This window comes from Candidatus Enterococcus myersii (assembly GCF_017316025.1).
Taxonomy (GTDB): domain Bacteria; phylum Bacillota; class Bacilli; order Lactobacillales; family Enterococcaceae; genus Enterococcus_C; species Enterococcus_C montenegrensis.
The window spans coordinates 57,672-173,014 of the sequence record NZ_JAFLVT010000006.1; the positions used below are offsets into that span (position 1 = coordinate 57,672).

The 115,343-nt window shown below is 37.4% G+C and carries 104 protein-coding genes, 1 riboswitch and 1 other annotated feature (1 of these 106 only partly in view); of the genes, 84 read left to right on the plus strand and 20 right to left on the minus strand.

What is annotated here, in order from left to right; translation table 11 throughout:
- Positions 1 to 18 precede the first annotated feature (18 nt).
- A complete protein-coding gene (rpmH, locus tag JZO76_RS04195) occupies positions 19 to 153 on the minus strand; it encodes a 50S ribosomal protein L34 (protein ID WP_010766794.1) in 135 nt (44 codons plus the stop codon).
- A 707-nt stretch (positions 154 to 860) separates the two neighbouring features.
- Between rpmH and dnaA the strand changes: the two genes are divergently transcribed.
- From dnaA to JZO76_RS04280, 17 genes are all read left to right on the plus strand, one after another.
- Positions 861 to 2,189, plus strand: coding sequence for a chromosomal replication initiator protein DnaA (dnaA, locus tag JZO76_RS04200; protein WP_206902929.1), 1,329 nt, complete (start codon positions 861 to 863; stop codon positions 2,187 to 2,189).
- A 385-nt stretch (positions 2,190 to 2,574) separates the two neighbouring features.
- Positions 2,575 to 3,705: a DNA polymerase III subunit beta gene (gene dnaN, locus JZO76_RS04205; protein WP_206902930.1), complete on the plus strand. Its 1,131-nt coding sequence runs from the start codon at positions 2,575 to 2,577 to the stop codon at positions 3,703 to 3,705.
- A gap of 473 nt (positions 3,706 to 4,178) precedes the next feature.
- Entirely contained in the window at positions 4,179 to 5,021 is an 843-nt protein-coding gene (gene licT, locus JZO76_RS04210) for a BglG family transcription antiterminator LicT (RefSeq protein WP_206902931.1), read from the plus strand.
- 157 nt (positions 5,022 to 5,178) lie between these two features.
- Complete coding sequence (locus JZO76_RS04215; RefSeq protein WP_206902932.1) at positions 5,179 to 7,062, plus strand: beta-glucoside-specific PTS transporter subunit IIABC; 1,884 nt, start codon at positions 5,179 to 5,181, stop codon at positions 7,060 to 7,062.
- 36 nt (positions 7,063 to 7,098) lie between these two features.
- On the plus strand, positions 7,099 to 8,538 hold the full coding sequence (locus JZO76_RS04220; RefSeq protein WP_206902933.1) for a glycoside hydrolase family 1 protein: 1,440 nt from the start codon (positions 7,099 to 7,101) through the stop codon (positions 8,536 to 8,538).
- A gap of 655 nt (positions 8,539 to 9,193) precedes the next feature.
- Positions 9,194 to 9,436: a S4 domain-containing protein YaaA gene (gene yaaA / locus JZO76_RS04225; protein ID WP_206903063.1), complete on the plus strand. Its 243-nt coding sequence runs from the start codon at positions 9,194 to 9,196 to the stop codon at positions 9,434 to 9,436.
- A complete protein-coding gene (gene recF, locus JZO76_RS04230) occupies positions 9,423 to 10,532 on the plus strand; it encodes a DNA replication/repair protein RecF (protein WP_206902934.1) in 1,110 nt (369 codons plus the stop codon). The genes yaaA and recF overlap by 14 nt, the downstream gene beginning before the upstream one ends.
- Before the next feature lie 28 nt (positions 10,533 to 10,560).
- The gene (gyrB, locus tag JZO76_RS04235) at positions 10,561 to 12,510 is read left to right on the plus strand and encodes a DNA topoisomerase (ATP-hydrolyzing) subunit B (RefSeq protein ID WP_206902935.1); all 1,950 of its coding nucleotides are present in this window, start codon (positions 10,561 to 10,563) and stop codon (positions 12,508 to 12,510) included.
- 273 nt (positions 12,511 to 12,783) lie between these two features.
- Positions 12,784 to 15,279: a DNA gyrase subunit A gene (gyrA, locus tag JZO76_RS04240; protein WP_242595789.1), complete on the plus strand. Its 2,496-nt coding sequence runs from the start codon at positions 12,784 to 12,786 to the stop codon at positions 15,277 to 15,279.
- A 562-nt stretch (positions 15,280 to 15,841) separates the two neighbouring features.
- Entirely contained in the window at positions 15,842 to 16,141 is a 300-nt protein-coding gene (gene rpsF, locus JZO76_RS04245; RefSeq protein ID WP_173101904.1) for a 30S ribosomal protein S6, read from the plus strand.
- Positions 16,142 to 16,186: 45 nt separating this feature from the next.
- Positions 16,187 to 16,723, plus strand: coding sequence for a single-stranded DNA-binding protein (gene ssb, locus JZO76_RS04250; protein ID WP_206902936.1), 537 nt, complete (start codon positions 16,187 to 16,189; stop codon positions 16,721 to 16,723).
- A gap of 23 nt (positions 16,724 to 16,746) precedes the next feature.
- Positions 16,747 to 16,983 (plus strand): 30S ribosomal protein S18, encoded by a 237-nt coding sequence (rpsR, locus tag JZO76_RS04255; RefSeq protein ID WP_206902937.1) that lies wholly within the window; start codon positions 16,747 to 16,749, stop codon positions 16,981 to 16,983.
- Between the two features lie 1,237 nt (positions 16,984 to 18,220).
- Positions 18,221 to 20,170, plus strand: coding sequence for a DHH family phosphoesterase (locus tag JZO76_RS04260; protein WP_206902938.1), 1,950 nt, complete (start codon positions 18,221 to 18,223; stop codon positions 20,168 to 20,170).
- Positions 20,171 to 20,355: 185 nt separating this feature from the next.
- The gene (gene rplI / locus JZO76_RS04265) at positions 20,356 to 20,808 is read left to right on the plus strand and encodes a 50S ribosomal protein L9 (protein WP_206902939.1); all 453 of its coding nucleotides are present in this window, start codon (positions 20,356 to 20,358) and stop codon (positions 20,806 to 20,808) included.
- A gap of 315 nt (positions 20,809 to 21,123) precedes the next feature.
- Positions 21,124 to 21,444, plus strand: a complete 321-nt coding sequence (locus JZO76_RS04270) for a PadR family transcriptional regulator (RefSeq protein ID WP_206902940.1) — start codon at positions 21,124 to 21,126, stop codon at positions 21,442 to 21,444.
- Complete coding sequence (locus JZO76_RS04275) at positions 21,437 to 22,042, plus strand: DUF1700 domain-containing protein (RefSeq protein WP_206902941.1); 606 nt, start codon at positions 21,437 to 21,439, stop codon at positions 22,040 to 22,042. The genes JZO76_RS04270 and JZO76_RS04275 overlap by 8 nt, the downstream gene beginning before the upstream one ends.
- Complete coding sequence (locus JZO76_RS04280; protein ID WP_206902942.1) at positions 22,032 to 22,262, plus strand: hypothetical protein; 231 nt, start codon at positions 22,032 to 22,034, stop codon at positions 22,260 to 22,262. Before JZO76_RS04275 ends, JZO76_RS04280 begins: the two co-directional genes overlap by 11 nt.
- 248 nt (positions 22,263 to 22,510) lie before the next feature.
- Here JZO76_RS04280 and JZO76_RS04285 read toward each other — a convergent pair whose 3' ends face one another.
- Complete coding sequence (locus tag JZO76_RS04285) at positions 22,511 to 23,140, minus strand: DUF6273 domain-containing protein (RefSeq protein WP_206902943.1); 630 nt, start codon at positions 23,138 to 23,140, stop codon at positions 22,511 to 22,513.
- Positions 23,141 to 23,450: 310 nt separating this feature from the next.
- Here JZO76_RS04285 and JZO76_RS04290 point away from each other — a divergent pair, with 310 nt between their 5' ends.
- The 10 genes from JZO76_RS04290 to dnaB all read left to right on the plus strand — a co-directional run bounded on the left by JZO76_RS04290 (position 23,451) and on the right by dnaB (position 35,850).
- On the plus strand, positions 23,451 to 25,103 hold the full coding sequence (locus tag JZO76_RS04290) for a MutS-related protein (RefSeq protein WP_206902944.1): 1,653 nt from the start codon (positions 23,451 to 23,453) through the stop codon (positions 25,101 to 25,103).
- A 332-nt stretch (positions 25,104 to 25,435) separates the two neighbouring features.
- Positions 25,436 to 27,352: a BglG family transcription antiterminator gene (locus tag JZO76_RS04295; protein ID WP_206902945.1), complete on the plus strand. Its 1,917-nt coding sequence runs from the start codon at positions 25,436 to 25,438 to the stop codon at positions 27,350 to 27,352.
- 5 nt (positions 27,353 to 27,357) lie between these two features.
- The gene (locus JZO76_RS04300) at positions 27,358 to 27,825 is read left to right on the plus strand and encodes a fructose PTS transporter subunit IIA (RefSeq protein WP_206903064.1); all 468 of its coding nucleotides are present in this window, start codon (positions 27,358 to 27,360) and stop codon (positions 27,823 to 27,825) included.
- Between the two features lie 12 nt (positions 27,826 to 27,837).
- A complete protein-coding gene (locus tag JZO76_RS04305; protein ID WP_206902946.1) occupies positions 27,838 to 28,152 on the plus strand; it encodes a PTS fructose transporter subunit IIB in 315 nt (104 codons plus the stop codon).
- A 7-nt stretch (positions 28,153 to 28,159) separates the two neighbouring features.
- Positions 28,160 to 29,272, plus strand: coding sequence for a PTS fructose transporter subunit IIC (locus JZO76_RS04310; RefSeq protein ID WP_206902947.1), 1,113 nt, complete (start codon positions 28,160 to 28,162; stop codon positions 29,270 to 29,272).
- A 198-nt stretch (positions 29,273 to 29,470) separates the two neighbouring features.
- Entirely contained in the window at positions 29,471 to 30,745 is a 1,275-nt protein-coding gene (locus JZO76_RS04315; protein ID WP_206902948.1) for a class II D-tagatose-bisphosphate aldolase non-catalytic subunit, read from the plus strand.
- Between the two features lie 13 nt (positions 30,746 to 30,758).
- A complete protein-coding gene (gene fsa, locus JZO76_RS04320) occupies positions 30,759 to 31,403 on the plus strand; it encodes a fructose-6-phosphate aldolase (RefSeq protein WP_206902949.1) in 645 nt (214 codons plus the stop codon).
- A gap of 54 nt (positions 31,404 to 31,457) precedes the next feature.
- Positions 31,458 to 33,455 (plus strand): transketolase, encoded by a 1,998-nt coding sequence (gene tkt / locus JZO76_RS04325; RefSeq protein ID WP_206902950.1) that lies wholly within the window; start codon positions 31,458 to 31,460, stop codon positions 33,453 to 33,455.
- A 97-nt stretch (positions 33,456 to 33,552) separates the two neighbouring features.
- Positions 33,553 to 34,263 (plus strand): HAD family hydrolase, encoded by a 711-nt coding sequence (locus JZO76_RS04330; RefSeq protein WP_206902951.1) that lies wholly within the window; start codon positions 33,553 to 33,555, stop codon positions 34,261 to 34,263.
- Between the two features lie 213 nt (positions 34,264 to 34,476).
- Positions 34,477 to 35,850, plus strand: a complete 1,374-nt coding sequence (dnaB, locus tag JZO76_RS04335; protein ID WP_206902952.1) for a replicative DNA helicase — start codon at positions 34,477 to 34,479, stop codon at positions 35,848 to 35,850.
- 194 nt (positions 35,851 to 36,044) lie between these two features.
- Here the strand turns inward: dnaB and JZO76_RS04340 are convergent, their stop codons facing one another.
- The gene (locus JZO76_RS04340; protein ID WP_206902953.1) at positions 36,045 to 36,875 is read right to left on the minus strand and encodes a hypothetical protein; all 831 of its coding nucleotides are present in this window, start codon (positions 36,873 to 36,875) and stop codon (positions 36,045 to 36,047) included.
- 163 nt (positions 36,876 to 37,038) lie between these two features.
- On the opposite strand from JZO76_RS04340, the gene JZO76_RS04345 reads away from it, so the two are divergent.
- The 9 genes from JZO76_RS04345 (at position 37,039) to JZO76_RS04385 (ending at position 43,623) form a co-directional block, all read left to right on the plus strand.
- Complete coding sequence (locus JZO76_RS04345) at positions 37,039 to 37,596, plus strand: sigma-70 family RNA polymerase sigma factor (RefSeq protein WP_206902954.1); 558 nt, start codon at positions 37,039 to 37,041, stop codon at positions 37,594 to 37,596.
- A 286-nt stretch (positions 37,597 to 37,882) separates the two neighbouring features.
- The gene (locus JZO76_RS04350) at positions 37,883 to 38,497 is read left to right on the plus strand and encodes a VanZ family protein (RefSeq protein WP_206902955.1); all 615 of its coding nucleotides are present in this window, start codon (positions 37,883 to 37,885) and stop codon (positions 38,495 to 38,497) included.
- 211 nt (positions 38,498 to 38,708) lie between these two features.
- A complete protein-coding gene (locus JZO76_RS04355; RefSeq protein WP_206902956.1) occupies positions 38,709 to 39,122 on the plus strand; it encodes a YjdF family protein in 414 nt (137 codons plus the stop codon).
- Between the two features lie 371 nt (positions 39,123 to 39,493).
- Entirely contained in the window at positions 39,494 to 40,033 is a 540-nt protein-coding gene (locus JZO76_RS04360; RefSeq protein WP_206902957.1) for a DUF1697 domain-containing protein, read from the plus strand.
- Between the two features lie 352 nt (positions 40,034 to 40,385).
- Positions 40,386 to 40,946 carry a YdeI/OmpD-associated family protein gene (locus tag JZO76_RS04365; protein ID WP_206902958.1) on the plus strand — a complete coding sequence of 187 codons (561 nt, stop codon included), beginning with the start codon at positions 40,386 to 40,388 and terminating at the stop codon, positions 40,944 to 40,946.
- Between the two features lie 24 nt (positions 40,947 to 40,970).
- Positions 40,971 to 41,381, plus strand: coding sequence for a hypothetical protein (locus JZO76_RS04370; RefSeq protein ID WP_206902959.1), 411 nt, complete (start codon positions 40,971 to 40,973; stop codon positions 41,379 to 41,381).
- Between the two features lie 75 nt (positions 41,382 to 41,456).
- A complete protein-coding gene (locus tag JZO76_RS04375; RefSeq protein ID WP_206902960.1) occupies positions 41,457 to 41,804 on the plus strand; it encodes a hypothetical protein in 348 nt (115 codons plus the stop codon).
- A 455-nt stretch (positions 41,805 to 42,259) separates the two neighbouring features.
- Positions 42,260 to 42,802: a helix-turn-helix domain-containing protein gene (locus tag JZO76_RS04380; protein WP_206902961.1), complete on the plus strand. Its 543-nt coding sequence runs from the start codon at positions 42,260 to 42,262 to the stop codon at positions 42,800 to 42,802.
- A gap of 29 nt (positions 42,803 to 42,831) precedes the next feature.
- The gene (locus tag JZO76_RS04385) at positions 42,832 to 43,623 is read left to right on the plus strand and encodes a class I SAM-dependent methyltransferase (protein ID WP_206902962.1); all 792 of its coding nucleotides are present in this window, start codon (positions 42,832 to 42,834) and stop codon (positions 43,621 to 43,623) included.
- Between the two features lie 189 nt (positions 43,624 to 43,812).
- Here the strand turns inward: JZO76_RS04385 and JZO76_RS04390 are convergent, their stop codons facing one another.
- Positions 43,813 to 44,784: a 1-phosphofructokinase family hexose kinase gene (locus JZO76_RS04390; protein ID WP_206902963.1), complete on the minus strand. Its 972-nt coding sequence runs from the start codon at positions 44,782 to 44,784 to the stop codon at positions 43,813 to 43,815.
- Positions 44,781 to 45,542, minus strand: a complete 762-nt coding sequence (locus JZO76_RS04395) for a DeoR/GlpR family DNA-binding transcription regulator (protein ID WP_206902964.1) — start codon at positions 45,540 to 45,542, stop codon at positions 44,781 to 44,783. Before JZO76_RS04395 ends, JZO76_RS04390 begins: the two co-directional genes overlap by 4 nt.
- Before the next feature lie 241 nt (positions 45,543 to 45,783).
- Here JZO76_RS04395 and JZO76_RS04400 point away from each other — a divergent pair, with 241 nt between their 5' ends.
- The 6 genes from JZO76_RS04400 (at position 45,784) to JZO76_RS04425 (ending at position 49,690) form a co-directional block, all read left to right on the plus strand.
- Entirely contained in the window at positions 45,784 to 46,248 is a 465-nt protein-coding gene (locus JZO76_RS04400; protein WP_206902965.1) for a PTS sugar transporter subunit IIA, read from the plus strand.
- Between the two features lie 11 nt (positions 46,249 to 46,259).
- Entirely contained in the window at positions 46,260 to 46,559 is a 300-nt protein-coding gene (locus tag JZO76_RS04405; RefSeq protein ID WP_206902966.1) for a PTS sugar transporter subunit IIB, read from the plus strand.
- A gap of 11 nt (positions 46,560 to 46,570) precedes the next feature.
- Positions 46,571 to 47,956: a PTS galactitol transporter subunit IIC gene (locus JZO76_RS04410; RefSeq protein ID WP_206902967.1), complete on the plus strand. Its 1,386-nt coding sequence runs from the start codon at positions 46,571 to 46,573 to the stop codon at positions 47,954 to 47,956.
- 16 nt (positions 47,957 to 47,972) lie between these two features.
- Positions 47,973 to 48,224, plus strand: a complete 252-nt coding sequence (locus JZO76_RS04415) for a hypothetical protein (protein ID WP_242595776.1) — start codon at positions 47,973 to 47,975, stop codon at positions 48,222 to 48,224.
- Between the two features lie 14 nt (positions 48,225 to 48,238).
- Positions 48,239 to 48,988 (plus strand): class II aldolase/adducin family protein, encoded by a 750-nt coding sequence (locus JZO76_RS04420; RefSeq protein ID WP_206902968.1) that lies wholly within the window; start codon positions 48,239 to 48,241, stop codon positions 48,986 to 48,988.
- A 198-nt stretch (positions 48,989 to 49,186) separates the two neighbouring features.
- Complete coding sequence (locus tag JZO76_RS04425) at positions 49,187 to 49,690, plus strand: cysteine hydrolase family protein (protein WP_206902969.1); 504 nt, start codon at positions 49,187 to 49,189, stop codon at positions 49,688 to 49,690.
- 73 nt (positions 49,691 to 49,763) lie between these two features.
- Here JZO76_RS04425 and JZO76_RS04430 read toward each other — a convergent pair whose 3' ends face one another.
- The gene (locus tag JZO76_RS04430) at positions 49,764 to 49,925 is read right to left on the minus strand and encodes a hypothetical protein (protein WP_206902970.1); all 162 of its coding nucleotides are present in this window, start codon (positions 49,923 to 49,925) and stop codon (positions 49,764 to 49,766) included.
- Positions 49,926 to 50,099: 174 nt separating this feature from the next.
- Between JZO76_RS04430 and JZO76_RS04435 the strand changes: the two genes are divergently transcribed.
- Positions 50,100 to 50,342, plus strand: a complete 243-nt coding sequence (locus tag JZO76_RS04435) for an addiction module antitoxin (RefSeq protein WP_206902971.1) — start codon at positions 50,100 to 50,102, stop codon at positions 50,340 to 50,342.
- Complete coding sequence (locus JZO76_RS04440) at positions 50,339 to 50,746, plus strand: type II toxin-antitoxin system death-on-curing family toxin (RefSeq protein ID WP_206902972.1); 408 nt, start codon at positions 50,339 to 50,341, stop codon at positions 50,744 to 50,746. Before JZO76_RS04435 ends, JZO76_RS04440 begins: the two co-directional genes overlap by 4 nt.
- Positions 50,747 to 51,122: 376 nt before the next feature.
- Here JZO76_RS04440 and JZO76_RS04445 read toward each other — a convergent pair whose 3' ends face one another.
- Entirely contained in the window at positions 51,123 to 51,641 is a 519-nt protein-coding gene (locus JZO76_RS04445) for a hypothetical protein (protein ID WP_206902973.1), read from the minus strand.
- A 218-nt stretch (positions 51,642 to 51,859) separates the two neighbouring features.
- Positions 51,860 to 52,093, plus strand: a binding site (T-box leader).
- A 125-nt stretch (positions 52,094 to 52,218) separates the two neighbouring features.
- On the opposite strand from JZO76_RS04445, the gene JZO76_RS04450 reads away from it, so the two are divergent.
- The 3 genes from JZO76_RS04450 to JZO76_RS04460 all read left to right on the plus strand — a co-directional run bounded on the left by JZO76_RS04450 (position 52,219) and on the right by JZO76_RS04460 (position 57,103).
- The gene (locus JZO76_RS04450; RefSeq protein WP_206902974.1) at positions 52,219 to 53,868 is read left to right on the plus strand and encodes a peptide ABC transporter substrate-binding protein; all 1,650 of its coding nucleotides are present in this window, start codon (positions 52,219 to 52,221) and stop codon (positions 53,866 to 53,868) included.
- Between the two features lie 11 nt (positions 53,869 to 53,879).
- Positions 53,880 to 55,103 (plus strand): peptidase T, encoded by a 1,224-nt coding sequence (gene pepT, locus JZO76_RS04455; protein ID WP_206902975.1) that lies wholly within the window; start codon positions 53,880 to 53,882, stop codon positions 55,101 to 55,103.
- A gap of 332 nt (positions 55,104 to 55,435) precedes the next feature.
- Positions 55,436 to 57,103: a peptide ABC transporter substrate-binding protein gene (locus tag JZO76_RS04460; RefSeq protein WP_206903066.1), complete on the plus strand. Its 1,668-nt coding sequence runs from the start codon at positions 55,436 to 55,438 to the stop codon at positions 57,101 to 57,103.
- A gap of 120 nt (positions 57,104 to 57,223) precedes the next feature.
- Here JZO76_RS04460 and JZO76_RS04465 read toward each other — a convergent pair whose 3' ends face one another.
- Entirely contained in the window at positions 57,224 to 57,565 is a 342-nt protein-coding gene (locus JZO76_RS04465) for a DUF3899 domain-containing protein (protein WP_206902976.1), read from the minus strand.
- Between the two features lie 400 nt (positions 57,566 to 57,965).
- On the opposite strand from JZO76_RS04465, the gene opp3b reads away from it, so the two are divergent.
- From opp3b to JZO76_RS04495, 6 genes are all read left to right on the plus strand, one after another.
- Positions 57,966 to 58,907: an oligopeptide ABC transporter permease gene (gene opp3b / locus JZO76_RS04470; protein ID WP_206902977.1), complete on the plus strand. Its 942-nt coding sequence runs from the start codon at positions 57,966 to 57,968 to the stop codon at positions 58,905 to 58,907.
- Positions 58,907 to 59,950 (plus strand): ABC transporter permease, encoded by a 1,044-nt coding sequence (locus tag JZO76_RS04475; RefSeq protein ID WP_206902978.1) that lies wholly within the window; start codon positions 58,907 to 58,909, stop codon positions 59,948 to 59,950. The genes opp3b and JZO76_RS04475 overlap by 1 nt, the downstream gene beginning before the upstream one ends.
- A 2-nt stretch (positions 59,951 to 59,952) precedes the next feature.
- On the plus strand, positions 59,953 to 60,996 hold the full coding sequence (locus tag JZO76_RS04480) for an ABC transporter ATP-binding protein (RefSeq protein WP_206903067.1): 1,044 nt from the start codon (positions 59,953 to 59,955) through the stop codon (positions 60,994 to 60,996).
- A gap of 12 nt (positions 60,997 to 61,008) precedes the next feature.
- Complete coding sequence (locus tag JZO76_RS04485) at positions 61,009 to 61,962, plus strand: ATP-binding cassette domain-containing protein (protein ID WP_206902979.1); 954 nt, start codon at positions 61,009 to 61,011, stop codon at positions 61,960 to 61,962.
- Between the two features lie 607 nt (positions 61,963 to 62,569).
- Entirely contained in the window at positions 62,570 to 63,655 is a 1,086-nt protein-coding gene (locus JZO76_RS04490) for an RNA-guided endonuclease InsQ/TnpB family protein (RefSeq protein WP_206902980.1), read from the plus strand.
- 469 nt (positions 63,656 to 64,124) lie between these two features.
- The gene (locus tag JZO76_RS04495) at positions 64,125 to 64,370 is read left to right on the plus strand and encodes a GlsB/YeaQ/YmgE family stress response membrane protein (protein WP_206902981.1); all 246 of its coding nucleotides are present in this window, start codon (positions 64,125 to 64,127) and stop codon (positions 64,368 to 64,370) included.
- A gap of 304 nt (positions 64,371 to 64,674) precedes the next feature.
- On the opposite strand, the gene JZO76_RS04500 is transcribed toward JZO76_RS04495, so the two are convergent.
- Entirely contained in the window at positions 64,675 to 66,294 is a 1,620-nt protein-coding gene (locus tag JZO76_RS04500; RefSeq protein ID WP_206902982.1) for a glycoside hydrolase family 13 protein, read from the minus strand.
- Positions 66,295 to 66,572: 278 nt separating this feature from the next.
- On the opposite strand from JZO76_RS04500, the gene JZO76_RS04505 reads away from it, so the two are divergent.
- The 6 genes from JZO76_RS04505 to JZO76_RS04530 all read left to right on the plus strand — a co-directional run bounded on the left by JZO76_RS04505 (position 66,573) and on the right by JZO76_RS04530 (position 76,748).
- Positions 66,573 to 67,823, plus strand: coding sequence for a sugar ABC transporter substrate-binding protein (locus JZO76_RS04505; protein WP_206902983.1), 1,251 nt, complete (start codon positions 66,573 to 66,575; stop codon positions 67,821 to 67,823).
- 151 nt (positions 67,824 to 67,974) lie between these two features.
- A complete protein-coding gene (locus JZO76_RS04510) occupies positions 67,975 to 68,868 on the plus strand; it encodes a carbohydrate ABC transporter permease (protein WP_206902984.1) in 894 nt (297 codons plus the stop codon).
- Positions 68,869 to 68,883: 15 nt separating this feature from the next.
- Entirely contained in the window at positions 68,884 to 69,714 is an 831-nt protein-coding gene (locus tag JZO76_RS04515) for a carbohydrate ABC transporter permease (protein ID WP_173101934.1), read from the plus strand.
- A gap of 32 nt (positions 69,715 to 69,746) precedes the next feature.
- Positions 69,747 to 71,897, plus strand: coding sequence for a beta-glucosidase BglX (gene bglX, locus JZO76_RS04520; RefSeq protein WP_206902985.1), 2,151 nt, complete (start codon positions 69,747 to 69,749; stop codon positions 71,895 to 71,897).
- A 12-nt stretch (positions 71,898 to 71,909) separates the two neighbouring features.
- A complete protein-coding gene (locus JZO76_RS04525) occupies positions 71,910 to 75,191 on the plus strand; it encodes a GH36-type glycosyl hydrolase domain-containing protein (protein ID WP_206902986.1) in 3,282 nt (1,093 codons plus the stop codon).
- Positions 75,192 to 75,779: 588 nt separating this feature from the next.
- The gene (locus JZO76_RS04530) at positions 75,780 to 76,748 is read left to right on the plus strand and encodes a LacI family DNA-binding transcriptional regulator (protein ID WP_206902987.1); all 969 of its coding nucleotides are present in this window, start codon (positions 75,780 to 75,782) and stop codon (positions 76,746 to 76,748) included.
- 68 nt (positions 76,749 to 76,816) lie between these two features.
- Here the strand turns inward: JZO76_RS04530 and JZO76_RS04535 are convergent, their stop codons facing one another.
- Entirely contained in the window at positions 76,817 to 77,893 is a 1,077-nt protein-coding gene (locus tag JZO76_RS04535) for a DUF4179 domain-containing protein (protein ID WP_206902988.1), read from the minus strand.
- Positions 77,880 to 78,422 carry an RNA polymerase sigma factor gene (locus tag JZO76_RS04540; protein WP_206902989.1) on the minus strand — a complete coding sequence of 181 codons (543 nt, stop codon included), beginning with the start codon at positions 78,420 to 78,422 and terminating at the stop codon, positions 77,880 to 77,882. The genes JZO76_RS04535 and JZO76_RS04540 overlap by 14 nt, the downstream gene beginning before the upstream one ends.
- A 221-nt stretch (positions 78,423 to 78,643) precedes the next feature.
- Here JZO76_RS04540 and JZO76_RS04545 point away from each other — a divergent pair, with 221 nt between their 5' ends.
- On the plus strand, positions 78,644 to 79,396 hold the full coding sequence (locus JZO76_RS04545; RefSeq protein ID WP_242595777.1) for an alpha/beta hydrolase: 753 nt from the start codon (positions 78,644 to 78,646) through the stop codon (positions 79,394 to 79,396).
- Positions 79,397 to 79,650: 254 nt separating this feature from the next.
- Here JZO76_RS04545 and JZO76_RS04550 read toward each other — a convergent pair whose 3' ends face one another.
- Positions 79,651 to 81,036: a M24 family metallopeptidase gene (locus JZO76_RS04550; protein WP_206902991.1), complete on the minus strand. Its 1,386-nt coding sequence runs from the start codon at positions 81,034 to 81,036 to the stop codon at positions 79,651 to 79,653.
- A 316-nt stretch (positions 81,037 to 81,352) separates the two neighbouring features.
- On the opposite strand from JZO76_RS04550, the gene JZO76_RS04555 reads away from it, so the two are divergent.
- The gene (locus JZO76_RS04555; RefSeq protein ID WP_206902992.1) at positions 81,353 to 81,823 is read left to right on the plus strand and encodes a DUF2975 domain-containing protein; all 471 of its coding nucleotides are present in this window, start codon (positions 81,353 to 81,355) and stop codon (positions 81,821 to 81,823) included.
- An 11-nt stretch (positions 81,824 to 81,834) separates the two neighbouring features.
- Entirely contained in the window at positions 81,835 to 82,038 is a 204-nt protein-coding gene (locus JZO76_RS04560) for a helix-turn-helix domain-containing protein (protein WP_206902993.1), read from the plus strand.
- Positions 82,039 to 82,181: 143 nt separating this feature from the next.
- Here JZO76_RS04560 and JZO76_RS04565 read toward each other — a convergent pair whose 3' ends face one another.
- Entirely contained in the window at positions 82,182 to 82,418 is a 237-nt protein-coding gene (locus tag JZO76_RS04565) for a hypothetical protein (RefSeq protein WP_206902994.1), read from the minus strand.
- Positions 82,419 to 82,652: 234 nt separating this feature from the next.
- On the opposite strand from JZO76_RS04565, the gene JZO76_RS04570 reads away from it, so the two are divergent.
- Positions 82,653 to 83,063, plus strand: coding sequence for a hypothetical protein (locus JZO76_RS04570; RefSeq protein ID WP_206902995.1), 411 nt, complete (start codon positions 82,653 to 82,655; stop codon positions 83,061 to 83,063).
- A 101-nt stretch (positions 83,064 to 83,164) separates the two neighbouring features.
- On the opposite strand, the gene JZO76_RS04575 is transcribed toward JZO76_RS04570, so the two are convergent.
- Positions 83,165 to 83,821 (minus strand): Crp/Fnr family transcriptional regulator, encoded by a 657-nt coding sequence (locus JZO76_RS04575; RefSeq protein ID WP_206902996.1) that lies wholly within the window; start codon positions 83,819 to 83,821, stop codon positions 83,165 to 83,167.
- 224 nt (positions 83,822 to 84,045) lie between these two features.
- On the opposite strand from JZO76_RS04575, the gene JZO76_RS04580 reads away from it, so the two are divergent.
- The 3 genes from JZO76_RS04580 to JZO76_RS04590 all read left to right on the plus strand — a co-directional run bounded on the left by JZO76_RS04580 (position 84,046) and on the right by JZO76_RS04590 (position 85,872).
- The gene (locus JZO76_RS04580; protein WP_206902997.1) at positions 84,046 to 84,366 is read left to right on the plus strand and encodes a hypothetical protein; all 321 of its coding nucleotides are present in this window, start codon (positions 84,046 to 84,048) and stop codon (positions 84,364 to 84,366) included.
- A gap of 109 nt (positions 84,367 to 84,475) precedes the next feature.
- Positions 84,476 to 85,684 (plus strand): MFS transporter, encoded by a 1,209-nt coding sequence (locus JZO76_RS04585; protein WP_206902998.1) that lies wholly within the window; start codon positions 84,476 to 84,478, stop codon positions 85,682 to 85,684.
- A gap of 20 nt (positions 85,685 to 85,704) precedes the next feature.
- On the plus strand, positions 85,705 to 85,872 hold the full coding sequence (locus JZO76_RS04590; protein ID WP_206902999.1) for a hypothetical protein: 168 nt from the start codon (positions 85,705 to 85,707) through the stop codon (positions 85,870 to 85,872).
- Between the two features lie 168 nt (positions 85,873 to 86,040).
- On the opposite strand, the gene JZO76_RS04595 is transcribed toward JZO76_RS04590, so the two are convergent.
- On the minus strand, positions 86,041 to 86,241 hold the full coding sequence (locus JZO76_RS04595) for a hypothetical protein (RefSeq protein ID WP_242595778.1): 201 nt from the start codon (positions 86,239 to 86,241) through the stop codon (positions 86,041 to 86,043).
- Positions 86,242 to 86,823: 582 nt separating this feature from the next.
- On the opposite strand from JZO76_RS04595, the gene JZO76_RS04600 reads away from it, so the two are divergent.
- On the plus strand, positions 86,824 to 87,285 hold the full coding sequence (locus JZO76_RS04600; protein ID WP_206903001.1) for a hypothetical protein: 462 nt from the start codon (positions 86,824 to 86,826) through the stop codon (positions 87,283 to 87,285).
- Positions 87,286 to 87,439: 154 nt separating this feature from the next.
- Here JZO76_RS04600 and JZO76_RS04605 read toward each other — a convergent pair whose 3' ends face one another.
- Positions 87,440 to 88,561 (minus strand): permease prefix domain 1-containing protein, encoded by a 1,122-nt coding sequence (locus JZO76_RS04605; protein WP_206903002.1) that lies wholly within the window; start codon positions 88,559 to 88,561, stop codon positions 87,440 to 87,442.
- Positions 88,562 to 88,757: 196 nt separating this feature from the next.
- Positions 88,758 to 89,084 (minus strand): PadR family transcriptional regulator, encoded by a 327-nt coding sequence (locus tag JZO76_RS04610; RefSeq protein WP_206903003.1) that lies wholly within the window; start codon positions 89,082 to 89,084, stop codon positions 88,758 to 88,760.
- Between the two features lie 422 nt (positions 89,085 to 89,506).
- On the opposite strand from JZO76_RS04610, the gene JZO76_RS04615 reads away from it, so the two are divergent.
- On the plus strand, positions 89,507 to 89,995 hold the full coding sequence (locus tag JZO76_RS04615) for a hypothetical protein (RefSeq protein ID WP_242595779.1): 489 nt from the start codon (positions 89,507 to 89,509) through the stop codon (positions 89,993 to 89,995).
- A 47-nt stretch (positions 89,996 to 90,042) separates the two neighbouring features.
- Positions 90,043 to 91,335, plus strand: coding sequence for an adenylosuccinate synthase (locus tag JZO76_RS04620; protein WP_206903004.1), 1,293 nt, complete (start codon positions 90,043 to 90,045; stop codon positions 91,333 to 91,335).
- Between the two features lie 64 nt (positions 91,336 to 91,399).
- Here the strand turns inward: JZO76_RS04620 and JZO76_RS04625 are convergent, their stop codons facing one another.
- Both JZO76_RS04625 and JZO76_RS04630 read right to left on the minus strand, forming a co-directional pair.
- On the minus strand, positions 91,400 to 92,164 hold the full coding sequence (locus JZO76_RS04625; protein WP_206903005.1) for a formate/nitrite transporter family protein: 765 nt from the start codon (positions 92,162 to 92,164) through the stop codon (positions 91,400 to 91,402).
- Positions 92,165 to 92,249: 85 nt separating this feature from the next.
- A complete protein-coding gene (locus JZO76_RS04630) occupies positions 92,250 to 94,274 on the minus strand; it encodes a urocanate hydratase (protein ID WP_206903006.1) in 2,025 nt (674 codons plus the stop codon).
- 218 nt (positions 94,275 to 94,492) lie between these two features.
- Here JZO76_RS04630 and hutI point away from each other — a divergent pair, with 218 nt between their 5' ends.
- Together hutI and JZO76_RS04640 are read left to right on the plus strand one after the other, a co-directional pair.
- Positions 94,493 to 95,746 carry an imidazolonepropionase gene (gene hutI / locus JZO76_RS04635; protein WP_206903007.1) on the plus strand — a complete coding sequence of 418 codons (1,254 nt, stop codon included), beginning with the start codon at positions 94,493 to 94,495 and terminating at the stop codon, positions 95,744 to 95,746.
- Between the two features lie 177 nt (positions 95,747 to 95,923).
- On the plus strand, positions 95,924 to 98,977 hold the full coding sequence (locus JZO76_RS04640) for an AAA family ATPase (RefSeq protein WP_206903008.1): 3,054 nt from the start codon (positions 95,924 to 95,926) through the stop codon (positions 98,975 to 98,977).
- Between the two features lie 48 nt (positions 98,978 to 99,025).
- Here JZO76_RS04640 and glmL read toward each other — a convergent pair whose 3' ends face one another.
- Entirely contained in the window at positions 99,026 to 100,423 is a 1,398-nt protein-coding gene (glmL, locus tag JZO76_RS04645; protein WP_347401454.1) for a methylaspartate mutase accessory protein GlmL, read from the minus strand.
- A gap of 617 nt (positions 100,424 to 101,040) precedes the next feature.
- Here glmL and ftcD point away from each other — a divergent pair.
- The 13 genes from ftcD to JZO76_RS04710 form a co-directional block, all read left to right on the plus strand.
- On the plus strand, positions 101,041 to 101,940 hold the full coding sequence (gene ftcD / locus JZO76_RS04650) for a glutamate formimidoyltransferase (RefSeq protein WP_206903010.1): 900 nt from the start codon (positions 101,041 to 101,043) through the stop codon (positions 101,938 to 101,940).
- A 10-nt stretch (positions 101,941 to 101,950) separates the two neighbouring features.
- Positions 101,951 to 102,577 carry a cyclodeaminase/cyclohydrolase family protein gene (locus JZO76_RS04655; protein WP_206903011.1) on the plus strand — a complete coding sequence of 209 codons (627 nt, stop codon included), beginning with the start codon at positions 101,951 to 101,953 and terminating at the stop codon, positions 102,575 to 102,577.
- Positions 102,578 to 102,614: 37 nt separating this feature from the next.
- Positions 102,615 to 104,282, plus strand: a complete 1,668-nt coding sequence (locus JZO76_RS04660; protein WP_206903012.1) for a formate--tetrahydrofolate ligase — start codon at positions 102,615 to 102,617, stop codon at positions 104,280 to 104,282.
- Positions 104,283 to 104,402: 120 nt separating this feature from the next.
- Complete coding sequence (locus JZO76_RS04665; protein WP_242595780.1) at positions 104,403 to 105,770, plus strand: APC family permease; 1,368 nt, start codon at positions 104,403 to 104,405, stop codon at positions 105,768 to 105,770.
- A gap of 57 nt (positions 105,771 to 105,827) precedes the next feature.
- Complete coding sequence (gene hutH / locus JZO76_RS04670; RefSeq protein ID WP_206903013.1) at positions 105,828 to 107,411, plus strand: histidine ammonia-lyase; 1,584 nt, start codon at positions 105,828 to 105,830, stop codon at positions 107,409 to 107,411.
- 80 nt (positions 107,412 to 107,491) lie between these two features.
- The gene (locus JZO76_RS04675) at positions 107,492 to 108,367 is read left to right on the plus strand and encodes a YitT family protein (protein ID WP_206903014.1); all 876 of its coding nucleotides are present in this window, start codon (positions 107,492 to 107,494) and stop codon (positions 108,365 to 108,367) included.
- A 21-nt stretch (positions 108,368 to 108,388) separates the two neighbouring features.
- Positions 108,389 to 108,985, plus strand: coding sequence for a HutD family protein (locus JZO76_RS04680; protein ID WP_206903015.1), 597 nt, complete (start codon positions 108,389 to 108,391; stop codon positions 108,983 to 108,985).
- Positions 108,976 to 109,072, plus strand: a riboswitch (THF riboswitch). Its footprint overlaps the gene before it by 10 nt.
- Before the next feature lie 47 nt (positions 109,073 to 109,119).
- The gene (locus JZO76_RS04685) at positions 109,120 to 109,641 is read left to right on the plus strand and encodes a folate family ECF transporter S component (protein ID WP_206903069.1); all 522 of its coding nucleotides are present in this window, start codon (positions 109,120 to 109,122) and stop codon (positions 109,639 to 109,641) included.
- A 43-nt stretch (positions 109,642 to 109,684) separates the two neighbouring features.
- Positions 109,685 to 111,007: a bifunctional folylpolyglutamate synthase/dihydrofolate synthase gene (locus JZO76_RS04690; RefSeq protein WP_206903016.1), complete on the plus strand. Its 1,323-nt coding sequence runs from the start codon at positions 109,685 to 109,687 to the stop codon at positions 111,005 to 111,007.
- Between the two features lie 283 nt (positions 111,008 to 111,290).
- Positions 111,291 to 112,073, plus strand: a complete 783-nt coding sequence (locus JZO76_RS04695; RefSeq protein WP_206903070.1) for a sulfite exporter TauE/SafE family protein — start codon at positions 111,291 to 111,293, stop codon at positions 112,071 to 112,073.
- Positions 112,074 to 112,460: 387 nt separating this feature from the next.
- Positions 112,461 to 113,900 (plus strand): helix-turn-helix domain-containing protein, encoded by a 1,440-nt coding sequence (locus JZO76_RS04700; RefSeq protein WP_206903017.1) that lies wholly within the window; start codon positions 112,461 to 112,463, stop codon positions 113,898 to 113,900.
- A 34-nt stretch (positions 113,901 to 113,934) separates the two neighbouring features.
- Positions 113,935 to 114,441, plus strand: a complete 507-nt coding sequence (locus tag JZO76_RS04705; protein ID WP_242595782.1) for a hypothetical protein — start codon at positions 113,935 to 113,937, stop codon at positions 114,439 to 114,441.
- A gap of 16 nt (positions 114,442 to 114,457) precedes the next feature.
- On the plus strand, positions 114,458 to 115,343 hold the 5' end (the start) of the coding sequence (locus tag JZO76_RS04710) for a Spy0128 family protein (protein ID WP_206903019.1). Its footprint extends 4,970 nt past the window's final position; the window shows 886 of its 5,856 coding nt (coding positions 1–886); the start codon lies at positions 114,458 to 114,460; its stop codon lies off the right edge, out of view.

Consider the following 115,343-nt stretch of genomic DNA (forward strand, 5'->3'; position numbering starts at 1 on the left):
CCACTGGCAACCAGTGGCTTAAGCTGACAATACTTTACGTCCTTTAAGACGGCGGCTAGCTAAGACGCGACGGCCGTTTTTAGTGCTCATACGTTTACGGAAACCGTGAACTTTTTGACGTTTACGTTTGTTTGGTTGGTAAGTTCTTTTCATTTATTTCCACCTCCGAGGTAATTCTCATATCCATCACTACAGACATACTTTGATAGTATAACGACTCCGATTGCTTTTTGTCAACTACAAAATCACGCTAAAACGTCAAAAAAGTTATCCACATTTCTTTATAAAGCCTGTTGATGGTTGTGAATTCACAAAAAATTTTTGAAAGTTAAATTAAAGTTTTGGAAATAATTATCCACACTTTCACACAGCTTAAAAACTTTTCCACAAGCAATTATTTTTCTGTGGATAGACGTTACAAAACGCTGTTACAATCCACTATTTTATCCAAAAGACCTTGTGGAAACTTTTCAAAAACTCAAATTTGTCCACATTTTTTTTAGGCCTGTGGATTATTTTTATACCTGTTGTTAATTCACATTTTCATCTTCTTGTTTATTTGTGGAAAACTTGCTGAAAATAAATTTTTTTCTGCTTTTTGCTCTCTGCCTGTGGAAAACTTCTTTAAAAAGTGATAAATTAGGGATACCTCTTTTTGTCTGCTTCTTTTTAAATTGGCAGCAATCTAGAGTTCGTGAAATTTCACAAAGTGCCGCCAGATCCTCGTAATTTATTACTAGGTGTTTTTTGAGGCGCTCTTTTGCTTTTTAAGCCCGCTTGGGATGTCTTAACTATTATGAATATACGTAAATTAAAACGCAGGCCGTTTTATTGATTGGAAAAAATTAAGGAGGAAACTCATGTCATCATATGAAGCCTTGTGGCAAGAGGTGTTAAACAGCTTAAAAAATGACCTCAGCCCTGCCAGCTTTCAAGTTTGGGCAGAAAGTGCTAGTCCTCTTTCACTAAAAAACGATGAGCTTTTGATCAAAGTCCCAACTAAAGTTCACCGTGATTATTGGGAGAAAAATTTAGCACCACGGGTGTTAGAAAACAGCTATCGCCTTTATGGCAGAGAAATTATGCCGGCTTTTATCACAGAAGATGAAGTGCAAGAAGAAATGCCTCAAGCAAAAGAGGAAAAAGTGGAAGAAAAAGTGGATCGTTCCATTATGTTAAACCCAAAATACACCTTTGACACTTTTGTTATTGGGCAAGGCAACCAGATGGCTCACGCTGCCGCTCAAGTTGTCGCGGAAGAACCCGGTTCAATTTACAACCCGCTTTTCTTTTACGGCGGTGTTGGTTTAGGGAAAACCCACTTGATGCACGCAATTGGGCACGAATTATTAAAATATCGCCCCAATGCCAAAATTAAATACGTTAGTAGTGAAAACTTCACCAATGACTTTATTACCTCGATTAAAAATCGTACCAGTGAAGAATTTCGCCACGAATACCGCAGTGTCGATTTATTGTTAGTCGACGATATCCAATTTTTGGAAAATAAAGTTGAAACGCAAAACGAATTTTTCTATACCTTTGAAGAGCTTTACAAAAACAACAAACAAATCGTCTTAACCAGTGACCGCTTGCCAAGTGAGATCCCGACTTTGCCGGAACGTTTGGTTTCCCGCTTTGCTTGGGGCTTATCTGTCGATATTACACCGCCAGATTTGGAGACGCGAATTGCGATTTTGCGGAAAAAAGCGGAAGCAGAGCGTTTGGAGATCCCAGATGACACCCTAAGTTATATCGCCGGTCAAATCGACTCCAACATTCGCGAATTAGAGGGTGCACTTTTGCGGGTGCAGGCCTATGCGACGATGAATAATGCGGAAATTAGCACCAGTCTAGCTGCCGAAGCATTGAAATCTTTAAAGAGCAATGGCGGCGTTGCCCAAATTTCCATTTTGCAGATCCAAGAAGAAGTTGCAAAATACTATCACATTTCAATTAAAGACTTAAAAGGGAAAAAACGGGTAAAAAGTATCGTCGTTCCGCGGCAAATCGCCATGTATTTATCCCGGGAGCTGACTGATAACTCTTTACCAAAAATCGGCGCTGAATTTGGCGGCAAAGATCACACGACCGTCATCCACGCCCACGAAAAAATTCAGCAATTATTAGACAATGATCTGACAACCCAAACTGAAGTTTCAGAAATTAAAAATTTATTATTAAAATAAGCATGTGGATAAATTTTGACGTTTTCCATTTTTTATCCACAAGTTATACACAGTGGAAAACTCTTCCTGCATCTTAGGTTTTGACACTTATCCACTGCTTCAACAGGCCCTACTACTACTACTATCTTTTTACTCTTAAATATAAAGGCATCCGCCTTCTTTTAACTTTGAAAAAAATGCTATAATCAGCATGAGTCATTTTTAGTTTTTAGCCGTAGTAAGCTAGGGAAAATTATTAAAAAAAGTAAAACAACATCAGCTACATTTTTCTAATTGCAATTATTTGTAAAAAGCGAAATATTTAAGTTTTGCAGTTTGTGGTGTTTAAACCTATTTTCCACCTGATAAAAAATTGTTACACATTAAAAAGATTGGAGTGCCATCTATGAAAGTCACAATGAATCGTTCTGCCTTTATGCAGGAATTACAAACTGTCCAACGGGCGATTTCTTCTAAAACTACTATCCCAATTTTAACGGGGGTAAAAATTGTTTTAACAGAACGCGGTTTAACCTTAACTGGGAGCAATGCCGATATTTCCATCGAGACATTTTTAGCCGTTGACAATGAAAAAGCGCAAATGCTGGTGGAATCAGCTGGTTCTATCGTGTTACAGGCACGTTTTTTTAGCGAAATTATCCGCCGCTTGCCAGAAGATACTTTCACGATGGAAGTTGTGGAAAATGAACAAGTTGCCATCACTTCTGGAAAAGCTAACTTTATGGTAAATGGCTTGGATGCAGATAACTACCCACATTTGCCAGTGGTAGAAAGTCGCGATCAATTAAAATTATCTGCACAAACCTTAAATCAATTAATTAGTGAAACTGTTTTTGCTGTTTCTGCCCATGAAAGTCGCCCAATTTTAACTGGGGTTCACTTTGTGTTAGAAAACAAGCAACTATTGGCAGTCGCAACCGACTCACACCGCTTGAGCCAACGGGTTATACCTTTGGAACAAGAAGCAGAGGATTTCAATATCGTTGTTCCCGGCAAGAGTTTGATTGAATTATCTCGTTCTTTAGCAGATGATGAAGAAGAAATTGCGATTAGCATTATGGAAAATCAAGTCTTGTTCCAAACTGAAAATATGCTGTTTTATTCTCGCTTACTGGAAGGAAATTACCCTGATACCAATCGGTTAATTCCAAGTCAATTCAATACTGAAATCGAATTTAGCGTGCCGAATTTCTTAGCAGCAATTGAACGGGCCTCTTTGCTTTCTCATGAAGGTCGGAACAATATTGTGCGCCTTTCAATTAAAGAAGATGCCGTGATGCTTTACGGTAATTCTCCTGAAGTCGGAAAAGTAGAAGAAGCATTAAATTATGAAAAAGTTAGTGGCGATCCGTTGGAAATTTCCTTCAATCCTGACTACATGAAAGCGGCATTGCGAGCTTTTGGCGATATGAGTATTACCATTCGCTTTATTTCAGCTATTCGTCCTTTCACATTGGAACCTACAGCTGGCCAAGCCAACTTTATCCAATTGATTACCCCAGTGCGAACCAATTAATAGCTAAAAATTAAATTTTGAAACGATAAACTGCCAAAAAGTCCTCTTCTTAGTAAAAATAAAGTTCATTTTTGCTAAGAAGGGGAAATTTATTTGGCAGTTTTTTTGTTATGGAAAAATTTGAGAAACCATTTCTGAAAATTCTGCGCTTATTTTTAGCGAGCTACGCAAGTTTGTTTCGCTTTTCTTTGGATCTAGTTATAGGAACTAACTCGCGGCGACAATAAACCAAAATCTTTGCGAAATTTGGAAAACAATTTAGCAAGATTTCATTTTATTGCTTGCGAGCTAAACGAGTTCCGATAACTTTTCTGTCTGAAAAGGCTTGCAAATTGTTTTTTACTGTGCTAGATTATGTCTGAGGATTGTTACTGTTTGGCAGGCAAAACCGGAATTTACCGCAAGTATCAAGGGGGAAATTCTAGGTTTTTTTATTTTGTCTGGAAATGAAGCAGACGCAGGGAGTGGGAAGCGTGGTAATTGAAAAAATTCTAAATAACAACATCGTCATGTCCCGCAATGAAGCTGGTGAAGAGGTCATTTATATGGGACGCGGTCTGGCTTTTGGTAGAAAAGTCGGGGATGTGATTGACGCTGGTGTGATTGAAAAAGAATTTATTTTGAAAGATTCGCTAACTTCTGGTCAATTTCAACAATTGTTTGCTGATATTCCATTAGAGGAAGTAGATTTAGTCAAGCAGATCGTCGACAATGCAGAGGAAAAATTGCAGCAAGAATTGTCGTCAAATATTTATCTGACGCTAACCGATCATATTCACTACGCATTGGAGCGTTGCAAAGAAGGAATTGAAATTCCCAATCCGCTTTTATTTGAAACCCGCAAATTTTATCCTAAAGAATTTGCCTTAGCCCAAGATGCGATCACTTTAATTAACGAAAAACTGCACGTGACTCTGCCGGAGTCAGAGGCGGGTTTTATCGCTTTTCACATCGTCAATAGTGAACAGCTGAATGCCGACGGCTCGATGCAACAAACGATGCAGGCAACAGAAATTGTGCGGGATATATTGCAGATTATCAGTCGTTTTTATGGTGTGGTTTTCCGCCAAGATTCCCTAAGTTATCAGCGGATCGTCACCCATTTACAATATTTTGCCCAGCGCTATTTAAAAGATGAATTAAAAGAAGAGCCTGATGAATTTCTTTTTGCTTTAATTCAGTCTAAATACCCGAAAGCTTTTCAAACGGTGCAGCGTATCAATGATTATTTAGTTAAAACGTATCAAAAACCCCTGGGAGAATCTGAGATGATTTATTTGACAATTCACATTCAGCGGGTGGTTTCAGAGGAATAAACATTCAATCAATAACGGATTGTTACTGTACGGCAGGCAAAACCCAGATTGAAAAGACAAAGATACCAGATGATTTATTTTATTTGGGATCATGTTTTTTCTATCTGGGTTTTTTATTTTTTTTAAAACAAATTGAAAATGATAAGGAGAGAAAAAAATGAGTAGTAATGAAGAAATTGCAAAACGCGTCTTAGAAGCTGTTGGGGGCAAGGAAAATGTGAATAGTGTGGTACATTGTGCCACCCGCTTACGCTTTAAATTAAAAGATGAAGGCGTTGCGGACACGCAGCGTTTAAGTCAAGATGACGATGTTATTCAAGTGGTACAAAAGGGTGGGCAATATCAAGTCGTTATCGGCAGTCACGTTGGTGATGTTTACCGAGAATTAAACGGTATCGCTGATTTTAATAATGAAAAAGAGGCCGCACAGGAAAAAAGTGGCAATATTTTTGATCGTTTAATTGATATTATTTCTTCTATTTTCACCCCATTTTTAGGAGCAATGGCTGGAGCTGGGGTATTAAAAGGCTTTTTGACTTTGGCTTTGACTTTAAATTGGGTGAGCGATACTTCTGGTGTTTACGTCGTTTTATGGGCGATTGCTGATGGTTTATTTACGTGCTTGCCAGTGATGTTGGCTTTTACGGCGGCTAAAAAATTCCGTACCAATGAATTTTTGGCAGCGGCGCTAGCAATGGCATTGGTGCATCCTTCCATTACTGCTTTAGCGGGGCAAACGTTAAGTTTTCTAGGCCTGCCGGTTATTATCGGAGCAAGTGCTTATACTTCTTCTGTTATTCCAATTATTTTAGCTGTCTTTTTACAAAGTTATGTTGAAAGATTCTTTAAAAAAGTTATTCCGAGTTTCTTACAAACCATTGTTGTGCCACTGGCTATCTTTTTAGTGATGGCACCCTTAACTTTTATTGCAGTGGGTCCTTTGGGTACGATTTTAGGGAACGCATTAGGTAGCGGTTATGATGCGATTTACAATTTTAGTCCAATTATCGCTGGTGCTGTGATGGGTGGTTTGTGGCAAGTCTTTGTAATGTTCGGGATGCATTGGGGCTTTGTACCGATTATGATGCTGAATTTAAATCAAGTAGGTTTTGACACGATGACACCGATGCTATTACCAGCTGTTTTAGCACAAGGTGGCGCAGCCTTAGCAGTTTTCTTTATGACCAAAAATGTGAAGTTAAAAGGATTGGCATTATCTTCTACCATCACATCATTTTTCGGTATTACAGAACCAACTGTTTATGGGGTTAACTTACCGCTTAAAAAACCTTTTATTGCAGCTTGTATCAGTGGGGCTGTTGGGGGAGCATTTATCGGCTTTTTCCAAGTCAAAAATTACGTTTTTGGTTTAATTAGTTTGCTTAGTTTGCCAGGTTTTATTCCCCAAGACACGAAAGCTATCACAGGTTTAATGATGGCAGCTATTGGTACTGGGATTGCCTTTGTTTTAGGCTTTGTTTTAACATTTGTCTTGCGTTTTGACGATCAAGTGGAAGTAAAACAACTAGCTGCGGCTGATAAAGCAGATACAGTCACTCCAGTGGCACAAGAATTAGCAAGTGGTCATACGATTATGTTAGCAAGTCCTTTGAATGGTGAAGTTTTACCTTTGACCCAAGTAAAAGATCAAGTTTTTTCTTCTGGTGCACTTGGAAAAGGTGTTGCCATTGAACCAACGGAAGGAAAGTTGTATGCACCAGCCGACGGAACTGTCACAACACTATTTCCAACTGGGCACGCAGTAGGAATTACCACAGATGAAGGTGCTGAAGTTTTAATGCATATCGGCATGGATACCGTCGAATTAGATGGCAAAGGATTTACGATTAAAGTACAACAAGACGATCAAGTCAAAAAAGGAGATTTATTAGTAGAATTTGATTTAGCTGCAATTAAAGCGGCTGGTTTATCTACGATCACACCGATTGTGATCACCAATACGAATAGCTTTATGGACGTTTTGGATATGGATCAAAAAGAAGTCATTCACGGGGAAGATTTTTTAACTGTGGTAAAATAAAAATAACAAATTATTCAACAAACAAGGAGGAAAATCATGACAAAATCAGTATTCAAAGAAGGTTTCTTATGGGGCGGCGCAACAGCGGCAAATCAATTAGAAGGAGCTTATCAAGCAGATGGCAAAGGCTTATCAGTAGCCGATGCCATGCCTGGTGGAAAACAACGCTGGTCTATTTTAGCCGGTGCAGAATTTGACTGGGAAATTGATGAAAGTAACTATATTTATCCCAATCATACAGGGATTGATCATTACCATCGCTTCAAAGAAGATATCGCTCTTTTTGCCAAAATGGGTTTCAAATGCTATCGCTTTTCGATTGCGTGGTCCCGCATTTTTCCAAATGGCGATGAAACTGCACCAAATGAAGCCGGCCTGCGTTTTTACGATGAATTAATTGACGAGTGCTTAAAATATGATATTGAACCTGTCGTGACAATTTCTCATTATGAAATGCCACTGCACTTGGCTAAAAAGTATGGTGGTTGGAAAAATCGTGAATTAGTCGCTTTTTACGAAAATTTTGCGACGGTGGTTTTAAACCGCTACTACCAAAAAGTAAAATATTGGATGACCTTTAACGAAATCAACTCTCCTTTTGAACTACCTGCTTTAAGTATGGGGATGGTCAAAAGTAATGGCGGTGGTGATTGGCAAAATATTTTCCAAGCGTGGCATCATCAATTTGTAGCTAGTGCTAAAGCAGTTAAAATTGGGCATGACTTAGATCCTCATTTGCAAATCGGCTGTATGATTATTTATGGGACAAGCTATAGTTATGATGCTAATCCCATCAATCAAGTGGCAACCATGATCCAAAATCAAGAGTTCAACTATTTTTGCGCGGATGTTCAAGTTAGAGGGCAATACCCGGCTTATGTAAAACGGATGTTTGAAAAATACAACGTGCAGCCGCTAGAAATGAAAGCAGATGATCTAGCTTTAATTGCCGCCCATACAGTCGACTACATTGGCTTTAGTTACTATATGTCAACGGCGATTAACGAAACGACGACCGCTGAAAAAGTGCAAGGGAATATTCTAGGCGGCGTGAAAAATCCATTCTTAAAAGCTAGCGACTGGGGCTGGCAAATTGATCCAGACGGTTTGCGTATCGCGTTAAATGAATTGTACAACCGTTACGAAAAACCACTTTTCATCGTTGAAAACGGCTTAGGCGCATATGATGAAGTAGATGAGAATTTCTACGTTGCTGATGATTACCGCATCGATTACTTGCGCAAACATATTAAAGCAATGGGCCAAGCCGTGGCAGACGGTGTCGATTTAATGGGCTACACACCGTGGGGCTGTATTGATTTAGTCAGTGCCTCAACAGGCGAAATGAGCAAACGCTACGGCTTTATATACGTGGACAAAGACGATGAGGGTAAAGGAACCTTCAATCGTTACGAGAAGAAATCTTTTGACTGGTACAAAAAAGTCATTGCCACAAATGGTGCCGATTTAGTCTAAAAAAATTGTAATGCAGACAACCAGAAAGCATCCATTCCTGAACTTTATCGGAATGGATGCTTTTTTTGTATCTAGCATTGCGAACTAACTCGCGGCGACAATAAGTCAAAATTTCAAGAAATTTGGAAAACAATTTATTGAAATTCTGTCTTATTGCTGACGAGTAAAACGAGTTCGCAAAGCTTTTTTTTGATCCAGTTATAGGAACTAACTCGCGGCAACAATAAACCAAAATCTTGCGAAATTTGAAGAACAATTTAGCAAGATTTCATTTTATTGCTTGCGAGCTAAACGAGTTCCTATAACTTTTCTTTAGATCCAGCTTCAAGCACCAACTCTTTGGGAAAAATTCAAAAATTTGATTCTGATAAAGAGCATCAGCATCCAAATTTCCGACATTTTTCCAAAGAGTTACCCAGCGCTTTCAGCTTTTCTTTTTGCAATAAAATGAAAAACAACTGTATTACTTTCAGAAACTGCGAAATCTTCTTAAAAGGGCATAAAATCGTTTTTGCGGGTTTTTTATCTTTTCGGATAAAAATTATCTAAAAAGATTAAAACTTCTTAGAAGTGAAAAAAACTGGGGAAAATTTGTTTTCTTCCTTAAAAAACGGTATAATAAACCTAACTGTGACTGGAGAAACGAGGGATGAAAATGAAAGCAAAAATCGCAATCACAGGAGACTACATGACCTTAGGACAAGTGCTAAAAGAAGTTAATGTGATTTCCAGTGGCGGACAAGCCAAATGGTATCTGGCTGAGAATACCGTTTTAGTTGACGGAGAGATTGAAAATCGCCGTGGCCGTAAGCTTTATCCAGGGATGATGGTAGAAATTCCCGACGAGGGGACTTTTTTTATGGCGCAAGCACAGGAAAAAGATAATGCGCCTGAATAATCTTTCTTTGCAGCACTTTCGCAATTATTCTGAGCTTGCGCTTCATTTTCCGCAAAATTTAACGATTTTTCTAGGAGAAAATGCGCAGGGAAAGACGAATATTTTGGAGAGTATTTACGTTTTAGCCATGACGCGAAGCCACCGGACCAATAATGAACAAGAGCTGATCGAATGGGGATCAGATTTTGCCAGCGTCAAAGGTGAGGTGCAAAAAAATCACAGTAAAGTGCCGTTAGAACTTTTGTTAACCAAAAAAGGCCGTAAGACCCGCATCAATCACATTGAGCAAAAAAAGTTGAGTAGTTATGTGGGTCAATTAAATGTGATTTTGTTTGCCCCAGAAGATTTGGCTTTGGTCAAAGGTAGCCCTGCTTTACGGCGAAAGTTCCTCGATATGGAAATTGGCCAGATTGATCCGATTTATTTATATGACCTCGTCCAGTACCAAAACGTTTTAAAGCAACGCAATCAATATTTAAAACAGCAAAAAAAAGTCGACATGCTTTATTTGAGCGTGTTAGACGATCAGCTGGTGGATTTTGGCAGCAAAGTTTTGTTAGCCCGCGCCAAGTTTGTCAAACGGTTAGAATATTGGGCTAATTTGTTGCATCAAAAAATCAGTCATGAAAAAGAGAATTTGACGCTAAGTTATGTCTCTACGATTGATTTTAGTTTAGAAGATGATTTAGAAGTGGTTAAGACGCGTTTTAAGTCTGTCTTGGAGAAAAACCAAGCAAGAGAATTGCAGCGCTTGACGACGCTGTCAGGACCCCATCGTGACGATTTGAGTTTTGCGATTAATGAAATTGATGTGCAGACGTATGGCTCACAAGGACAGCAGCGCACAACAGCCTTAAGTGTTAAATTGGCAGAAATTGATTTGATGCAAGAAGAAACCGGTGAATACCCGATCTTGTTACTAGATGATGTAATGAGTGAATTAGATGATTCCCGACAGCTGCATCTTTTAGAGACAATTGAAGGCAAAGTTCAGACTTTTCTCACCACCACGACACTTGATCATGTCAAAAATAAAATGACCGTGACGCCAACCATTTTTTATGTGGAAAAAGGTCACTTAAGCACTACGAAATAGATTATAAAAGAAATGAGGATCCCCATAGATGACAGAAGAAGAAAAAAGCTTAATTGAGCGTGCCAAGGAATATGACGCCAGTCAGATTCAGGTCTTAGAAGGTTTAGAAGCGGTACGCAAACGTCCTGGGATGTATATCGGCTCTACTAGTTCAGAAGGTTTACACCACCTTGTCTGGGAAATCGTTGATAATTCCATCGATGAAGCCTTAGCGGGTTTTGCTACTAAAATTCAAGTTATCATTGAAGAGGACAATTCCATTACCGTAACCGATGATGGTCGCGGAATTCCGGTTGATATTCAAGCTAAAACTGGTCGTCCCGCAGTAGAAACTGTTTATACGATTTTACATGCCGGTGGTAAATTTGGCGGTGGCGGCTACAAAGTTTCCGGTGGTCTTCACGGTGTGGGGGCTTCTGTTGTTAACGCCCTTTCCACAAAATTGAGAGTCAAAGTTTACAAAGAAGGCAAAGTTTATTTCCAAGAATATCGTCGCGGTGCTGTTGTGGATGATTTGAAAGTCATTGATGAAACAGATAAGCACGGGACAGAAGTTCGCTTTTGGCCAGATCCAGAAATTTTTACTGAAACGACAGTCTTTAACTTTGATAAATTGGCGACCCGTGTGCGGGAATTGGCCTTTTTAAATCGCGGCTTGAGAATCTCCATTGAAGATCGTAGAGAAGAAAAACCAGTCTTAAAGGAATATCACTACGAAGGCGGGATTAAAAGCTATGTGGAGCATTTAGACAAAAATAAAACAGTCTTGTTCCCAGACCCAATTTATTTGGAAGACCAACAGCAAGATATTGCCGTTGAAGTTTCTTTGCAATATACAGATGGCTATCACATGAATATTTTAAGTTTTGCCAACAACATTCATACGTATGAAGGCGGAACCCATGAATCAGGTTTTAAAACAGCTTTAACCCGGGTTATTAATGATTATGCCCGCAAGCAAAAAATTATGAAAGACAACGATGACAATCTTTCCGGTGAAGATGTGCGGGAAGGTTTGACAGCAGTTATCTCGATTAAGCATCCAGATCCACAATTTGAAGGACAAACCAAAACGAAATTAGGTAACTCTGAAGTTAGAACGATTGTTGATCGTCTATTTTCAGAACACTTTATGAAATTCTTGATGGAAAATCCAACGGTCGGCCGTCAAATCGTCGACAAAGGGATGCTCGCTTCAAGAGCACGTCAAGCAGCTAAACGCGCCAGAGAAATGACACGACGCAAAGGTGCTTTAGAAATTAGTAACCTGCCAGGTAAATTAGCGGACTGTTCTTCTAATGATCCGGAACGTTGCGAATTATTTATCGTCGAAGGAGACTCTGCCGGCGGTTCAGCAAAACAAGGTCGTAACCGGGAATTTCAAGCGATTTTACCAATTCGCGGTAAAATCTTGAACGTGGAAAAAGCTTCCATGGATAAAATTTTGGCTAACGAAGAAATTCGTTCACTTTTTACAGCAATGGGTACTGGTTTTGGTGCTGATTTTGACGTATCAAAAGCTCGTTACCACAAATTAGTTATCATGACTGATGCCGATGTCGATGGTGCCCACATTCGGACGTTGCTATTGACCCTGTTTTATCGTTATATGCGTCCGATTGTGGAAGCAGGATACGTATATATCGCACAACCACCGTTGTATGGTGTCAAACAAGGAAAAAATATCACCTATGTACAGCCAGGTAAAGATGCCGATGAACGTTTGCAACAAATTATGAACGAATTACCAAAAACACCAAAACCAACTATTCAACGATACAAAGGTTTGGGGGAAATGGATGACCATCAATTATGGGAAACCACGATGGACCCAGATAATCGTTTGATGTTGCGGGTTTCAGTGGACGATGCGATCGAAGCAGACCAAGTTTTTGAAATGTTAATGGGGGATCGCGTGGAACCACGCCGCGCTTTCATTGAAGAAAACGCCCACTATGTACAAAACTTGGATATTTAAAACTTGTTTTTTGAAATTCTTTTGAAATTATGATGAGGCTCTACCTTTTTTGCAATCTAAAATGAGGTCGTCATGATCCATTTGATTTTGCAAAGGTTAAAGCCAATCAATTATTTTTGCTAGAAAAGTCGAGTTTAAACAACAACAGCATTTTTATTTTAGCGCTGCTAAAGGCAGTCAAAGACCGCTGGTGTTGTTTAAACATCTCAGTTAGGAGTGAAACACTTGGAAGATAATAAAGCCCATATTCATGACGTCAATTTGAGTAGTGAAATGAAAAACTCATTTATCGATTACGCCATGAGTGTTATTGTAGCGCGGGCATTGCCAGACGTTCGGGATGGTTTAAAACCGGTTCACCGCCGGATTTTATATGGGATGAATGAATTAGGTGTAACGCCAGACAAACCCCATAAAAAATCAGCCAGAATCGTCGGGGACGTTATGGGTAAATATCACCCCCACGGCGACTCTGCGATTTATGAGTCCATGGTACGGATGGCGCAACCATTTAGCTATCGTTATATGTTAGTAGACGGGCATGGTAACTTTGGTTCTGTCGATGGTGACGGAGCTGCTGCTATGCGGTATACCGAAGCTAGAATGAGTAAATTAGCTTTGGAAATGTTGCGAGACATCAATAAAGATACGGTTGATTTCACCAGCAACTACGATGATACCGAACGTGAACCAGAAGTTTTACCCGCAAGATTTCCTAATCTGTTAGTTAACGGAACTACTGGGATTGCTGTTGGGATGGCAACCAATATTCCACCTCATAATTTAAACGAAGTAACCGCAGCGATTAATTTATTAATGGAAAATCCGGACGTGACAACCAATGAATTGATGGAAGTTTTACCCGGACCAGATTTCCCAACCGGTGGTTTAGTCATGGGTAAATCCGGTATTCGCCGTGCCTATGAAACAGGGAAAGGTTCCATTACCGTGCGCGGTCGCGTTGAAGTTATGGACATGCCAAACGGCAAAGAACGAATTTTAGTGACAGAATTGCCTTACATGGTCAATAAAGCGAAATTGATTGAACGTATCTCCGAGTTACATCGAGATAAACGAATTGAAGGCATCACGGATTTACGGGATGAATCAAGCCGCGAAGGGATGCGGATTGTCATTGACGTACGCCGGGATGTTTCAGCTTCTGTTATTTTGAATAACCTTTACAAATTAACAGCGCTGCAATCTTCTTTTGGCTTTAACATGTTGGCTATTGAAAAAGGCGTACCAAAGATTTTAAGCTTAAAACGCATTTTGGAAAACTATGTGGAGCACCAACAAGAAGTGGTGACTCGCAGAACAGCCTTTGATAAAGCCAAAGCAGAAGCTCGTGCTCATATTTTAGAGGGCTTGCGGATCGCCTTAGATCACATTGATGAAATTATTGCGATCATTCGTAGATCCAATACCGATGATGAAGCTAAAAATACTTTAATGGCAAAATTCGAATTGTCCGACCGCCAAGCGCAAGCGATTTTAGATATGCGCTTACGTCGTTTAACCGGTTTGGAACGGGACAAAATCGAAAAAGAATACCAAGAACTATTGGCTCTAATTAAAGATTTAGCTGACATTTTAGCGCGTCCAGAACGTGTAAATGAAATCATTCAAACTGAATTAGGTGAATTAACCCAACGCTTTGGAGACAAACGCCGGACAGAACTTTTAGTCGGTGAAGTGCTAAGTTTAGAAGACGAAGACTTAATCGAAGAAGAAGAAGTTGTGATTACATTGACCAACAACGGTTATATCAAACGACTAGCCAACAGCGAATTTCGCGCGCAACGTCGTGGTGGCCGTGGCGTTCAGGGAATGGGTGTTCACGATGAAGACTTCGTGAAAACTTTAGTTTCTTGTTCAACTCATGATACATTGCTATTTTTCACCAATGCCGGTAAAGTTTACAAAGCCAAAGGATATGAAATTCCAGAATACGGCAGGACTGCAAAAGGAATTCCAGTTATCAACTTATTAGGTATTGATTCTGCCGAAAAAATTCAGACAATTATTGCGGTTAGTGGTCAAAGCGATAATAAATATCTGTTCTTTACGACCTTATTAGGGGTAGTAAAACGAACTTCTGTGGATGCCTTTAGCAATATTCGCAGTAACGGTTTAATTGCCATTAATTTAAAAGAAAACGATGAATTAGTCGATGTTTTAGAAACAAGCGGCGACGACACCATGATTATTGGTACCCATGCTGGTTATTCGGTTACCTTTAAAGAAGAAGCGGTCCGCGATATGGGACGAACGGCCTCAGGTGTTCGGGGGATTCGCTTAAGAGAAAATGATTTTGTCGTTGGCGTTTCAGTTATCACAGACGATAAAGAAGTATTGGTGATTACAGAAAACGGTTATGGCAAGCGCACAGCAGGCGCTGAGTACCCTGTCAAAGGTCGTGGGGGTAAAGGGATTAAAACTGCCAATATCACCCCTAAAAATGGTCCATTAGCTGGTTTAACGACAGTTGGTGGTGACGAAGATATTATGCTTGTAACCAATAAGGGTGTTATTATCCGCTTTAACGTTGCTTCTGTTTCACAAACCGGTCGCGCAACATTAGGTGTCCGCTTAATGAAACTAGAAAACGATGCGAAAGTAGTCACGATGGCTGCTGTGGAAGCAGAACCAGAACCAGAAACAGAGTCAGTTGAAACGACGGAAACGTCAGATGCAACAATTGATGCTAAGGCAGATACAAATAGCCCAGCAACAAATGATGCAGGCGATGAAGATTCCGCTGAATAAAAAAATTCATTGCAACACCCTTCGCAAAAGAGAAAATTTTGCGAGGGGTGTTTTTTTACAATTAACAAGAAGGAAGAGATCAAACTTTAAGGAAATTTGAATAGCGGTGTATGGAAGGCTCGGCTTATTACTGGTGAGTTTGGCGAGTGCATTCAGCTTTTCTATAATCAAATGCGATTAAGAAAATGCAAATTGTGGAAAAATTTTTTGAACGCATTTTTTAAAAGTTATCCACTGTGGAAAACTGATTTTTTTATTTCATTTGTATTTAAAATTTTGAATCGTTTTTAGTAAAGACTGATACTGGTGCGATTGGTTGTAGTCTTATAGCAGGGTAATGGGTTAAGCGAAAAAATCTGCTGAATTTTTTTGTCTAGATGAAATTGAACAAAAATAGCGTAGATAATGATGGAGACGTTGAAACAAGCTTAAGCTGCCAATAAAAAACTCTTGCGCAAATGGCCTTTTTCCTGTATAATTCTACTTTGTGAGTAGTCTCAATGATACTCTCTCTGCTCTTAGGAAGCTAAGGGCCTAAAGTCCATAGGGAGGTGAAAAATCAATGGAAAACACGAAGTATGAAATCATGTACATCATTCGTCCAAACATTGATGAAGAAGCAAAAACTGCTTTGATCGAACGTTTTGATGCAATCTTAAAAGACAACGGCGCTGAAGTTGTTGAATCAAAAGATTGGGAAAAACGCCGTCTAGCGTATGAAATGAACGGATTCCGTGAAGGTATCTATCATATCGTCAAAGTTACTTCTCCATCAGATGCTGCAGCGATCAATGAATTTGACCGTTTAGCAAAGATCAACGACGGAATTTTGCGTCACATGATCGTTAAGGAAGAAGCTTAATATTGTTTCACGTGAAACAAATCTATGACGAGGAGATGAACCGGTTTGATTAACAATGTCGTTTTAGTCGGTAGATTAACAAAAGATCCTGATTTGCGCTACACAGGCAATGGTGCTGCAGTTGCGACTTTTACTCTAGCAGTAAATCGTAATTTCACGAACCAAAGCGGTGATCGCGAAGCAGATTTTATCAATTGTGTAATCTGGCGTAAACCAGCCGAAACTTTAGCAAATTATGCCCGCAAAGGAACGCTGCTAGGAGTTACTGGCCGCATTCAAACTCGGAATTATGAAAACCAACAAGGTCAACGTGTTTACGTGACTGAAGTGGTTGCTGAAAACTTCCAATTATTAGAATCACGTTCTGCCAATGAACAACGTCAACAAAGTGGCGGTAGTACTACCACGAATGGTGGCGGTGGTTTCAACAATAATTATGGTGGTGCCAGCCAACAAAACAATTTTAATCAAAACCAACCTTCTCAAAACAACGGAATGCCGAGTTTTGATCGCGACACTTCTGATCCATTCGGGTCTGACGCATCAACCATCGACATTTCAGACGATGATTTACCATTCTAAGCAATTGATAGGAGGGAAATAGGATGGCACAACAAAGAAGAGGCGGACGTAAACGTCGCAAAGTAGACTATATCGCAGCTAACCACATCGAACACATCGATTACAAAGATATCGAATTGTTAAAACGATTCATTTCAGAACGCGGTAAAATTTTACCACGTCGTGTAACTGGTACTGGCGCGAAAAACCAACGTAAATTAACCGTAGCGATCAAACGCGCACGGATTATGGGCTTACTACCTTTCGTAAGCGAAGACTAAAAATTATTTTAAGAGGTTGAAAGAAAAGTCATTTTGACGATTCTTTCAACCTCTTTTTTTGTCTAGCAAGAAAATATGAAATTTCATGAGAAAAATATTGATTTGACTGTCGCCGGCTGTCTAGCTTCATACATAACATTTTAGGTAGCAATCAATCAAAAGCTTGAGAAATTTGAGGAATTTTTATTGAAATTCAATATTATTTTGGTATGTAAGCAACGTTGCACAGCTGTTCATGCTAGCCCAAATAATTTAGCTTCTTCTATAAGCCTAGAAAAGGAATATTAGAAGTTAAAGTACTGGAAATTTTACTACGTGACAAATAAAATAGCTTATAAAATTAGTCCTTTTAATTTGCTTTATTTAATACTTGAGGAGAATTCTTTTAAGATTATTCCCTACTTTCAGGCTGCTCTATTTGCAAACTTTGTTTTTTTATAGTTAGAGATTCAGTTACTTGAAATAGATAATTCAAAATTTGTAAAAGAAAATAATTTGTCCAATTTAAAAAAATTGAAAGTCAGGCAATAGAAAAAAAGCTCAAATTCACCTATTTATCCACAATCTTAAAAATAGTACAATCCAGTGTTGGATCGCTAAAAAACCGCAAGATAAACACAAAATACCAAAAAACTTATCCACACTGTGGAAAACTATTCTATTTACTAATAATGAGAAAAATAAGTTTGTGCAAAGTAGCGCAAACTGATTATACAGCAGTTGAATACTTATGCATGTAATTCTAAAATGTTATTTAAAAAGATTGTATAGCCGATTACTATTAATACGAATCTTGTAAAAAAATATCGGTAATGACTACTCTTTGCGCTAAATTATAAGTAAGGAGTAGCTAAAGTGAAAAAATGCTGAACTATTGCAAGGAGGTAATAAGTTACTCCCAGAAGATAATCAAATGATATGTAACTAGTCATAGTGTAACTCTTGACAGTCAGCTACGGTCTGTTTGTAATTTTAAAAATGTTTCATGTGAAACATTTTAAAAGGGGAAATGTAGTTCAGTCGCAATGTTTCACGTGAAACATTTGATTGCTGCGTATAAAAAGACTAAAAATCGCGCTATTATAGGATTTATGATAAAATGGAGGGTAGCAAAATGAAATGTTTGCTGGTTTTGTTAGAGAATATTTTTACGTCAGTCAAATTGTTTACGTGAGGTAACCGTCTTACTTAAAAGCAATAAGATAGGATGAAATGACGTTAAAATGAGGAGTAAACTATGAAAAAATACCCTTTTCTAAAAGTGATGGTGCTAGTTTTCATTGTAGAATTCATCTGTTTGGTGTTTAATCCCAATTTATGGGTGAACCTGGTTCTTTTTGCTGCGATAAATGTCTTTGTCTATTATGTTTATTATACGTTGCAAAATTTACAAGCTTTGACAGATGATCAACGAATTCGAAAATCGGCACAAATTGCTATTGATAACTCTAAGTTTTTGTCTAGTGTTTCCCCTTCGATTATCTTTATTTATCAGCCAAAAACGTTTCGTTTGGATTGGATGAATCATCGGGCATTAGATTTGAACGAACAAGTAGGGCAAGATTTGCTGTGGGATAAGACGTTGAAGCCGCTTTTAGTCGGTAGTAAAGACGAGGGTACTTTGCGAGTTTCTGATAAAAGTTTTGAATATATCATTGATCGGCAAAAAAATATTGTCTTTTTACTAGATAAAACGACAGAAGTCGCTGCGCAAAATTATCAAGCCAGTCAACAAACTGCAATTGGCATTATCTCAGTTGATAATTACGATGACGTTGTAGATAAAATGGATGCCAAAGAGACTTCGTACTTAAACTCGTTTGTGACGACCTTCATCTCCGATTGGTCAGATGAATACGGTATTTATTTGAAACGACTGAACGCGGAACGTTTTTATTTTGTGGCCCACGCCTCTGATATTAAGAAAATGGCACAAGAACAGTTTTCTTTATTGGATAAGATCCGGACAGCAGCCGAAGAGCAATCTATTCCTTTAACAATTAGTATGGGAATTAGTTATGGCGATCAAACCGGTGAAAAAATTGGGGAAGTTTCTCAAACTTGTTTAGATATTGCTTTGGTACGCGGGGGCGATCAAGTTGTAGTTAAAGAAGCCAACGATGAAGCGAAGCCGAAATTTTATGGCGGGAAGACTGCCAGCGTTACAAAGAGAACACGCGTTCGTTCGCGAGCAATGGGAACTGCGCTGAATAAAATTTTAGCTGCTGCTGAAGATATTTATATCATGGGGCATCGTTATCCGGATATGGATGCGATTGGTTCAGCCTATGGTGTGGCGACCTTAGCCGATTTTCAAGGGAAAACCAGTTATGTGGTCATCAATGAAAATGAGTTGATTCCTGATGTGGAACGCTGTTTACAAGAGATCCATAAAGACGAAGAACTAGAAGGCCATTTAATCTCGGTTAAACAGGCTCTAGGACAGATTAAGCAAAATAGCCTACTTGTGATGGTGGATTACCACAAACCGTCGCTATCGATCTCTCAGGAGCTTTATGAGAAATTTGACAAGGTAGTGATTATCGATCATCATCGCCGGGGCGAAGAATTCCCGACACAACCCCTGTTGACCTATATTGAATCTTCCGCTTCTTCTGCTTCGGAATTAGTAGGAGAGTTAATTCAATATCAAAGTAGCACCAAAAAACAAATGGATAAAATGACTGCGACGTTATTATTAGCCGGAATTTTTGTCGATACGAAGAATTTTTCTGTCCGTACCAGTTCTAGAACTTTTGACATTGCAAGTTATTTAAAATCAAAAGGAGCCAATGGTGAATTGGTGCAATACATCCTAAGTTCGGATTTAACTTCATTTTTAGAGATTAGTGAATTGGTTTCAAAAAGTGAATTTATTGATCAAGATATTGTGGTGGCTTGCGCTAGTGAAGATAAGATTTACGATAGTGTAACGACTGCCAAAACAGCCGATACCTTACTTTCTATGAATGATGTTCAGGCTTCTTTTGTAATCACGAAGCGCCAAGATGGATTAGTTGGTATTTCGGCGCGAAGTAATGGCAAAATAAATGTCCAATCTATTATGGAAGATTTGGGCGGTGGCGGTCATTTTACCAATGCGGCCACACAAATCAAAGAGAAATCCCTTAACGAAGTGAAAACAATGCTTTATAATGAGATACAACATAGTCTAAAACAAGAATAATTGCTGCTGTCTGAAATTGTTTTACAGTAACAGCAAGAAAAAAACAGTTTAAAACAGCGGGATTATAAAAATTTAGGACTTGATTTGACCTTTCACAAAATGCATAATGTCAGAAAATTTTTAGCCTGACTGGCAGATGTCTGTAAACAAGGTCGAATAAACAGCTTTACAAGGAGGAAATTAACATGAAAGTTATTTTTTTAGCTGATGTAAAAGGTAAAGGTAAAAAAGGCGAAATCAAAGAAGTACCCACTGGTTACGCACAAAACTATTTAATTAAAAATAAATTGGCACAAGAAGCCAATAAAGGAAATGTCGCTGAATTAGCAGCCAAAAAGAAAGCGCAAGACAAGCACGATGCTGAAATTTTGGCCGAAGCAAAAGCATTAAAAGAAACATTAGAAAAAGAAGAAACAGTGATTGAATTAAAAGCCAAAGCTGGCGAGGACGGCCGTCTATTTGGGTCAATTCCTTCAAAACAAATCGCCACTGCTTTAGAAAAACAATACAATGTCAAAATTGACAAACGCAAAATCGAGTTGGAAAATCCAATTCGCTCCCTTGGCTTCACCAATGTGCCGGCTAAGTTGCATCCTGATGTCGTCGCAACGTTGAAAGTTCATGTTGGAGAAGAATAAATTTTAACCAATAACGCTTTCTTGCAGTAGTAGATCTGTGGCAACAAGCCGAAATTACCGCGGAATTTAGAAATAAAACAGGCAAACAAACTTCCAACTGTAGATTAAAAATCGAATGTTTGGAAGTTTGTTTTTTTATCAGGACTGATACGATTTGCTGATAAAATTAGGTTTCCAGCATGACGCACGAACTCTTTAAGCTTTCCTTCTCAGACCAAAGGCTGATTTTTATTCTTCGTAGCAGAAAATAATTGCTCACCAATACTATGTCATGTATAGTATCATGTGTAAGGTAATAATAAAGGCGGTGATAACTTGGATAGTCAATTAAAAAGAGGCCTATTGGAATACTGTGTATTGGCGTTTTTATTGCAGCAAGATTCTTATGGCTATGAAATTGTTAAAAATATCTCGCCTATCATTCACATCAGTGAGTCCACGTTGTATCCGATTTTGAAACGATTGGAAAAACAGCAGTTAGTTGAGACGTATAAAGAAGAATTTAACGGTCGATTACGAAAATATTATCGTATCACAGCAAAAGGGCAGCAGAATTTGAAGATTTTTTATAAGGGTAAAAAACAAGTTGTCTCAATTTATGAGTACATTGGAAGGAGTTTGACGCAAAATGGATAGAAGACAGTTTTTAGCGAATTTGATGGCAGCGTTGCCGGCAGGCGTCGATCAATTAGAAGCCTCAGAATTTATTGATTATTATGATGAAGTTATCCGAGATTTTATTGCAGATGGCTATACTGAAGCAGAAGCTGTTGCGATGGTAGGTGATTCGGCTGAAATCGTGGCACAATCTGAATTTTTCAAAGGAGATTTTTTGCGAAATACACCCCAAACTGCGGTGAAAAAAGTTGCACCTTGGGTAATTATTTTATTAATTCTCGGCTTTCCTTTGTGGGGCAGTTTAGCGCTAGCCGCGTTTTGTTTATTTATTAGTGCCTACATCATTTTATGGGTGCCGTTAATTATTACCGGCAGTTTCACCTTAGCTGGCATTATCGGAGGACCCTTTGCAATGCTGACTTCTTTTTTTGCTTTTGGTGATGGTCTGGGAATTGGTTTGCTTCAATTTGGCAGTGGTGCATTGCTTTTAGGGTTAGGTTTAATTTGTGGTGTGATTACTTGGAAAATTGGCGGTAGTCTTTTGAAGATCACCTTTAATTTGACCAAATTTATCATTGGCAAAATGAAAGGCCAGGTGACTGCTTATGGATTTTAAACGTATCGTAAAACTTGGCGTAGTTTGTATTGGCATAGGTTTTGTGTCTATTGCGGCAGCGTTTATCATATCCGGTGGCGATTTACAGGCGATTTCTGGTGGCCATCAAGATGCTTGGTACCGCGTAATTCGTTTTGATTCTGATGATTTTAGCGACACAAAACATGAAGATGAATGGGAAAAAGTAGAACACAAGTTAGACAATATGTTTGAAGACTAAAACTGTTTCTCGGTTCAGTTTACTAAAATTAATTGCCTACAATGGGCTTTTCAAGGAGCGCATTTGGTAAAGTGGAGAATATAGGTCAACCATTTCTCTGAAATAAAAAAATAAGACTAAAAAACACCAATTTCTGTTTGACGCAACGTATTTTTTCGTCAGAAGAAGTTGGTTTTTTTGTCTTTATATTGCAATCAGAAAAGCATCCTAAATCAGACTGTTTTTTTGTATCAGTAAACTTAGGAAATTTAAAAATCAGTGGAAGAATCAAGGGAAAGCCATAATGCTGGGCGCAAACCACCACTATTATCACCTGTTAGCGGGTGAATGGTGGTGCTACTGTAGTGATCTGTTTTATTACCCTGAATTCCGACGTTGCCGTCACCGTGTATATAAATTGCCCGCTGCAAATCGCGCCCAGGAGTACGCAGCCACCACCACCAAATATGCTGATCATAAAAGGCGCGGCGTTGATCATTATTTGGATCTTTCTTTTGGAACCAATACCGCTGTTTCGGGCTTTTTTGCATAAGGTTTTTGCTGCTGTCACCAAAATAGTGGCAGACCACTTCTTCTAAGCTTAGCAGGAAAATGTGATCGTAGGTCTTATTGCCGCCAGTAACGTTGTACCAGGGATTATCAGCTGTCAAAATTTCAGTAGTTAAAATTTTTGCCCTATTTTGAGGTGCAAATGATTGGTAGAAGGTGTCGTTTAAATAGGCTCTTACTCCACTGGTTTCCCAAGTGACATCTCCTTTTTTGTGATGATAGGGACGCTGCTGGATAATATCTTCTGTTATCAATAAGAGGCGCCGCTCCTCTTTTGCTAATATCCGCCAAGTAAAACGATCAAAAGTCAGTGTATCGCCAATTTCCATAGTCGTCTCCTTTTTAGTTAGGCCGTTAAGTCATTTTAATTCTGACTAAAAGATAGAAAAAAGGCCTACTTTTTATAATGATATTTTAATTTTAGCATAAAAGCGTATCCGTTACAGTTGCCAGAACAACTCAGAAATAAAAAAGCTTAAAAATAAAAGATTATATCCGGTATAATAAGGACACGTTGCAAGTGGATCGCTATTTTTACTTTTTATAAAAGAAGCCATTGCAAAATTTATGCGTGTTTTTAGTTGTGGGACTAAAAATAGGTTAGAAAAAATGAATAACTAAAATTGATGAGGTGTAAAAATGTCACAAGAAATGATTTTAGTCATAACGCTCGCAGTCTTTGTACCGGTGGTGTTAGTTGCGCTGAATTACCGGTCTAGGATGAAGTTAAAACAAAGTATCCGACAAAAATGGGGGACACAGCCATATCAAAGCCGGCTTGATCAAGAGGAAAGTTTGAAAGAAGCCTGGCTGGAAGAAAAGAAATATCATCACTATGAAGCAGAAGTCGATGATTTGACTTGGTATGATTTAGATATGGCTAGTATTTTTGCCTTGTTGAACAATACTTACTCCAGCGTAGGTTCAGAAGCTCTTTACAAGCGTTTGCGCAATTACAACTTTAACGATCAAAAACGCTATGAAGCCTTAATCAAATTTTTTGCTGAAAACTCAGCGACAAGAGAAAAAGTGCAATATCTTTTTGCAAATTTAGGGAAACAAGACAATAATTTTTCCAAGCAATATCTGGCAGAAGGTGGTAAAAATAAATTACCAAACACATGGCTATATGTTATTTTAGGATGTATACCAATTTTGGCGATTTTAGCGTTGCCATTGCAACCAGCTTTATTTTTAATTGTTATTTTATTAAGCTTCTTTTTAAATGTAATCCTCTATTTCACCCAAAAATTTCGTTTGGAAAGAGAACTGGCAATCATGCGTTATCTGGTGCAAACGCTGGTTTTGGCTAAAAAATTAAGCAAAGTTGCAACCCCGTTACAAGCCGACATAAAAGAAAAAGTAAAACCCTTTAAAGGCATTGAAAAATTCGCTTTTTCTTTTCGCGTCAAAGGAAATTCAGAAGCCGAAATTTTATTTGAACTGGTTAATATGATCTTTTTATTGCCGTTGATTTCTTATAATTATGTATTAGGAAAAATTGCGCGGTACAATAAAGCGGCCATCTCACTATGGGATAATTTAGGGGATTTAGAAGTTGCCTTAGCGATTTTGAATTTTCGGACGTATATGCCCTTAACGTGTCAGCCTGTGGTAAAAGAAGGTGGTGTCGTTGCACAAGCGATTTATCATCCTTTAATTCAACATGCCGTGGCTAATCCAGTCGACTGGCAAAAAAATACGCTCGTAACAGGCTCCAATGCTTCAGGAAAATCCACTTATGTCAAAAGTATCGCAATCAACTGCATTTTAGCGCAATCGATTAATACCGCAACTGCTGAATCCTTCACATTAGAACCAGGGCATGTATTAAGTTCGATGGCTGTTGAAGATGATTTATTTGAAGGAGATAGCTATTTTGTGGCTGAGATCAAATCAATTAAACGTTTATTGGACAAAGTTGCAACCAACGAACGCTGTTATTGCTTTATTGATGAAATTTTAAAAGGTACCAATACGATCGAACGAATTGCTGCCTCCAGCAGTGTAGTAGAGTGGTTATCACAACAAGCTAGCTTGGCCTTTGTCGCAACTCACGACATCGAACTAACCGAAATTTTGAAAAACAGTTGTGACAATCTCCATTTTGAAGAACAAGTCACCGCTGAAAATGGTATCACATTTGACTATCGCTTGCGTCAAGGCGCAGCAAAATCCCGCAACGCCATCGCGTTACTTGGCGTTTTAGGCTACCCTGCTACATTAGTTGCAAATGCTAAAAAAGAAGCGGCTTATTTTGATCAGAAAAAAAGTTGGCAAGTGTTGGCGTAAGGGGGATAAAAAATCAAAATATGTTATTGAATAATAATTTCTATAAAAATAAGAATTTTATAAAAACAATCTTGTTTTTGTAGAATTCTTATTTTTATTATGTATATTCTTAAAGAACATATATACAATAACGTTCTTTTGTTGTTCATAAAAATAGGATAGTAAAGAAAAATAACTAGCATTTATTTTTTATAAATTGCAACAAGTTTTTGTAAACGCTATCACTTGTTGCAATATATTGTGATATTCAAAAAAAATTGGGCAATCTATAATTCAGTTACAGGGATGGCAACGCTCACATATTTTTTGAGATTCAGAAAGGATTTGTCGTCATGCTGAGTAGGAGACAAAAAGAATTAGTAGAAGTCATGCTTCAACAAGAACGATTTCAGACTGTTGATTTTTTCGCTAATAAGTTAGGCGTTTCAAAGCGTACAGTTCACTCAGAACTAAAAGCTATTGAACCTTATATTAGTAGCTCAGGAATGTTCTTAGAGAAAAAAAGAGGTGTTGGAATCGCTCTAAAAAATTTAAAGGAGGTTGGATTCGAACAAGATACAGACGATTTGTTTGATGAGTATTCATTAGTCACGCGAAGAATAGAAATTATGGAAATGCTCTTATTCGACCAAGAGATAACTAGTTTTAATCAATTATCTGATCAGTTTCTCGTTAGTAAAACTTCAATAAAGAATGATTTGACTCTGATAATGAAAATTTTACAGGTAGGAAATCATTTAAATTTGGTAAGTGATTTACAAGGAACTAGACTATCAGGAAGTGAAGAAGACTTCCAAAAAGGATTGTTGCAATTTAACCGCTATTTAATTAGTAATTTCGATATTTTTGATGATGGTTCTGTGCATGAAAATGTCAGACTGTTGGAACGTTACTATGGAGAAAATTTAGTTTCTGCATGTTCAAATATACTTTATACGTATGTGCGAGATAACGTGAATGCAATTTCTGATTATTATATACAGAACATTTTGAGTATTTTTATTATTTTAGTATATCGCTTAAAGAAAAATAAGCATTTTAATCAATCTAATATTCAAAAGAATCAAAAAAATAATCGCTTTTATAAAAAAAGTGCAGAATCATTGCTTAGTAAGGCAGCAAATCGATTAAAAATACAATTTAATGATTCAGATGTCGAGTTTTTATCACAACATTTAATTTCGAACCGCTTTGAATCCTTACCAGATGAATCGGTTGATAGGGAATTAGTAGATAAATTAATTAGTAAAGTATCTGAGTCTTTAAAGGTTCAATTATCAGATGATGTTCACTTAGAAGAACAACTTAGAAATCATATCCCACCTATGTTGTATCGATTAAAATCTAACAATAAAACAGAGAATCCCTTTACTTCGCAAATAAAAAAAGAATTTTCACTCACATTTAATGTGATATGGGTAGTACTCAGTGAATATGAATCAGAAGTTGGTATTTCGTTTAATGAAGATGAAATTGCTTTTTTGACGATGTATTTTCAAGCTGCAATTGAAAGAGCAAAGTTGAATAAAAGAATTTTGATTGTATGTCAGATGGGGATTGCTACTTCAGAATTATTGATAAACAGAATAAAAAGTATTCTCCCTTCGTTGGATAAACTAGAAGTTGCATCTGCAGGTGAATTAAGAAACTTAAATATAGAGTCATACGACCTGATCATATCTACGATAAAACTAGAATTGCAACATCATAATATTTTGTATGTTTCACCTTTTTTAAATGAAGAAGATATGAATAAAATTTCAAAATATAGCCTCGGTATCAGCAAACAAAACACTACAAAAAATAACAAAAAAATACGGATGCTAAATAATTTTATTTATGATGATGAAATTTACTTTAACACAAATTTTTCTTCACGAGAGGAATTAATCGAATCAATAGGTAGTGATTTAGAAAAAAAAGGATATATTCAAACGGAATTTATTAAATCTGTTTTAAATCGGGAAAATCTAGGTGGAACAGATCTTCCAAGCGGAACAAGTGTGCCGCATGGAAACTCACTATATGTCAATAAAACGGTTATAGCCATTATTAAAAATAAAAAGAAAATGAAATGGAATGAGTATTTTGTTGATGTAATTTTTCTAATTTGTATTGCTAGTGAAGATACAAAAAAAATCAGAGAAATATTATCTGATATATACCAGATTTTAGATAATCCAACAAAACTTACTTCAATAAGAAATATAAAAAATAAGCAATTATTGCTAGACGTTATAAAGGAGTGAAGAATATGCAAGGTGTTGAAAAGCGAGATGTATTATCAAAAGATTTAATTTTTATTAATCAAAATGAAATGGACCAAATGCAAGTTATTCAACATATTATTCAAAATGCAGCACAAACAGGGTATGTCACGAATATTGCGGAAGTAATCTCAGCCGTTAAAAATCGAGAAGAGCAAGTTTCAACAGCAATTGGCTATCAGATTGCCATGCCGCATGGAAAAACTAAGGCTGTCCAACACCCTTTTATTGCTTTCTTAAGAACAAATGAATTATTTCAATGGTCTGAAAAAAGTGATGAAAAAGTGAATTTAATTTTTTTAATTGGTGTACCAGAAGAAAGTGAAGGAAAACTTCATTTAAAATTCATTTCACAGCTAAGTAAAAAGTTACTAGATGAAGAATTTCGGAAAAACCTTTTGGAAATGAACGATACAGAATTGATATATAACCAATTAAGTTCAATTGAACTATAAGGAGGAATTATTATGAAAATTGTAGCAGTAACAGCATGTCCCACAGGAATTGCGCACACTTATATGGCGCAAGAAGCGATTGAAAAAGAAGCAGCAAAAAGAGGGTATCAAGTAATGGTCGAAACACAAGGTAGTATGGGTATTGAAAATGAGCTGGAACAAGAAGACGTTGATGACGCTGATTTTGTCATTTTAGCTGTTGCGATTGGCATTGAAGGGGAAGAACGCTTTGAAGAAAAAGACGGAGAAGGTAAGGTATTTACAGTTGATCCGGGCGAAGTGATTAAGCACCCTAGTGAAGTTTTTGATAAAGTAGAAAAATTATAAAAAGGGGATGAAAAAAGTGGATAAAAAAGGGAATAAATTTTTCAAGGATTTACAAAAAGCATTTAATACAGGTGTATCTTTCATGTTACCGGCAGTTGTAGTTGGAGGTATTTTTCTAGCAATTGCTTTGGCAACAGGTAAAGCAACCGATGCTGGTATGGAAATTACGAATCCATTTATGAAGAACTTGAATGATTTGGGTGCGGCTGGTTTTGCAATGATGATTCCTTTGTTATCTGGATATATTGCAAATGCTTTAGCAGGAAAACCAGCTTTGGCACCGGCTATGATCCTTGGTTTTGTAGCAAATAATCCCATTGGGGAAGGTCAGGTTAAAACTGGATTTTTAGGGGCTATGATCATGGGGGTAGCTGTTGGCTATTTTGTGAGATGGTGCAAAACATGGCAAGTACCTAATACAATTAAAACGATTATGCCAATTTTGATCGTACCAGTTGTAACAACTTTTGTTCTTGGCATGGTTTATATTTATATAATTGCTGTTCCAATTGGGGCTGCTATGGATTGGCTTGTAAAAGTTCTTGGCGAAATGCAAGGTGGAAGTGCTATTTTATTAGGTCTTATTATTGGGGCTATGACAGCGATTGATATGGGAGGACCAATTAATAAGACGGCAACGGCTTTCACTTTGGCCCTTATGTCCGAAGGAATCTATGCGCCAAATGGAGCTCACCGTATTGCTGTAGCTATCCCTCCATTAGCAATGGCGATTTCAACTTTTATTGATCGAAAAAAATATACTAATGAAGATAAAGATTTGGGTGTTTCAGCATTATTTATGGGATTAATTGGCATCACTGAAGGAGCAATCCCGTTTGCCGTAAAAGATATTAAACGAGTGCTACCAGCCATTATCATTGGTTCCGCAGTAGGCGGAGCGATTGGTATGGCAAATGGGGTGGAAGCTTTAGTACCCCATGGCGGATTAATTATTTTGCCAGTAGTGAATGGTAAACTTTGGTATGTTATTGCAATGGCCATTGGTGTATTGGTTTCAGTAGCCATTCTTCATTTTACTAAGCCAGATTTGGTTGTTGAAAACAAAAAAGAAACAAAAGAACAAAAAAATAGTGTGGGTGGCGTTGAGCTTACGAAATAGATAAGTTTAATAGAATTCCCATATGGAGAAAACCGGCTTGTTTAGTTAAAACTAGCTGGTTTTCCTTTAGCAAGAGAAATTTGCAACAACTTTTCTTGTGACAAAAACTTCTTGCAATAAATTGTTATATTCAGCAAAAATAGTCAGTTTTATACTTTAGTCAAAAGATAAATAAAATTTGAGAGGAGATTATTATCAATGAGTAAATTACCAATTAAAGAAGTCGTTCAAGGGCTGTTACAATTACAAGAAACAGGAGAAAGTGCCACATTATTAGGGATTGGACCTATGTCAAAAAATTGTGTCCAAGCAACACTAGAATTATCACAAGAAGATGATTATCCGGTCATGTTTATCGCATCTCGAAATCAGGTGGATGCAGATGAATTAGGCGGCGGTTATGTAAATGGATGGAATCAGTTTACTTTTGCCGCAGCAGTAAAAGAAGTAGCTGAAGCAATCAATTATGATAATTTATATTACTTATGTCGCGATCACGGTGGGCCTTGGCAACGTGATAAAGAACGAAATGATCATCTACCTACAGAAAAAGCTATGGAGTTAGGGAAGAAATCTTATGTTGCCGATATTGAAGCTGGATTTGATCTTCTTATGATTGATCCTACCAAAGACCCCTTTGAAGTCGGAAAAGTCATTCCGCTAGATACTGTGCTTGAGCGGACGGTAGATTTAATTGAATTTTGTGAGGAAGAAAGAAAAAAACGTGATTTACCCGAAATTGGTTATGAAGTAGGTACCGAAGAAACAAATGGAGGGCTAACTTCTACAGAAACATATGAAACATTTATTACACAACTGAAAAAAGAATTAGAAAACAAAGGATTACCAATGCCAACCTTTATTGTAGGACAAACTGGAACCTTGACACGTAAAACTGAACAAGTTGGAACGTTCAACTTTAAAAATGCTTACGATTTAGCACAAATGGCAAAAAAATATGGTGTTGGCTTAAAAGAACACAATGGTGATTATTTGGATGATGTAACATTATTAGAACACATCCCTTCACAAATTACCGCTACAAATGTTGCACCACAATATGGCACAGAAGAAACACGAGCATATTTGAATTTAGCAGCTGTTGAGGAAAAACTTGTGGAATATGGTCTTATTAGCAATCCTTCTAATACAAAAAATACATTATTAGAGCACGCCATTAAGAGTGAACGTTGGCGCAAATGGATGGTTGGTGATCAAAAAAATTTAACAGTAGAACAAATTATGGATAGCGACGATTCCACTTTACAATCTGAAATATTAGATATTGCGGGTCACTATACATTCAATGATGATGCTGTAAAAGCTGAAATTAACAAAATGTATCAAAATTTAGCGCAACATAATATTGATGGTAATCGTTATGTGATTGACCATATCAAACGACCAATTCGCGATTATGCAGAGTGTTATAACTTAAAAGGTGTGACAACACGCATTAAAAAATTAAGCTAGTAAGGAGATAATGATGAAATTCTTTTTGGATACAGCAAACGTAGATGATATTAGGCGAATTGATTCATTAGGTTTAGTTGATGGCGTTACAACGAATCCTTCAATTATTGCAAAAGAGGGTCGCGACTTTGAAGAAGTTATAAAGGAAATAGCTTCCATTACGAGTGGACCCGTTAGCGCAGAAGTTATCGCATTAAAAGCAGATGAAATGGTTGCGGAAGCACATCAAATATCAAAATGGGGAGAAAATGTCGTAGTAAAAATTCCGATGACTGAAGAAGGCTTAAAAGCTGTCCATATCCTATCGCAAGAAGGAATAAAAACGAATGTTACTTTGATATTTTCTGTATCACAAGGATTAATGGCTATGAAGGCTGGAGCTACTTTTATTAGTCCTTTTATTGGGAGGTTAGAAGATATTGGTTCAAATGCAACTGAATTAATTGCAGACCTCAGAAAAATAATCGATATGTATCAATTTGATAGTGAAATTATTGCAGCCAGTATACGGACACCATATCAATTAGAATCTGTCTCTAAATTAGGGGCACATATTGCCACCATACCAGGGGAATTATTCCCCAAATTATGGACGCATCCCTTGACTGATCAAGGAATTCAATCTTTTTTAGCTGATTGGAGTAAATTTAATAAATAGACAAAAAAGAATAGCTGACATTTGTTGGCTATTCTTTTTTAAAAGGAGAAAATTATGTTTAAACAAATAGATCAAAAAGCGATCAATACTATTCGTGCTCTCAGTGTCGATGCTATTCATAAAGCCAATTCAGGGCATCCAGGATTGCCACTAGGCGCTGCACCAATGGCCTATGTTTTATGGACGAAATTTTTAAAAATTAACCCATTAACCTCAACTAATTGGACAAATAGAGATCGATTTATTTTATCAGCAGGGCATGGTTCTGCCTTGTTGTATAGTTTGTTGCACTTATCCGGTTATGAGGTAAGTTTAGAAGATATGAAAAACTTTCGCCAATGGGATTCAAAAACACCGGGACATCCCGAAGTGGGGCATACCGATGGGGTAGAAGCAACGACTGGACCACTTGGACAAGGTATTGCGATGGCTGTAGGGATGGCAATGTCAGAAGCTCATTTATCAGCAGAATATAATAAAGAGAAATTTAAAATTGTTGATCACAATACGTATGTTTTATGTGGCGATGGAGATTTAATGGAAGGTGTCTCACAAGAAGCTTGCTCTTTAGCAGGCCATCTTAAATTAGGAAAATTGATTGCATTATATGATTCTAACGACATTTCTTTAGATGGACCAACAAGTAAGTCATTTACAGAAAATGTAGGTGAACGCTTTAAAGCATATGGCTGGGAACATATTTTAGTAGAAGATGGCAATGATCTTAATGAAATTTATGAAGCTATAAAAAGTGCCAAAGAAAATACTGCTCAGCCTACACTTATAGAGGTGAAGACAGTAATCGGTTTTGGCTCAGAACATCAAGGGACATCTAAAGTACATGGTTCACCACTAAATGAAAAGGATATTCGTTCAATAAAAGAATCTTATGGCTTTGATGCTAATTCTAATTTTAAAGTAGATAAAGATGTCAGAAGTCATTTTATTTCAGAAATAGTTCTTCCCGGATCCGCGCTAGAAAAGGCATGGAATGAACAATTTACACAATATCAAAATGCTTATCCCAAAATGGCTACTCAATATACTCAAGCATTTAAGGGAACGTTACCTAAGGATTGGGAAAAAGAGCTGCAGTTTGAAATCTCAGAAGTGAATATTGCCAGTCGTTCTAGTAGTCAACGTATCATTCAGTCACTAGCTGACCGCATTCCGTATCTTTGGGGTGGATCAGCTGATTTATCAGCTTCTAATAATACAATGATAGCTAATACGACAGAATTCCAAGCCAATAATTATCAGGGAAGAAATATTTGGTTTGGTGTTCGAGAATTTGCAATGGCAGCAATTATGAATGGTATTCAGCTTCATGGCGGAACAAGAATTTATGGGGGTACATTCTTTGTATTTGTTGATTACTTACGTGCAGCCATTAGGCTTAGTGCGTTACAAAACTTACCTGTAACTTATGTGCTTACACACGATTCCATAGCTGTTGGGGAAGACGGCCCGACGCATGAGCCGGTAGAGCAACTTGCAAGTTTACGTTGTATGCCAAATCTTAATGTTATTCGTCCTGCGGATCATAATGAAACTATAGAAGCTTGGAAAATTGCAGTAAAATCCAATCAAACCCCCACGGTTTTGGTTCTCAGTAGACAAAATTTGCCAACCTTATCTGATGTAGCACAAAATGTAAAAAATGGCGTTAAAAAAGGTGGCTATATTATTTCTCCGTCCAAAGGTTCTCTTCCAGCGGGTATTTTAATTGCTACAGGATCAGAAGTTCACTTAGCAATCAAAGCACAAGAAGAATTGCTTAGAAGAGGGATTGATGTATCGGTAGTATCGCTACCATCGTTTAGATTATTTGAAGCTCAAAGTGAAGAATATAAAGAGAAAATACTACCAAAAGAGGTAGCAAAAAGGTTATCTATAGAAATGGGTTCGAGTTTTGGTTGGGAAAGATACGTTGGTGATCAGGGTAAAATAATGAGTATTGATAAATTCGGCGCAAGTGCACCAGGTGAGTTGGTGGTAGAAAACTATGGATTTACTGTTGCAAATATTGTGCGCTTATTTGAGGCGCTATAATATTTGGATGATAATACTATAGTAACAAGAGATAACGAAATAAACTTAATCTGCTAAAGATTGTTATTGAAATCTTAGCAATAGAGGAAAGATATCTATGGTGAATATAATTTTTGATGTCGATGATACATTGTACGATCAAATGACCCCTTTTAAAAAAGCACTTAGAGAAAATTTTGAATTTGTGAAGACTGATGAAATAGCAGGTATTTTTAAAGCGAGTAGGTCATATAGTGATCAAGTCTTTAACCAATCTGAACAAGGAGAAATCACTACTGAAAATATGCATATCTATCGGATAAAGCATGCTTTACAGGACTATGGGTATCGTATTTCGGATAAAGAAGCACTTGATTTTCAAAAAGTATATACAAAAAAACAAAACGAAATTACTATTTTTGCAGGAATGAAGGATATTTTGTCGCTATGCCAAAAGAGCCATGTTAACTTAGGAATAATCACCAATGGTCCCAAAAATCATCAATGGAATAAAATTTATCAACTAGACTTATTACAGTGGATAAAGTATGAACGCATAATTATTTCTGGTGAAGTTGGTGTTGCAAAGCCTAATCCGGAAATATTTTTTATAATGGAAAATAAATTTTCAGAATCAGACAAAACAGATTTTTATTATGTTGGCGATAATTTTACGAATGATATTGTCGGTGCTGCACAGTCTGGTTGGAACACCGTTTGGTTTAATCACAGAAGAAATTTACCGACGCCGACGCATACACGAATTGATGCTTCATATACAGTTAGTAATACAGTGGAGTTGTTGGCGATCATTAATAAAATCATATAGAAAGATATTATTAAAGTGAGCTTCCATCAAAAAATAAAGCCGCCCAATCCCAAGCTAAAAAGCTTTTTAACACTTTTTTAAAGCTTGCTTTAAAGGGATGGGCAGCACTTTTTGACGCATTTTTTCTCTTGGGAGGCACTTGCCATATATTGTACTTTTACTGAAAGTTATGTAAAATTAGTAGACTGAAAACTTTTAGGAGCGATTATAATTATGGCAGTAGAAGATATGTGGCAAGACCGCATGCCGCCGCAAGATATTCAAGCGGAGCAGGCTGTTTTAGGTTCGATTTTTTTGGCTCCCGATGAGCTGATTAATGCGATGGAAGTTTTGAGTGCCAAAGATTTTTATCAGCGGCGCCATCAGCTGATTTACCAAGCGATGATTAATTTATTTGATCGTAATGAAGCCGTTGACGTGGTGACGTTAAAAGCAGAATTGGAAAGAGGCAATGCTTTAGAAGATGTCGGTAGTGTCGGCTATTTAGTTGAATTATCCCAAGCGACGCCTTATGCAGGCAGCATTGGCTTTTATGCGAAAATTGTCGCAGACAAAGCATTATTGCGCAATTTAATCCAGGCTGCAAATAAAATTGTTGCCGCCGGGTATGAACAAGATGAAGACGTTTCGGCCATTGTCGAAGATGCAGAACGGGGAATTTTGGAGGTTTCTGAGCGCCGTAATAGTAATGGTTTCCAAGCCATTGAGGACGTGCTGCAAGAAACCTTCCGCAACATCGATCAATTAGCGCAAAACGATGAAGCCATCACGGGGATTCCAACTGGTTATCCGGCATTAGATAAAATGACGGCTGGTTTGCAGCAAGGGGAATTAATTATCTTAGCTGCCCGGCCCGCGGTGGGGAAAACTGCCTTTGCATTAAATATCGCCCAAAATATTGGGACGAAAACCGATGCCTCGGTGGCGATTTTTAGTCTGGAAATGGATGCGGAATCGTTAGTTAAGCGGATGCTTTGTGCCGAAGGTCTGATTGACGCAGGGCATTTGAAGACCGGTCAATTAACCGATGAAGAGTGGGGCAATTTAGTGGTGGCAATGGGAAGTTTATCCCGTGCCAGCATTTTTATCGACGATACCCCGGGGATTAAAGTTTCTGAGATTCGCGCCCGTTGTCGTCGCTTAGCCCAAGAAAAAAAAGATTTGGGTTTGATTTTAATCGATTATTTGCAATTGATTGAAGGGACTGGACGGGAAAATCGCCAACAAGAAGTTTCTGAAATTTCCCGGCAGTTGAAAAAATTGGCAAAAGAATTAAAAGTGCCGGTTATTGCCTTATCTCAGCTTTCCCGTGGGGTAGAACAACGGCAAGATAAACGGCCAGTGATGTCTGATATTCGGGAATCTGGTTCCATTGAGCAAGATGCCGATATCGTTGCCTTTTTATACCGGGATGATTATTATCAACGGGATTCAGACGATCCAGATGAACAAGAAGACACCCGCGATAATATTATCGAAGTTATTATCGAAAAAAACCGTTCCGGCGCCAGAGGGACGGTGGAATTGATGTTTATTAAAGAATACAATAAGTTTTCGTCGCTTTCTCTGCGGGAGGACGCCATGTAACGTAAGATGAATAAAAGCGGTTGTGATAAAGGAGAGTTTGCCTTTGTCACAACCGTTTTTTTAGTTTTTTGTTGTGGTAGTTGTTAAAAAGGGTCCCTGTGTCTTTTTAAAACTAAAATTTAGTAAAAGGTTGTAGAAGGGTTTTTGTAACTGATCGCTCAAGGTTTGCGACAAACGGCTGCTTATAATTTTTTTTAACGAAAAGCGGTAATTTTGTGTTGGTTGTCATACCAGGTTTCGTAATCTTCGCATAATGATTGAACGGCTTTATGGTGGCGCAGCGTGTCGTAGTGGGGGTAGAAAAACTGATTGGGCCAATAGCGTTGTCTGCTGTCAATTTCACTGCAAGCGGCGTTAATCAAAGGTGTAGGATCGATGCTTAAGTATTTGGCGACCGAATCGATTTGGGTGAGACGATCATAATTTTCTTCTTTTTTAATTTGGGTATGCAAAATGAAGGCTTTACTCATGCAGTGAATCAGAGCAGTTTTTTTAATGGGGATGACACAATCAAAACCTAATAAAGTTTTGACAATATTCTGATGGTTGGCGCAGTAAAAATCAGCCAGAATAATCGGATTGATCCAGACCGTGTTTTTTGGGGCGGTCTTGCTACCAGTTAAGGGTAAAAGGCAAAAATCACGGGTAGCAAAAGGTGCTTTTTTGAAGTGGTAAAGGCTTGCGACGGCTTCAAAATAAAGTTCGCTGTCTTGGCAGCGGTAGGCAGGGAGGATGCGCTTTTTAAGTAATTGTGTCGGCGTACCATAAACTAGCGCCAACCCCTCATCACTAAAAACAAGAGAATACTGGCATTTTAGTTTTTCGTAGGGGATTAAAGCATAATATGTTTTGCCAAGGGAAAGCTCGGCATGGGGAATAAGCTGATCAGCCAGCTGATGACGAGAATCTTTGGTCAAAATAAAAGGTTGCTGCGGCAAGAAAGGGGAGATTTTAGCTCGAATTAGACTGATTTCGGGACGTAAATGGAACTTTAAACAGTTTTCGTCAATTGGGACATAGGTCATTGAATCGCTTCCTTTCAAAAAGAACTTTAATTAACTATAGCTATTTTTTTGCAGGGTTGTCAGCTAAAATGGGGTTCTTTTGCTGTTTATTTTTAGGTAGCAGTAAGTCTTCTTTTTCTAAAATATAGTTACCGGCCGGAATAAAGCAAAAGAGGAAATTTAGATGAAAGAACAATTGATGAATGAAGCGTTGGAGCACTACGATACCTTGTTTCGTCGCGTTTTAGCTAAAGAGAATATCTTTGTGCAAAATAGTGAGTATGATGACTGTCTGCAAGAGATGCGCTTTAATTTAATTGAGCTGCTGCATGATTATCGGGATTTGGAAATTTTCAAAGAAGATTACAATAACAGTTATCTATTTCGCCGTTTTCAGTGGCTTTGCCAAGACTGTCGTCGCAAATATTTAAAGCGACCAGAAACATTGCTAGAAGAAGACGCCGAGCAAATTCAGGCGCCCTTTGATTTTATCGCAGACATTGAATTAGCGGAAATGCTGCAGCAAATTTATCTAGAACTAAGTGAAAGTGAACAGCGGGCTTTTACTTCGTTACTTATTGACAGTCACCAGCTGCAGGATAATAAAACAGCTACAAGACAGTTTCCTTTGAAATATCCCAAAAGTAAGCCGCAAAAGAAAATTTCCCGCCAAGTGCGGGCTTATTACCGCAAAAAATTGCGGCGCGTCCGCAGTCAAATAAAAAAGGCGATGGAAAAATAAGGCTGCAATGCACTTGTCTGAAATAAAAGATAAGTAATGGGAGAGTTGATGGTATTGAAAAAGCAAAAAAATTTGTTTCACATGAAACATTTTGAGATAAAAGTCTGAGAATAGGGGCGTTTTTAGCCAGGTGGTCAAGTGATTAGCCAAATTTGAAAGACAGCAATCCGAGATTGTTTTAGTTTTCTCTTAAGTATTTTAAGCCAAATTGACGCCACAATAGCTGTTAGTGTACTGTTTTGTGTAGTACACTAACAGCTATATTTTTCCAAATGGAGGAAATAACATGGATAACTACACAATTTTTGATTATTTATGGGAAATTCTTTTTGTAAATCCCTTAGCTTTAATCGGTGTTATTTTGATTACAGCTTATATTTTGCCGTTTAAATTGTCTTGGCGGCGAAAAATTGCGATTTTGCTTCCGGCGCTATTGCTGTTTTACTATTTGCAAATTGGCTTAACGCATATTTTTGGCATTACAACAGTGGGGGAATTGCAACGCATGCTGCGATTAGGTGAAGGTGTTTTTCATCCCAGGTGGGAATGGCGTCTGCTAGCAGAAGGGCTATCTAGTGGTTTTATCGCAAATATTATGGTCTTTATGCCAATTGGTTTTTTACTGCCTTTTATTAGCCGCAGTTTTCAAAAGGTGTACAAGACGGTATTTCTTGGCGCGGGCATTTCTTTAGCCATCGAAATTAGCCAAATCTTCACGTTATATCGGGCAACGGATATCAATGATCTTTTAGCAAATACAATCGGAACGCTAATCGGGTGGTGTTGTTTCAAACTTGTCGCTAAAATTTTCAGACTGCAAGCAACAGTAGAAGCACAAACCCGATATTTACCTGTCATTGTTGTGGTCATTGCTTTTTTAAATGTATTTTTGAATGTTTAACTCTTTCAATGAAGCCAGCAATAAACGCGTGCTTTGTTTTTGTTTAGGATTTTATTTTGCTAGCTGGTTACTATTTGACGGCAGTAAATGCTACCCCTTACAATAAAGTAGCATAAAAACACGTCTCGGTTGGTAGTCCGGGAGCGCCAAAAAGCGTCAGTAACCTTCCCTCCAGGTCGTCCATTGCAATCTATACAAAGGAGGGGTCATCATGAAATTAACGATTTTCTTTGATGGCAGCTTTTGGTGCGGATTGGTAGAAGACGAGGACGACGGGAAAATGAAAGTGCTAAAACACGTTTTTGGTCCCGAGCCCAAAGATACGGAAGTACTTGCATTTGTAAACACACAGCTTTTGGCAGAAATGGTGAAAGCCCCTAGTGTTTCAATGGCGAGTAAACAAGTAAATGAACATCGTATCAATCCCAAGCGCTTGCAGCGTCTAGTAAATAAAGAGAAAAATCAGCCGGTTTATTCTACTAAAGCGCAGATAGCGATGCAAAAATCCATCGAAATCAAAAAAACGCAGCGCCAAAAAGCAGCAAAAGCACAAAAACAAGAAGAAGCCCAACGTCGTTTTCAATTGAAGCAAGAAAAAAAGCTGCAAAAGAAAAAAGGACATTAACTTTTTCCTGTGATTAAACTGATCACCTGTGAAGGGATCGGTTTTTTTAATATAAATTTTTTATCAAATTTATTCTTTTTCTTATTTGTGATAATAGTAAATAAAGATTCGTAAATCCTGGATAGTCCTAAAGGTTAAAAAGTAGTTGGACATTATGGCACTCGCTAAATTTCCTACGATAAAAATTATATTTAAGGTTTTAGCAGTGAAATTAGCATGTTTAATTAAAAAATAAAGCGCCAAGCATAGTGGAATTATGAAGGGTATAATTAAAAAAGGATGCTCACGTGAGTATGGCTTGGAAAAGTAAAGAAAAATCCGTTCGAAAATTCAGACCAATCCGTAGTCAGTCCAACAGGGAGGAGAAAATATTGCAGCGCTATATCACATTATTAAGAGGAATCAATGTCGGGGGCAAAAATAAAATTTCCATGCCATCGTTAAAAGCCGGCTTTGAAACCTTGAACTTTCAAGACGTTGTCACATATATCAATAGTGGCAACATTATATTTTCAACTGAAAATAATGACCCAAAGGCACTTTCGGATCAAATAAAAACCATGATAAAGAATCATTTTGATCTGGAGATAACGGTCTTTACAATTTTGCAAGCGGAGCTTTCGGAAATTTTGGCTAATGCACCAACATGGTGGCAAAATACGGATAAAAAAAATTATGATAATTTAGTTTTTCTTATCCCGCCAGTCACCCTAGCAGAATTTTATCAAGCTGTGGGTGGGCTAAATGAAGATTTAGAACAGGCCGCAGATTATCGTGATGCTATTTTCTGGTCTTATGTGCGCAAAGATTATCGCAAATCAAATTGGTGGTCCAAAACAGCTAATAAAAAAATAAAAGATCAGATTACCATTCGCACTGCCAACACGGTACGCAAAATTGTAACTTTGTAAAAGCCGATAGTTTCTATGGACCCAAAAAGATAGTAGTAATGATAAAAATTCATCTTTTTTACTACCAAGATAAAGAAGTCACGGCTACGGCTAAAAAAATTTTTATTAAAATTTGAAATCCAACGTATATTCATTTTTAGCTTATTACTTGAGACAGAACATTTTTGTTCTGCCTTTTTTTTACGATAACTTTTCAATATATGGCAGTCTACCTTTCTTTTATAAAACGTTGTGCGCCGAATAAGTTAGGGGCAAAGTAGGATCTCACTAACGTTTGTCAGCCTTCCTCAGGTATAATTTATGTAGAGCTTATTTCTAGTTTATTATGTGAAAAGAGAATGAAGGTGACGATATGGACAGAAAATTGACGTTTTCTAAGCGTGAAGATTTTCGGCAGTGGTTGGTAGAAAATTGTGAAACAAGTGAGGGTGTTTGGCTACTATTTGGCAAAAAAGGAGGTCTTCAGACACTAAAAGCGGCAGAAGCTTTAAAAGAGGCACTTTGTTATGGCTGGATTGATGGGAAAATGCAAAAAATCAATGAAACAACCTACAAAAAATATTTTAGTCAACGTAGAAGAAACAGCAAATGGTCTGAAAAGAATAAAAAGTTGGTTCAAAGATTGGAAGAACGGGCATTGATGACAGACTTTGGACGCCAAAAAATTTCTGAAGCAAAAGAAAATGGGCAATGGGATCTTGAACAGACAACAGCGATAACAGCCGATCAGGTAGTAGAACTTACTGAAACTCTCGTTAAATATGAACCAGCCTATACAAATTTTTGTAAGATGTCGCCATCGGTAAAAAAAACTTACGCTCGTGCTTACTTTGATGCAAAAACAACAAAAGGACAACAAAGTCGCCTTACCTGGATGGTGAACCGACTAAATAAGAGTTTAAAGCCGATGTAACGGTTTGAAAAGAAAGGGGAAAAAATGAAACAGTTGCTGATTTTTGATTTTGCTATGGCGATTTTTGGTGCTGTTGGTGCCGTTGCCGCTTTAGTACCTGGTGGTGCAAAAAGTATGGGGGTAAGTACTGATTTATTGGTTCATGCTCCCTTTGATACTTTTTTGATTCCGGGAATTTTTTTGTTGCTCGTGATTTTTGGCGGGAATTTTATAAGTGGCGTTTTACTTAGTAAAAAACGGAATATAGGTGCTTATTTGTCCGCTTTTATGGGATTTATCACGAAAATTTGGATCATAGCGCAGTGGCTTTTAATGGCAGCGGTTTTCCCGATTCAGCTTATTTTTATGCTGATCAGCCTTTTGCAGTTTATACTCTCAGTTTGGTTGATTCAAAAGCACAAATTGCCATTCCCCTTTGCTGCGTATCAGCATTGAATCTTGTCTACAACAAGAAATCGACAGAAGGCTTGCTACGAAAAGAGAAAAGAAATTACTGGGAGGCGTTTTAGTTTGAATGAACAAATTTTGAACCAACCGTTAGAAGGGCTATGCGGACAAACATGTATTGCTTTATTGGCGGATACAACTGTTCAAGCGGTCGTAAGTAAAACCAAATGCGGTAAAAATAAAATGACTGGGCATAAATTATTTACAGCTCTAGATCAATATCATATTTCCCACGCCGAAAAAATGAAATACACCCGGGGAAAAACAGTAGTGTTGCCTAAACGTTGTTTACTTAGCGAGAAGGGACATTTCTTACTCTATGTGGATGGTTTGTTTTATGACAACATCAAAGGAGTTTTTTCCGAATATGATTATACAAAATTGACAGCTTATCTGGATTTAACGGTTTAAGCTATTAGTTGATTAAAGTTAAGAAGTTTATGCCAAAAATTTTGCCCTTAAATTTCGTAAGAAAAGCAAATTCACTATTTCACGTTTTCCTAATGTCGCTAAAATTGGGAATCACTACAGGAGAAAAATTTAAAAGCGTGAAACATAATTTTTCTGACGAAACAATTGTTTATTCAAAACGAGCCAAAATTTTACGGGCTGAAAAATGGGTGACGTTCCAAAGTTTTGCTCTTTATTTTTATCAGATTTACTAGGACCATTCTAGTTTAAATAGAAAATAAATAAGGAGTAGAAGTGTGTTAAAGTGCAGAATTTAAATTATTTTTTTTACTTAACACTCTTTAAAAATCCCACTATCAATAGGTTGCTACGAATAAGTTACAGTAAAATCATGAGAAGTTCTTTACTTGGAAAATTGATTCCGGTTACAGTGAAATTAGAAGGAGGGCACAGAGATGACGTCTGTTGGATCAAATATTAGGCACTACCGCCAGCTGCATCATTTGAGTCAAAATGATTTGGCAAATGAATTGCATATTAGCCGCCAAACAATTTCCAAGTGGGAACGCGGCGTCAGTCAACCAACGATTGAGTATTTGTTGGGACTGTCTGAATTCTTCCAAATTACAATTGATGAATTGATCAAAGCTGAGCCAGAATTAATCAAAGAGGAGGAAACACTCATGAAAAAAGCAGTATTTCTTGTTAGTAGCTATACCGCATCTGGTGATAGTCAATGGGGAAAAGAATCAAAAGATTATGGTACTAGAAACTTTCTTGCCAATCTTAGCCAAATGTATCCCATGTATGAATGGCGCGCAGCTAAACCAAGTGAACTGGCCGCTATTTTGGCAGAAGAAAAAATTGGCATGATCATGCTGGCACCGACCGTTACACCGAAAATAAAAGAAGTTGAAGCACAATATCCCGGGAAAATGAAGATTGTTGCTCCTGGGGAATACGCTAAAATTTCCATGAATTTCATTTTGGAAAGATAGTGTGATAGGTTGTGAATAAGGAGTTAAAAATGAATTATTTTGAGAAAAATAAACAAGCCTGGGAAGAGGCTTTTGAACACCGCCACAAAAATTGGGGCGACGATAATTATCGTCGTTTATTGACAGAAGAGTTGCCATTTTTTGATGAGAACGTCGTCAAGGAATTAAAAAAAATTGAGTTTAAAGAAAAAAATATTGCCCAATTTTGCTGTAATAATGGGCGGGAATTGCTGTCTTTAATGTCTTTGGGTGCAAAGTCTGGTGTTGGCTTTGATATTGCTGATAATATTTTAGCTCAGGCAAAAAACACGGCTGAAAAAGCGAATATTAAAAACTGTGAGTTTGTAACAGGGAATATTCTCGACATCTCACGTGCTTACCATGGACAATTTGATTTCATCTTTTTTACGATTGGGGCAATTACTTGGTTTGAAGATTTAGAAGTCCTTTTTAAGAAAGTCACAGCTTGTTTAAAAGCTGATGGTGTACTGCTTATCCACGATTTTCATCCCTTTATGAACATGCTTGTTTTGCCAGGAGAAGAAGATTTTAATGAGGAGATAAAGCAAGTGAGCTATTCTTACTTTAGAGCAGAACCTTGGATTGAGACTGAGGGCATGGGCTATATGTCAGAAAACTATTCCTCTAAAGAATTTATCAGTTTCTCTCATACCATGGCAGCAATTGTAACGAGCCTGGCAAAAAACAACTTGAAAATAACAAAATTAGAAGAATTTGATTACGATGTTGGCTTGACTGATGTCTATGATAAACAAGGTTTTCCTTTATCATTTTTAGTAACCGCCCAAAAAATTTCGTGAGATAGTTTATGAGTGATGGGACAATTCATTATTTTAAATAACGTTGTTTTTAAATTTGAAACAGGGTATGATACAGGCAGTCACGCATTAATCGCCAAAAAGAGGCGCAAATTAAAGTAAGTACCTTAAAATTGCGGTTAGTCAAATTTAAGGATCTACTTTAAAATGCGCCTCTTTAAATCGCAGAATTTACGCGATACATTCTTCGGCTTGAATTTTGCGGACTTTAATTTGTCCCATAAATTCACTAACTTTATTGGCGTCAATGAAACCAACTTCACCATGTTGGGCATTCGACATACCACAAGCCATTGAATATTTTAATATTTCTTCAGGGCAAAAACCGCTGACAACCCCATGCATGAAGCCACCTACACTGGCATCACCTGATCCGGTGGTATTACGTACGGGGATTTTGGGAATTTCAATATCATAAAGTTCGTCTTTCATCTTACATAAAGCACCCTGTGAACCACAAGAAATCATGACATAATCAATGCCTTCAAATAAAGGATTTTGTAATTCGTAGAAAGCTTCTTCTTTCGTGGTTAAAGAATTACCTAAAATTTCGGCCAACTCAGGAATGTTGGGCTTAATAAAAGAGGGCTTGTAACTATCAGAAGCCAGTAGATTATGCAGCTGTTTGCCGGAAACATCCATGAAAACAGGTAAAGTGGTACTGATTTCTGTGCGAATTTTTTTAAGCATGTCTAAGTAGATGTGTTCATTTTTTGAGTTGATCGACCCAGAGATACAAATCAATTGGACATCTTCACGGGCAACATAATCTTTTAATTTTTTGATTAATGCGAACGCTTGGTTATCGGTAATAAGAGGACCTTCTTCAACAATTTCAGTGTGGTTTCCCGCATCGTGCATGATAGAAATCGCGTGACGTGTTTGGCCGGTGGTTTCTTGCATGGCAATTTTGAAGAGCTCTTCTTTTTGTAAATATTTTGCCACCAGTTGGCCTTGATCACCAGCCAAAAAACCGGTTATTAAGACGTCGCTACCCGAAAGAGCTGCGGTACGGCCGGCGTTAATGCCTTTGCCGCCAACAGATTGGACGGGGGTAGCAAAACGATTTGTCGCACCTAAAGCAAAATGGGGAATTGTATAAGAATAGTCCAGTGATGGGTTCATGGTAATTGTAATAATCATTCAGGTTCCTCCTTAAGAATCTGGGTGTATTGACTATAATGGTGTACCCATTCATTGGTAATGTGATCATCGGTAATCAAATAGTCCATTTGATCCATATGTTGGAAAGTATAGACATCAGAAACCCCTAGTTTTGAACTATCCGCTACGACGCAAGAAATTTTCGCTTTGGCAATGGCCGCATTTTGGATATCTCCTTCTTCATACTGGGCCGTGGTAATGTTGTTTTCAAAAATGCCATTCGTTGCGATAAACGCATAGTCGATGTTGAGTGTTTCAAAAGAGCGCTTGGCAACTTCACCGATAAATTCCTCGGTCGTATTAATAAACTCGCCACCAGTCAATAAAATGCGGTAGTCGGTATTATCTTTCAAATAATTAAAGGAAATCAAACTATTGGTAATCACAAAAAGATTTTTGCGGGTAATTTCTGATAGTGCGTGAAAAATGGTTGTCCCAGCCCCAACAAAGATGATCGCATTATCATGAATAAGATTGTTCATTAATTTGCCAATGTATTTTTTTTGTTCAACATTTGTCGTGATTTTTTCATCAGTAGAAAGTTCTTTATTTAAGACATCTAATTTTTGAGCGCCGCCATAAAGTTTATTTAATTTCTTTTGTTTCGCTAATTCCGTGACGTCTCGGCGAATGGTCATTTCAGAAACGTCTAGTCGTGATGCGATGTCAGAAATACTTAAGTACGTATGTTGTTGGATTAGTTCCAAGATTTTTTGTTGTCGTTCTTGTTTAAGCATGAACAGGCCTCCAGAATATTTTGTTGGACATTGTTAAAGTTTGTTTCAAATCGATGTTCGACTTCATTGTAGCGGAATATGTAATTGTTTTCAAGTAATAGAAGGACAAAAAAATGTTCAACTTTGTTAAAGAAAGCGTTGACAGAGAAGTTAAATTCGATTATGATGAGAATGTAGAACAAAGTAGAACACAGAAACACAAAGTTTAACATTGTTCTTCACAGGTCGAGGAGGTGTCGGAATGGACTATAAATCGATGTTTAGTCCTAAGTTAATTGATTTGTCAGTCGTAGCTACAACAGAAGCAGACGTGTTTAAAATTGTAGCAGATAAGCTTTTAGAAGCAGGTATGGTGAATGAGGATTATTTTGCTGGTATTACAAAACGGGAAGAAAACTTTCCCACTGGGTTGGTCACCCAACATTTGAATATTGCATTGCCTCATGCAGATCCAGAATTTGTTAAAGAAGCTTTTGTTTTTATTTGTCGTTTGCAGTCTCCTGTAACATGCCGGCAAATGGGAGATAACCGAGAAATGGAAGTTGAGAATTTATTCTTTTTAGGAATTAAAGATGGAAAAAATCAGGTTGGTTTGTTACAAGTCTTTATGAATTTATTTATGGATGAAGAGTTTGTTCAGCAATTCTTGGCAATTGACTGTCAAGAGACAATGTATCAATTTTTCATTCAAAGTATTGAATCTTAGGAGGAAAAAACATGAAAAGAAAATTAATTGTAGCTTGCGGCAGCGGGGTTGCTACTAGTCAAACGATTGCGAGTAAAATTGCCAACAAATTTGAAGATGACGGAATTGATTTTCAAGTTGAAGCAGTGGATTATAAATCAATCGCAAATGAACTACCACAAGCGGGAATTTACGTGTATATCGCGCAACCAGATAGCGAAGTCTTGTCTAAAGCAGATGAACTAGGCGTGAAAGTTTTTCCTGGTATTCCATTTTTAACAGGCATGGGTGCTGACGAAATTTACGATCAAATTACAGCATTGGCGAAATAGGAGGAAAAAAGATGGAAATCTTTCAACGGGTTGTTCAAGCTATTTTAGATCTTGGCTCTGCAATTTTTGTTCCATTAATTATTTTATTATTGGGCCTTTTAGCGGGAATGAAGCTGAAAAAAGCCTTTATGTCAGCAATCACTTTGGGAATTGCCTTTACGGGCATGTCGATGGTCATCGGTTTTATGTCAAATGCAGTTAGTCCAGCGTCTGAAGCAATGGCAGAAAATACCGGCATTAATTTACCAGCTTTAGATATGGGCTGGACGGGTGCTGCCAGCATTACCTGGTCTTGGTCCTATGCCTTTGTCTTTTTCGCGGTGACAATCGGGGTCAATTTCTTAATGTTAGTTTTAAAATTAACCAAAACACTAAACGTTGATATGTGGAATGTTTGGGGAAAAGCCTTGACGGCGTATTTGGTTTACTTTGTTTCAGGTAGTTTAGTAGCTGGTTTTATTACAGCCATCATTCAGGTCATTTTAGAATTAAAATTAGGCGATATGTTCCAACGACATATTCAAGATTTAACTGGGATTCCTTTGGTAACAGTTACGCATTTTATGACTTCTTCTGCGATTGTCTTGTTACCTTTTAACATGTTGATGGACAAGATTCCTTTCTTTAACCGCAAAGCAGATGCCAATGCATTAAAAGCAAAATTGGGTATTTTCTCAGAGAACTCTGTCATGGGCTTCATTATTGGTTTAGCATTAGGTTTTGCCGCTTCTTATGGTGTTTCAGGTTCCTTGAATTTAGCGATTCAAGTAGCAACGGCCATGGCGTTATTTCCAATGATTTCTAAAATGTTCATGCAGGCGTTATCACCACTAGCAGACGCAATGTCAGAATTCATGAAAAATAAATTCAAGGATCGCGAAGTCTATATCGGATTAGATTGGCCAATTTTAGCGGGTCGTTCTGAAATTTGGGTAACGGCTATTTTACTCGTACCAGTATTTATCGGTTATGCAATGTTCTTACCAGGCAATACTGTATTGCCGCTAGCTGGTATTATCAACTACGCAATTGCTGTTGGCGGGTTACTTTTAACTGGCGGAAATTTAGCGCGGATGTTGGTTCTAGGTGTGATTACATTGCCAATTTATTTATATACTGCGACTTGGTTAGCACCGATTTTAAGTGGTTTAGCAGCTAAAACTGGTGCAGTTGAAGGTTTTAAAGAAGGTCAGTTAATCACGTGGTCTTCTATTGAAGGGGCAGAATTTAGAGTTTTATTTGCCGAAGCCTTTAATAAAAATATTTATGCGATTGCCGGTATCGTGATTTTCTTAGGACTATTCGTATTGTTGAATCGTTATATGAATCAAGCCAAAGTCCCAAGTCAACGCTATGAAGAAAAGAAAACAGAAAAACTAGCAACCAAAACGGCTTAAATGAGGGGGAGTCATAGTGAATAGCGAAAAATTTAAATGGTACAGTTTGTTAATGGTGGCAATTGGCCTTTTTGTAACGAATCTTTTTATGCAAAATCTCTTGATAAATGGGGTCATCATTATCTTAGCTGGGATTATTTATCACTATGGTAGCCCGATTTTATTCAAAGAATACAATGATAGACAAAAACAAAAATTGCAAGCTTCCCAAGAAATTAGAGCGGCTACTCGTGAAGTGCTGTCTTCGGGGAAATTGTTTAAAAAATAATGGGGGAATAAAATATGTCTGATGGACGCATGCTTTTTGAACGAGAACGACAAGATATGGCGGATATTGTTCGCCTCATCTTTACACGTAAACTAACCAACGTAGCGGGCGGAAATTTTTCTTTTCTAGCTGAAAAAGATGGGCAAAAATATATTATTATGACACCGACGATGATGTCAGAAGCTTACTTGGGTAATTTAACCGCTGCTCAAATTTTAGTAGTTGATCTCCAAACGCGAGAAATTGTCAGTGGGGTTGGCAGTTTAACACGAGAGATCAATATGCACCAAGCTGTCTATAAAACAAATGAAAAAATAAAAGCAGTTCTTCATGCCCACGCACCAAATGCTATGTTTTGGGCTACCAGCGGTTTGCCAATGCCAAACTTAACCGAAGCAACGCAAAAAGTTGGCCCGGTACCAGTTATGCATTTTGCACCAAACTGTTCCGAAGAATTAGCTGAGATCACCAGCACGTACATTCGAGAAAATGATTTGCCTGTTCCGCACATGTTATTGTTAGATAGTCATGGCGTATTGATTAATGCGACTGGAGATGATGGTTTGATGGCAATTCATAAAGCGCTATCGATTCTAGATACCGTAGAGTGGAACGCTGAGATTGCCTATAAACAAACAATTTTCCAAGCGTTAGGCATTATGGACAGCTACCATTCCAAAGGCGAAGATATCGCTGACGTTGCTGACTTAAAAGCAAAAGAAGCCATTTATAATCGCGCTAAAATTGCTGCTGGTGGCGATTAACATTAACAAAAATTAAAACCGCACTTCTCTTTAACGAGTTGTGCGGTTTATTTTGTTTTTAAACGCGTAGATGATAGTCCGCACTGGTTTGAAAATTGTCTAAATCCGACCCAGCATGAATTTTCACAGGGAAAAAGGGGGCGAAAAATTGTCAAAAAATACAATTCAGCGTAGGATAATCAAAAAAGGGGTGGGACAGTGGAACAAGTAAGTGATGCATTATTAATCATTGATTTACAAAATGGTGTTTGTCACCAAGAAAATACGAACATTCATCAGCTAGAAAAGTTGGTTGCAACAGTAAATAAGCGCATTGCTTTATACAATCAGGCCAAATTACCAATTATTTTTGTACAACACAATGACAACGAACTGCGCAAAAATTCTTTTGCTTGGGAAATCTTGCCAGCAATACAAACGGATAAGGGTGATTATTTTGTTAATAAAACCCATGCCAATTCTTTTTATCAGACCAATTTGCAGACAATACTTACTAAAAATAACGTTAACCAAATAGAAATTTGTGGTGCACAAACGGAGTATTGCATCGATGCAACAATCAAGTTTGCCCACGGACTAGGTTATGATTTGCGGATGCAAAAAAACATGTCTACCACCTATGACAATGAATTTATGACCGCGACACAGACAATCAAATTTTACGAGAAAATTTGGGATAGACGGTTTTTGACGTTTATTTGAGTTGGAGAAGGTTTTCGCCTCACTGGAATCAAATAGCGAAGAAATTACATTAAACCATAACGCGTGGAAAAATTCAGAACCACATCACATCATCATTTACAAAAGTAGTAAGTGGTGAAGTCGCTTGTGTTCGTTTTCCAATGCCATTAAAGAAAGAATATCGAAAAGTAAATTGGGCATTACTTGGCCATGGCAATTCGTTGGGAATTGGATAAAGCAAAACACGGTGATACATATCGTCAAGTTATGTTGAAATCAGCCAAACCAAATCCAATTGCTCGTGTTACCATTTCAATTATTAGGTGGTCAGCGCTAGGTGGCAGGTGCTTTTCGCTCTTTCTTGCATCCTTCTCTAGTAGCGTATATACTGTATCTACAGGATATACAAAATTAAAAAGGGGTGAAAACTATGGCGATAACAGAAAGGAAGCTTCGCAAAGTGGGGAACTCAACTGTTGTAACGCTGTCTAAAGATTTTTTAGATAGTATGGGTATGTCTGAATCTGATACTGTCATCATTGATGAAGAGAAACTAAAGGAAGCAATGGTGAAAAAAGTGGAAAAAGATGAAGATCAATTACTAGTGGAGATGTCTATGGCTAAAATGTCTAAGCAATATGAAGAAACGTTTAAAGCTTTGGTGACAAAATGAAGTATTTAACTGGCAAGCAGATTAGCATGATGAATGCTTTTCAAATAGCTGAATATTCTCCTGGCGAAACAGTTGGAATAAGAGATATTAACGCTATTGAAATGGCGGTCAATCAGCCAAAACAAGTCGTTTTCGGAAAAGAGTTATATTCGACGATTGAAGAAAAGGGTGCTATTCTTGCAATTAACATTATCAAAAAGCATCCGTTTCATAATGCAAACAAACGAACGGGGACTTTTGCATTGCTTGTTTTTTTAGATTTAAATGGCTACGATTTTGTTATGGATAAACAAGAGCTAACGAAGTTGGTCGTTCATATTGCTATTTACGAAGGAGAATTTGACGACCTAAAGACTGAAGTATCTAACATCATTAAAAGCGCACTGGTAAAACGTGCAGACTAATAACAATGTAAAATCTATCACTTGTGGATAGGTTTTTTTCTTATATTTGTTGATAGTCACTCTTTGTCGGTAACTATATTTCGCCTAAGAGTATTAGATTGTTACAGACACAGATAGGGAGGCTAACTTTCTATAGCTGTAATGAGGATTTAGGGTTTAGTTATTTTTATAGGAGATAAAATGAATGTGTAGCAAATAATTTCTCGTACGTGTATTCAGCCAGAATTTTTGGAATTTATCCAGCTTTAACCAAATTGCTAGATATGCTTAGTAAATATAGTATACCCTTCATTATTTGAATCTTGCGACAAAAAAATGTGGCGCATTTACGTGTGATACTCGGCGATAAAACTTGCGTGTTAGCTTTACTAGGTAATTATTCTGAAGGTGTCATTTCATAATGATAAATACCAACAATTGGATGTAGATATTCATTATCGCCAAAAATGTCAGCTATATTTTTTTCTGTTAAGTTGTTTAGTTTGGTAATGGATACATCTTCAGGTTCAAATTTATTTTCCCAAATTAACCAAAGCTCAAAAGACTGGATTAGGGTAAGCAGATATTCTGACAGGGAGGGATAAAAATTATCCCAATTGTAAATATCAATGTAATAAAGAAAGGGTGTCTTTGTATAGCGAGCAATGGTTTCAGGTTCCGTTTCAGCAATAATCTCAAAAGGTTGTTCATCGAATTTTTCTGGTAAAATCACAAACAGTTTTTCACTAGGATCACTATTGTTTTGGTCAATCCCCAGATTTTTAGTTAGATCTTCCAATAATTGGGGGGCATTTTTTTCCAAATCTGTTAATGAATTTAAATCAAGTGTGTCTGCATTTTTTGTATTGGCTAATCTCAGAGGTTGGTGAGTGGCTAAATAAAACCCTAGTGACATGAAGATGCCTCCTTGTTCGTTCATTCTTATTAGTTGAAGCGTAGCAAAAATCTACCTGAAAGACAAATAAGGAAGAATGTATGATATTCTACAGACACTAAAAATGAATTTGCCTATCCTGTTATTTTTATCCTTGAAATATTCCGACTTTTAAAAATTTTACAAAAAAATTGTTGACAATTGTAAAGAGGTTAAGTAAGCTAACAATCAATTAAAGAATTAATACGTTGAAGAGAAGAGTAGCTAAAAAGAGTGATCCAAGAGAGTCCGGTTGGTGGGAAAGGACATTGCGCGATTTAGTGAAGATGAGCTCTGAGTATTTCAAATGGTTTACGCTATTTGGACGGAAAAGCAATCGTTATCAATGCCGGGTATCAACAGGTACCGTTGAGATATTATTTGTGAGGATAATATGAATAAGGGTGGTAACGCGAAAAGTCTTCGTCCCTTTGTTTGTCATAGTTTGACAAACAAAGGGATGGAGATTTTTTTTTTTGCTTTTGATAAGAGCTCATCACGATTTAACGGAATTTTTTGAGGATTTATAGATTTAGATCAATTTGGAGGAGTTGGAAAAATGAAAGTGAAAAAGAGTATTTTGGTGGTAACAGGAATTTTGGCTGCAGTGACGTTAGCCGGGTGTAAAACTGGCGGGGCAGCTAAGGAGAGTGCCGGTTTAACAGCAAAACAAGCGATAAAACAAGAAATCAGTGTCAGTTTACCGGCGCCGTTAAGTACGTTAGATACAACGCAAACAACCGATAAAATCACATTTACTGTGGTACAGCATTTGTTTGAAGGGCTATATCGTTTTGATGATAAGAGTCAACCAGTGCCTGCTTTAGCAGAAAAAGTTGACATTAGCCCAGATGGAAAAACATATACCTTCACTTTAAGAGAAGACGCGAAGTGGAGTAATGGGGAAAAAGTAACCGCCAATGATTTTCTTTTTGCCTGGAAACGACTAGTAAATCCGAAAACAATGGGGCCAAATGCGTATTTACTGGATAATGTGGTGAACAGTCAAGCAATTCGTGAAGGTAAAAAAGCAATTGATGAAATTGGTTTAGCTGCACCGGATGAAAAGACTTTTGAAGTGAAACTAACACAAGCCCAACCGTCATTTTTATCTGTGGTTTCCATTGGTTGGTTGGCACCGCAAAATGAAAAATTTGTCACCGACAAAAAAGATGAGTATGGCCGCACCAGTGAGGATCTTTTGTATACGGGACCTTTTGCATTAAAAGATTGGAAACAGACCGGAGATGAGTGGACCTTGGTGAAAAATGATGATTATTACGATAAAAAAGCTGTCAAATTGTCAGAGGTGCACGGTTCTACGATCAAGGAAGAAAATACCGGGATTCAGTTAGTGGACAGTGGAGAATTGGATTTACAGCGCATTAGTGGTCAATATGTGGAACAATTCAAAAATGATCCACGGTTAGTGACAGAAAAAGATGTAGCCAATCAATTTTTAGATTTTAACAAAAAAGCCAACAAAGCCTTAGGAAATGTACATGTTCGCAAAGCGATCGCCCAAGCAATTAATAAAGAACAGCTGGCAAAAAATGTTTTAAATGATGGCGCCACCCCTTTAAATGGCTTGATTCCAACGGGGCTTTATAAAAATCCTCAAACAAAAGAAGATTTCCGCAAATTTAGCGGCGACTACAACACCTATGATGTAAAAGCAGCTAAAAGTGAATGGTCCAAAGCCAAAGCGGTCATTGGCGATAGCTTAACGTTGAAATTATTAGTAACCGATGATGATAACGGTGAAAAAGTTGGTGAGTATTTGCAAAGCCAGTTACAAGAAACATTGTCCGGCTTGAAAATTGTTATTAACAAACAACCAAAAGTGAATTTGAACCAATCCCGTACCGATGGAAATTACGAATTGTCGGTTTCTGGTTGGATCGCCGGTTCTAGTGAACTGGATTCCTATTTCAATTTATATAAGACGGGTTCTTCTTACAATTACGGCGGATATGCTAACAAAACCTACACAGATTTAGTCGAAAAAGCCCGCACTACCGATGCGAATGATCCTAACGCATTTTTTAAAGATTACCAAGAAGCAGAAAAAGTATTGCTCGCAGATGATGCAGCGCAAGTACCGCTATATCAAAGTGCTTCAAATTATTTAATCAATGAAAAAGTAAAAGGTATCGTTTTTCACGCCTATGGTGATTATTTCAATTTACGGACAGCATCTGTGAAGTAAGGAGAGAAAGTATGCGTCAATTATTGGAAGATTTTTTAAGTTATGTCAAAGTGAATACCCGCTCAGATGAAAAATCCACCTTTATTCCCACTACGCCAGGTCAAATTGATCTGGCGCTGCAATTAAAAGAGCAGCTGGAACAATTGGGATTAAGTAATGTTGCTTATTTTGAGAAAAATAGCTTTGTGATTGGGGCTTTAAAAGGAAATGCCGCAAAACCTGCAATTGGTTTTATTGCCCATGTGGATACGGCGGATTTTAATGCAGAAAATATTCAAGCGCAAGTTCATTACAATTACGATGGCAATGAGGTGGTTTTAAATGCAGCTCAAAATATTGTTTTGTCTCCTAGCCAGTTTCCCAATTTAAAAGACTATGTAGGCCAAACGCTAATTACGACAGACGGGACGACTCTTTTAGGTGCCGATGATAAAGCCGGGATTGCTGAAATTATGGCCGCGTTGCGAAACTTAAAAGAAGTTCCAAAAGAAAAGCGTGGGGATGTTTGGGTCGCTTTTGGGCCAGATGAAGAAATTGGTCGTGGGGCAGATAATTTTGAGGTTGCAGATTTTCCGGTGGATTTTGCCTACACAATTGACAGTGGTCGTGTTGGGCATTTTGAATATGAAACGTTTAATGCTGCCAAAATTGAGATCACAATTGAAGGGACCAGTGTCCATCCTGGTACGGCGTATGGGCAATTGGTGAACGCCATCAAGATTGGGGAGACCATTGACAGTCGCCTCCCTCAAGCAGAAGTACCGGAATTAACGCAAGATTATGAAGGTTTTTATTTATTGAATAAATTTAGCGGGGATATTTCTTTAGCGCAGTTGGATTACATTATCCGGGATCATGATCAAGCCAAATTTATAGCCAGAAAAAACCAAATCGTAGCGATTATTGACGCCTTGAATGCCACCTTCACCTATCCGCGCATTACGTATCGCCTGTTTGATCAATATTACAATATGAAAGAAATCGTAGATAAAGAACCCCGGGCGGTAGACTATGCACTTTTAGCGCTGAAAAATTTAGGGATAAAACCGATTGTCACCCCATTTCGTGGTGGTACTGACGGATCGAAAATTTCGTATAAAGGAATTGCTACCCCGAATTTATTTACCGGAGGCGAAAACTTTCACGGACCATATGAATTTATCACCCTTGAAGCAATGGAAAAAGCCCGCGATACCATCGTTGAAATCGTTAAAGTAGCCGGTGAGGCAAAATAATTTAGTTATTTTTGACAGTTTTTGTTGGTTTTTGAATTTGTCAAAATATTTCACAAATAATTATTTTACTGAATTATTTTGAAGAATTATTTCCGCTTTTGGAATAGGAAAACCTGTTTTTATAATACTTTTCAAGAATTTGATTGTAAGTAATTTTCTTCACGTAAATTTCACGTCTTGTTTTTTGAATTATCAGAAAATTTATATATATTTGTTTTTTAATGAATAAAGTATTGCTTTTTTAATAATTATTGATTAAAATTTTCGTTAACTTCAGAAAATGTTTAATATTCTGAAAATTCAATACAAGACAAGGGGTAAAGGGAATGAAAATGAAGAAGACATCATTATTTGGCGTTATTGCTGTCTGCGGTGTTGTGTTATCAGCATGTGGCAGCGGTAGTGGCACAACAGATGGCAGCAGTGCTGCAGGCGGTTCTGGTAAAGAAGCGGACAAACAAGAATTTAGAGTTTCTGTCTTACAAGAAATGCCGAGTGCTGATTTATCACTTGCGACAGATACCATTAGTTTCACTGCGTTAAACAATGTCTACGAAGGAATTTATCGTTTGGACAAAGATAGCAAGCCAGTGCCAGCTGGTGCCGCTGAAGAAGCCAAAGTTAGTGAAGACGGTTTGAAATATACGATTAAATTAAGAGAAGATGCCAAATGGTCTGACGGAACACCCGTTAAGGCTTCTGATTATGTCTTTGCATGGCAACGAACAGTCGATGCCAAAACCGCATCTGAATATGCTTATTTATATGAACCCGTTGTAAATGCAGCCGATATTACTGCCGGCAAAAAAGATAAATCTGAGTTAGGCATTAAGGCTGTCAACGACTACGAATTGGAAATTACGTTAACCCGTCCAACGCCTTATATGGATTATTTATTCGCATTCCCTTCATTTTTCCCACAACCACAAAAAGTTGTTGAAAAAAATGGCGACAAATTTGCTACAAAATCAGAAAATTCTGTTTACAACGGTCCATTTGTTTTAGCCGGATTTGACGGTCCTGGTACTGATACAGAGTGGGAATACAAGAAAAACGATACTTACTGGGATAAAGATACAGTAAAATTAGACGCTGTCAAAGTCAGCGTAGTGAAAGAATCCTCCACGGGGTTGAACTTATTTAATGACGGACAAACAGACGATGCAATTTTAACCGGTGAATTGGCACAACAAAATGCCAATCAAGAAGCTTTCCAATCGGTTAAAGAAGCCCGCACTTCTTATCTAGAATTAAATCAACGAAAAGAAGATTCACCATTTATGAATGAAGATTTGCGTTTGGCAATCTCTTACGCAATTGACCGCAATGCAATCGTTAATTCTGTTTTAGGCGATGGCTCGGTTGCTTCTACTGGTTTGATTCCATCGGATATGTCTAAAAATCCAGAAACCAACGAAGATTTCACCAAAGAGGCGGGCGATTTGGTCAGCTTTGATGCGAAAAAGGCAAAAGACCACTGGGAAAAGGCTAAAAAAGCTTTAGGAAAAGATAGCTTTACCTTTGATATTGTCGCTTCTGACGATGACGGAACTAAAAAAGTTTTAGAATATTTGCAAAGCACACTCGAAGAAACATTGTCTGGTATCAAAATTAAACCAACGCCAGTACCATTTTCTGTTCGGTTAGATCGTTCAAATAACGGTGAATTCGACATGGTATTAGGTGGTTGGGGTGCTGACTACTCAGACCCATCAAGCTTTACAGATTTATTTGTTACAGGGAATTCATATAACCGTGGGCAATGGTCAAATGAAGAATACGATAAAGTTGTGAAAGAATCTAATACGACCAATGCAGGTGATCCGATGAAACGTTGGGTGAATTTGCAAGAAGCAGATAAAATTATCAGCTCAACTGCTGGAGTTATCGGCGTTTTCCAAAAAGCAGAAGGTCATATGATTAATCCGAAAGTAAAAGGTATCGTTCATCACGCTGCCGGCGCTTCATGGGATTACAAATGGACTTATGTAACCGAATAATAAGTAACACTTAAGTTGCTACTCAAAACGTCATTTAAATAGTAAAAAGAGGCTGGCACTGCCAGCCTCTTGCAACTATTTTTGCTATTGGTGTAGTCATGCTTTAGAAATTAATAATTATTAAATGCTGCCAATGGCATAAAAAATGAGCGAGCAGACCAAGATGATACCGGCAATTTTTAGCCAAAAAAGATACACACCCTGGCCAACTTGTGATAAAGGCGTATAGTTAGCTTTTTTCTTTTGCTTTCTTCCTACAGCTTCATGCATGGATCGTTGAAAAGTATCGAAGAAGCCAGAGGAAAAAACCCATAACAAAATGCCAATAATCAAAAAAGGCAGTCCCAACATAAACAGAGTGTCTGATAACATGATCAGACTTAAATTTTTTTTGATCAGACCCCAGATAATAGCGATAACGAAGATAATGACGGCAATAAACGCGGGAGGATATTTTTTCATAATGGTCTCCTTGTTGGTTTTTGTAGCTTTTATACAGGGCAAGTTTTTTAGCTAAAGACTAGCGCTAACCAAGTTTCAAAAGCTTTTCCAATGTCTAGCTTTTTAAACTGGCACTCTAAGAAATAAGACAAAATTTTCAAAAATTTGAAGAACAATTTATCAAATTTTTGTCTTATTGCTTGAGCGCTAACCAAGTTTCAAAAGCTTTTCTTTTACTTTATCGAATCCATTTGGCAAAGTCAAAAGAGTTTTTTTTTAGCACCATTTACTTCTTAAGGTAGGGAACTTGTTTTAAAAAACAGAAGATTTCCCACCTGCAAAAAATTTTCACTTCATGTGCAGTTGATGCATTTTTTGTTCTTGTTGCATATTCTCAATTTTATTTAGGAGGAGAAATAATTTGAATGACTTTCTCAAATATTTTCTAAAACGGCTATTTTTTATGCTGGTAACCTTGTGGCTGATTGCTACGATTACATTCTTTTTATCAAAAATGTTACCAGGAACGCCTTATACCAATGCAGAACGTTTAAGCCCAGACCAAATTGCGTTGTTAAATAAGCAAATGGGTTTGGATAAGCCGGTTATCGTGCAATATGGAACGTATCTGAAAAACTTACTTCAAGGTGATTTCGGAATTTCCTTCCAGTTTAAAAACCAACCAGTTGCAGCCTTATTGGCTGGTCGCGTGGGACCTTCCTTACAATTAGGGATGCAGGCGATTTTACTAGGGACTTTCGTAGGGATTATTTTAGGGACGATTTCAGCCATGAAACAAAATACATGGGTGGATACGTTAGCGACTTTAATTGCGATTTTGGGTCGTTCGATTCCAAACTTTGTCTTCGCCGTTTTACTGCAATATGTTTTTGCGATTAAATTGCACATTTTGCCGATTGCTAAGTGGGAAGGTTTTGCCTATACGATTTTACCAACGATTGCGCTGGCAATGTCGCCTTTAGCCGATTCGGCACGTTTTATTCGAACAGAAATGGTGGAAGTTATGCACAGTGATTACGTGGAACTAGCTCGAGCTAAAGGATTAAGCCGTTGGGAAATCGCCTTTAAACACGGCTTGCGTAATAGCTTGATTCCCTTGATGACATTACTCGGACCTTTAGCAGTTGCTTTAATGACTGGTTCTTTAGTAGTAGAAAATATTTTTGCGATCCCTGGTATTGGGGAGCAATTTGTAAAATCAATTACCACCAACGACTATCCAACCATTATGGCGGTAACCGTCTTGTACTCGGCAATGTTGATTATTGTTATTTTAGTGGTTGACTTATTATACGGCATCGTTGATCCACGAATCCGCGTGTCAGGAGGGAGCAAAGGCTAATGGAAAATGCAAAACCAAAATATGATACTATTGCCAAAATCCCAGCGTCAGAATTTGAGCTGTACCACGGTAGTACCATTAAAGAACGGGAAATGATTGCTGCTCCGTCTTTGACTTTCTTACAAGATTCTTGGCGGCGCCTTCGAAAAAATAAAGCAGCGGTCGTATGTATGGCGATACTACTCGTAATTATTGTGATTTCGATTATTTCAATTTTCTTTTCACCCCATAATCCCACGAAGCAAAATGTTGCCTATATGAATTTGCCACCACGAATTCCTGGGATTGATATTAATGGCTTAAACGGAAAAGCAATGGTTGGCGGACAATTAGTCGATAAATATGCTGCAGCGAATGTACCGGATAATTTGAATTATTATTTTGGGACTGACGGATTGGGCCGTGATGTTTTGAGCCGTCTTTTGATGGGAACGCGGGTCTCTTTATTGATCGCCTTTATTGCGGCGATGTTCGACATTATTTTTGGTGTTACTTACGGATTAATCTCTGGTTTAAAAGGCGGTACAGTGGATACGTTAATGCAACGTATTTTGGAAATTCTTTCTGGTATTCCAAACTTAGTTGTGATGATTTTAATGTTGGTCGTTTTTGAACCGGGTATTCCATCGATTATTGCTGCCATGGCCATCACTAACTGGATTCCAATGGCGCGGATCGTTCGGGCACAGACGCTGAAATTAAAAGACCAAGAATTTGTGTTGGCTGCCCAAACTTTAGGGGAAAGTAATTTCAAAATAGCCTTTAAACATATTTTGCCCAACATCTCCAGCGTGATTATTGTCCAGATGATGTTCAGTATTCCAACGGCGATTTTCTTTGAAGCCTTCTTGAGTTTTATCGGTTTAGGTTTAACACCGCCGAATGCTTCACTGGGTACAATGTTAAGTGACGGGTATAAAACCTTCCAATATCTGCCTTACCTATTGTGGGTACCAGCAATTACGTTATCTGTCATTATGATTGCCTTCAACTTACTAGCTGATGGTCTTCGTGATGCCTTTGATCCGAAAATGAAAGAGTGATGATGATGCCAGAAAAAGTATTAGAAGTTAAAGATTTAGAAATCTCCTTTGATACTTATGCGGGAACAGTCCGTGCAATCCGCAATGTTAGTTTTGACCTTTATAAAGGAGAGACTTTGGCGATTGTAGGGGAGTCAGGTTCCGGTAAATCGGTAACCACTCGCAGTATCATGGGACTTTTAGCCAGTAACGCCAATATTGATAAGGGTGAAATTATTTTTAAAAATTCCGATATTGTCAAAAAATCGGAAAAAGAAATGCAGAAGATTCGAGGTAAGGAAATTGCGATGATTTTCCAAGATCCCATGACCTCTTTGGATCCAACCATGCCAATTGGCAAACAAGTTGCGGAGTCTTTGATTATTCACAACAAAGTGTCTAAAAAAGAGGCCTTAGCTTCCGCGTTGGAATTATTAAACTTAGTTGGTATTCCCAATGCCGAAAAACGATTGAAAAACTATCCCCACCAATTTTCCGGTGGACAACGGCAACGGATTGTAATTGCCATTGCGCTTATTTGCTACCCGGAAGTTCTGATTGCTGATGAACCAACGACCGCTTTGGATGTAACAATTCAAGCCCAAATTTTAGAGTTGATGAAAGATATTCAGAAAAAAATTAATACGTCGATCATTTTTATCACCCATGACTTAGGTGTTGTGGCAAACGTGGCTGATCGCGTGGCAGTCATGTATGGGGGCAGAATTATCGAAGTTGGAACGGCAGAAGAAATTTTTTACAACCCGCAACATCCGTATACATGGGGGCTGTTAGGTTCAATGCCGACTTTAGAAGGGGGCGAAGAACGCCTATATGCTATTCCAGGTTCGCCACCAGATTTACTGCAACCACCAAAAGGGGACGCATTTTATCCTCGTAATGAATTTGCTTTAAAAATCGATACCGAGCAAGCACCACCATATTTTGACGTCTCTAAAACCCACAAAGCGGCAACGTGGCTCTTAGCACCACAAGCCCCTAAAGTAACCCCACCGGCCGAAATTGTTCGTCGTTGGGAAATTTTCAAAGAAAAACAAGAAGCCTAAGGAGGTAGCCGCGTGAAAAAAGTTTTATTAAACGTAACTCACTTGAAACAATACTTCAATGTCGGACGTAAAGACGAAGTCAAAGCAGTGGATGATATTAGCTTTCACATTTACGAAGGCGAGACTTTTGGCTTAGTGGGAGAATCCGGTAGTGGCAAATCCACCACCGGGCGTACGATTATCCGCTTAAATACGCCAACTGATGGAGAAATTGATTTTGCTGGCCAAGATGTGATGAAAATTAAAGGCAAAGAAGGCTTAAAAACATTTCGTCGCGATGTGCAGATGATTTTTCAAGATCCGTATGCCTCTTTAAATCCTCGCATGAAAGTGCGGGACATTATCGCAGAAGGCATTGATATTAATGGTCTTGCCAAAAATGAAAAAGAACGCAATGCCCAAGTGGATGAACTGTTAGAAACAGTGGGGTTAAATCCTAGTCATGGAACGCGTTATCCTCATGAATTTTCCGGCGGACAACGGCAACGGATTGGTATTGCCCGCGCCTTAGCCGTAAAACCAAAATTTATTATTTGTGATGAACCAATTTCAGCTTTGGATGTTTCCATTCAAGCCCAAGTGGTAAATTTATTGCAAGACTTGCAAGAACAGCAAAATTTGACGTATTTATTTATCGCCCATGATTTGTCGATGGTAAAACATATCAGTGACCGCATTGGTGTTATGCACTTAGGCAAATTGCTGGAAGTGGGTACCAGTGATGCCATTTATAATCACGGCGTTCATCCATATACGGAAAGTTTGCTGTCGGCAATTCCATTACCAGATCCAGATCATGAACGTAACCGCAAGCGGATTAAATATCAGGCCCAACCTGATGATGGCAAACAGCGAGGAATGCATGAAATTGCAGAAGGACATTATATTTATTGTTCAGAAGATGAAATTGCCATGTACCAAGCAAAATTACAGCAAAAAACGACGCAAAGCCAAGTGGCACTGTAATTGGATTTTCGCGGACTGGGAAAGTTCATAAAGCTTTTCTAGCTGTCTAGCTTTATGAATCAGCCCTTCGGCTATAAGCCAAAATTTGCGAAAATGAAAAAGCCATTTTAGCAAATTTTGATCTTATGGCTCAGGGCTAAACGATTCAGGCAGCTTTTCTAGTTGTCTAGCTTTATGAACTAGTCCTCCAAGAAATAAGGCAAAATTTCCAAAAATTTTGGAAGCAATTTCCGAAAATTCCGCTCTTATTTTTTGCGGACTGAGAAAGTTCATTCAGCTTTTCTAGCTGTCTAGCTTTATGAATCAGTCCTTCGGCCATAAGCCAAAATTCGCCAAAATGAAAAAGCCATTTTAGCAAATTTTGATCTTATGGCTCAGGGCTAAACGATCCATTCAGCTTTTCTTTTTGTCTAGCTTCATGAACTAACTCTCGGCGACAATAAGTCAAAATCTTGAGAAATTTGAAGAACAATTTATCAAGATTTTTCCTTATTGCTAGCGAGTTGACCAAGTTCATTCAGCTTTTCTTTTAAAAAATTTGTTAGGTTAGGTAAGGTTAGGTGGGACAAGGGGAACGTCCCTACCAAAAGCCACCACAACTGAAGTAATGATCAGTGAGGGGAGGCAGGTACCAATTAAAATATTAAAAGCTTATAAATTTGCGCTTTATCCTGATGAAGCGCAAAAACAATTTTTTATTCAAACTTTTGGCTGTGTTCGTTTTACTTATAACACGTTATTGACACTGCGGCAGACAAACTATCAAGATAATAGCGAAACTTTTACAAATCCAGCTTCAGGGCGGTTAAAGACGCAAAAGTTAACGCCAGCTAAACTAAAAAAGGAGTATTCGTTTTTAAAAGCGACGGATAGTTTAGCTTTGGCTAATGCGCAACGTAACTTGGAAAAAGCCTTTCAAAATTATTATCGCGGCCATGCTAGTTATCCGAAACTAAAGAGCAAAAAAAGTGCGTGGCAGTCTTATACTACAAATAATCAAGGTCATACTATTTATCTTGAAAAAGATGGCTTGAAGCTTCCAAAGTTAAAAAGTAAAGTTTTGTTGCATCAACATCGTAATGTGACGGGAAAAATTCGCTCGGCCACTATCTCTGCTAAAAATCGGCAGGAATTTTATGTTTCTTTATTATGTGAAGAAGATAGTACTGCTTTGCCAAAAACAGGTAGCAAAATTGAAATTACCTATAATGGGATAACACTAATTGAGCCAAGTGTGGCAGTGCGCGGCATACCGACGCTTTGCCAAGTGCAACTTTTAGCACAGCTAAAAAAAGCGCAGCGGCGCCTTGCCATCCGAGCTAAGAGTGCACAGCGACGCAATGTAAAGTTGGAACAAGCTAAAAACTATCAAAAACAAAAATTGCGCCTCCAACAATTATATATCCGCAAAATGAAGCAAAAAGAAGACTTTACAGAACAACTGTCGATTGCTCTTGTGCGCCAATTTGATTGTATCGTGGTCACAATGCCAGCAGCAGGAGACGATGAAACAAAAAACAAGGGCAACAAAGCCCTTAAAACGCAGAAAAATAATCAAAATACCCCAGTTTTGCAAAATATTGAAGAGAAATTTACTTTAAGTGACTGGAATCGTCTCCTTTTGAAATTGAAATATAAAGCCGATTGGTATGAAAAAGAGTTAGTCTTTTGTTCAAAGCAAAAAGCCAAATAAAATTAGAAAATTTTTTTAGTTTAAGAGAATTTGATTGAAAAACTATTTCCGACAGATAAAAAAAGAAACACTAACTGTAAAGAGTTTCTTTTTTAAGAACTGGAAGGGGCTCCAGGGATCGCCTTGGGTATATAAAAAGTGCACCAGCACTTTTGTTTCTAGGAATCCGCTCACTAATTATGATAAACCATTGTCAGCTTCTTTAAAAAGAGGCTGGGGGCATAGGCTAAGTTATGTAAATGACTTGGTCTATGTTTTTTTTGATTGAAAAAAAGTTCGAACACGTCATTTCGCACCCCACAAAACAAATCCACTTAAAATTTTCTAAAAATTAAAATATATTGCATAAAAAAGATAAAAATAAGTCGTTTTGTTTTTAATTTAGGCAAGAAGAGGGTATTCTATGGATACCCAAAAAAGCAATAAAATGAAAATTATTATAAATATTGGTAGAAAGAAGTGAGTGAAAATGGGTTTAATTTGGTCATTAATCGTTGGTGGTGTCATTGGTGCGATCGCAGGTGCGATTACAAATAAAGGTGGTTCAATGGGAATTATTGCAAATGTCGTTGCCGGTCTAATTGGTTCTGCGATTGGGCAGTCTTTATTGGGTCATTGGGGTCCAACTCTAGCTGGAATGGCAATTGTACCTTCTATTATTGGTGCAGTTATTTTAGTGGCAGTCGTATCGTTCTTTTTTGGTAGAAAAGCATAGACATAGTCAGCTTATTTTATTAGTAATAGGTCGTCATTTTGGGACAAGTTATAAATTTGCTGAAATGATTCGGATTGAAAAAAACAGGAATTCAATTTACAATCGTGGTCTATCTTTTGGTTAAATAACTAGAATGTTTGCAATCAGATAGAAGTATAATCCCAGGATGATATAAATGATATAACCGACAGTAAAAGTGTAGGTGCCATTTTAATGGGTGGCAAAACCTACTAAAAATCTGTCTGTAATTAAAAAAACTGCAAGTGCAGGTAAAGTCACGAGACTTTGCCTGCACTTGCTTTTTTTATGCTAGTTTTACGACAAATGTTTCGTAAGGCAGTAAGTTCAACTGATTTAAATGGTGATACGTATGGGGATAGTTTGTGATAATCGTTTCTGTGGCGGCATAAGGCAATGAGACTGCTTGTTTGCTGTCAGAAAAATTCGCACAAATAAGCCAAGTTTCCCCTTCGTAGCTGCGAGTATAGGCAAAAATATTTTCAGCGGTATCCAGTAAGTCATAATCTCCCCAGACAATTAGCGGATATTTTTTTCGCAACTGAATTAATTTTTGGTAGGTGTAAAAAATGGATTCAGGATCATCCAGCCGGGTTTGCGCATTAATAGTTGTGTAGTTGGGATTTAAATTGTACCACGGAGTTACGTTTTCTCCTGTAAAGCCAGCATTAGGCACATTAGACCACTGCATTGGCGTACGGGCGTTGTCACGACCTTTAGTATTAATGGCTTGCCAAATTGTTGCCTCACTGCTGCCTTTAGCTTTTTCTTCTTCATAGTAATGAATACTTTCAATATCATCTAATTGGCTAATTTTATCGACGTATTGGTTGGTCATGCCCAATTCTTCACCTTGATAAATAAAAGGAGTCCCCCGCATCAAATGGAGTAAAATGGCCAACATCTTACTGCTTTTCGTGGGGTAATCAGCTACATTGCCCCAACGAGATAAAATCCGTGGTTGGTCGTGATTACTCCAAAATAAACTATTCCAAGCTTCTTTTGGTAAGTCTGTTTGCCAGCGGGATAGCACCGTTTTTAACTCGGAGACATTTAAGGACTTCAAATTCCATTTTGAAGTTTTGGCAACTTCATCTAAGGCCATATGTTGAAATTGAAAGACCATCGACAGCTCTTTTCTCTTAGGATCTGTATACAAAGGAGCAGTTAATGGCGTGACACTACCAGTTTCGCCGATGGTTACAACGTCGTGTCCTGCTAAAACTTCGCGATACATTTCTTGTAAATATGGATGTAAGGCGGGGCCGTCCCCAATAATTTTTTGATCGGGAATTTTACCAATTAATTCGATCACATCTAAGCGAAAACCACCGACGCCTTTTTGCAGCCAGAAATTCATAATTTTCCATACTTCTTTGCGCACAGCAGGATTTTCCCAATTCAAATCGGGTTGTTCTTTGGCAAATAGATGGAAATAATATTCGTTTGTTGCGGGCAAGTGTTCCCACGCACAGCCGCCAAAAAATGAATTTAAGTCATTTGGCAACCCATTTTTATCAGAACGAAAAATGTAATAATCCTTATAATGTGGATCGCCTGCTAAGGCTTTTTTAAACCAAGGATGTTCACTGGAGGTATGATTGACTACTAAGTCCATGATGATTTTTATGCCCGCTTTTTTTGCAGCGGCAATTAATTCTTCCATATCTGCCATCGTGCCAAATTCTGGCATAATAGCGCAATAATCACTCACATCATAGCCATTATCGACATTAGGAGATGCAAAAACTGGCGAGAGCCAAATGGCGTCGATCCCCAATTTTTCTAAGTAAGATAAACGCGCGGTAATTCCTTTAATATCGCCAATGCCGTCATTGTTGCTATCTTGGAAACTCCGGGGATAAATTTGATAAAAAACGCTTTGTTGCCACCATTTTGATGCCATGATAAAACTCCTTTCAAAAAAATAAACTTTTAGTGAAACGTTTTTCTTGTTTAGTGAAATATTTGCAGCTAGATTTTACCATGAAATTGCTTTCAAATGGTTGTTTTATTAAAATATTGTCATTTAATTTTTGATAAATGCTTATTTAACACTGATTTTACTCGTTATGAAAAGTTTTTTTATAAAAAATCGTAGAAAACGGTTGCAAATTAAATCGCGGCATTATATACTCTGTTCGTAGAAACGTTTCACCAAAAATGAAATACGGAGGAAGAAAGATGAAGATTTCGAAAAAGCTTTGTTTATTGGGTGTAACAGCAGCGATGACACTGGGTGTTTTAGCAGGTTGCGGGTCAGGTTCTGGCGGAGATTCTGCTAAAGATGACAAGGTCTTAAATATTTGGGGTATGGGAGAAGAAGTGAAACAATTATCCAAAATGACGGATAAATTCACAGATGAAACTGGGATCGAAGTTAAAATCCAGTCTATTCCTTGGTCAAATGCCCACGATAAATTATTAACAGCTGTTGCTTCTAAGAGTGGCCCAGACGTATTGCAAATGGGGACAACTTGGATGCCTGAATTCCAAAAAGCTGGTGCTTTAGCAGACATGAGCAAGTACATTGAAAAATACGACAATTTAAAAGCTGAAAACTTCTATCATGGTTCTGTTGAAACGACAAAATTTGACGACAAATATTACGGTATTCCGTGGGCAGCTGAAACACGCGTACTATTTTACCGTACCGATGTTTTAGAAAAAGTTGGCTATAAAGAAGCGCCAAAAACTTGGGAAGAATTAGAAGATGCTGCTAAAAAATTAGCCGCTCGTGGCGATGACAAATACGGTATCAACATCGACAGCAAAGAACAAACACTAGGCTTTATGTTTGCTCGTCAAAATGGTTCACCATTATTAGAAGATGGCAAACCTGTCTTCAATAAAAAACCTTTTGTTGACGCTGTTTCTTACTTGAATGACTTTATCCAAAAAGGTTACTCACCAAAAGAAGATTTAGGTTTGGATGTATCGCAAACTTTCTCTGGTGACGATGCAATGGTACCAATGTTTATCAGTGGTCCTTGGATGGCAAAAACTGTAAAAGATACAGTAAAAGATGTAGATGGCAAATGGGCGATTGCAACATTGCCGAAAAAAGAAAACAACATTTCTTCAATGGGTGGCTCAAACTTAACTATTTTTGAATACTCTAAGAAAAAAGATGATGCAGCGAAATTCATCGAATTTATGGCCCGTCCTGAAAATCAATTAGAGTGGATGAAATTAACTGACGCACTTCCAACTGCTTTAAAAGCTTGGGAAGATGATTCTTTGAAATCTGATCCTGTTTACAGCGTCTTTAACGAACAATTACAAAACTCTGAACCAATGCCTTTAATCCCTGAATTTGAAGAAATCGCACAAAACTACTTGAAACACTTTGAACAAATCTATCTTGGCGGCGCCAACGTTCAAAAAGAAATGGATGCTTTCAACCAAGAGTCAGAAACTACTTTAAATAAATAATCGTGGTATAAAAATTTAACAGCTAAGAAGTGTTAAATCGTGGCCACAAATTTTTTAGGAGTGGTCCAAAAGTCCTGTTTGGACTTTTAACCACTCCTTACTTTTGTCAATTCCTACAATTCACGAAATTATTTTGAAGGGGGCGCTTCCATTGCGAAAAGCCAAAACCACCAAAGCACCATATCTTTTCATTGCTCCAGCCTTGATTTTACTTTTGCTATTTTCAATTATTCCTATCTTTGTTGCATTTTTTATTAGTTTTACTGATATGAGTCTTGTTGGGCTCGCCGACTGGTCACAAATTAAATTTGTTGCGTTTAAAAACTATCAAGATATTGTTTTGGACCCTGTTTTTCTAAAGAGTATTAAAAATACGCTCTTTTATGTGGTATTTGGGGTGCCGGTTGTTATTGCCTTATCAATGGGTTTGGCGTTAATGATTAATTTTGGTAAAAATCGAATTTTTTCTGCTTTTCGGATGATTTTTTACACACCGGCGATTACAAACGTGGTTGCCGTGGCAGTAGTTTTTGCCTATTTATATAATCCAAGTTTCGGCTTTTTAAATTATTTGTTGTCACTTTTACACATTGATGCGGTGCCATGGTTAACCAATCCGGTCATGGCAAAAATTTCCTTAATTATTTTAGGGGTATGGCGTGCAGTCGGGGCCAATATGTTGATTTTCTTGGCTGCCATTCAAGGTATTCCAAAAGAATTATATGAAGCCGCTTCACTAGATGGTGCTTCAAAACGGCAGCAAACTTGGTACATTACCATTCCGTCTTTACGCTTTTCAACGTTCTTTGTTACCGTCACAACTTTAATTGGCTGGTTGCAATTCTTCGAAGAACCATTTGTTTTAACCAATGGTGGACCGCTAGATTCTACGACTTCTGTTGCGTTGTTTATCTACCGCAATGGTTTCCAATTAAGTAAATTTGGCTATGCTGCAGCGGGATCGTTCATTTTATTTGCAGCTATCATTATCGTTACATTGCTACAATTTAGAATGCAACGCAAAAATGCAGAAAATCAATTATAAGTGAGGTAATCAAAGATGACAAAAGAAATGCAAAGTAACCGTCGTGCCAAAATTGCAATCGGGATTGCCTTAGCCATTGGTGCGATTATTTGGATGATTCCTTTTGTATGGATGATCCTTTCTTCTTTTAAAACAGATGCGGAGATTATGCAATTTCCTCCGAAAATTTTACCGGAACATTTTTCTATGGATAACTTCAAAGAGTTATTCGGTGCCTTCAATTTTATCGTGTATTTGAAAAATACGTTGATCGTTGTCGCCTTCTCCTTTTTAGGCATGTTCTTTAACGCTATGGCAGGTTTTGGCTTTGCCAAATACAACTTTAAAGGCCGTGAACCTTTGTTTTACTTGGTCTTAGCAACAATGATGATTCCCGGTCAGGTAACGATGATTCCTGTTTACTTGATTATGAACTCTTTAAAATTAACCAATACTATGGCAGGGATTATTTTGCCCGGCTTAGTAGGGGCATATGGGATCTTTTTATTCCGCCAATTTGCTTCCGCTATTTCCAATGAACTTTTAGAAGCTGCTCGCTTGGATGGCGCAAGTGAATGGTATATCTTCACCCGCATCGTTTTACCTATTTCCAAACCGGTGTTGGCCGTACAAGGGATTGCGACATTTATCGGTGGTTGGAATTCATTCTTATGGCCGTTGATTATGGCAAACGACGAAAAATATTACACCTTATCTGTTGGCTTGCAGTTGTTAAAAGGACAATATGCGAATAATTACTCCCTACAGATGGCAGGTTCAACCTTTATGGTCGTGCCAATTTTAATCATCTTCATGTTCTTACAAAAATATATCTTGGAAGGCTATAACGTTTCAGGAAATAAATAAAAAAAACGCACCAGCTAAAGGAGGATGCAGCAATGGAACAGGCAAAATTAACTGCATTGGTACAAGAAATGACATTGGCTGAAAAAGTCGATCAGCTTTTACAATTGGCTGCCGATTTTTATTCACAGGCCGCAGAAGAAAAAACTGGTCCCATGACAGAAATGGGCTTAAAAGATGAAAATATTCAAAATGCCGGTACTATTTTAGGTTTAGCCGGAGCCAGTGAAGCCAAGCGAATTCAAAAAGAGTATATGGAAAAAAATCGCTTGGGTATTCCTACACTATTAATGGCCGATATTATTCATGGCTTTCGCACAATTTTTCCGATTCCATTGGCTCTTGGCAGCAGTTGGGATTTAGCAGCCGCAGAAGAAATGGCGCAAATTTCTGCCAAAGAAGCAGCAGTTTCTGGCTTACACGTTACCTTTTCACCAATGGTCGATTTGGTAAGAGATCCACGTTGGGGCCGGGTGATGGAATCTACAGGAGAAGATCCATATTTAAATGCCCGCTTTGCTGAAAGCTTTGTTAAAGGTTATCAAGGGGATGACTTAAAAAATGACTTCACGCGCGTTGCCGCTTGTGTAAAACACTTTGCAGCTTATGGGGCAGCTTTAGCTGGTCGGGATTACAATACTGTCAATATGTCAGAAAGACAGTTGCGGGAAAGTTATTTACCAGGGTATAAAGCTGCTTTAGATGCCGGTGCTAAATTAGTTATGACCTCCTTTAATACCGTTGACGGCATTCCTGCTACGGGGAACAAGTGGTTATTCCGGGATGTTTTACGTCAAGAATACGATTTTGACGGCGTCGTGATTTCAGACTGGGGCGCAGTAAAGGAATTGATTTTTCACGGTGTTGCCGCTGATGAAAAACAAGCGGCGCAATTAGCCATTGAAGCTGGCGTTGATATTGAAATGATGACGACTTGTTACACCCATTATTTAGCGGAATTAATTGAAGAAGGCAGTGTGGATGAAGCGTTATTAGATGAAGCTGTCTTACGCATTTTAGAATTGAAAAACGATTTGGGGTTATTTGAAAATCCCTATCGTGGTGCCAGTGTTGAAGATGAAAAGGTGATTTTATCACCCGAGCATCGCCAAGCAGCTCGTGAAATCGCGCAAAAATCAATCGTCTTATTAAAAAATAAAGCAGATATTCTACCTTTAAATTCAGAAGAAACAGTTGCAATTATTGGCCCCGCGGCTGCAAGTCACGATGTTTTAGGGGCTTGGTCTTGGCAAGGAAAAATGGAAGAAGCCGTTTCACTTTTAGAAGGGGCCCAAGCGTATAGCTCACATTTATTAGTCGGCAAAGAAGAGTTTGATTACTTTGCCCCAAGTCAAAAAGCTGTGGCAGAAGCCGTTTCATTGGCGCAAAAAGCCGATAAAGTTGTGTTGGCTTTAGGCGAAGCAGAATGGATGAGCGGCGAAGCGGCAAGTCGTAGCGATATTACTTTGCCAAAAGCGCAAATTGCCTTGTTTGAAGCTGTTAAAGCAGTCAATCCCAATATTATTGTGACCTTATACAATGGTCGTCCTTTGGATTTAAATGGCATCGATGAAGCCAAGGCCATTGTGGAAGCATGGTTTGCAGGTACAGAAGCTGGAAATGCCTTAGCCGATATTTTATGGGGGGCCTTTAATCCAACGGCGCGCTTGTCCATGTCATTTCCTGAAAGCGTTGGCCAAGTACCGATTTTTTACAATTGTGATAGCACAGGCCGCCCTTATGAGAGTGCACCGAATGAAAAATATGTTTCAAAATATTTGGATGTCTCCAATTATGCGAAATATCCTTTTGGCTTTGGCTTAAGTTATAGCCAATTTTCTTATCAAGACGTCGTGATTGACCAGACAGAATTAACGCCAGAAAACCAAATTCTGCTCACAGTGACAATCACAAATGAAAGTGAGCAAACAGGCAAAGAAACAGTGCAGTTGTACATTCAAGATTTAGTGGGACAAGTTGTACGTCCGATAAAAGAATTAAAGGCCTTCCAGCAAGTTGTTTTAGCCGGTAAAGAAAGCCGCAAAGTTTCTTTTGCCATTACAGAAGAGATGTTGCGCTATGTCCATCAAGATCAAAGAACGATTAGTGATGCAGGTGCCTTTTTGGCAATGGTGGGACCAAACAGCCGTGATTTAACTGCGGTAACATTTAATTTAGTGAAGTAGGGAGCCAAAACAATGAAGCAAATCATTTTGAACGCCGGAGATGTCCAAGCGGCATTTTTACCCACAGGGGATTTATACGAGTTGTGCAGCAATGAAATTATGATTAATCAATTAGATGGTAACGCCTTAGATGGTAGCGTCAATCAAATTTATTTACGTATTTTTGATGAAAAAATCACAGCGGTAACTTTAATTGGTTCAAATACTAACAGTACTTTTTCACAAAATGAAAATGGCGTAACGTGGCAAGGTAGCGTTGAAGAAATTAGGTACCAAGTGGACTTTACCTTAAGCAAAAAAAATATCTGGTTTTGGACGGTCACATTAAAAGGTGAAGGACAAGTTGTGGATGTCATCTTTGGGCAGGATTTAGGCAATGCCGCCAAAGGTGCTGTGCAATCAAACGAAGCATACATGTCCCAATATGTTGACCACAAAGTAACACAGCAAGAAAACGGCTATATTATTACTTCACGTCAAAACCAACCACAAGGTGGAGAATTTCCAGTAGTGGAACATGGAAGCTTAACGAAAAACCGCGGCTTTTTAACCGATGGCTATCAATTCTTTGGAACAAACTATAAAACTACAGCGACACCGCAAGCTTTAGCGATTGATCAATTTGAAAATGAAGTTTATCAATACGAGTTTGCTTATCCCGTATTACAATCTGAAAAAATGACTTTACAAGGTGAAGCAGAAGTAGTTTTTTACGGCGGCTTTAAAAATAATCATCCTAAAGAAATAACAGAAGCTCTTTTTACCAAAGAGCAAGTTGCTGCAGCCTACCAGAAACCAGTAGTTTTACAAAATGAACAAGGAAATACGCGTCAGAAAAAAATCGGTGCGCCTTTAACGGGGAAAAAATTAACTGCCGCTGAAATTGATGCCTTATTCCCAGAAAAAAACCAAGTCGAAGTAGTTGATGGCAGCGTATTGTCTTTCTTTACACCAAATTATCATCACGTGGTTTTACAAGAAAAAGAAGAACAGATGGAACGGGCAACCGGCCACATTTTACTAAGTGGGACGGACTTAACTGTCGATAAACCGCTTCTAGCAACGACAGCTTATATGTACGGAATTTTCAACTCCCAAGTGGTTTTAGGCAACACTTCCATGAATAAATTAATGAGTAACAGCCGTAACAGCTTAAATGTTTTAAAACATTCTGGCCAACGCCTGTATGTAAAAGAAGGCGAGAACTGGCGTGTTCTAACCATGCCTTCTGCTTTTGAAATGGGCTTAAATTCGGCAACTTGGTATTACCAATTAGACGATGATTTACTGACAATTACGACCTATACGATTGCAAATGGCCGCGAAATTCGTCTGAATTGCCACAGTGCCACTGGCAAAAATTATACCTTTGCTTTAACGAGTCATCTTTTGATGGGGGCACAAGAAACACCAACGTATCAAATGACACAAACGGGCAATCAAATAACGATTAAACCGGCAGCAAGCTCACCTATAAACAGTGAATACCCTGATTTGACCTATTATATGACCATGGATACAGCATTTAGCGTGACAGATGAAAGTCTCTTTGGAGTAGAATCTTCTGACTTGCAAGTTGTAGTTTTAGAAGATGTTTCAGGTTTTGAAAGTATTATCCAAGGCACATTAACAGGGGCAGATTTTGTTGAAACCAAAACGGATTTGATTGCAGAAGATGCAGCCTATGTAACTTTTGTTGACAGCTTATTACACAATTTCAAATTGGAGCACGAAACGGCAGACGTTAGCAGTATGAATTATTTGAGCCGCTGGTATGTTCACAATATGCTCGTTCACTACTTATCCCCACATGGTTTAGAACAATATGGCGGGGCTGCCTGGGGGACGCGGGATGTTTCCCAAGGTCCAACTGAATTTTTCTTTGCAATTAACCGACCAGAAGTTGTAAAAGATATTATTAAAAAGGTGTATGTCAACCAGTTTGACGATGACGGCAACTGGCCGCAATGGTTCATGTTTGATCGTTATGAAACGCAAAAAGCTGATGAAAGCCATGGGGATGTAATCGTTTGGCCAATGAAAATTATTGCAGATTATTTAGCTAAAACAGCTGATTACAGTATTTTGCAAGAAAAATTGCCTTATACAAAACGCAGTGATTTCCATAAAACGACTGAAAGCTACACGTTATTTGACCACTTGAAAAAAGAAGTTCAATATATCGAAGATAATTTCTTAGCGGGAACGTATTTATCTTGCTATGGCGATGGCGATTGGGACGATACTTTGCAACCCTATGACAGCCGTTTGAAAAAACATATGGCCTCTAGTTGGACTGTCGCTTTAACATACCAAGTTATGAATAAGTTAAGTCACGTTTTAGCGACAGAAGATGCCGCCTACAGCCAACATTTAGAAAAACTTGTAGCGGGTATTAAAACAGACTTTACAAAATATATTTTAGGCACCGATGTTATTCCTGGCTTTGTTTATATGGAAGAAGATGGCACGCCTGAATTAATGATTCATCCAACTGACAAAAAGACCGGAATTCAATACCGTCTATTGCCAATGACTCGCAGTATGATTGCAGAATTACTAACACCTAAACAAGCACAAGCTCATTTGGCTGTGATCAAAGAAAACTTGCAATTTCCAGATGGCGTACGCTTGATGAATCGTCCTGCTCATTATGCCGGCGGTGTGAGCACTAACTTTAAGCGGGCCGAACAAGCCGCTAACTTTGGGCGGGAAATTGGTTTGCAATACGTTCACGCCCACATTCGTTTTACCGAGGCAATGGCAAAATTAGGCAAAACAGAGGAAACTTGGCGGGCATTACAAACCATTAACCCAATTAATTTAAAAGAGCGGGTAAAAAATGCTAAATTACGCCAAGCCAATGTGTATTTCAGTAGTTCTGATGGCGATTTCAAAACAAGATATGAAGCACAGGAAAACTTTGGTAAACTAAGAGATGGAAGCGTTGACGTCAAAGGCGGCTGGCGGATTTATTCTAGCGGCCCGGGAATTTACTTAAATCAACTGTTAACGAATGTTTTAGGCCTAAGAGAAGACAGTAAAACAATCGTCTTAGATCCCGTTTTACCGGCAGAACTTGACGGACTTAAAGTAAATTATGCTCTAGCTGATGCACCAGTAGCGATCACTTTTTATACTGCAGCAGATAAAAAGCGCAAAGTCGTAATCAATGGTAAAGTGGTGGAAACAAAAATAGAAGCGAACCCATATCGTACCGGTGGCTTTGTCATAGACAAAAAAGACTTCAAAGAATATTTGAAAGACGGCAATCAAATTGCTGTTTATTGCTAGCCTTGAAGGTATAAGTATTTGAAAAAACGTAGCAGAAGGAAATTCAATTGTGAAACGACAATTGAATTCTTTCTGCGAGTTTTAGAAAAAGCAGTTTTTAAGGCTAAACGTGACACATGTTTGGACTTGTTTTTTAGAAAAGAATAGATCTGCTTAAAATGAAATAGGATGTCAGTTTCACAAAGCGATTTTCGCTGATGTGAAATGATATACGAAGAGAAAATAAAACTCATTTTTTTCAAAAAAATGAATACATTAAAATGAAATAGGATGTCAGTTTCTCACAGCGGTTTTCGCTGATGTGAAATGATATACGAAGAGAAAATAGGACTCATTTTTTTCAAAAAAATGAATACATTAAAATGAAATAGGATGTCAGTTTCTCACAGCGATTTTTGCTGATGTGAAATGATATACGAAGAGAAAATAGAACTCATTTTTTTCAAAAAAATGAATACATTAAAATGAAATAGGATGTCAGTTTCTCACAGCGGTTTTCGCTGATGTGAAATGATATACGAAGAGAAAATAGGACTCATTTTTTTCAAAAAAATGAATACATTAAAATGAAATAGGAGCGTAAGGCACATGGTTGGTATTAAAGATATAGCAAAAGCCGCAGGGGTATCGATTTCAACAGTTTCATATGCTTTAAACGGCAGCACCAAAGTAACAGAACAAACCCGCCAGAAGATCATGGCAATCGCCAATGAGCTGAACTATGTCCCCAACATGGCCGCCCGCACTTTAAAAAGACAACAAACAAACATTATCGGTGTCTACCTAGCCGATTATGCTGGTAGCTTTTATGGTGAATTATTAGACGGGATCAAACGGGGACTAGCGGCTTACGATTATGAAATGATTGTTTGCAGTGGGCAAAAATCACACTTGTTTATTCCAGAACGAATGGTGGATGGGGCGATTATCTTGGATTGGACTTTCCAAACCAAAGAAATTGAAATGCTCGCCAATCGTGGTCATCAAATGGTGGTATTGGATCGTGAGATTGCCAACGACAATATTTCCCGCGTTTTATTAGATAACAAAGGTGGTGCAACCTTAGCGATTGAGCGATTAGTTGCGGCACAGACGAAACATGTTTATCTGGTAACCGGTTCAATGGGTTATGATAATGAACAACGCTTGTTAGCCAGCACGAAAGAATTAACGCGTTTCAATATTAGTTATGAAATAATTGAAGGAAATTTCACAGAACCTTCTGGCTACGCCGCCGCTGAGAAAATCGCGGAGAGGCTCGATCAAAAACAAAGTGAAACACCAATTGATATTTTTTCCTTCAACGATGAAATGGCCGTTGGGATTTACAAATTTTTCGCAGATCGGCCAGAAAAAATTGGACAAGATATTCGGATTGTCGGCTTTGATAATATTGAAATTAGTTCATTTTTAACACCACGATTGGCGACAATCGCCTATTCTAAACATCGATGGGGCATGGTCGCTGCCGAAAAAATTATTCGCCTGATTCAAGGTGAAAAAGTCGAAGATGAAGCTATCTACACCACCTTTGTCTCTGGTAGTTCACTAAGTTAAAAAAACTCCAGTTACCGCAATTTCCAAGTATGACTTCAATTGTACTTGGAAATTGCGGCTGGAGTTTTTTAATTTAACTGAAAGAAAAAGTTCTTTTTGCCAAGGTGTAAGGTGATTTTTTGATACGTGTCATATGCTGGATAATCAAAGGTCAAGATATCTTCATTTTCAGTAGTTTTTGAGACATTGATGGAAGATAAAGGATATTTTATTTGGGTGCTGTTTTTTGTAGTAGATGTTGCTGTTAGATAGATTTCATCGGAGCGCGTATTTTTAAGTGTTTCAAAAGAATGTGGAACGATAACTGTAAAAGTAGTAGGTGTTATGTGAGCTGTTAACGAGATAGTACTATTGGTTATCGTTTTGTATTTTAATGTTGGAAAAGGTTTAATCTGACTTGTTTTTATAGGCAGTTCCCAGTAACCAGTTACTTTTTCATAATCACTTCCTTCTTTCTGATAGGAAAATCCGGGTTTATCGTTACGTTTGAAGTTTCCCGTCAGACTTGTAAGGATAACTTTGCTGTTTTTTAAAGCAGGAATAGCTTTATCAGAAGTGTGATAGCGATAATATAAATCTAGTTGATTTGTTTTTTTATCATAATGTTGAGAGCCTGAAAAACTGCCAGTACTTGTAAGCGCATTATGAGAAAGTCCACTGTTCAAATCGAAGATAAAATTCCCGTCAGCATTTTTAAGAGCAAAGTTCAACGCATATTGATCAATTTTTTTGTTAGCCAATTTGGAATTTTGCGAAAGTTCAACAGCAAAATGTATCCCAATTTCATTGGTATCAGCATAAACTTCTTTTATGGCAATTTGAATTTCTTTTGTTATTGTTTGACTGTTTTGTTTCGTAACGAAGCCTTTTGTTTTTAATGTTTTTGACGTGAATTGACCAAATTGCAAATAGTTAGCTACTGCACTACCAATTGGTGAGATACTCAAAATCATCATAATTAAAGCAGTACTGACTATAGTTAGCATTAACTTTTGTTTACGCCAAAAATTTCTAGCTTTTTTTGTCACAGACGTGTTTTTCTTTGCAATGGTAGTATAGGCTTCATCATAGGCGAAACGGGCTTCTTTTGAGAGGGGATACTCTTTTTTTAGACTTTGTTCTAATTTTTCTTCAAAATTTTTCATGGAATACCTCCTGCTTTTTCAATTCTTTTTTGATTAAATTGCGCCCGCGACTGAGCTTTGATTTAATCGTACCAACGGGTTCATTTAAAATTTCGCTGATTTCTTTAACGGAAAAGCCGTTATAATAATAAAGCACAAGCGGAATTTTATAGGTATCCTTTAGTTCATCTAAAAGATTTTCAAGTGTTAGAGACAATTCGAAATCCAATTTTTGAGAACTTGCATTTTGAGTAAGATTTTCATAGGTAAATCCAATGCTTACTTTACTATTTTTCAAAAGTAAAGCTTTACTCTTATTAATCAATATTTTACAAAGCCAGGTGTAAAAATATTGCGGTTGTTTTAATTGATTTAGATTTTCATAGGCGCTAATTGTCGTTTCTTGCAAGACATCTGCAATATCATATTCGTTATGTAAAAATCGTTTGGCTAAGTTGTACAATCTCACTTCATAATTCTTCATCAATGAGAAAAAAGCTGTATGGTCGCCTTTTTGTGCTTTTTTAACTAACTTGATTTCAGTTTTCATGTAATATTCCTTTTTTCTGGGCTAGCATTTAAGGAGTCCCCCTTTTCTTTTATATACATTAGAGTGAGGAAGTTGACATTTGGTTGCAAAAAAAATTTAAAAATAGTGTTGCTGATAAAAGATAACGCAATGGGTACAAATGTAAGTTTAAATCTTTTAAAAATATATTCTAATTATTTTACTTCACATACAAAGGAGCTTTTTTTATGACAATTTGTCGGATGAATTTTAAATCACAGGTTTTAGATTTGAGCACCAGTGTCAATGTCTACTTACCAGATAATGAGGTAATGATAGCAGAGGCGCCAATACTTTATTTGCTCCATGGGTGGTCAGATGATTGCAATGCATGGCTTGATAGTACAAATTTAATACGACAAGGGCAAGCATACCCTTTTGTCATTGTGATGCCGCAAGTAGGTTTAAGTTATTATACGGATATGATTGCAGGAGGCGATTATTTCACTTTTTTGACGAAAGAATTACCACAAAAAATTGCGCAATGGTTTCAAATTATGCCGCAAAAAAAGAAAACTTTTGTCGCTGGGCTTTCCATGGGAGGATACGGTGCTTTTAAATGGGCGCTAACATATCCCGAACAATTTTGCGCTGCAGCTTCCTTGTCAGGTGCACTAGACGTTGTAAATATATGGCGCCAAAAACCAGAGCGCAAAAAGCATCTTGCGGCCATTTTTGGTGATTTGGATTTACTTACAGATAGCCGTAACGATTTATTTGCTTTACTAAAAAATCCGGCGCTAGTAGAAAAATCTTGCGAGACGCATTTTTTCCAAATGTGTGGGACAGAAGATTTTGTTTACGCCGATAATCAACGCTTTTTACAAATAGCCAAAAAAACTTTGCGTAATTTTGAATACCAAGAAAGTCCCGGCGATCACAATTGGGATTATTGGGAGGGAGCGATTGAGCTAGTTTTGAAGCGCTTTGCGGGGATTTATGAGGAAACAGTATAATGTAGCACAAAAAACATCTTATCTCCATATGAGCAATAAGATGTTTTTTGTCTGAATTTGAACGAGTGATGGTATTTCAAAAATTTAAAATAAACTGACTAACCTTAAAAATAAGAGTAGCTATTTTCGAATTATCCAATTTATTGCTGAGAGACATAGTGCCTGCTTCAGCAGAACTGATGTAAATTAGTTTTTAATCTGTTCGTGAAGAGAAACATTTCTCTCATAGCCTCGGTAAAAAATCCTGCTCCTCTTTATCCCTTCACAAAAGCTAAGTCTTTTGCTAAGAAGAAGGGGGTGTAAAAGGCGACACCGCTTGATAGTGGCAAGACGTGGTCAGGTAAAGTGATATTAAGTGTTTGGCGAATGTATTCTTGTCTGGTTTTAATGCGTTGCCAAACTGTTGGGTAATTTGCGGCTAACTCTTGGCGGAGGTTAGCGTCGGCCAAAGCGACGCCGTTTTCGCAGCTGGCGCCAGCAAAGCCTGCGACCGCAGGAATGATGTCAATTTGCAGCAACATTCCTGAAGTGAGTTTAACGGACGAATTTTCCTTCACGGGCGAAGACATCCACTCTTCATCAGCGGTTAAGTGACCAGGATTTAAATGCCAATGATACGTATTTTTGGGCAGGACATCTTCAATTATTTGATACAATTGCCCGCCTGTCATTCCGATTTCAATTTGCTCTAACCACGTTGTCACAGCGTTAAAGTAAGGTTGCGCAACTTTGGACAAATAATTTTCTTGTCCTTTCGGTAATTCTTTTGCAGTGTGAATAACATAGCCGCTGCGACTAGCTAAACCACCTTTAAAGCCAGTCGTTAAAGACATTTTATCTCCTAATTGAATTTTTTTGTCAGTTGGGGAGATAAAGGCGTTCAAAAAGCGCTCACCACAAGCTGCAATCGGCATAACATTTGGTGTTTGCCCATAGCGCACGAGGTGACTAGCGACCGCCATTTCCGTTTTGCCGAGGTTTACGGCATCAAGGGCGCTTAATACGCAGTCAGAAGCCAGACTGGAGCCAAATTCATAATAGGCGATTTCGTTGGCGTTATTTGTTGCACGCACGCCATAAGCTGGATGAATAAAGATGTCACTGCGATTTTCAATCTGACTTTTTGGCGCGGCGGCTTCTATTGCTGCAAGGATAAAGTGCGGGACATCAAAAAGCTTGCGATTATCTTCTTGAGCGCTGGTAAACATTTTCCAACCGATAACGCCAATATTTTGCTGTTCATTTGAGATTTTTGCTGCTTGTAAAACAGCTGTCAAAGATTTTTCACCGTTCATTGGCTGATCGGGCAGTGAAAATTGCGGATAATGCAGCAGCGTCGCAGGTAGGCGGCTGTGTTGATTCATCTTCAAATTTTCATTTCCGGAGATGAAAAAAGCGGTCCCGTCTTGATGTAAAACCAGCAGACTTTCTTCAAAGCGGGTCATAAAACCCGTTAAATAAGAAAAATTACTGCCGTGTTCTAAATCGCAATATATAATGATGCTGTCGATGTTCTCTTTTTGCATTGCAGCTAACACTTTTTCTTTTCGTAACGCCATTGTTTCATCTGTCAGATGATAAATTTTTGCTTCGTTGTCTTTGATAGGCGGCGTTACTTTTTTTAATTCAATTTTCGCCATGGGAGACCTCTTTTCTTGGTTTACGTCTTTAGAATCAATTCTTTCTTTTATATTACGCAAAAAAGAGTAAGAAACGAAGTCTTTTTCATCATTTCTTACTCTTTTTTTGCTAATATGTAGGGATTTTTCTGCAAAACGTTCACATTTTTTATTTTTTAAGATAGTTTCTGTTAATTTATCTTCACCTATATAGAAGGTATCATTTCAGTCTTGTTAGCTCATTTAAGCAACTGTTTATCGTTTATCGATAAAAATATATTGATTTGAAGTAAAATTTGTATTATGCTCAAAACAATTAATTGTTGAGGTGAACGCTATGAAAATGAAAACGAACTTTTTTAAAGGTGTCATTTTATTATTTGTTATCAGTATTTTATTTTTAGTATTTTTAGTTGGGACTCAAATTTTTACGGCAGAAAATGGACGTTGGGATTTTGCCTTAGGGATTTTTGTGATTGCTGTTTTTTTCACAGCTATTTTTGGCTTGGCAGCATTGTTTAAACTATATCAAGCGGTTAAGTTAATTGGTGATAATCAAGCTTTTTCAACGAATATTTTGCCGATTATCCATAAATTGCGGAAGTTTATTCTTTGGATGGCGTGTTCTTTTTGCGGAATTTTACCATTAGTTTATGAGGCGGCACAAGTCGGGGAAGCTCCAGGGCTTGTCATCTTGGGCTTGATCTTGGTCAGTCTGCCCTTTGCATTGTTTATTTTTGCTCTTATTGTCGAAGAGTTATTTAAGCAAGCTGTAGATTTACAAAAAGAACAAGAGTTAACGGTATAGGGGGAAATCAGATGGGAATTGTCGTGAATTTGGATGTCATGCTGGCAAAGCGCAAGATGAGTGTAACGGAGCTTTCCGAAAAAGTTGGAATTACCATGGCGAATATTTCAATTTTGAAAAATGGTAAAGCCAAAGCAATCCGTTTTTCGACTTTGGAAAAAATTTGTGATGTACTAGATTGTCAACCAGGGGACATTTTAATTTATGAAAAATAAAACCGTAGCTATTATAGACCTAGAGTAGAGTGGGGATAATCTAGTTGGGGGTTAAAGTAATTTTCTGTAGTTGTAAAGATTATAAAATTTTGCGGTAACGCTTTTTATTTTTTAGTGTTTTTTTTTCTTATCAGATGCTTGTTTTAATGAAATAATGCGTAAATGCCGTAGACAATTAAAAGTAGGGCGCAAAGTAAGTTGATAAAAAAAGCATATTTATTTTGCATGTTCAAATTGTTTCCCATATTTTCGCTTTTTGCAACGAGAATTCGTTTATCGGCTGAAAAATAGTGGCCGACTGCATGTTTACGTTTTATCATCGCAGGAATCTGTGCCAGAGGATAAAATAACAATAAAATACCTAGAACGAGTGCCATCATAGCGTTTTCTCCAATCTTTTTTAGTAAGATAGTCCTTATTACGAGTTTTCTTTCACATACAGTATAACAAAAAAAAGAGCAATTAATAATTGCCACCAGCACCCAGCATATTTTTTTGTGCTTTTACTGTAATTGGTACAGCCAGAGTAAGTTATTTCAATAGTAATCGCAACGCCAATTTACAATTTTCTGCTAAACTAAAAGTAGTTTCAAAATGACGAAAGTGGGATTGTGATGGAAAAGATATTGAAGAAGATTCCGGCTTTATTAGCCAGCAAGCTTTCTATTTTTATTTACCTATTTCTATTTTTTTATTTGGTCATCTTTGCCTTTTTAACCAAATTAATTCCAGCCTTAAATTCGTGGGCGCCGGATAATAATGTCCAATTAGTCTTGGGCAATTACACGAATGTATTGAGCGCACTGGGGGCTTCCATTGCGGCCGGCAATGGAGTGGCGGTACGATCAAAAATGGATAAAATGCAACGCCGGCATGAAGATATGCACCAAGAGCTGTCAGACAAGATTGCCGAACTACACAGCAAACTGGAACATCTGGAAGCATTGCGCTCCGCAGAAAACATAGCAGCAAAAAATGATGGGACGAAAGCTGAACAGATAGTGGACAGTGATAAAATTGAGTAAGTAAAAAAACATGAACCAGCAAAAAGAGGCACAAAGTCCTTCAAAAATTGCTGGTTCATGTTTTTTTTACCGGCGGAAGGATAAATTTTTACCCAACTTCATTAAAAAATAATATTATCCTTAATAATCTCAAGGTCTAAAATTATAATTTTTCGCCTTTTCATGGTGATGGCGCCCATATCTTTTAGTTGTTGCATCATGCGGTTGACGCTACTGGCAGAAGCGATGCCGCAAAAATGCGCAATTTCTTCGTTGGTAACGACAAAATCGATTAATAAGCCTTCGGGTGTTTTTACGCCAAAGGTATCGTAAAGTTCATAAATTTGCGTGCAGACGGCACCAAATTTGCCATTCATCAACATTTGTTGCATGCGTTTCATGGAATGCAGCAAACGCACGCGGTAATAATCTTTTACAAAAAGCTGTAAATCCAAGTTTTGATTGATGTCTTTCCAAAACTGTACCCGATCGATTTGATACAATTCTGCTTTACAGGATTCCACGCGAATATTAAAGGGTGCATCAATAAATTGGGAATATTCATCTTTTAATAGTGAAACAATTTCCAAGCTGTTGATATAGCGCAAATTAAATTCTCGTCCATCGCGGGAGATGACGCTTGTTTTAATCGTACCGCTTTTTAAAATGTAAACATTTGAGTCTTGCAATCCCTCATAAGTTAAATACTTTTTCTTCTCCTTAACCACTACCGGAAAATCATGAGCTTGTAAATAGTCCTCCAACACTCGATTATCCATTCAAGTAACCGCCCCTTAGCCTTTTTTACGTAACTTTCATTTTTTTTCAGAAAAACACAGTTAGCACTATTTAAACTGATAAAAGCTAGAAAAACAATAACAAATGTTAATGTTTTTTGTTTTTGCGAAATCTTTTTAACTTTTTTTATGCACAAAATCGCATTTTTTCTCTGCTTTGTATCGCTATACTAAGGCACACAACGAAAAGAAAGAAGGAAATTTTCATGAAAGAATGGAAAGAAATGATTTTAGAGCGATTGGACGCGGCGTATAAAGCACGATTTGAAAAAGATCAAGCGCTAATTTTTTTAAATGATGCCTATCAAGATGTCTTATTCTGGAAAATGCAAGTAAATGGTAGTGAGAAAACTGACTTTACGGCATTTATGGCGGAATTTATGGAAGTACGGGATTTATTTATTGGTCTTTTAGTAGATCGTTATCCTTCAAATTACCGGGAAGTAGAAGCAAAATTGGAACATTTGAAAACAGGAAATATTCCTGAAACAGAATTTGTCGCCAATTTAGCGGAATCTTTTGCTTAAGGATAGGCTGCAAAAAAATTTTTAAAAATTTTCGTCAGGTTAAATATCATTTAGTTTACGAAATGTTTAAAAAAAGAGACGGAAATCAAAAATTCTAGGAGGAAAAAGATTGGAACACCAAGCAGAAAAATTATTTAATAAAGGCTTTATTAGTATCACCCTCATTAATTTTGTTGTGTATTTAGTGTATTATTTGTTAGTTGTCATTATGGCGGTCATTGCGCAGGATAATCTTCACGCGACATTAGGACAAGCGGGACTTGCAACCGGCATTTATATTTTAGGAACTTTATTAGCCCGCTTAATTATCGGAAAAACATTAGAGCTGTGGGGACGAAAAGCCGTCTTGCGCTACGGGGCGCTATTTTACTTAGTGACCATGATAGCTTACTTGTATATGCCGACAATTGGGATGATGTATTTGATCAGATTTTTAAATGGCTTTGCCTACGGAACGGTTTCAACAGCAACCAATGCGATTGTGACCGCCTATATCCCCAAAGCAAAATACGGTGAGGGCATTAATTACTACGGCTTATCTACAAGTTTAGCTGCCGCAATTGGACCGTTAATCGGGATGGTATTACTAAATACGACGAATTTTTATTTTATTATTATTTTTTCCATTGTTTTGATTTTCATCACGACAATTGCTTGTTTTGCCTTTCCAGTCAAAAATATTGTTTTAACCAAAGAACACCGAGAACAATTGTCAAAATGGACCTTTGATAGTTTTGTAGAAAAGAAAGTTGCCTTTATTTCCTTTATCGGCTTTTTGATGGGGCTAGCTTACTCAAGTGTCTTGGCTTTTCTTTCTTCATACGCCAAAGCAATTGATTTAGTAGGGGCAAGTTCATTGTTCTTTGTTGTTTATGCGCTGGTCATCACTTTTACACGACCCATGTCTGGGCGTATCTTCGATTTACGGGGTGAAAATTATGTGATGTATCCTAGCTATCTCTTCTTAACTGGCGGGCTCTTTTTATTGAGTATCACCAACGCTAGCTGGATGTTGCTTTTAGCCGGTGCTTTAATCGGTTTAGGTTATGGAACCTTTATGTCAAATGGCCAAGCGATTTGTTTGAAAGTCAGCGAAGATCACCGCATTGGGATTGCACTGTCCACTTATTTTATCGGTCTTGATTTAGGTCTTGGCATTGGGCCTTTTGTTTTAGGGGAATTACGCAGTGTTTTATCTTTCCAAGGAATCTATTTAGTAGCCGGCTTTTTACCTGTAATTTGTGCAATTTTATATGGCATTTTTTATCGGGTAAAAACGAGTGAAAAGAAAGAAAATCTTGTCGTAGAAGAAGATTAAACCTTACAGGAGGCAAAAAAATGAATACAGAACAAATCACAACCTTATTGCAGCAAGTGTTGGTGAAATTAGAAGAAACCGACCAGTGCTTAGAAGAAATCAAAGCCCAAGAAGCTGCCCAAGTGCAAAATACTAAAAAATACCTTTGTGCCATTCAAGAAGTGATCCAAAACAATAACGTTATGTAGTAAAAAGCTGTCAGGTGACAGTTTGAAAACTGCTAACTAAGCTGACTAGAAAATTCTATGTATGACAAAGCAGCTAAGATTGTTTTATTAAAAAATCAAAAAATTAGGCAAATAAAAATACCGCGGAAACCAGTAGCTGTTTTCCGCGGTATTTTTTTAATTTGTAAATTATGAGATATCTAGGAGTATAACAAGGAAAATAATAATACAAGTAGTTGTCATATACAGCATATTTTCAAATTTTCGTGTCTTTGTTTGAAATAATAAACCAGGCTCAGTCGAAAAGAAGTTGCTACGGTATTTCATTGGAATAAAATTTCCAATTAATATCCCTACCAACAAGAGATAAAAAGGCCAGTTTTGTGTCATTCCCCTAGCTAAAAAGGCCCATACAAGAGAAATTCCATAAATGCTAGACTGAATGAGTGTCACAATGAAAAAAATTTTTTTATCCTTATGCAAGGACTATTCCTCCTGCTACATTATATTTGTTTCATTTTACCATTCCCTTGGCCTTACTGTCCCTAAATAAAATAAAAATAACTGATATGATTAATTAAAATAACGAATTTTTAATTTGGGAACACAATTAAATGTGATAAGATTAATCCAACCAACAAGAAAAGGGTTTCAAAAATGGTGAAAGCAAAAGCCATACTAGCAACTTCAATGACGATAGCTGGAGGCCTTTTAGCAGCCTGTAAAACTGATGTACAAGCGCCAGCAAGGTAAAAAAGTAGTAGAGAATACATATTCATATGCTTAGTTAAAAGAGGACACAATTAACGGGTCAATAACAAAAATTGAAGATACGAAAGACAGTGCAGGGACTCCGGCAGTACTGATTACGTCTGAAGTAATCAAAAAAGCTGTTCACTTACAGCCCGGGCAAATGCTGTAAAATTTACTCCGTAGTAAAACCAATAATAGAAAAATGTAAAGGAAACCTTCATGAAAAAAGTAATTGTTGCAATTTTAGGAATAGCCATAACGCTAGGAGGAATTTTATTGATTAACTCCGAAATGAAAGACAATTCAGTGCAGACAAAAAATGATAGTTCTTCAACAAAAGTCGACAATGATTCAGTCAAGTTCAAAATTGTGGATGGAAATAAAGAAGATTTGGGAAGAAACATAAGTCTGGATAATTTAGATTCCGGAGAAATTCTTTTTATTTTTGATTATCTGCCGATGTCTTATTATTCGGGTATCTTTTTAGATGGCAAACAGGTGCAACAAGCAACGCGCGCTACCAAACGGGAGAGGGGCTTTTATTTGCCCGAAGAAGCGCATAGTGACTTCCTGAAAATAGGAAATCATGAAATTGATATAAAAATATTTAAAACCAAAGAGGATATTCAGGAAGATAATGTTTTTGAAGACGTACATTTTGAATATTCAATCCAAAAATGATGACACGAAGAAAATCCAAGCAAAAAAAGTAAAGTCAGTTTGTAGTATGTACCGCCCCAGAAGTTAGAGCAAAATTCTAGCCTTTGGGATTGGTACAGTTGCTGAAACTGACTTTACTTTTTTATTGTTAAAAATTGGCACGTTTTGGATAGTATTACTGTTTATTTTTGAAATATTTTAAAATGCTGTCTTGGAAAATTCCGGCGATAACAAAAATCAGCCAAGAATAACCCCAACCGCCAAAAATAATGGACCAGATAAGGTAGATTACAACGACAGCCGGCCAATAAACCGTAGAAAACATGCCCACAAGGGGGGCGTTTTTGCCATAAATATGCTGACGGGCATTTGGACCAGGCTCATCTTCATCTGAGATAAAAATAGGACCATTATCAAATCGTTTGTAATAAGCTTGCACAATACTGCCGTAAATAATTAAGAAGGCACCCAGACCGGCGATAATTAAAAACAGCGTAATACCTAAATGCTCACTGTATTGGAAAATAAAAATAGGCATAAAAGAGACGATACACATAAAAATACCCGCGACCAGTGAAAAACTAAAACTACGGTGATATTGTTGGGCGTACATTTTACCTGTTTGGCGCACATCTTCTTTAATTGGACGATCATCCAATACTTTGTGGGCACCAGAAAATTTCATTCCTGCGGTAATAAACATGGTCACGGCGACCGCTACGAGTAAAAAGAAGCCCGCCAAGCCAAGAGCATCAGAACCCCCACCGCCTTGAAAAACAAGGAAAGCAATGGCAACAACGCAAAGTAGGACGCCGCTGGCAATGAAAAGCGCAAATTGACGGATCATACTCCAGTAATCTTCTGCTTCAGTTAAGGTAATTGGATTGGCTAAATTGTAGCTGTAATCTTCATCTGCAGCATCTTTTTGATTTGGATCTTCTTCTGCAAACTCTTCGTGGTTGGCTCGCCAAGCAGCTTTGGAAAAGTCTTCTTCGTCGAAATTAAAGTCATCATCCAAACTATTTTGTGTTTTTTCATTGGCTTTTTGGATCGTTTTGCTTGCTGGTGGGGCTTGAGGTATTTCCCGCTTTAAGTCTAACTCTTCTAGTAATTCATCGATTGAACCAAATTCGGTAATAACAGCGCCGATTGCTTCATGTTCATTTTTTCCCTCAGCAATTAATTCGTTGTAATGGTCTTCCATCAAGGCCAGTAAATCTTCTTTTGCTTTTTTTGTTTCCGGCGTGACGGGGACATTTAAAAACAAACTATCTAAATACTCTGCGATAATTTTCATTTTTATTCCTCCTAGTTTGATCGCTGTTAGATTTTGTTATCAGACTAACAACGCAGTCCATATTTCAAATTAAAGCTGTCTTTTTAAAGTATTTTTAAGTGTGAAGTTAAAAGACCTTTTTATTTTCCAGCTAAAATTGAAGTAGCGTAATGACGATTTATTTTAGTACGGGTTTAAAAATATGTGCAGCAATTATTTAGGAGCCAATTAAAAAACGATCTACGACTTTTTTTGTCTGCTCCCATTCGGCGATCTTTTCTGTCAAAGCACTTTTACCGGCAGCGGTGATGGCATAGTAGGTACGTTTTTTTCCGTGGGTCACCTCACCGGGATAAGAAGTAATAAAGCCAAGTTTCCCCAAACGCGTAAACGCGGAGTAAAGCGTGGTTTCTTTGATGACATAGATTTCGTCGGTGCGTTCTCTAATTTCTTTTGAAATCGCATAACCGTAAGAATCACCTTCTGCCAAAATGGTTAAAATAATCGCATCGTTGTAACCGCGAATCCCATCGCTTGAAATCATAGTGTCACCGCCTTTTATAATTACTTCATCTGTCGTAATAATAATAGCATGTTTACTACGACAGATGAAGTAAAAAAACTTAATTTCACAAAAATCAGTCGCAAGTCTGATTTTCTTTTGACAAGAGGCCACTTTTTTTCGTTGTTAAAGTGAAAGGCAAAATTTTTTTGCTGTGTTTGGTAGCTGGAGCCTAGATGAATAGGAGCAAGATATTCATTTATCTCAGTTGCTATTCACGGATAAAGGTTGTAACACAAGGAGCGTTTTTATAAATAAGTCGAAATTTCACAAAAATTTGAGGGAACGATTTCACAAAATTTTAGCTTTTTTGAAGCTGAACACTTTTATCCCAAGTTCAAAAAGCTGATTGCAAGTCCAACTGTAGATCGTAAAGAATATTCAAAAAAGAAAGGAGCAACGAGATGTATTGCCCATTTTCAGCTAAACAAGTCTTTGGCTTAACAGCCAAAACCCTAACCAAACGCATCAAAACCTACTATCAAGGGGAAGAATTTGATGAAAGGATTTACTTACAGTTGTTGAAATGTTTTCAAATACGGGAATACCTTGCACAAACGCCCGAATTTTCCGCTGCTTGTTTTGCCCGGGAACTCGCAGAAATTTATACAAAAGAAGAATGGAGTCTTTGGCAGCTGAAATTTTTCTATGACTTAAAGGGATTTTTTGCTGCTAAAAATTGGGTATTATTTTCTAAACGTTACATTACAAAAATTCGTCAGCTGGGCTATGCCCTTGTCAGCTGTCTTAAAATAAATCAAAAAAATCGTGTGCAAGTGGAGCAAAATAAAAGTGCTGAAATTTTGGTTACGTTGTTTAATGTTCGTGTTTTAGCTCGTTTTAAGAATAAATTAAAATCATTATTCGAGAATAAGTTGAATAATTCCAGTTAACCTGATACAATAGTTCAGGATTGAATAAAAGAAAATGAGGTGTTCGTATGTCATCAGTAGTAGTTGTGGGGACACAATGGGGCGACGAAGGAAAAGGAAAGATCACTGACTTTTTAAGTGAAAATGCAGAAGTTATCGCACGTTACCAAGGCGGCGATAATGCGGGACACACGATCAAATTTGATGGTGTGACATATAAATTACATTTAATTCCCTCAGGTATTTTTTACCGGGAAAAAATCAGCGTGATCGGTAACGGCGTCGTAGTGAACCCGAAATCATTGGTGCAAGAACTGGCTTATTTAAAAGAACACGGTGTTGCTACTGATAATTTACGTATTTCAGATCGCGCCCATGTTATTTTACCTTACCATATTAAATTAGACCAATTGCAAGAAGATGCAAAAGGGGATAACAAAATCGGCACGACCATTAAAGGAATCGGCCCGGCTTACATGGATAAAGCAGCGCGGGTTGGGATTCGAATTGCTGATTTACTTGATAAAGAAATCTTTGAAGAGCGTTTACGTATCAATTTAGAAGATAAAAATCGTCAATTTACCAAAATGTTTGACAGTGACGCAATGGACTTTGATGATATTTTTGAAGAATATTACGCCTATGGTCAAGAAATTAAAAAATATGTGACAGATACTTCAGTTATTTTAAACGATGCTCTAGATGCAGGAAAACGCGTTTTATTTGAAGGAGCACAAGGGGTTATGTTGGATATCGATCAAGGCACATACCCATTTGTAACTTCATCAAATCCAGTTGCCGGCGGTGTGACAATTGGTTCTGGCGTTGGTCCTTCAAAAATTAATAAAGTTGTCGGTGTCTGCAAAGCCTACACTTCTCGTGTGGGAGACGGCCCGTTTCCAACTGAATTATTTGATGAAACTGGTGAACAAATTCGCGAAGTTGGTCGTGAATACGGTACAACAACAGGACGTCCAAGACGGGTTGGCTGGTTTGACTCTGTCGTGATGCGCCACAGCAAACGGGTTTCAGGGATTACCAATCTATCACTAAACTCCATTGATGTTTTAAGTGGTCTTGAAACGGTTAAAATTTGTACGGCCTACGAATTAGACGGCGAATTAATTTACCACTATCCTGCCAGCTTAAAAGAATTAAATCGTTGTAAACCTGTTTATGAAGAATTACCAGGTTGGTCAGAAGATATTACAGCTTGCAAAGATTTAAGCGAATTGCCAGAAAATGCCCGCAATTATGTGCGCCGCATTTCTGAATTAGTCGGCGTCCGCATCTCAACATTCTCTGTCGGACCAGACCGTAACCAAACCAATATTTTAGAAAGTGTTTGGGCACAAATTTAAGGTAGAAAGTAAAAGCTCTGTTTCACTTTATGTGAGACAGAGCTTTTTTTCTTAGACGAAAAATTTATTTTTTTCCCCGATAGCTAAGGTAGTAAAATCCTGAAACAAACAGCGCGCCGCCCAAAATATTACCTAAATAGACCGGCAAAAAGTTCAGGATAAAATCTTTCCAAGTTGCACCGCCTTCAAAAATAGCAGCTGGAATAATAAAACAATTTGCCACGCTATGTTGAAAACCGATGGCAACAAAGATCATAACGGGAAACCAGATTGCAACTATTTTTCCTGCTGCGTCTTTTGCCCCATAGCATAACCACAGTGCTATGCCTACAAACCAGTTGCAACCAATACCAGAAACTAATGATTGCATAAAAGTAGCATGGATCTTGTGTTGTGCAATCGTTCGTACATGTTCTTGGTAAATACCGCTGCTGGTTAACCCAATAAAATGTCCAAAAAAGTAAGCAACAAAAAGTCCACCAATAATGTTCCAAAAAGTAATGACAAGCCAGTTGGATAAAAGATTTTGGAGCGAAATTTTTTTATCGTAAAAAGCAATGGATACAGCCATCATATTACCAGTAATTAGTTCTCCTCCAGCGAGTAAAATGACAATTAAACCAATCGGAAAAACAGATGCGCCTAAAAGGGTTCCCAGTCCAGTAAACTCTGTGGGAATAGGGGCTGATATTCTAATATAGGCAAGATAGCCTAAAGAAATCATTGCCCCACCAATAAAGCCTAAAATGCACTTTGCCTGTACAGTTTTATGGATTTTTTTTATCCCATTTTGAATAGCAATTTCCATGATTTCCTCTGGTGCATACATGAATTTACATCCTTTCAATCTGTGCTTTAAAAAAAGATGTTGGTGACCTCACCAACATCTCCTAAAGCAAAAGTCTTACATTTTATTATTTAAAAAGCGTATTGATTGCAGTGTCAATCATACTTTGATTAGCTAGGTAAGGAATTGTGATATGATCAGTACCTTTATTCATTTTGTTATATTCAATCGATGTTTCAATGGCGTGATCATTTCGTGCCCAACTACGACGTGCTACACCGCCCATTGTATCCCAAGCGATAGCAGATTTAATAATATCATCTACTAATTTTGAACCGTCTAATACAAGGCCAAACCCGCCGTTGATTGATTTTCCGATGCCAACACCACCGCCGTTATGAAGCGCAATTAATGACATTCCACGAGCAGCGTTGCCTGCATAACACTGTGTTGCCATATCGGCACAAACATTGCTGCCATCTTTTATATTGGATGTTTCTCGGAATGGTGAATCTGTTCCGGAAACGTCGTGGTGATCACGCCCAAGCATAACTGGGCCAATTTTTCCTTCTCGAACCAATTCATTGAATTTTAGTGCGATATTTACTCTACCCATGCAATCTTGATATAAAATGCGTGCTTGCGTGCCAACAACAAGTTGATTTTTTTCCGCATCACGAATCCAGTTGTAGTTATCGCGATCTTGATAGCGACGATTAGGATCAATAACTTCCATCGCGGCATGATCGGTTGCCACTAAGTCTTCATGGTTGCCACTCAAGCAAACCCAACGGAAGGGGCCATAGCCATAATCAAACAACATCGGGCCCATGATATCTTCTACATAAGAAGGCCAAATAAAACCGTCTTTATCATCCACGCCGTTTTTAGAAATCTCTTTAATACCGGAATCATAAATAGCCTTCATAAATGAATTGCCATAGTCAAAGAAGTAAGTTCCTTTGGCAACAAGTGATTCAATGACATGATAGTGTCGTTTTAGCGTTTCATCTACGAGTTGATGGAATTTCGCGCTGTCTTTTGCGAGTAGTTCTGTTCTTTCTTCAAATGTAATTCCGGCGGGACAATAACCGCCATTATAGACATTATGGCAAGAAGTTTGGTCAGATAATAAATCAACATGGATATCATGTTGCGCAATATATTCTAATAAGTCCACGATATTTCCATGATAAGCAATTGATGTTTTTTCTTTTCTGGCAAGATACTCTGACGCAATTTTTACAGCTTCTGCCGGCGTAGTAGCAAGATTAGAAATCCAACCCTGTTCTAAACGAGTATCAATACGTGAACGGTCAACTTCTGCAATGATTGCCACCGCATTGGCAATTTCTCCGGCCTTCCCTTGTGCACCGGACATGCCCCCAAGACCAGAAGAAATAAATAATTTTCCTGCTAAATCACCATCGTCGGCAATTCCCAGTTTTAAGCGTCCAGCATTTAAAAGTGTATTAAAAGTGCCGTGTACAATCCCTTGTGGTCCAATATACATCCAGCCGCCTGCTGTCATTTGTCCATAGTTGGTTACACCCATTTCTTCGGCGATTTCCCAATCGTCGATATTATCATATTCTCCTACCAACAAACCATTTGTGATAATTACGCGAGGCGCATCCTTTTTAGATTTGAAAAGACCTAGTGGGTGGCCAGATTCCACTACTAAAGTTTGTTCGTCTGTCATAATTTCAAGGTATTTTTTTATTAGATTATATTGCATCCAGTTGGAACAAACTTGTCCAGTTTCGCCATATGTGACTAATTCATAAGGATAAAGAGCAACTGAAAAGTCCAAATTGTTATCAATCATAACTTGCATTGCTTTTGCAGCCGTGCAATTTCCTTGGTATTCATCAATAGGCTTTCCGTAAATCCGTTCTTTGGGGTACCAACGATAACCATAAATCCGTCCCCGTGTTTTTAATTCTTCCAGAAATTCAGGAATCACAACTTCATGGTATTTTGGATGGACATAACGTAGGGCATTTTTCAATGCAAGCTCAGTTTGTTCCTTCGTTAAGCGAAACCCGCGGTCGGGTGCTCGCCGAATTCCCTCTTGAAAAATAGTTTTCTCTGGTAAAAAGTCATCTAATTTTACCGTCATCGCTTGTTCGATGTCTTTTAAGTCAATCATTGGTATTTCCTCCTTCATGTTTCTAATTGTTTGTGAATGAATGAAATGATTTCAAAGCTTTTACGCCTTTTAGTATATGTAATCGGTGTCAACGAAGCGTCTATCGCTTAAAAAATTTTTTTAAAAATTTTTTTGACAAAAGGGAAGTCTGGTTTGACTCCTATTTGACTATATTTTTTTATACTAGAGGTACGAAAATGATATGAAGGAGTAAAATTATGAAAGCAGATAAAATTCTTAAAAATTTTAGTCAAATTTTTTGTCCTATTGATAACGGAGTTCCTTTGCGAGGCGAGGAAATGAGTAAGGCGGTAATCATTGAAGATGGTTATATTGCGATTAAAGATGGCAAAATTTTAGCTGTTGATCAAGGAGAGCCAGATAGTGATCTAATTAATTATGATACCGAGATTGTTGATTATACAGGTAAATTAGCTACACCAGGCTTAATTGATTGTCATACCCATTTGGTTTATGGCGGTAGTCGTGAACATGAATTTTCACAAAAATTAAATGGCGTCCCTTATTTGGATATTTTAGCGCAGGGCGGTGGAATTCTGAGCACGGTGAGAGCAACAAGAAAATCTTCTTTTAATGAGCTTTACGATAAGTCATCTGCTCTACTTGATAAAATGTTAGCTCATGGTGTGACAACAGTAGAAGCGAAAAGTGGTTATGGCTTAAATTGGGAGACAGAAGAAAAGCAACTAAAAGTCGCAAAAGAGTTGAATAAGAATCATGTTGTCGATGTAGTTTCGACATTTATGGGGGCGCATGCTATTCCCGAAGAATATAAAAACCGTTCAGGTGAATTTATTGATTTCGTGATTACAGAAATGTTGCCAAAAGTAAAATCAGAAAATTTAGCCGAGTTTTGTGATATTTTTTGTGAAAAAGGGGTATTTACAGCAGCAGAGTCCTATAAATTATTACACGCAGCAAAAGAAATGGGTTTTAAATTACGCATACATGCTGACGAGATTGCTTCCATTGGCGGGGTAGACGTAGCAGCACAATTAGGTGCGGTTAGTGCGGAACATCTGATGATGATCACAGATGAAGGCATTAAAAAATTAAGTGAAGCCCACGTTATCGGTAATTTATTACCAGCGACAACATTTAGTCTTATGGAAGATACGTATGCACCAGCAAAAAAAATGATTGAAAATGGGATGGCGATTACTTTGACAACAGATAGTAATCCAGGCAGTTGTCCCACCGCAAATTTACAATTTATTATGCAATTGGGCTGTTTTATGCAGAAGTTAACACCCATTCAAGTATTTAATGCCGTAACAATTAATGCAGCGTATTCTATTTGTCGAGCAGAAACTATTGGGAGCTTTGATAAGGGAAAAGCAGCTGATATTGCTATTTTTGATGCACAAAATATTGATTATCCATTATACTTTTTTGCCACAAATTTAGTGACAGATGTATATAAAGCTGGAAAATTAATCAGTGCATTATGATAAAATAACCAGTAAAAAGCATTTTGTTTCTTATCCTCTCAAATTCTAGCTATAGAATTTGAGAGTTTTTTACTAGTCTGTACTTTTTGCTTTTGAAAGCGGTATCTTTATTTGGATGCTTCCTTTAGAATAAGGATGAAGAATTGGCGGCAATAATGGTTGAAAGAAGGTACAACGATGCCACATATATTATCTTTTGAATTATTAGGTACGCCATCTATTAAAGTAGATGGGGAAACAAAAATTTTTTCATTTTCGAAGATCAATGCATTACTTTATTACATGGTCATTAATAAGCGAATTAGTCGGGATGAGATTGCGGGTATTTTATGGCCTAGTAAAGATGAAAAAAGTGCAAAAAAAAATTTACGCAATACAATTTATCAAGCCAATCGTGCGATGGGCGGCGAATTTATTGTTTCGCCAAATAAAACAATTTTGACCTTTAATTGTGATGTGACAGTTGAAAGTGATACTTATCGTTTTGAAGAAGATGCTTATACACATCTAGAAGAATATCGGGATGAATTTTTAAAGGGCTTCTATTTGAAAGACTCGGATTTGTTTGATGCTTGGTTAGCAAAAATGCGTAACTTGTATGAACACCAATTTATTGAATGTTGTTATCAAAAAGTAGCAGAAGATATTTCGTTTCATGCTGTAGCCGATGTGGAAAAGAATATTCGTAAATTAATTGCGATTGATGAATTTGACGAACGTAATTATCAATTGCTGATGCGTTTTTATATCGAGAACCATCGAAATGGTAAAGCAATTGAAACATATTACGAATTAGCGGAAATTTTAAAAGTTGAATTGGGGATTGAACCAGGAGAAGAAACAAAGCAGTTATATCAAGAAACATTGAAAATTGCCAACCAGAAACATGGCGATTTACGAAAAAAAAGAGCGTATCATTTTTATGATCGTGCCAACGAGGTTGAACGCTTGGAGTTAAACTTAGCAAATTTAAAACAAAAGAAACCATTTCAATCAGTTTTGGTTAAAGGTGATTTAGGCGTTGGCAAATCAGCTTTATGTCAGCTAGTTTTAGAAAATATTCAATATTCATACGAATGTCTCAAAGTGACTTGTTACAAAGCAGAGCAAAAACATTTTTTACGTCCCTGGCGAGAATTATTACAGCAACTGATGCTTTTATTGCAAAAAGATAATTTGGCTGAGATCGATCAATGGGAACAAACATTTAGTCGACAATTTCCTTTTTTTAAAGAGTTAAAAGCACAATCTATGTCAGAAAACGTCGCCCCAGCTGAACTTAATTTTTTGGCACAAAGCATTTCAGAAGCCTTGCAACAGCTAGGGAAAAAAAGACCCCTTATTATTTTTATTGAAAATCTCCAATGGATGGATCATGGGAGTATCAAATTATTGACGAGTGTACTTCTGCACAATCCTCATTCTGATATTATTTTTATTATGACCTTGCAGACGGGCTACCGCAAAGAAATATACGATTTTATTGCCAGTGTTCGGCATTACGAAAAGATCATTACCTTAGACTTATCACCATTTAAAGACTTTGAAGTACGGGCTTTTTGTGAAAAACAACTTCCTGATTATTCGTTTCAAACGACAACGCTAGATTTTATTGCAAGAGAGTCAGAAGGAATTCCTTTATATATCAATGAATACTTGAAACAATTACAAGAAAGCAACACGCTAGAAGTATTGACACCAAAAATGAATGATGAGTTAAGCTTACAATTTGTAAATTTGACTGCACTGGAATCTGAATTGGTCGACTTTATTTCATTTTTTCAAAAAGTTGCGCCAATGAGCCTTTTAACGCAACTAGCTGATGCCAAAAAAATTGAGATATATACCGCCTTGGATAATTTAAACAAGCAGGGATTGGTCAAAGAAAATGTTTATCTTGATGAAGTATGTTTTAGCTTCAATCATAAAAAAATGAAACAATATATTTATGCGCAGCAGTCCGCAATGAAATTACGAGTTATTCATGAAAAAATCGCAATTTTATTGGAACAAAAATTAAATGAGGTTACAGAGGATAGTGAACTACTAGCGGCGATCGGGTATCATTATCGCCATGCCCATCAAGAGCTAAAATCTTTAGATTATGAGTTGTCGCATCATCAAGCCTTTTTAAGAATCCAGCATGAACTATTTCCGATTTATCATCAGGAACATTTGTCATCGCAAGAGACAGTTAGAAAAGCAGAACCAAGCGAATTGGAAAAGTTTAAAGAAATTGGAACGAGATTAAAAGAAATTGAAGGACAATATGCAGAAGATAGTACGTATCAATTGTTGTTAGTAAAATTTCTCTATTTAGAAGGACGTTACTTGATTAATTGCGGTGATTACAACCAGGGCTTGGAAAATATTCAGCGTGTTATCGTGAAAGCCAAAGATTTTCATCTTACAACTTACCTATTGCGCGGGTATCGTCAGATGATTTATTACTATATTCAAACAGACAATGCTACGGATATGGCGCATTATATTGATTTGGCAATGGACGTTGCAATCAGTGCGAACAACAATGAATCTATCGGGATTTTATTACGCTTGAAGGGATTATATCATTTGATGATTGGGGATTTGGATCAAGCAGAATCGCTGTTTCAAGAGTCCATTACGATTTTTAATATAGCCAATCGCTTTGATGAAAAATACAACAGCAATATTGCTGCAGCCTACGATTATTTAGCAGAGATTCAGCGCTTACGGTCAAATTACCAGCAATCAATTAAACTACAACAAAAAGCCATCAATCTTTGCAAAGATAATAATCTTATGACAAGCTTAGCTATTTTTTATGTGGATATGGGAATCACTCTTTATGCAAAAAAAGACTACGACCAAGCGGAAATCTATTTTTTAAAAGCAAATGAATTATTTGAAGTTACCGCATCTCTTTGGAAACGTGTCCAGCTAAATGCTTATTTGTCACTGATTTATTTATTTAAGCAAGATTATGAAAAGGTAGCTTTTTATATAAAAAAAACCATTAGCTATCAAAATCAATTAGCCAATCCTCGCGATAGTGGGCTTGTCTATTTTAGCAAAGCACTGATTAAAGAAAAATATTTGGCAAATCAGATTGAAAATTCGCAATTAGGTGATTTAGTAACCGAGGATCTATCCTATTATGTGACTAAAGCTGTAGAAAATCTCAGTCAATATCGTGATCGGTATGAGTTACAAGTATTAAACGAAACTTTTCATTTGAAGATGAACTAAGTAAAAAGCCACGCAATATTGCGCGGCTTTTTACTTTATCAGGCAGGATCAAAGGCGGCGTAAACTTTTTTTTAAGATAGTCAGCGCCGCTTCCGGATATTTTTGACTTAAAAGCCCCATTGCCGATAAAAGATAATCTTGGTCAACATACCTTTTTGGATTGATCGGTAGCAATGCATCATCTACTGGCAAAAGCTCATTTTTTACGATTTCTTCAGGGTGTTGACTGTGAACGACAACACCACCAGTGGCAATAATGGTGTTGAAATGTTGAAGATTTTTTCCTTTTTGATAATACAGTGTCCGCGTTGGTGTTTGAACTGCTCTTTTCACACCCGCGTGCCGCTTTAAGGCAAATGTCATACTAGCCTCAGCAAGAAATTGATCAAAATCAATTTCTATTTTTGTTTTTGGAACAAAGGTTGGATGAGTACAGCGATAGTGGCAAGCCGATTTTAAAGCAGATATATTTTCAGGCAGCAAATCTTCTTTTATTTCAGAGCTGCTTAAAAGCTGTTCCAACAAACTTTCAGCTGAAGAGCGCATACCAAGATCACCTTCGACAGTTCTTTTTAAATATGGTTCAGCTAAGCCTTCAAAAAATACATCGTCAGATTGAAAGAGACCAGAACCGACTGAATGGACATCTGTTGTTGCACCACCAATATCTACGATTATTAAATCTCCTAGTCCTGAACAGGTTTTTGTTCCTTCCTTCAATAGTTTTGCAGCAGTTAAAACGGCTGTCGGTGTTGGAATAACAGGTTTATTACTATAAGGAGCAACCTGGTTCAGCCCTTTTGAATGAATAATTTTTTTCAAAAAAACCTTTTGTACAATTTTACGTACAGGGTCAGGATTTAACATATTTATTTGGGGCATAACGTTTTCAGTATAGAAGACATTTGCCCTGTTTTTGAAAGTAGCACTAAGTTGAGCAGTGGCAGCTTCATTTCCGGCTACGATAATTGCAATATCTGAAGGTAATTGTGCAAGTAAGCACGCATTATAACAGATGATTTCCAGATTACCCCCGTTGCATCCCCCAGTTAGCAAGATAACATCGGGCTTTAGCTGATAAATTTCAGTGATTTGATCTAAAGTCAGACGGTAACAATATGTTTTTAAAATCCGGCTACCTGCACCTAACGCGGCTCTTTTGGCTGCTTCGGTAGTTAGGCTTTCTGTTAAACCAATCGCCACCATTTTGAACCCTCCCCAAGCAGATGAACAAAAGTATTCTTCAACAGGTAGTTGATTTTTTTCCCCTATTTTATTAAGTAACTTTTCCTTCCCTTTTTTATAGCACAAATAAAGTCCTTCTTGGCTACTAGTAGGCAGTTTTAGTGTTGCTACAATTATTGCCTCAATCGGATTAACTAGTGTTAGTTTTGTGTAAGTACTCCCAAAGTCAATTAATAAAGCAAGTTTTTGCAAATTTAGCACCTCTTTTTTTGATAAATTCTGTTATAAATAGAAAAAATTTCAGGAGAATAATTAGTTTTTTTTAATCTTTATTTATAAAAAACGAAACACTTCGACTATTAAACGTCAAAAATGATTTCTTATTTAAATATTCAATTTTTATTTCCCATCATTTTTTTAAAGAGGATTTAACCCATTGGCATAATGTCCTCTTGGTTTATAAAGAGCGATTTTTTAAAACGCAGAAATCATTAGCTATAATCCAAAATATTATCTTGTTTTCTATCTGTTTTGGTACAGGTTTTTTAACAAGGTAATTTTATTTTAAAAAATATAGTCAAAAAAAGGTCAAATGAAAAAAATGACAAATAAAATCAATAGATTGATTATCGATTTTTACTTAAAAAAACAGTTGTAGGTTTTATGAAAAAATTATAAAAAGCTGATTTTAACGGCATTTGCAACCGTTTTGAAAGAGTGATAAGCTGATTTTGGCTGATGGAAGCGGTAACAAAGGAGCGCATGTTAAGAATATCTGCTAAGAAAAATAACATGTGTAAAAAAATGCATGAAAGAGTAAAGTAACAAAATAAAAACTGAACGCAACCAAGTTCAAATTTAAGAAGGAGTGTTTTACGATGGCAAAATTAATCGAGTGTATTCCAAATTTTAGTGAAGGGAGAAACCAAACTATAATTGAGGGCTTAGTTAAGATCGCTAAAAATGTAAAAGGGGTTACGTTATTGGATTATTCTTCTGACTCTTCTCATAACCGAAGCGTCTTTACTTTAGTTGGCGATGAAGACGGGATTCAAGAAGTTGCTTTTCAATTGGTAAAATATGCCAGTGAAAATATTGATATGACAAAACACCATGGCGAACATCCACGGATGGGAGCAACTGATGTTGTACCTTTTGTCCCAATTAAAGATGTCACTATGGCTGAATGTATTGCTATTTCAAAAAATGTTGCCAAACGAATTAATGATGAATTGCAAATTCCTATTTTCTTGTATGAAGATTCTGCGACAACTCCAGAACGAAAAAATTTGGCTAAGGTTCGTAAAGGACAATTTGAAAAGATGCCAGAAAAATTATTAGAAGAGCAGTGGGCACCTGATTTTGGAGAACGTAAAATCCATCCTACTGCTGGAGTTACTGCCGTAGGGGCAAGAATGCCGCTGGTTGCCTTTAACGTTAACCTAGACACCGATAATATTGAAATTGCCAATAAGATTGCAAAAATTGTGCGCGGTTCTTCTGGTGGTTGGAAATATTGTAAAGGAATCGGAGTTATGCTGGAAGGACGCAATATTGCGCAAGTTTCTATGAATATGGTGAACTTTGAAGGAACACCGTTATACCGTGCTTTTGAAACGATTCGGTTTGAGGCCAAACGTTACGGCGTTTCGATTATCGGAAGTGAAGTTATTGGTTTGACACCAGCAAAAGCGTTGATTGACTGTGCGGAGTACTATTTGCAAATTGAAGAATTTGATTATGACAAACAAGTTTTAGAGAACCATTTGTTGAATTAGGAGGATTATTATGAAACTCGTTGATATGCAGTTAAAAGAATTTGTTAACGTCCTTGGTTCTGATGCACCAGCTCCCGGAGGTGGCTCTGCTTCTGCTTTAGCGGCTGCCCAAGGAATTTCACTAACAAAAATGGTGGCAGAACTGACGATTGGTAAGAAGAAATATGCTGATTTTGAAACTGAAATGAAAAATTTACAACAAAAAGCAGCTGATTTGCAAGCGGAATTACTCGTCGCTATTGATGAAGATACTGCGGCCTTCAATCAAGTTTCAGCCGTTTTTGAAATGCCAAAAAGTAGTGAAGAAGAAAAAAAAGAGCGCCGCAGAGCACTCCAAAAAGCCTTGCAAGGAGCCGCAGTTACACCGTTTAATCTGATGGAAAAAATTGTTACAGCCTTAGAACTTACACAAGGAGCTATTGGTAAATCCAATAGCAATGCTGCAAGTGATCTAGGCGTTGCTGCGCTAAATTTGAAAGCAGCACTCCAAGGGGCTTGGTTAAATGTTTTGATTAATCTTTCAAGCATTGAAGATGATGCTTTTGTCTTAAAATACCGAAAAAATGGGGAAAAACTAGTAAAACAAGGAAATAAAATCGCTGATGACATTTATCAAAAAATTATTGAAATCATTTAACGGTTTAAATTTTGTTTGAAGAAAGGAAGTTTGCTACATGGTCTTATCAGATATCGAGATTGCAAATTCAGTCACAATGAAACCAATCGAAGAGATTGCAGAATCTATTGGAATTAACAAAGAAGATTTATCTTTGTATGGCAAATATAAAGCCAAAATTAATAATATTAAAGATTTAGACGGTAAAGATAACGGGAAATTGATTTTGGTCACGGCTATTACACCAACACCGGCTGGAGAAGGTAAAACTACGACGTCAGTTGGCTTAGTAGATGCCCTCACAGCAATTGGGAAAAAAGCTGTCATTGCGCTACGTGAGCCTTCATTAGGGCCAGTTTTTGGCGTAAAAGGTGGTGCAGCTGGTGGTGGCTATGCACAAGTTGTCCCAATGGAGGATATTAACTTACATTTTACAGGAGATTTTCATGCTATTGGTGCGGCAAATAATTTATTAGCGGCGTTATTAGATAATCATATTCATCAAGGCAATGTCTTGCAGATTGATTCTCGTAAGATTACGTGGAAACGAGTTGTCGATATGAATGACAGGCAATTACGGCACATCGTTAATGGTCTGCAAGGACGTGTCAACGGTGTTCCACGGGAAGATGGTTATGATATTACAGTGGCTTCTGAAATTATGGCAATTTTATGCTTAGCCAATGATATAACTGATTTGAAAAATAAACTACGCAATATTATTGTTGCTTATAATTTTGAAGGTGAGCCGATTACAGCCGGAGATTTAAAAGCAGAGGGCGCATTGACCGCATTATTAAAAGATGCGATTCAACCGAATATTGTTCAAACTTTGGAACACGCACCAGCTTTCATCCATGGCGGCCCCTTTGCCAATATCGCTCATGGCTGTAATAGCGTATTGGCGACAAAATTAGCACTAAAATATGCTGATTACGCTGTAACAGAAGCGGGTTTTGGAGCTGATCTTGGAGCAGAAAAATTCATTGACATTAAATGTCGCTTGGCCAACTTAAAGCCAGATGCAGTCGTATTGGTAGCCACAATTCGTGCTTTGAAAATGCACGGCGGCGTTAAAAAAAGTGAATTGGGAACAGAAAATGTCGCGGCGGTTATTGCAGGTATCCCGAATTTGGCTAAGCATTTAGAAAATATTACAGAAGTTTATGGCATGCCAACAGTTGTAGCAATTAATAAATTTCCAACAGATACATTAGAAGAAGTCGCGGCGGTTGAAGAAGCATGTGAAAAATTGGGTGTTGCAGTCGTTTTATCTGATGTATGGGGCAAAGGGAGTGCTGGTGGTAAGGCGTTGGCTGAAAAAGTTGTTGCTTTGGCCGAAGAACCCAACAACTTTAGCTATGTTTATGATTTAGACGATTCAATTGAAGAAAAATTAAATAAAATTGTTCAGAAAGTTTATGGTGGTAAGAAGGTAGACTTAACACCAAGCGCAAAAAAAGAACTAAAAGAGTTAGAACGTCTTGGTTTTGGGAATTATCCCATTTGTATGGCAAAGACACAGTACTCATTTTCTGATGATGCAACGTTGTTGGGGGCGCCAACAGACTTTACAGTAACAATCCGAAATTTAAAAGTATCTGCCGGCGCGGGTTTCATCGTCGCGCTTACGGGTGCGGTTATGACAATGCCAGGGTTACCAAAATCTCCTGCGGCTGAACGAATTGATGTTGATGAAAAAGGAAATATTACCGGTCTATTTTAATGGATTAAAAAGATATAGGGAGATAAAAAATCTCCCTATATCAAATTCTCTTTTAGAAAGTAGTTCAATTTCCAAAATATTGAAAGCGCTTTTAAAAATACAAAATAAGAGGTGAATATTATGCAAAAAGATGTGGAAATCCCAGAGGTATCAGATGTCAAAGACATTGATTCAGCAGAACTGGCAGAAAACGAGAACGCCAAATTTAGTTTGGGAGGCGCAACCTTATACGGCATTAATGCTGTTATTGGTTCAGGAATTTTCCTATTACCCCGAACGATCTATCAAGATTTAGGCCCGGCTTCTTTAGTGGCCATGCTGTTAGATGCTGTTTTAGTTTTGATGTTAGCGGTTTGCTTTGCCGAAGTTGCTGGTTATTTTAATAAAAACGGCGGCGCCTTTCAGTATTCAAAAACCGCCTTTGGTGATTTTATCGGGTTTAACGTAGGAGTTTTAGGTTGGTTTGTTACAATTATCGCTTGGGCTGCCATGGCAGCGGGTTTTGCTAAGTTATTGATTCAAACTTTTCCTGCTTTAGAGGGGAAAAATACACTAATTAGTATTTGTTTGGTTATTTTCTTATCCGTTATTAACAGCATGGGTATTAAAACTTCAAAAATTTTTACAATTGTAATTACCATCGCAAAATTGATTCCGATTATTGCCTTTACACTGATTGCAATTTTCTTTATTAAAAGCGGTATTAATGGGGGCAACTTTACACCATTTTTACAACTAAACCCAGACTTAACGTTATCAAAAGCGATGGCTTCAACATCACTTACAGTCTTTTATGCTTTTATCGGGTTTGAAGCCTTACCAGTCGTTGCTGGTGAAATGCGAAATGCTAAAAAGAATGTACCCAAAGCTATTATTGGTTCCATTAGTATCGTGTCACTACTTTATTTCATGATTATCGCTGGCACCATTGCCATGCTTGGAACAGGTATTTTACAAAGTAATGCACCCGTTCAAGATGCCTTTGTTAAAATGATTGGTCCTGCGGGTAAGTGGATCATCTCTATTGGAGCTTTAATTTTCATAGCAGGGTTAAATATGGGGGATTCGTTGATGATACCTCGTTATGGTGCTTCCATTGCAGATGAAGGTCTTTTACCAAAAGTTATTGCGAAAAAAAATAAAAAGAATGCGCCGATTATTGCCATTATCTTTTCTGGATTGTTAACAATTGCCTTTTTATTGAGTGGATCTTTTGAACAGCTAGCAGAATTATCAGTTGTTTTTCGATTCTTCCAATACATTCCCACTGCATTGGCAGTTATTTGGTTAAGAAAAAAAGATATGGAAAATGTCCCAGCCTTCAAGTTACCATTTGGCCCAGTCATACCAATTATTTCGATTATTGTTAGTATTTGGATGGTAGCAGCTGCAAATCCAATCAACTTGGTTGCCGGTGTTATCGGTGTAATTGTGGCAAGTATTTTATATGTCATTTTGAACAAAAATAAAATGAAACAAGCGAATTAAGTTTGTCTCTTATAAGCTGTATTGCGAATGAGAGAGATTAAAAAGTGAGGGAAAATTATGAAAACCTTAGTTAAAGATCAAAAACAAGATTTTGATAGATCAGCTGTAATTATTTTGGATGGAGCTAGTTTAACCTTAGAAGATGTTGTAGCAGTAGCACGTCACCACGTGCGTTGTGAAATCGCAGAAAGTGCCAAAGAAGCGGTTATTGCATCCCGTAAAATCGTTGACAAAATAGTAGAAGAAAGACGAGTTGTCTATGGGGTCAATACAGGCTTTGGGTCATTATGTAATGTCAGCATCTCTAAAGAAGATACGGTGCAGCTACAAGAAAATTTGATTCGGACTCACTCTTCTGGTTATGGTGAACCATTTTCTGAAGATATTGTACGCGCCATCATGTTAATTCGGGTTAACTCCTTAATCAAAGGTTATTCTGGCATTCGTTTAAGTACAGTTGAAAGTCTGCTAGCTATGTTAAATGCCGGAGTACATCCGCACATCCCAGAAAAAGGTTCATTGGGAGCTTCTGGCGATTTGGCACCATTGGCTCATATGGTTTTACCATTATTAGGTCTGGGAAAAGCATACTACGAAGGAGTTTTATACCCTGGTAAAGAAGCAATGGAAAAAGCAGGGTTACAAATTATTCAACTAAGTGCTAAAGAAGGACTAGCGTTTATTAACGGTACGACCGTGTTGAATGCAGTCGGTGCTTTAGCAACTTATGATGCTATTGAATTATTGAAACTCTCAGATATTGCCGGCGCACTTTCTTTAGAGGTTCATGATGGGATTTCTAGTCCATTTGAAGAAGATTTGCATACAATTCGTCCTCAAAGCGGACAACTAGCGACGGCCCGTAATATTCGCCGTTTGATTGAAGATAGTCAATATATCACAGAGGCAACACCAGATCATGTGCAAGATCCATATACTTTGCGTTGCATGCCACAAATTCACGGTGCTAGTAAAGACTCGATTGCCTATGTGAAAGAAAAAGTAGAAATTGAAATTAATTCTGTGACCGACAATCCAATTATTACGCGTAGTGGTGAAGTAATTTCAGGTGGGAATTTCCATGGGGAGCCACTAGCACAACCATTTGATTTCTTAGGAATTGCAGCAGCTGAAATTGGAAATGTTTCAGAAAGACGGGTTGAGCGGCTAGTCAATCGACAGTTAAGTAAATTACCATCTTTTCTAGTAAAATATCCAGGTTTAAATTCTGGCTTTATGATTACACAATATGCATGTGCTTCATTAGTTTCTGAAAATAAAATATTGGCGCATCCGGCAAGTGTAGACTCAATTCCATCTTGTGAAAATCAAGAAGACTTTGTCAGCATGGGGACAACAGCTGCACGAACAGCATTAGAAATAGTGAAAAACTCACGTCGTGTGGTAGCGACTGAGATTATGGCAGCTTGCCAAGCGTTGGATATTAAAGGTTATCAGCATGGATTGGGTAAAGGAACCCAAGTAGCCTATGATGCTTTTAGACGTAATGTATCTTTTATCGAACATGATAAAGATATTGAAATGTATGATGAATTGAATAAAGCAACAACCGTTTTAGAGGCTGGAGATTTCTTAAAAGAAGTTGAAAAAAATGTTGTATTAGATTTGCAGTTTGATTAAGTCAGTTTTTCTAAATTGATTTGCAATATTGCATCAGTGATAAGATCGTTCACCTCATAAAAAAGGATGTTAAGTAAGTCATGACACATTTCAAAAGAAAAGAAGTCTGGCAAGAAATGGTGACAAAATTAACAGTTATCCTTATTTATGCCTTCTTATATTCCTTGGCGCTAAATATTTTTTGGCAGCCAGGGAATATTTATGCAGGCGGGCTAACTGGGATTGCTCAAATTCTAGCAACTATATTTTCGAGCCGTCACATTGCTTTGCCTATTTCTATTATCTACTATTTATTGAATGTCCCCATGTTTATTCTTGCTTGGTTTAAAATCAATCGAAAATTTGTGTTGTATACGATTATTTGTGTAACGGTGGCTTCCTTTGCAATTCACATTGTTCCAAGCACGACATTGACAACAGATCCTATTATTTGTGCAATATTTGGTGGCGCTATTAATGGTTTTTCATTAGGGTTGGCTTTAAAATATGGGCTTTCAACGGGTGGTATGGATGCACTTATTATTACCATTCGGCAAATAACCGGTCGCAGCATTGGTGTTATTTCTATTATTATAAATGGCATTATCGTCTTAATTGCTGGCTACTTATTTGGCTGGCCGTATGCTTTTTATAGTGTACTATCAATTTTTGTAAGCGGGAAAGTGACAGATTTAGTTTATGTGAAGCATAAAAAAGTCCAAGTGACAATTATCACGCAAAAACCAAATGAAGTAATTCCAGCCTTGCAAAAGAAACTCAGCCGTGGGATTACCATCATCCCTCATGCATTAGGCGCCTATAATCAAGAAACACAAACAATTTTGATTTTAGTTATTACGACTTATGAAATGGAAATTTTGGATCAGATTATGAAAGAAGTAGATAACCGGGCATTTGTCAGTGTAGCCCAAGATATTAAAATTCTTAGTCAGTTTGAAGAATTGGACATTGTGTAAGCTGTTGGAGGTAGTTTCAAAGTGTTAGAAAAGAAGTTAAAAAAAGATTATTTTACGACGAAATGGGCAGGGGGCGTTACTACCGAAATTTTAATTGCGCCGGCAGCAAGTAGCTTGGCACAACGAGATTTTGATTATCGTATTTCAACAGCGACTGTTACGGACTCTCCATCTAATTTTTCAAATTTTACCGGGTATGAACGAATTATTCTGTCTTTAGACAAACCTATTTCGTTGCAGCAAAAAAATAACGTTATAGAACTTGCACCTTTTGTACCTTATCGCTTTGACGGAGGTGTCGCGATGAAGAGTCTAGGTAAATGCCAAGATTTTAATGTGATTTTTAAGAAGAATAATCATGTTTGGGTAACGCTATTGCAAAATGGTGCAGCGCAGGATTTGATTATCGAGGGAGAAAATATTTTATCTGCTCTCCAAGATATTAAGGTGAGACTGATTGCTCGGAGCAAAAAGCAAGAAATTTTATTACAAAAAGGTGAAACACTTCTTATCAGGCAAGAACAGTTTGAGCAGATACAAATAATAGCGCAAAAAAAGTCTTTAATGGTAGAAAAGACGGCTATTTTGACGCAGATAAAAAAGAAAAAAACAGAGTAGGAGATAGAGCGTTAAGTGTCAAAAGGATGGGATGTTGCCTTTTGGACGAAGAAGCGTATTCACGATTCTATCTTCGCATTCGCTGCATGAATAAATTATGTAGCAGCTCTATTTAAGGAGATGCACGGAAAATGATAAAGAAGAAAATAGATGCACATTTTATTGCAACAATGGGGTTATTAATTGGTCTAATGGTAGTATTGTCGCAAATACTCGGTTTTGAAACACAACTGTTAAAAATTACCTTTGATTTTATTCCTGAAGTTGTCATGGCAAGTTTATTTGGTCCTTTTTGGACAGCTGTAGGTGCTTCAATTGCAGATATTATTGGTAATACGATACTAGGAAAGGCCCCTTTTTTTATTGGTTTTACCTTGAATTCTTTTATTGCGGGTTTAATATATGGTTACTTTTTTTATAAAAAGCCCATTACAGTTAAAAATGCTTTTTTATGTGTGTTGTGCAATACATTATTAATTAGCTTGTGCTTAACACCGATTTGGTTATCTATGATGTATGGTATACCTTTAACGGATGCTAAACTTTGGGGGATACGTTTGCTTAAAGCGGTTATTATGCTACCTGTCCAAACGGGATTAATTGTATTTTTTGGAAATGCACTTCCTTTTAAACGTTTCGCAAAAAGTATGGTATAAGCGCAATTTTAAGGTTGTTTATCAGATGTGGAGATGATTTTTAATGTTTGAAACTGGAGAAGAAGCGATAGAATGGATTCATTCTCGTAAAAAATTTGGTTCACGCCCAGGACTGATACGAATTAAGAAATTGCTGAATTTAAGTGGCAATCCTGAAAAAAATGTCATAGGAATTCACATTGCTGGAACAAATGGGAAAGGTTCTACGGTTACGTATTTACGCTGTCTATTAGAAACGCAAGATATTAAAGTCGGGACTTTCACGTCACCGTATATTGAAAGCTTTTACGAAAGAATTTCAATTAATGGACAAGCAATATCAGCGGATGATTTTGTTAAGTTAGCCAATAAATTCCGACCGTATATAGAACAGATGGATGGCTGTCCTTCTTACCAGGGAATAACAGAATTTGAAATTTTGACGGCGATGGCTTTTGATTACTTCAAAGAGCGTGTGGATGTCGCAATTTTTGAAGTAGGCATTGGGGGTTTAATGGATAGTACAAATGTTTTTACGCCAATTTTGACGGCTATTACTACAATCGGCTTAGATCATACTGATATTTTAGGGGAGACAGAAGAAGCGATTGCCAAGCAAAAAGCGGGTATTATAAAACGAGGTGTCCCCATTGTAACGGGAAATATTGCTTCTGGTCCCCTGCAAGTAATCTACCAAACTTCTCTTAGACAAAAAGCTGATTTATTTAGACAAGGAAAGTCTTATCAAGTTCAGTATGTTTCAAGTGATAACTTACAAGGTGAAAACTTTCATTTTCAAAATGAAGATTACTATTTTACTAACTTGAGAGTTCCGTTATTAGGAAAATATCAGGTGGAAAATGCCGCTGTTGCAATTCAACTATTCTTGTTATATTGTCAGCAACAAGGAAGATTTGTAAATAAAAAAACGATTATAAAAGGGCTAGATCACGCGCTATGGCCGGGGCGGATGGAACGAATTAGTACAACGCCGAATATTATTATTGATGGGGCCCATAATCCCCACGCTGTAAAGCAATTTGTCAAAACGGTTAACGAAGAGTTCCAGTACGGAAAAAAATACATTTTGTTTTCGGCACTTACAACAAAAAATATTAAGGAGATGCTAAATGAGATTCAATCTATCTCACAGGCAGAGCTGGCATTGACGACCTTTGCGTATCCCAATGCATTAAAGATGGGCAGTAGTTTTAACCACGGAGATAAGCAGATAACTTATTATCCAGATTGGCAACGCGCAATACAAGAAATAATAACAAAAATGACTCCAGCAGATACTTTGTTTATTACAGGTTCTCTTTATTTTGTGGCACAAGTAAGAGATTTTTTTAAGAATAAACAGGTAGAACAAGCTGTTTATTCTTAACACGATATATTTAGGAAAGCTTTAAGACAAAAGCAAACGTAAATTTTGTCTTAAAGCTTTTTTTTTTGGATAAAAAGGAACGCAAAGTAATAAGAAAGTTTTACAAGTGTACAGTGCAATAAAAAATATCTCTAGTTGGCTTTAGCATTTACATAGTCATTTTTCCCATTCTTTTGTACAATTTTAGTGAGGCGTTTTTAAAATTATATTATGTATTAAAAGTGTAGTTTCACACATTTTGTTTGACGCACGAGCTAGGTTTAAAGAAAGGATTTTTTTTATGCTGATTGGGATTATTTATTTTGTGGTGATTGTTTTAGCCAATACGATTGGCGCGGTTTCTGGTATGGGCGGCGGCGTTTTGATAAAACCAATTTTAGATTTAATTGGGGCCCATTCGGTGGCAACAATTTCATTTTATGCGACAGTGGCAATTTTTGTTATGAGCTTTGTCTCTACTTGGCGGCAGGTGAAAAAAGGAAGTGAGATAAATTTTCATCTAGCGGGCTATGTGGCAGCAGGTTCCATCGTGGGGGGGATTTTAGGCAACTTGGCTTTTGAGTTGTTACTCGCACTTTTTGCAGAGGAGTCTTCTGTTAAATTAATTCAAATTGCGCTGACGCTTGTCACGCTGATTTTTGCTTTATTGTACTCTTGTTTTGACTGGAAACATTACCGTTTAAAAGAAGGAAAATGGTATGTCATAGCTGGTTTAGTGCTGGGTTTTTTGGCTAGTTTATTAGGAATTGGCGGCGGCCCAATCAATGTGTCGTTACTGATGCTGCTATTTTCCATGCCAATCAAACAAGCAACCCTATACTCGATTACGACAATCTTCTTTTCCCAATTGGCAAAACTTGTCACGATTGCTTTTGCCACTGGTTTTGGGCGCTTTGATTTGAGTATGCTTTTTTATGTGATTCCTGCTGCTATTTTAGGGGGAGTTTTAGGGAGTCAATTAAGTAATATCCTTTCTGCCAAAAAAGTCACTCTCGTTTTTCAAAGCTTGATTGTAGTGGTACTCTTAATCAATTTGTATAACGGCTGGCAGATTGTGGTGGAATAATCCTTTTAAGATTAAGTTATTCCTGATAGGAAGAATTTGTTCGGCTACACAAAAAATATAACAATTATTTTTTATTTGAAAATAAAACTAATTTTCAAATTGTATTTTCATAATATTAATGTTGTGCTAATATTATAATATCGAAAAAGAGATTTATAAGTGATAAGTCTCTTTTTTTTTGAGAAAATTTGAAAATATAAGGACAAAAACATCATTTTACTAATTAAAATATATTTGTCCAAATAATATAATTAAATAGTCTAGAATAAACTAATCGTTTTCCCATTTTTAAACATGCCTAATTTAAATTATCAACAAAATAAACTACTAAAATAAAAACTTTGTTTAATAACTATACAAGATTGTTCTGTAGGAAAGGAGCGAGAAATGCAAGCAAATGATCTATTGATGGACGATGACCGATACAAATGGTATTTGCTCCAATATTTAGAATTAAATAAAAATGCCCATTGCACTATTGACCAGCTTGGAGATATTTTGGAGGTTTCTCGTTATAAGTTGGAAAAGTATTTACAAGAACTTTGTGATGAGTTACGGGAAAATAACTATCTTGCTTCAATTGAACTGCTTGAAACTGGTGAGATTGAGGTGAAACAATTAACACATTCAATTGTAAAAAAAATGCGACTTATTTTACTTGAGCGAAGTTTGATATATCAAATTTTTCATTGTTATGTGACAAAAGAAACCAGCTTAGATAAGCAAATTGAACTGTTGCATGTTAGTCGTTCTAGCACCTATCGATTATACAAACGATTAAAAGAATTACTGCATGATGAAGGTTTTGAGTTAAAGAAAAATCAGTTGATTGGAAATGAATTTGCAATCCGCAGTTTTTTATTTGGATTATATTATGAGATTTTTAATGGGATAGCCAGTCCCTTTGAAAAAGAGATTCAAAAAGAAGCAAAGGAAATTTTTCATCATTTAGAACATTACTTAAACCTCTCATTACCTAAAACGAAAGAACACAAATTACTATTTTTTATAAGTATTTCTTTGATTCGTTTAAGGAAAGAACATTTGCTTGACCAAGAATATATTGTCTATGAGAAAAGCGCTGTAACAGACTATTTAGATAAATGGTTGGGAAAACATTTTATGTTGACATCAGTAGGAAAACGGCAAGAAATTGCTGCATTACTGCTATTTTGTCAAATGATGGAAATCGATTTGCAACAGGAACTGGTTTTTACCTCGCAAAATGAAAATGAAGAAGCTGAGAGAATCGTTGCTGAATTTTTAGAATTTCTTGCAGTCAATTCTCGTTTTGAGCTTTCTTATTTAAAAAAAAATAAGCAATTAGTTGATGGATTACTAAGAATTAATCGACATTGGCTAATTTATCATTTAAGAGAGTCAACATTTGTCACCAAAGTTCAACGTCGCTACTTTCAAGAAATCAATCCTAAGCTAGATGACTTGATTCAAACCTTCATTGAAAAAATTGGACAACGTGGCCTTTTTCACTCGCATCAAGAGCGAAACAAATTGTATTATGATTATTTATTCTTTTTAATAACTCAAATTTCAGTGGAAGAATTGGAGGAGCCAGTTTTTATTTGTATCGATTTTTCTCATGGTAGTAGTTATAACGCATATATTCAAATGATGTTACGTTCACTGCAAAGTATGAATATCTGTTATGAAAATAAGCTAAGTACAAAAACTCAGATTTATTTGTCCGATTTTTTGATTGACAACCTACCCTGTTTACAAATGATTTGGAAACGACCGCCGACACCAGATGATTGGGCGGAATTTGGCCACCTATTGATAAAAGTTAAAGGAGATGCCTATGCATAGAAATCTGTTGGTTGCCCTTGCTCTTCCTTCTATAATGTTCTATCAATCCAGTAATCCGTTTTTATACAGTAACGATAAGTTAATTACGCAAGAAGAACAAGAAATGCTGACCTTTGATTTGAGCGAAACGGGGAATACATTGGTTATTTCCAATGATCGGCTAGAAGAACCCGTGATAGAAGAGACGTATCAGCAAGTTGAGCTAGGCCAAGTGACTAATCAAACGAGAGTAGATTCACTTATAGATGATTGGATAGAGGAAAAGGCAGATAAAAATGATCTATTAGATGGGGCATTTTTGGAAAGAGAAGGTGAAATTCCACGCACAGGCAGGCAAACACAATTATCGCTAAATAAAAAGAAAAATCACGATGCGTTAGAAATGATTGAACGAAGAATCAGTGACTTACCCTTCGTTGAACCACATACTAACAAAAATAATGCATCTGAACTGGCACGTATGTTAGCAAGTATGTCAGGAACGATTCTATATGGTACCAAACAACAGTCAAATAATTGGCAAGAATATATTACATTTTAAAAGGAGATGAAAATAAATGAACCGGTTGAAAAAACTGTGGTCATTAACAGCAATTTTTGGAATGGTCATTGGAATGATACCACTTTCTGTTTTCGCAGAGACAACAGAAGTAACAAAAGTTGAGATTACACAAGCTAAAATAACAAATGCAATGGATGAATCCATTACCAAAGAAAATCGTTTAAATCAAGGGGAGGCTGTCAAGATTCAACTTGGTTGGTCCCTTAATAAACCGGCCTTGGTTGAAAAAGGAACCTCGCAAATCATTGAATTGCCAAACAATTTAAACTATCCAGACCAATCTGGCCAGTTAGCTGATATGGGGAGTTTCCAATTACGAGGTAACCAGCTACGTCTCACTTTCAATCAAAACTACAAGTTATCTGTTGATGAGAAGACACCTGATTTTTCCAGTGTCAAGCTTTACGCGGGAATGTTGACATTAACTGCGACAACGATTGCACAAAATCTTGAAACTGAGAAAGTGTCTTTTGGTAAAAATATTAGTCAGACACTTTACTACAATAAACAAGTTGATCCTGCCGCAGATCCCTTAGTAGAAAAAGTGACGCCTCAAAAAAGGGGTATACAAAAAGAGTTAAATCATAATTTGAAAGAACGCGGCATTAACTTATTTAATAATATGAAAATCACTGATCTTGATGGCAATGAGTTTTCGGAATCAAATCCAGCAGTCAAAGATGCGAATATCAAAATTCACTTTGATTGGAGTTTAGACAACAGTGTAGATCTTCAAGCAGGTGATTTTTATGAGTACCAACTACCTGATTATTTTTCAATTCATAATTCTGTAAATGGCGATTTGAAAAATGATGCGGGGAAAACTTTAGGTAAGTTTACCCTTAATCAATCTGGGAAGTTAGTGGTTACCTTCAACGAGG

Bases quoted from the DNA above. Each gene is read 5' to 3' on its own strand.
- JZO76_RS04440 (WP_206902972.1), top strand. From the start codon at position 50,339: ATGAAGTATTTAACTGGCAAGCAGATTAGCATGATGAATGCTTTTCAA.
- JZO76_RS04545 (WP_242595777.1), top strand. From the start codon at position 78,644: ATGAATTTTAAATCACAGGTTTTAGATTTGAGCACCAGTGTCAATGTC.
- JZO76_RS04555 (WP_206902992.1), top strand. From the start codon at position 81,353: ATGAAAATGAAAACGAACTTTTTTAAAGGTGTCATTTTATTATTTGTT.
- JZO76_RS04480 (WP_206903067.1), top strand. From the start codon at position 59,953: ATGATGCCAGAAAAAGTATTAGAAGTTAAAGATTTAGAAATCTCCTTT.
- JZO76_RS04690 (WP_206903016.1), top strand. From the start codon at position 109,685: ATGTTTGAAACTGGAGAAGAAGCGATAGAATGGATTCATTCTCGTAAA.
- JZO76_RS04465 (WP_206902976.1), bottom strand. From the start codon at position 57,565: ATGAAAAAATATCCTCCCGCGTTTATTGCCGTCATTATCTTCGTTATC.
- dnaA (WP_206902929.1), top strand. From the start codon at position 861: ATGTCATCATATGAAGCCTTGTGGCAAGAGGTGTTAAACAGCTTAAAA.
- JZO76_RS04380 (WP_206902961.1), top strand. From the start codon at position 42,260: ATGACGTCTGTTGGATCAAATATTAGGCACTACCGCCAGCTGCATCAT.
- JZO76_RS04450 (WP_206902974.1), top strand. From the start codon at position 52,219: ATGAAAGTGAAAAAGAGTATTTTGGTGGTAACAGGAATTTTGGCTGCA.
- JZO76_RS04475 (WP_206902978.1), top strand. From the start codon at position 58,907: ATGGAAAATGCAAAACCAAAATATGATACTATTGCCAAAATCCCAGCG.
- gyrB (WP_206902935.1), top strand. From the start codon at position 10,561: ATGACAGAAGAAGAAAAAAGCTTAATTGAGCGTGCCAAGGAATATGAC.
- JZO76_RS04275 (WP_206902941.1), top strand. From the start codon at position 21,437: ATGGATAGAAGACAGTTTTTAGCGAATTTGATGGCAGCGTTGCCGGCA.
- JZO76_RS04400 (WP_206902965.1), top strand. From the start codon at position 45,784: ATGGACTATAAATCGATGTTTAGTCCTAAGTTAATTGATTTGTCAGTC.
- JZO76_RS04285 (WP_206902943.1), bottom strand. From the start codon at position 23,140: ATGGAAATTGGCGATACACTGACTTTTGATCGTTTTACTTGGCGGATA.
- rpsF (WP_173101904.1), top strand. From the start codon at position 15,842: ATGGAAAACACGAAGTATGAAATCATGTACATCATTCGTCCAAACATT.
- JZO76_RS04390 (WP_206902963.1), bottom strand. From the start codon at position 44,784: ATGATTATTACAATTACCATGAACCCATCACTGGACTATTCTTATACA.
- recF (WP_206902934.1), top strand. From the start codon at position 9,423: ATGCGCCTGAATAATCTTTCTTTGCAGCACTTTCGCAATTATTCTGAG.
- JZO76_RS04535 (WP_206902988.1), bottom strand. From the start codon at position 77,893: ATGAAAAATTTTGAAGAAAAATTAGAACAAAGTCTAAAAAAAGAGTAT.
- JZO76_RS04540 (WP_206902989.1), bottom strand. From the start codon at position 78,422: ATGAAAACTGAAATCAAGTTAGTTAAAAAAGCACAAAAAGGCGACCAT.
- JZO76_RS04260 (WP_206902938.1), top strand. From the start codon at position 18,221: ATGAAAAAATACCCTTTTCTAAAAGTGATGGTGCTAGTTTTCATTGTA.
- JZO76_RS04435 (WP_206902971.1), top strand. From the start codon at position 50,100: ATGGCGATAACAGAAAGGAAGCTTCGCAAAGTGGGGAACTCAACTGTT.
- JZO76_RS04700 (WP_206903017.1), top strand. From the start codon at position 112,461: ATGCAAGCAAATGATCTATTGATGGACGATGACCGATACAAATGGTAT.
- JZO76_RS04345 (WP_206902954.1), top strand. From the start codon at position 37,039: ATGAAAGAACAATTGATGAATGAAGCGTTGGAGCACTACGATACCTTG.
- JZO76_RS04550 (WP_206902991.1), bottom strand. From the start codon at position 81,036: ATGGCGAAAATTGAATTAAAAAAAGTAACGCCGCCTATCAAAGACAAC.
- JZO76_RS04340 (WP_206902953.1), bottom strand. From the start codon at position 36,875: ATGACCTATGTCCCAATTGACGAAAACTGTTTAAAGTTCCATTTACGT.
- JZO76_RS04610 (WP_206903003.1), bottom strand. From the start codon at position 89,084: ATGATTTCAAGCGATGGGATTCGCGGTTACAACGATGCGATTATTTTA.
- JZO76_RS04395 (WP_206902964.1), bottom strand. From the start codon at position 45,542: ATGCTTAAACAAGAACGACAACAAAAAATCTTGGAACTAATCCAACAA.
- JZO76_RS04220 (WP_206902933.1), top strand. From the start codon at position 7,099: ATGACAAAATCAGTATTCAAAGAAGGTTTCTTATGGGGCGGCGCAACA.
- JZO76_RS04565 (WP_206902994.1), bottom strand. From the start codon at position 82,418: ATGATGGCACTCGTTCTAGGTATTTTATTGTTATTTTATCCTCTGGCA.
- fsa (WP_206902949.1), top strand. From the start codon at position 30,759: ATGAAATTCTTTTTGGATACAGCAAACGTAGATGATATTAGGCGAATT.
- JZO76_RS04370 (WP_206902959.1), top strand. From the start codon at position 40,971: ATGAAACAGTTGCTGATTTTTGATTTTGCTATGGCGATTTTTGGTGCT.
- tkt (WP_206902950.1), top strand. From the start codon at position 31,458: ATGTTTAAACAAATAGATCAAAAAGCGATCAATACTATTCGTGCTCTC.
- JZO76_RS04625 (WP_206903005.1), bottom strand. From the start codon at position 92,164: ATGTATGCACCAGAGGAAATCATGGAAATTGCTATTCAAAATGGGATA.
- rpsR (WP_206902937.1), top strand. From the start codon at position 16,747: ATGGCACAACAAAGAAGAGGCGGACGTAAACGTCGCAAAGTAGACTAT.
- dnaB (WP_206902952.1), top strand. From the start codon at position 34,477: ATGGCAGTAGAAGATATGTGGCAAGACCGCATGCCGCCGCAAGATATT.
- JZO76_RS04570 (WP_206902995.1), top strand. From the start codon at position 82,653: ATGGAAAAGATATTGAAGAAGATTCCGGCTTTATTAGCCAGCAAGCTT.
- JZO76_RS04295 (WP_206902945.1), top strand. From the start codon at position 25,436: ATGCTGAGTAGGAGACAAAAAGAATTAGTAGAAGTCATGCTTCAACAA.
- JZO76_RS04655 (WP_206903011.1), top strand. From the start codon at position 101,951: ATGAAACTCGTTGATATGCAGTTAAAAGAATTTGTTAACGTCCTTGGT.
- JZO76_RS04365 (WP_206902958.1), top strand. From the start codon at position 40,386: ATGGACAGAAAATTGACGTTTTCTAAGCGTGAAGATTTTCGGCAGTGG.
- hutH (WP_206903013.1), top strand. From the start codon at position 105,828: ATGAAAACCTTAGTTAAAGATCAAAAACAAGATTTTGATAGATCAGCT.
- JZO76_RS04580 (WP_206902997.1), top strand. From the start codon at position 84,046: ATGAAAGAATGGAAAGAAATGATTTTAGAGCGATTGGACGCGGCGTAT.
- JZO76_RS04640 (WP_206903008.1), top strand. From the start codon at position 95,924: ATGCCACATATATTATCTTTTGAATTATTAGGTACGCCATCTATTAAA.
- yaaA (WP_206903063.1), top strand. From the start codon at position 9,194: ATGAAAGCAAAAATCGCAATCACAGGAGACTACATGACCTTAGGACAA.
- JZO76_RS04460 (WP_206903066.1), top strand. From the start codon at position 55,436: ATGAAGAAGACATCATTATTTGGCGTTATTGCTGTCTGCGGTGTTGTG.
- JZO76_RS04495 (WP_206902981.1), top strand. From the start codon at position 64,125: ATGGGTTTAATTTGGTCATTAATCGTTGGTGGTGTCATTGGTGCGATC.
- JZO76_RS04430 (WP_206902970.1), bottom strand. From the start codon at position 49,925: ATGTATCACCGTGTTTTGCTTTATCCAATTCCCAACGAATTGCCATGG.
- JZO76_RS04530 (WP_206902987.1), top strand. From the start codon at position 75,780: ATGGTTGGTATTAAAGATATAGCAAAAGCCGCAGGGGTATCGATTTCA.
- rpmH (WP_010766794.1), bottom strand. From the start codon at position 153: ATGAAAAGAACTTACCAACCAAACAAACGTAAACGTCAAAAAGTTCAC.
- JZO76_RS04420 (WP_206902968.1), top strand. From the start codon at position 48,239: ATGTCTGATGGACGCATGCTTTTTGAACGAGAACGACAAGATATGGCG.
- JZO76_RS04590 (WP_206902999.1), top strand. From the start codon at position 85,705: ATGAATACAGAACAAATCACAACCTTATTGCAGCAAGTGTTGGTGAAA.
- JZO76_RS04660 (WP_206903012.1), top strand. From the start codon at position 102,615: ATGGTCTTATCAGATATCGAGATTGCAAATTCAGTCACAATGAAACCA.
- JZO76_RS04280 (WP_206902942.1), top strand. From the start codon at position 22,032: ATGGATTTTAAACGTATCGTAAAACTTGGCGTAGTTTGTATTGGCATA.
- JZO76_RS04605 (WP_206903002.1), bottom strand. From the start codon at position 88,561: ATGAAAATTATCGCAGAGTATTTAGATAGTTTGTTTTTAAATGTCCCC.
- JZO76_RS04675 (WP_206903014.1), top strand. From the start codon at position 107,492: ATGACACATTTCAAAAGAAAAGAAGTCTGGCAAGAAATGGTGACAAAA.
- ftcD (WP_206903010.1), top strand. From the start codon at position 101,041: ATGGCAAAATTAATCGAGTGTATTCCAAATTTTAGTGAAGGGAGAAAC.
- JZO76_RS04330 (WP_206902951.1), top strand. From the start codon at position 33,553: ATGGTGAATATAATTTTTGATGTCGATGATACATTGTACGATCAAATG.
- dnaN (WP_206902930.1), top strand. From the start codon at position 2,575: ATGAAAGTCACAATGAATCGTTCTGCCTTTATGCAGGAATTACAAACT.
- JZO76_RS04215 (WP_206902932.1), top strand. From the start codon at position 5,179: ATGAGTAGTAATGAAGAAATTGCAAAACGCGTCTTAGAAGCTGTTGGG.
- bglX (WP_206902985.1), top strand. From the start codon at position 69,747: ATGGAACAGGCAAAATTAACTGCATTGGTACAAGAAATGACATTGGCT.
- JZO76_RS04490 (WP_206902980.1), top strand. From the start codon at position 62,570: ATGATCAGTGAGGGGAGGCAGGTACCAATTAAAATATTAAAAGCTTAT.
- JZO76_RS04575 (WP_206902996.1), bottom strand. From the start codon at position 83,821: ATGGATAATCGAGTGTTGGAGGACTATTTACAAGCTCATGATTTTCCG.
- JZO76_RS04310 (WP_206902947.1), top strand. From the start codon at position 28,160: ATGAAAAAAGTGGATAAAAAAGGGAATAAATTTTTCAAGGATTTACAA.
- JZO76_RS04560 (WP_206902993.1), top strand. From the start codon at position 81,835: ATGGGAATTGTCGTGAATTTGGATGTCATGCTGGCAAAGCGCAAGATG.
- JZO76_RS04630 (WP_206903006.1), bottom strand. From the start codon at position 94,274: ATGATTGACTTAAAAGACATCGAACAAGCGATGACGGTAAAATTAGAT.
- JZO76_RS04290 (WP_206902944.1), top strand. From the start codon at position 23,451: ATGTCACAAGAAATGATTTTAGTCATAACGCTCGCAGTCTTTGTACCG.
- JZO76_RS04410 (WP_206902967.1), top strand. From the start codon at position 46,571: ATGGAAATCTTTCAACGGGTTGTTCAAGCTATTTTAGATCTTGGCTCT.
- JZO76_RS04515 (WP_173101934.1), top strand. From the start codon at position 68,884: ATGACAAAAGAAATGCAAAGTAACCGTCGTGCCAAAATTGCAATCGGG.
- JZO76_RS04355 (WP_206902956.1), top strand. From the start codon at position 38,709: ATGAAATTAACGATTTTCTTTGATGGCAGCTTTTGGTGCGGATTGGTA.
- JZO76_RS04315 (WP_206902948.1), top strand. From the start codon at position 29,471: ATGAGTAAATTACCAATTAAAGAAGTCGTTCAAGGGCTGTTACAATTA.
- JZO76_RS04300 (WP_206903064.1), top strand. From the start codon at position 27,358: ATGCAAGGTGTTGAAAAGCGAGATGTATTATCAAAAGATTTAATTTTT.
- JZO76_RS04525 (WP_206902986.1), top strand. From the start codon at position 71,910: ATGAAGCAAATCATTTTGAACGCCGGAGATGTCCAAGCGGCATTTTTA.
- JZO76_RS04500 (WP_206902982.1), bottom strand. From the start codon at position 66,294: ATGGCATCAAAATGGTGGCAACAAAGCGTTTTTTATCAAATTTATCCC.
- JZO76_RS04350 (WP_206902955.1), top strand. From the start codon at position 37,883: ATGGATAACTACACAATTTTTGATTATTTATGGGAAATTCTTTTTGTA.
- gyrA (WP_242595789.1), top strand. From the start codon at position 12,784: ATGAAAAACTCATTTATCGATTACGCCATGAGTGTTATTGTAGCGCGG.
- JZO76_RS04505 (WP_206902983.1), top strand. From the start codon at position 66,573: ATGAAGATTTCGAAAAAGCTTTGTTTATTGGGTGTAACAGCAGCGATG.
- JZO76_RS04405 (WP_206902966.1), top strand. From the start codon at position 46,260: ATGAAAAGAAAATTAATTGTAGCTTGCGGCAGCGGGGTTGCTACTAGT.
- JZO76_RS04600 (WP_206903001.1), top strand. From the start codon at position 86,824: ATGAAAAAAGTAATTGTTGCAATTTTAGGAATAGCCATAACGCTAGGA.
- hutI (WP_206903007.1), top strand. From the start codon at position 94,493: ATGAAAGCAGATAAAATTCTTAAAAATTTTAGTCAAATTTTTTGTCCT.
- JZO76_RS04665 (WP_242595780.1), top strand. From the start codon at position 104,403: ATGCAAAAAGATGTGGAAATCCCAGAGGTATCAGATGTCAAAGACATT.
- pepT (WP_206902975.1), top strand. From the start codon at position 53,880: ATGCGTCAATTATTGGAAGATTTTTTAAGTTATGTCAAAGTGAATACC.
- rplI (WP_206902939.1), top strand. From the start codon at position 20,356: ATGAAAGTTATTTTTTTAGCTGATGTAAAAGGTAAAGGTAAAAAAGGC.
- JZO76_RS04595 (WP_242595778.1), bottom strand. From the start codon at position 86,241: ATGACACAAAACTGGCCTTTTTATCTCTTGTTGGTAGGGATATTAATT.
- JZO76_RS04615 (WP_242595779.1), top strand. From the start codon at position 89,507: ATGTATTGCCCATTTTCAGCTAAACAAGTCTTTGGCTTAACAGCCAAA.
- JZO76_RS04705 (WP_242595782.1), top strand. From the start codon at position 113,935: ATGTTCTATCAATCCAGTAATCCGTTTTTATACAGTAACGATAAGTTA.
- JZO76_RS04305 (WP_206902946.1), top strand. From the start codon at position 27,838: ATGAAAATTGTAGCAGTAACAGCATGTCCCACAGGAATTGCGCACACT.
- JZO76_RS04445 (WP_206902973.1), bottom strand. From the start codon at position 51,641: ATGTCACTAGGGTTTTATTTAGCCACTCACCAACCTCTGAGATTAGCC.
- JZO76_RS04385 (WP_206902962.1), top strand. From the start codon at position 42,832: ATGAATTATTTTGAGAAAAATAAACAAGCCTGGGAAGAGGCTTTTGAA.
- JZO76_RS04620 (WP_206903004.1), top strand. From the start codon at position 90,043: ATGTCATCAGTAGTAGTTGTGGGGACACAATGGGGCGACGAAGGAAAA.